Genomic DNA, 115,343 nt, shown 5'->3' with positions numbered 1-115,343 from the left:
TCACGGCAGGTTGCATGGCGAGCGAACGCGCAATCGCCACGCGTTGCTGCTGACCGCCCGAGAGTTCATGCGGATACGCCGATGCACGCGCGCCGAGTCCCACCTGATCGAGCACGTGTGCCGCGAGTTCGTCAGCGGCGGCGCGCGCGAGACGGCGCACCTTGAGCGGCGCGAGCGTGATGTTCTGCTTGACGGTCAGATGCGGAAACAGGTTGTAGCTCTGGAACACGATGCCCACGTCGAGCCGCAATGCGCGCAGGTCCACTTCCGTATCGCCGAGCTTGTGCCCGCATACTTCCAGCGTTCCGCCAGTGATGCGTTCGAGGCCGTTCACGCAGCGTAGCGCCGTGCTCTTGCCGGACCCCGAGCGGCCGATGAGCGCGACGACTTCGCCCTTGCGCACATCGAGATCGATACCCTTCAGCACTTCGGTCGAACCGTAAGCCTTGCGCACGCCCTTGAAAGTGACGATGTTGTTCATTGCGTCGAATCCTTGCCGAGTCTCGCACCGAAGCGTCCCATGCGTTCCAGCCGGACACTCATGCGCGCCACGGGATAACAGAGAATGAAATACACGCCAGCCGCGAGCGTGAAGATGACGAACGGCTCGAACGTGGTGTTGTTGACCATGCGCGACGTGTAGGTCAGCTCGCTCATGCCGATGACGACCGCATACGACGTGTTCTTGATGAGCGCGACGACGAAGCCAACTGTCGGTGGCACCGAAATGCGCAGCGCTTGCGGGAGGATCACGTGCACCATGCGCTGCAGATACGAGAGCGCGAGCGACTCTCCCGCTTCCCATTGCGTGGCGGGCACGGCGAGAATCGCGCCTTTCCATATCTCGGCGAGATAGGCGCCGGCGTTGACGGCGAGCGCGACGGATGCGGCAATGACCGGCAACACGTCGAAGCCGAAGAGCCCGATGCCGAAGTACACGACGAACATCGCGACAGGCAGCGGAATGCCCTGCATCACGGTGACGTAGGCGCGGCCGAGCCTCAACGCAATGCCGCGTCCCGACACGAGCAAGAGCGCCACGGGCAAGCCGATGATCGCGCCACCCACCGCTCCCGCGACCGACAATTCGACGGTGGCGAGCGTGCCCTTGAGCATGTAGGCGAGCTGGGCGTCCGTGAGGTTGAAGATCATGAACGTCCTCCGCGCGCACCCGCAAGACCCAGACGCGGAAACATGAACGCGCCTGCCGCAAGCAACGCCCAGCGCAACGCGCTGGCGAGCGCCAGATAAGCGAGCGCGATCACCATGTACGCCTCGAAACCACGAAACGTGATCGACTGAATCAGATCGGCAATGCCCGTGAGTTCCTCCGCCGATATCTGCGACATGATGGAAGTGGCGAGCATCATCAGGATGAACTGGCTCACGAGTGCGGGATACATCTTCTCCACCGCCTGCGGAATCTCGACATGCCACAACACTTGCCGCCGCGACATCGCGAGACACGACGCCGCTTCGATCTGGCCTTGCGGCACCGCTTCCAGCCCCGCGCGCATGATCTCCGCCGTGTAGGCGCTGACGTTGACCACGAGCGCTGCAATGGCTGCCTCGAACGCGGGTACGTGCAGCTTGATCGCCGCGAGCCCAAAGAAAATCCAGAACACTTGCAGCACGAGCGGCGTGTTGCGGATCACCTCGACATACGCGCGAATGGCACGCGAAAGACCGGCGCCGCCATGCAGACGGCCCACGGCGAGCGCCACGCCCAAGGCGAACCCTGGCACGGTCGCGACGATGGTCATGCGTATCGTCAGCCAGATGCCGTAGAGCAGATCGCCCCAGTACTGCTGCAGGAAGCTGAAATCGAATTGATAGTTCATGGCCGGCGGAAGGCTGTGGCTGCTGAATTAATCGAGACACTCGAGGCCGAACTTCTCGTAGGCATCGCGTGCGGCGGGCGAATCGAGTGCGAAGAGCAAGGCTTCGGTTTCAGGCGTTTCGTCGGCACCCGCGAAGGCGGCGATGGAGAAGCACGTGTACGACTGCACTTCCTCGGGCAGCGGACCGGCGATCTTTACGCCCGACACCATCGCAAGTTCGCTGAGTTGTTGAATGGCCACATCCGCATCGCCGCGCGTCACGCATTCGCCCGTGAATCCCTTGGGGATGACGGTCGCGTTCGTGTCGATCTGCTGCGCGATTCCGAGCCGCCCGAGCAAGGTCGCGAAGTAGACGCCGCTCGCGCCGCTGCGTGAATACGCAACGGACTTGGCCGCTAGCAGACAGCGCTTCAACTCGTCGACGGTGCGAAGCGGCGGCACAGACGCATTGCTCGCGACCGCCACGCCTATCCCGGTGCGCACGGTTGCACGCGCCCCGCGCGGGCTCAGAACACGTTGCGCGATGAGATCGTCGATGGCGGAGGTCACCGCGACCATCACGCTCGCACGCTCGCCACGCACGATGCGTTCGAGCAGCACGTTGGTGGGATCGAACGTCGCGTTCACAGCCAAGCCGTGGTGCCTCTCGAAGGCGGGCAGCACGCTTTCTGTAAGCGCGCCTTTCACGGCCAGCGTGCTCATGAGCGTAAGCGGCCTTGTCTCGTGGATCATCGCTTAGCTCCTTCTCTCAAAGACCAAGGCGGCTTTTGAGCCGCCGCACCGCGCTTTGCGGAGCGGCGAACACGGGAACACGCACCGCTTCTGTCACGAGCGCCTGCGCACGCGAAGTGGAGAAATGAGCGAGCAGGATCGCGTCGTAGCCATGCAGCTTCGCGGCTTCCTGGGCCACGAGCGCGTTGTGTGCCGATGCATCGCCCGCACGCAGCTTCGTCATGGCTTCGGCGGCCACGAACGTATCGAGCGTCGCTTGCGGATTGATGCGCGCGGCTTCCTCGGCGAACTCGGCTTCCATCGTCGGCACAGCCGGGGCGAAGGTCGCGATCATCGCGAGACGGCTGCCGCAGGCAAGCGCGTCCTGAAACATCGCGTCGTTCGGCTTGCAGACCGGCACCGGCAACTCGCGATCCGCTTTCTCTATGGCCGGACCAAACGCCGAACAGGTCGCGAGAATCGCGTCCGCGCCCGCTTCGTAGCCATAGCGCACGAGATTCACGAAGCGCTGCATCAGCGCCGGCGTGAGTTGCTCGTCCGCTGCGCGCGCGGCCGTGAGACCGTCGTCAAGCAGATTGCTCAAGCGCGCTTCGGGCCAGTCCGCTGCGAACGCGCGATGGATAGGCTCCATCGCGACCGGCGTGGCATGCAACAATACGATCGAAAGATCCTGTCTCATGGCCCGTGCCCCTAGCGCGCCACGCCCGGCGAAGACGAACGCGCGACGAGCGCCTGAATGCCGTCGATGATCGCAACGTGGTCTTCCAGCGGCAACCGGTCGATGGTCATCTGCAGCTTGCCGGGACGATCCACGCGGCTGTCGTCGATGGCCTGACCGATCTCCACGGCCGCCGCCAGCACCTCCTTCTCGAACGCGCCGTTGAAATGCGCGAGAAGCGGCTGTGCCAGCTCCGGCTTCAACTCCGCGACCGCGCCGAGCAAGCCATACGCGCCCCAGTTGGCGACGCCAGACACGATCAGATAGTCGGCCGGCGTGCGCGCGGCGATGAGCGGTCCGTTCGGGATGTCCGTTTCGACGATCTCTTTCGGCAACACGCCCATGCCGATCTCGTTGCCGCCGTCGCCGATCCCGATGGTCTTCCACGGCGCCTGCCATCCTTCGTCGGCGAAGAGGTAGTCGAGCGCGGCGGTGTCGTCGGAGATATCCCAGCCATGCTCGCGATGCGCGCGCCCGTCGGAGCCGAGCGAACAACGTTCGATGGCGATCAGATGCGTAATCGGATGCTCCGCCGTTTCGAGGCGCCTGCGCAGATCGCGCACGGCGGTGTCGTCGACATCGACCACTTCGAGCGCGACCTTGCCCGGCAACACGCGCGTCACGGCCCATGCGGCCTTGGCGCAAGGCGCATCGGTAATGACAGTCACGCGCATTCCCGCTTCGACAAAACCCGCTGCCAGTTGCGCCATGCCGTTGAGCCCGTCCGTTTCGGGCGAAGGCGGCTCGGCATGACGCACGAAAAATCCGCAGACGATGCCGATATGCGGCTCACGTTGTCCCGCAATGCTCGCGGCGGCGCGCGCCAGATTGCCCTTCGCGAAGGCGACCAGACGGCTGATGTCGCGCCGTACTTTCTGGCCGACGAGCGTTTCGATTCCTTCTATTGCGTCGCTCAACTCGTTCTCCTTTATTGGTGTGTCGTGCACGAACGGCCTGTTCGCAGGCGTGCCAGGGTCCTTCCGGGTCAGCGCCAGAATGTGTTTGGAACCTGGGTCGTCAGTGAAGAAGCCGGGTGCTTCGAATTGCTCGTCGATGAGCAACGACCCAACCTTAGCATGTGAATATACGTCGCGTATACTTTTCAAAAAAATAGTTGTTCACGCGCGCAAGAGCGTTATTGAGCAAGGCGAAGGCGTCATAGCCGACATCCTATATACTTCGCATATACGAAATTGAGCGCCTGCGCCAGCGCGGGAAAACGAGAGACTATGCCAAAGCTGAAAACCGCCGCCGCGAAGACCCCCGGCAGAATCGTGTCGCGCAAGACGTCGGCGCAAGCCGCGCTCGTGTCATCCGACGATCCATCGCAATCGATACTCGATGCAGCCGAACCCGTCGCCGCCGAAAGCTCGATGAGCCAAACCGATTCGGCCGTGAACGCCATTCGCTCGCGCATCATCGATCTGACGATTTCGCCGGGCAGCCGTATAGACGAACCCATGCTGCTGAACGACTTCATGCTCGGACGCACGCCTGCGCGCGAGGCCATCAACAGGCTGGTCGCGGAAGGCTTCGTGAATATCGTGCCCAACCGCGGCGGGACCTTCGTGCGCCGGCTCGACTTCGAGGAGATCGGCGAGATTCTCGTCGCGCATCAGCTAGCCGAGAATATCCTCGCGCAGATGATGCGGTTCGAACCGGGACTGGCGGAAGACCTGACGACGATTCAGACGCAATACGTCACGCAAGTTCAGGCGCGCGCGTTTCTGAACATCACCGCGCTCAACGAGAAGTTCCACATGCGAATGAATCAGGCCGTGGGCAATGGCTTTTTCTATGAGTTTGCGCAATCGACGCACCGCCATGTCCGGCGGCTTTTAGTGCATCTCTACAAGATGGAAGCCGAATCGACGCCCGAAGAGCAGGACCTGCAGTTCGACAGGAACTTGCGTGAGCACGACAAGATCATCGATATCGTGAAGCGCAAGGACCGCGCGGCGCTCGTGAAGTATCTGCCCGCGCATGCGCGAGCGACACAGGACAGGTTCGTGCATCTGCTCAAGAGTCGCAATGCCCCGCCGTTCGATCTCAACGTCAAGCAGTTTCCCTGACGCGCCGGTGCATCTTCAATATGCGTACTCGCCGATCACCCGCCTCACTGTCTCGAGCGAATCGCGCAGCACATCGCGCTCGACGGAACCCAGCGCCAGCCGAATGGCATGCGGCACATGCGGCGAAACCGAATAAGGTTCAGCGGTTGCCACCGAAATGCCCTCGCGCATGAGTGACGCTGCAACCTGATCGGCGCGAACCTCTTCCGCGAGCGGCAGCCACACGAAATACGACGCAGGATGACGGACGCATCGCATGCCCGCGAGGATGTCGGCGGCCATTGCCTGACGATGCTTCGCGTCGCGACGCTTCTCCGCTTCGAGCCGGCGCACGGTGCCATCGGTGAGCCATCCGCAAGCAATTGCCGTCATCACGCCCGGCGTGTTCCAAGTGGTCGCTCTAATAGCGCGTTCGATCGCTTTCATGGCGTCGGCGGACGCCACCACGAAACCCACGCGCAAGCCCGTCGCGACGCTCTTCGAAAGCCCGGAGACATAGACGGTCGACTCGGGTGCGAGCGCGGCCAGCGGTGCGGGAGGATCGTCGACGAGGAAGGCGTATGCGGCGTCCTCGATGATCAAAAGCCCGTGCTTTCTTGCAATCGCCACGAGTTGCTTGCGACGATGCGCGCTCATCACCCAGCCAAGCGGATTGTGCAAAGTGGGCATGGCGTAGACCGCCCGCACGCGGCGCGTTTTGCATAAGTGGTCCAGCGCATCCAGATCAGGCCCGGAGCCGGCCGTTGGAATCGGCGCGAGTTCGAGCCCGTGCGCCTCGGCCAGTACCTTGAAGCCGGGATACGTCAATGCATCGGCCGCGACGACATCGCCGGGACGAAGCAAGCCCACGACGGTCGCCGCGAGCCCCGCTTGCGCGCCGTTGACGATGGACACTTCGTTCGCGCTCACCGCAAGCCCGCGCGCCTTCAAATGTCGCGCCACGATTGCCCGTTCATGCGGACGGCCACCGTGAGGCTGGTAACGAAGCAGACTTTCGAGATCGCCCGAAGCGGCGAGCTGGCGCAAGGCGTTGCGCAGCAACTCGGCCTGACCCGGCAGCGACGGATAATTGAAGTTGAGATCGATCATGTCCGATCCCAACACGTGCTGATCGACACCCAGGCCCGGCGGCAGCGAGATTTCCCGCACGAAAGTGCCGCGCCCGGTCTCGCCGCGCACGAGGCCCATGGCTTCGAGTTCCGCATAGACGCGCGACGCCGTGACGAGAGCGAGGCCCTTCGTGGCCGCAAGCTGGCGATGCGTGGGCAGGCGCGTGCCCGCGCGCAAACGGCCCGCGCGGATATCGGCGGCCAAGGAATCGACGAGCGTCTTGTAGCGGGGCTGGGCCATGCGAAGATGTATCCATGACAATTATTTGATTGTAATGGACTCCTGGTTTAGCATCGGCTCATTCGATCATTCAAACGCTCAACGGTGCGCCATCATGCATATCGCCATTCTCACGTTCGAAGGCTTCAACGAACTCGATTCGTTCATCGCGCTGGGCATTCTCAATCGCATCAAAAAGCCACACTGGCGCGTGTCGATTGCGACACCCGAAACGCGCGTGAAGTCGATGAACGGCGTGGTAATCGAAGGCCACATTTCCCTGCGCGAGGCGAGTGACGCGGATGCGGTCATCGTCGGAAGCGGATTGCTGACGCGCGAAGTCGTCGCCAATGCAGCGCTCATGGCGCAGATGCGGTTCGATCCGGCGCGGCAGTTACTCGGCGCGCAGTGTTCGGGCACGCTCGTGCTGGCAAAGCTCGGGTTGCTTGGGGGTGTTCCCGCTTGTACCGATCTGACGACGAAGCCGTGGGTCGAGGCAGCCGGCGTGGATGTGTTGAATCAGCCGTTTTTCGCGAACGGCAATGTGGCAACCGCTGGCGGCTGTCTTGCTTCGCAGTATCTGGCAGCTTGGGTTATTGCGCGATTCGAAGGCGTGGAAGCGGCCGAAAGCGCGCTGCATTATGTGGCCCCTGTGGCCGAAAAAGAAGACTACGTTGCGCGCGCCATGCGCAATATCACGCCGTACCTGGCGCTCTCGCCTACGCTTTGATGTGCGGCGAGAGCGCTTCGAATCTTCAAGCGCTCTCGGCCACCGCAATCGGCCGCCCTTCTAGCGCCGACCGATAAATCGCCTCCATCAACACCTGATCGCGCAGACCTTCTTCACCCGGTGTGTCGGGCTGGCGATCATCGCGCACGCACTGCGCGAAGTGGTCGATTTCAAGCATGAACTGATCCTTGAATTCGAGCCGCTGCTCTTCGACCACTTCGAAATCGTCCTTGCGTCGCGCAATGCGCATGCGCTGTCCCTTGTACGCAAACGCGTTCTCGATATCGATCCAGCCTCTTTCCATACGGATACGCATATCCTTCGATTCATGCGCGCCATAACTGCTTGCGCACTGCGCAATCGCGCCCGAGGGAAAGCGTAACGTGAACGCGATGGTTTCCTCCACTTCCCGATAGCGTTCGTCATCGGCGGGATTCACGATCTGCGCATAGACCTCGACGGGTTCCTCGCCGAGCACATGACGCACGCCATTCAAACAGTACAAGCCGATATCCGGCAAGGCGCCGCCGCCCGCCAGGGCCGACCTCAAACGCCATTGACCGCCGGGACCTTGCACCTGCGCATTGGTCGCCTCGATGATGCGCGCCCTTCCCAGCTCGCCCGATTGCACGAGCTTCATCGCTGCACTGTTGAAGACTTCGAATTGGCAACGGTAAGCCACCATGAGCTTGACGTTCGCCTTCGCGCAGGCGTCGATCATCTGGCGCGCCTCGTCGGCGGTGTTGGCCATCGGCTTTTCGCATAGCACATGCTTGCCGGCCTTCGCTGCTGCAATGACGTGCGGCAGATGCAAGCCGTTAGGCGTGACGACGTATACCGCTTGAATGTCGGGATTGTCGGCGAGACGCGATATGTCATCGTAGTCATGGACGGCCGCTTCGTTCACGCCGTATTGCGCGGCCACCGCCCGCGCCTTGTCTGGACTGCCCGACACCAGCCCCGCAACCCGCGCGTGCTTACTGTTCACGAACGCCGGCAAAATCTGTTCGAGCGCCAAACGTCCTAGACCGACGATTGCAAAGCCAACACGTTTGTCCGGCGATGTCGGTGCTGGCGGCGGAGGCGATGGCTTGTCCGCATCGCCCTTCCAGTTCGGGAACTCGACCTTGCCGTCCTTGACGCTGCCCACGTCGATCTCCGCGGGCGCTTGCCATTCGCCGGATGCGGGCAGCTTCGGGCCATCGGCGGTGCCGGGGCCGGTGACGGAATAGGGAGTCGTATCGTTGCCAGACATGAGTAGTTTCTCCATCGTTGAACGACTGCTGGACGAATCGAACAGCAATCAATGCGCGAGCCGTTCCGCGTGCATGGTGCTGCCATACACGGTCGCAGTGAGTGCGCAGACGAGTGCGGCAAGCGCAATGGCCGCCAGCGCACCAGGGCCGAACAGAATATTCAGCACCGTGCCCGCAGCTGCGCCGACGATCCACGATATCCAGCGCAGCATGCCGAGCGCAGCCGCGCCGAACTTGCGGCTAGCGAGTTGCCTGCCGACGCTGATGAACGTACCCGTAATGAACGTGACGCCCGGCTGATCGGCGAGCGCCTGATTGATCGCGCCCATGCCTGCCGCGACGAGGCACGTCGTGAGCGGCGAGAACTGCTCGCCCGTGAGCGGCACGGCGCAAGCAAGAAGGATTGCGGTGAGCGTGAGGGACAGGGCGGCGCGCCATCGGGGAAAGCGCGTTCCAAGCCACGCCGCAAGCGTCGTGAAGGCAAGAAAGCACGCGATGACGCAGATGAGCGGAATCGTCTTTTCGAACGCGCCTTGAACAAGCGACTGACTCAGCTTGGTGGAATTGCCGGTCATATAGACCGCGAGCCATTCCTTGCTGTGAAGCATGACGAGCGCATCCGTGCCGCCAGCGATAGCAACGAGCACGAAGACCGGAAGAGGCGAACGAGCGAGCCGTTCGAGTATCGAAGAATTGGGTGAAGGCAAGGCGATGCTCCGTGACTGGCGGCATGGCGAAAGCGGTGCTCCGCGATGCAGGTGCGCGTGACGAACATCGTTCGCCAGGGCCCTTTTCCTCGAGCATCGGGCGCAAGATCGATGCCCGACGCTTACCAGTCAGCTTGGCTTCTACCTTCGTTGTTACTTTTTCAGACTGGCGCGCCACGCAGCCGCATGACTTGCGTTTCACGCACGGCGATCCACAAAATCAGCATGCCGAGTGCCGACAACGCGCTTGCGAGAATGAAAGCCGACGAGTAACCCGCGCCGTACTGAATCAGAAAGCCGGTAATGCTCGGCGAGAGAATGCCCGCGAGATTCGCGAGCAAATGTACGAAGCCGCCCGTTGCGCCAATGCGATCGCGCGGCACGATGTCCTGCAACAGCGACCAGCACGCTTGCGGCGTCATGAAAGCGAAGAGACTCGCCACCGCGATCAACGCGACGGCAGGCGCAAGCGAACTCACGCGCGACACCAGCAACACGCAGATTGCCGCCACGCCAAGTCCCAGAATGATGACCGTCTTGCGCGCGAAGAGCACGTTGCCGGTCTTCTTGTAGAGCGCGTCGGAGATGATGCCACCGAGCACGAAGCCCGCCGTCGCGCCGAGCCACGGCAGGATGCCGATCACGCTCATGTGCTTGATGTCGAGATGCTGATAGTCCGTGAAGTAGCTCGGCAACCATGACAAGAAGAAGTACAGCACGTAGTTGAACGCGAAGAACGCGGCAGCCACGCCGAGCACCGGCAACGACAGCAAATAGTGCATCACGCCCGCTTGCGAGCCTGCTTCAGCGGAACCTTCCGCGTGATGCGGCACGAGCCTGTCGCTCGCGATATGCGCGGCTTCCTCGCGCGTCACGGCAGGATGATCTTCCGGATGATCGCGAAAGCACCGCAACCAGAACGCAATCCACACGAAGCCGAGCACCGCGATCACGACGAAGGAGATGCGCCAGCCGAACTGCAAAGCGACCAGCCCGACGATCGGTGCGGCAATGGCGGCGCCCAACGGCTGACCAGCGTTCGTGAGACCCACGGCGCGGCCCGCTTCACTGCGCGGGAACCAGTTCGAGATCGACTTGTTGGTCGTCGTGCCCATTGGGCCTTCGGCGACACCGAACGCGACGCGCGCCACCATCAGCGTGGCGAAGTTGCCCGCGAATGCCGTAGCGCCGCAGAACAGTGACCAGAACGCGGCAGCAATGGCGAACACCTTGCGCGGACCAAACTTGTCGGCCGCCCATCCGCCGATAAAGCAGAACACGCAGTATCCGATGAAGAAACTGCTGAACAGCACGCCGAGTTGCGCGTCGTTGATATGCAGTTCGCTCTTGACGAGCGGTGCGACCACGGAGAGCGCCGCGCGGTCCAGATAGTTGAGCATGCCGGCAAAGAACAGCAGCGCGGCGACTATCCAGCGGTAGCGGAATCGCATGTCTTCTCCTTTGGGTGCTATCGAAGCGCGTAGGAATGCGCGCACGCGAGACCTGACGACGAATCTGTAAAGATACGTCATCATACAAGTCCAGTTGCTTGCCTCGCGTCCGTGAAAACCCTACGAACCGCCGATTTCATACGGTCCTTCGCACACAGAATGCTTTCCTTACATAGCGCCAAAAGGTGCATTACGATTGACTAGTTGTACGACAACCGGCATCAAGTGACGTCTATCACCACTTTTCCAAAATGGCCACCCGATTCGAGATAGGCATAGGCTTCCTGCGCGGCATCGAAGGGAAAGACGCGATCGATCACCGGTTCGATTCGGGACTGTGCGATCGCCTTGACCGCATCGGCGAGATTGGCCGTCGAGCCAGTCTGATTACCGACAATGCGCAAGGTCTTCACCATGACCTTGAGCAAGGGCATCTTCGTTTCCTCGCCGCCTATCAGCCCGACGACGAAGATCGTTCCACCGATTGCCGCCGCGTTCACCGAGCGCTCGAAAGTCGCCACGCCGACGGTTTCCACGACGAGATCCGCGCCACGCCCTTCCGTGGCTTCGAGCAACGCGACGTCCCACGCGGGCGTGGTCCGGTAGTTGATGGTGACGTCCGCGCCCAGCTTGCGCGCGCGGGCGAGCTTCTCGTCCGATGAAGACGCGATGATCACGCGCGCGCCCGCCGCCTTGGCAAGCGGCAGCGCAAACAGACTCACACCGCCCGTACCCAGCAACGCCACGGTGGACCCCGGCCGCACATTGCCCGCGACGATGGCGTTCCATGCGGTCGTCGCGGCGACCGGCAAACTTGCGGCCTGCACGAACGGCATGGCAGCGGGAATGGCGACGAGCGCGGTAGCGGGCACGACCGCATATTCCGCGAGCGAGCCCGGCATGGTGACGCCGCGAAGACGCTCGCCGTTCGCTACCGTGAGCGGTCCTGCGGCCCAATCCACGATCATTCCGGCGATCACGCGATCGCCCGCCTTCCAGCCTTTCACGCGCGATCCGACCTCGACGATCTCGCCCGCGCCATCCGCACCCGGCACGAAGCTCGCGTCCACGTTGCCGAAGCGCGCGTTCGCCACCATGAGATCGAGATAGTTGAGTCCCGCCGCGCGAATGCGGATGAGCACTTCGTCGCTTTCCGGTACGGGCTCGAGTGCGTTATCGGTCAACGTCAATTCGTAGGGCTTGCCTGCCTTCAGTCGATACGCTTTCACGGTGCGCTCCTTTTTCGTTAAGCACAGAGGTCATGCTAGCGAAGACGCGCCTCTATAATCGACCCATACGGCATAACATTCGTGCGTGGGGTGCATCAATGAACGGCATCGAAACGGATCAGGTTCAGGCGTTTCTCGCGGTGCTCGCGACCGGGAGTTTTACGGCGGCAGGCCGCCAGTTGGGGCGCGACGGCTCGGTCATTTCCCGACGTATCGCGGAACTGGAAACGCGTCTTGGCATTCGTTTGCTCGAACGGTCCACACGCCGCGTATCGGCGACGGAAGCAGGCACGCGTTATCGCGATCGCGTGCGCGAAGCGTGGGACATCATGCGCGATGCGGAAGACGAAGCGCGCTCGCAAGCTGCGACGCCGCGCGGACTCTTGCGCATCAGCTTGCCCGCAGGGTTCGGGCGCATGTGGATTGCGCCGCGCATGCCGGAGTTCCTTGCGCGCTATCCCTCGCTCGATGTCGAATGCACGTACACGGACCGTTATGTCGATCTGATCGAAGAACGTTTCGATGTAGGCGTGCGTATCGGCAAACTGGAAGACAGCCGGCTTGTCGCGCGGCCGCTTGCGACCATGCGGCGCTTACTGTGCGCATCGCCGGATTATCTCGCCGCGCGCGGACGTCCCACGAAGCCCGAAGACCTGATGCGCCATGAATGCATCGGCTTTTCGCGGCTCTCCACGCATCCGGTATGGCATCTGAAACGCGACGACATGCACCGCGCCATTCGCATCAACGCGAGAATGACGACCGATGAGATCGATGCCGTGCTGCATGCGGCGCGCTCAGGCGTCGGCATCATGTATGGGACGGACTGGCTCGTCTGCCGCGAATTGCAGAGCGGAGAGCTGGTGCAAGTGCTGCCCGGCTGGAAGGTGGACGCGGGCGAACAACTCAGCGTGGTGCGCGCGTCTTCCAAGCATGCGGCCGCGAAAACGCGTGCGTTCATCGACTGGGTGGTGCAATCGTTCGAGACGCCGCCGTGGGGGACTACGCGCAGACGTCGAGCGAAGTAAGACGCGCGCGGCGGCAGTATCGATTATTTAAAACGGTCCGCGGAGAAGCGCTCGATTGCGCCGGGACTCTTGCCGTGAATCAATCGCGCGACCATGTCGCCCGTGGTTCCCGCCAGCGTGATGCCGAGATGCTGATGCCCGAACGCGTAGATCACGCGCTTGTCCGCCGAAGATGGTCCGATCACCGGCAAGTAGTCCGGCATGGTCGGCCGGATACCGAGCCAGCTACTGGACACGGGCGCTTTGATATCCACGTTGCGGCGGATGCTTCGTTCGATGAACGCCGTGCGCGAAGGGTTCAACGGTGACTTGATCCCGCTCAACTCGATAGTCCCCGCAGCACGCAGCCGCAGGTCACGCAACGGCGTCATATAGAAGCTCGACTCAACGACGCAAGTCGGCCGCGTGAACATCGGCTTATCCAGCAGGAACTCGACGTGATAACCGCGCTCCGCGCCAAGCTGGATGGAATCGCCCATTTGCGCCGCGAGTTTCGCGGACCATGCGCCGCCCGCAATCACCACTCTGTCGGCGTGTAGCGTTTCGCCGGCAGCGGAACGCAGGCAGATGCCCGCGGTGCTGCTCGAAATATCGCTGACCTCCATGCGTGCGTAACGCTTCTCGTCGATCAGCGGTTTGGCCAGCGCCTGCACGAAGCCTTGCGGATCGACGAGATGGCACGCGGCAGGAAATAGCACGCCGCCCACCGTGCGCTGCTGCATGACGGGTTCCAGTTGCGTGAGTTCGGCCGCGCTTATCACCTCTTGACGAATGCCCAGCAAGCCACGCAGTTTGATATCGCCCGCGGCGCGCTCGAACGCTCCTTGCGTGCGATAAGAGTAGAGACAACCATCGCGCCGAATGAACGACTCAGCGTGTGGATTGTCTTCGAGAAGCGGCGCATATCCCTCGTGCGTACCATGCAGCAACGACGCAAGCGCTTCGCTATTGGCGACATAAGCGCGCCGGTTGCATTGCCCGAGAAACGCAGCGAGCCATCCCGCATAGCTTCCCAGGCGCGACCAGCGAATGGAAAGCGGCGAGTCCGCGCCGAACAGCAAGCCGGGAATGTCGCCCCAGATTTTCGGCTGCGGCACGGGCGTGCATGCGTAGTCCGCAATGGTGGCCGCATTGCCGAACGAAGCGCCGCCCGCTATCTCGCCCTTATCGACGAGCAACACGTCGAGACCCGTTCTTCGCAACCACAGCGCGCACGCAACGCCGACCACGCCCGCACCGATCACGATGACTTCGCGTCTTCCCTCACCCGACATGACTTGCCCTCTTGCATTGACTTGATTATCGCGCTTCGTTTCACCAGAAGCTGCGCGTGAGACTGAACGGCGTGCCGCGCGCATCGCTCCGGCTCGTGATCATCGACGTGATGAGATCCGCCGAGCCGCACGCAAGCGTCCAGCCGAGCGCGCCGTGTCCCGTGTTAACGAAAAGACGCGGCACCGCCGTCGGTGAAATGATCGGCAATCCATCTGCCGCCATGGGCCGTAGCCCGCACCAGGGCCGCACTTCGGCAGGCATCCGGATCTGCGGAAAAAGCCGCGTCAGCGCGCGTTTCAGGTTCTCCACGCGACCGGGCCGCAGCGTCTTGTCGAAGCCATCGAATTCGACGGTGCCCGCCACGCGCAGCATGTCCTTGAGCGGCGTTACGCCGATATGCTCGTAATCGTCGACGATAGGCCGTTGCGGCAGAAATCCCAGTTCGTCGGCACGGAGCGTAAGCGAATAGCCTTTGACGGGCGCCATCGGCAGGCGCACGCCGAGCGGGCCGACGAGCGACGGAGACATCGCGCCCGCGCATATCACGACGCTATCCGCGCTCAGATAATCGTCGGCAAGACGAACGCCGGCAACAGAACCGCGCTGCAGGTCGATACCGCTCACCGCGCTTCCCCACCGAAACGTCACGCCTTCGTGTTCGGCTGCGGCGGCGGTCGCGACACTGAACGCATGCGCGTCGCCCCACGCATCGGATTCGAGCAGGAGCGCCGTGCCAATGCTATGTGCAATGCCTCCGAGCGATGGTTCGAGCGCCACGCTTTGCGCTGCATCGAGTCGCCTGACCTTTGCGCCCATGCGCTCGAGCATGCGCGCGAACGATTCCGCGCGCCGCTCGGCGTCCTTGCCGCGAATCAGTTCAAGCAGGCCGCCACGCTGGATGCCCGCGTCTATGCGCTTCTGGCCGAGCAGACGCTCCATGGCCGCGAGGCTTTGCTGACCGAACGCGGTGAGCGTCGCAGCCGTCTTGTGGTACTTGGCCGCGCGGCAGTTGGCCAGAAAGCGCACGCCCCACATGCCGAGACCGGGGATTGCGCGAGGCCGCAGCAGAAGCGGCGCATCTTCGCGGCCGAGCCATTTAAGCAATTGCATCGGCGTGCCGGGTGAAGACCACGGCAACGCGCTGTTGGCCGCGAGCAAGCCGCCGTTGGCGAAGCTGGTTTCCAGGCCTGCTTCACGGCGGCTGTCTATCACGGTGACGCGGCAGCCCGCGCCCGCAAGCGCGAGCGCGGTCGTCGTCCCGATGATGCCCGCACCGATGACGATCACATGCTTCATCAGGCAACCTTGCTCACATCGGCATGAGCCAGGATTTCGATCTTGCCGCCTTGCACCATGAGATCGGCGATGATGGTCGCGCGGTTCGGATACGGCTTCGTGAAAAAGCGGCGATAGACCTCGTTCATGCCTTCGAAATAGCTCTTGTCCGTGAGAAAGACCTGCACCTGCGTGACGTCGTCCATGGTCGCGCCCGCCGACTCGACGATCTGCTTGAGATTCGCGAACGTCAGTTCGGCTTGCGTGGCGATGTCGCCATCCTCGATCGAACCGTCCGCGCGAATGGGAATGCTCGCCGTGTAGAGCGTGCCGTTCGAGACGGTCGCCCATTCGACCGGCGCGCTTCCGTTGGGCAAGCCGGTTTCGATGACCTTGCGCATACACTTACTCCTTCTGTTCTGTCTTGAGAGACTCTGGTTGGGAAAGACCGCTGTATCAGCCGTGAGCAGGCTGACGTCGCTCGATATGACGCATCAATTGCGACAGCGGATAACACAGCACGAAATAGAACGCCCCTACGGTGACGTAGATTTCGAACGGCATGAAATACTGCGAGCTCAAGTCCTGAGCGCGCAGCATGAGGTCGGGCGCGGCGATGAGCGAGGCCACCGACGTGTCCTTCAGAAGCGAGATGGCGACATTGCCCGAAGGCGCGAGCACCAGCCGAATGGCTTGCGGCAGCACGACCCAGCGCATGGCCGCGCCGCTCGTCATGCCGATGCTCGCGGCTGCTTCGCTTTGTCCGCGTGGCACCGCTTCGATGCCCGCGCGAAAGATCTCCGCGAAATACGCGGCGGCGTTCATGCCGAGACCAAGCACGGCGGCCTGATACGAATCGAAGCGAATGCCAATGGCAACGAAGCCGAAGTACACGAGAAAGAGTTGCACGAGCGCGGGCGTGCCGCGAAACACTTCGATATAGACACGTGCTATACGCGCGGCCATGCCACGACTGCCCATCCTGACGATGGCGAGCACCATCCCGAGCACGACGCCAATAGCGATGGCGCCAAACGCCAGACGCAGCGTTGCCCATGCCGCCTGAAACAGCTCGTCGTGCATGGAAGACCAGAGTTCGGAATAGTTCATGACAGCGCCGCCCTCGGTTTGCCGAGTCCGCGCTCGGTCGCCGTCGAAAGACGCGACAACGCCAGACTCAGCAGCAGATAGATGATCGCCACGATGAAGTAGATGAGGTTGGTCTGATATGTCTCGCTCACGAGCATCCTTGCGCGGAACACGAGTTCCGGCACCGCGACGGCGGAAGCGAGCGACGTATCCTTCAATAGCCCGATGGCGAAGTTGGCGAGCGCGGGCAAGGCGAGCCGCATCGATTGCGGCAGCACGACGGTTGCGAGCGCCATTGGCCATGTCATGCCGATGGCAAGCGCCGCCTCGCGTTGGCCTCGGTCGACGCCGTTGATCGACGAACGGAACACCTCGGAGAGAATCGCCGCGCCGTTGAGACCGAAGCCGAGCGTTGCGGCCACGAATGCGGGCAGCGTGACGCCGATCCGTTCGAGCCCGAAGTACAGCACGAACAACTGCGTCAGCAAGGGCACGTTGCGGAACAGTTCGAGATAGACGTTCGCCACCGCCTTCAACACGACACTGCGCGACAACCGCATGAGCGCGATCACGAAGCCCAGCAAGAAGGCCACGCAGAACGCGCTCGCGGTCAGCACCGCGGTGGTCACCGCGCTCACGCACAACACGCGCACGAAATACGGCAGAAAATGCAGGCTGTGAGCCCACGCGGTGAGAAGCGCCATGTCAGTGCTCCAGCACCGCGCGCAAGAACGCGCGCGTGCGTTCGACCTTTGCATCGTGAAAGATCTGCCGTGGCGGTCCTTCCTCGACGATCTTGCCATCGGCCATGAACACGACCTTGTCGGACACGCTTTCAGCGAAGCGCATCTCGTGCGTCACGATGATCATCGTCATGCCTTCGTCCGCGAGCTTGCGCATGACGCCGAGCACTTCGCCCACGAGCTCGGGATCGAGCGCGGAAGTCGCTTCGTCGAAAAGCATGAGCCGCGGCTTCATGGCGAGCGCGCGCGCAATGGCCACGCGTTGTTGCTGGCCGCCCGACAATTGATCGGGAAACGCGTTGCGCTTCTCGTCCATGCCCACTTTCGTTAGCAACGCACGCGCTTCGTCGATCAACTCGCGGCCGCTGCGCTTCTGCACCTTGCGCGGTCCGAGCAGGACGTTGTCGATCACACTCAAGTGCGGAAACAGGTTGAAGCGCTGGAACACCATGCCGATATTCGCGCGCATGGCGGCGAGTTCGCGGCCCGACATCGCTTGCCAGCCGTCACCGTGACGACGCTCGCCGATAGCCGCGCCGTCGATGAAGATATGCCCCGCGCTCGGCGTCTCGAGAAAGTTCACGCAGCGCAACAGCGTGGTCTTGCCCGAGCCGCTCGGTCCGATCAGCGACACCTTTTGCCCCGGCATCACATCGAGGTCGATGCCCTTCAACACATGATGCGTGCCGAAGGACTTGTGCAGGCGGTCGATACGCACGAGCATGCGCGTATCGACCGAAGGAGTGGCGCTTAGCGTCGCAGACATATCGCGGTGTCCCATGATGATCCGGCCTTCAGGCGAAGGCTTTGCTGAAGTCCCGCGAATCGTGCGCGAACGGGCCAATCAGCGCGCCCTTCGCGTCGCGGTCCACGCCGGTGCGCGGGTCGGTCGGCAACGGCTGCAAGTAGTCGGGATTGTCGATCCCGTACTTCGCGAGAATCGGCTTGATCTGGTTGGTGCGCCAGAGCCAGCGCACGCCTTCGTTGATGCCGTCGAACAGATCCTTCTTGTCCGGACTCACGCCCCAGATCGACGCGAACTTGCCCGTGAGGCTGGGGTACGCTGCGTCGAAACCGATGGGAATCTGTTTCAGTCCCCACGACGGATTCTGCTGGATCATGTAGTCCACGGTCGGCGCGTCGAGCACGGCAAAGTCGAGACGCCCCGCGACGACATCGCGCAAGCACGAGTCGATACCGTCATACAGTTTCACTTCGACGATGCCCGGAACCTTCTTCATGTCGGGCACGACCGAATAACCCGTCGCCGTGCCGATGGTGTGCCCGCTCAAGTCTGCGATGGCAAGCGAACTCTTCTGCGTCTGGTTTTGCCGCATGATGACGTAGGCGCCCGTGTAGAAAACGGGATCGGTGAGCAACAACAGTTTGGCGCGGATCGGCGTCCACGCGAAGTTGCCGCCGAACCAGTCCACGCGGCCCGACTTCACCGCTTCGATCACGGCGGAAAAGGTCATCTGCTGCACGTCGATCTTCAGTTGCAGACGCTCGGCGATCAACTGCAGCATGTCGAAGTCCGTTCCCACGAGCTTGCCGTCGCGCACGGATGCAATCGGCATGTCGCCGAGGCACGCAGCGGTCAGATAGCCGGGACGCACGGTTTTGATCGGCGCGAGCGTCGGTGCGGCGAGTGCCGCGCGACCGAGCGTGCTTGCGCCGAGTCCTGCGACGACCCCGTAGCCCGCCGTCTTGAGAAAGCCTCGCCGGGATGACTTGAGTGCGTCGATGGCGTGGGTGAGAGGATCGTCGAACATGGTGGTCAGCCCTTCCTGAATGGATTCATCGGGTAACGTCGGCGGTTTTTGCGTATATGCAAAACCATGAAAACCATCGTATTGAGCTAAAATTTGATGGTCAAGAAAAACTTTTGCATATACGCAAAAACATGCAAACGCCGGGCGCTTATGTCACCATGTCGTGATGGCGAAGTGGCGGTTCCCCGCATATCGAACGAATACAAGAGACACCATGCAAACAGAAAATCGCCCGCGAAAGGCGGCGCAGAGAACGAGCCCTGCGGCAAAGGCGGCGGTCGTGCGCAAGCCCAAGCGCAAGCCAGGAGCCGAGGCGGCGCCCGCACCCACGCCTGTTGAAGAAACCAGCGAAGCGAGTCCCGGGGAGACCATCGCGCATCATCGGCACGCGCGGGGCATGACGCTCGCGGCGTTGTCGGAGTTGTCGTCGGTGGCGATCTCGACCATCTCGCGTATCGAGAATGGCCGTATATCGCCGACCTATTCGGTGTTGTCGCGGCTAGCGAAGGCGCTCGATATCCGTTGGCCCGACATGGTCGGCGGCAACGAAAAGTCCTTTGCGCAAGGCTGTCGGGCAGTGAGCCGCGCGGGTCATGGCGTGAAGCATCCGACCTCCACCGGTATCTTTGAATGGCTCGGCGCGGACCTCGTGACGAAGTCGATGGAGCCGACGCTCATCGAAGCCAGTGCCGATACCGGCAAGCATGTGCTCTCGGCGCATGACGGACAGGAGTTCATCTACGTCACCGATGGCTCGTTGATATTCATGATGCGCGACTACGCACCGCTCATGCTCGAAAAAGGCGACAGCGTGTATTTCGATGCAGCCACGCCGCACGCATGCTATGGCGTCAAGATGCCGGCGCGCTATCTGTCGATCGTGGCAAAGCCGTGAGCTCGCGCGGTTGCGGTGTTGAGCGTTTCCGAAGGACGCATGCCGAAAAGCTTGCGATAGTCGAGCGCGAACTGGCTGAGGTGCCAGAAACCCCATGCAGCGGCAGCGTCCTGAACGGTTTGCGTCTTTTGCGCGGCACCGGCATGTCGTAGCTGACGTCGCGCACCGTTGAGGCGTATGGCGCGCAAATAGACATTCGGCGCCATGCCGAATGCTTCCTGAAAACAGTATTGAAGCGTGCGGCGGCTCACATGCAGATGCGTGCACAGTTCGGGCACGTTCACGGCGCGGTCGTGATTTTCGAGCACATAGTGACGCGCTTGCGTTGCGATCGCATGACGACGCGAGGCCACGGGCAGCGCGACCGGCTCGCAGCATTGCAGCGCGCCGCACTCGAAGAGCCACGACAACAAGGACGAGCGCATCGACTCGGTCGGTGTGATTTCGCCTCGCAACATGGTCATGAGCGATGCCGCGAGTCGCGCACGTTCTCCCGCACCCACGACGACGATCTCACCGCGCGACGTGGCGCATTCGAGATCGATATGCTCGACGTCTTCGGCATGACGGCGCAGCGCATCATGCGTTGCAACCACGCCGAGAATTTCGTAGCCGGACGGCGTCAACAGTTCGAACTCGACGCCGCCCGGGCGAACCGCAAGCGCGTTTTCATCGATGGCGCGCGACTGTATGCGCCCGGCGCCATCGCGCAAGAGCGGGATGCCGAACCAGCACGCATCGACCGGCACTTCGCAGCTTTGGCGCAAGGTCTGGCTCGTCGTCTCGCGAAACAACTGCACGTCGTCGAAGTCGATCTCGGCAAGCGTGCCGACGAAGCGTCCGGCGCTCAACTGATCGTAGACCTGCCGCCAGCCGCGCAGATTGCCCGCCTGCTCGTCCGCATCGTGCGAGACGAGCCGATGCACGCACGGACCGCGCGGCGCGTCAGCATTCGGCTTGGATGGTCTCGCTTCGCTTCTCATGGGACGAATATAGATCGCCAAAATGAAGTATGTCGTTCAGGCGTGGCACGCAATCGACGTCAGTGGTTCTTTCGCGGCGATAGCTGCGTCGCTGTCGTCCTTGAGCGCGACGCCAGTAAGGCCCAGACGACGCGCATGCGTCAGCAGATAATGCAGCTTGTACGCGGCCGCGTCGTGGTTCAAACCTTCCGGACGCACGTTGGATATGCAGTTGCGCTCGGCGTCGCTGCGGCCTACCGCTGGCGCGTAAGTCACGTAGATGCCGAGACTGTCCGGCGAGCTCAGGCCCGGCCGTTCGCCGATCAACATCACGACGATACGCGCGCGCATTACTTCGCCGATCTCGTCGGCGAGCGCGACGCGTCCTTGCCGCGCGATCACGACAGGTCCGATGTTCCAGTCGTCGAGTCTCGAACGAATCGCCTGCAAGAAAGGCACGGCCTGCTTCGATGCGGCGAACGCCGACAAGCCGTCCGCGATCACGAAGAGCACGTCATGGTCTCGTGCACACGTTGCGTCGAGCAATGCGCGGCTTTCATCGGCGAGACGGCGGCCAAGATCGGGGCGACGCAGATAATGCGCGCGATCCGGCGCCGCGCTATGCACATCGACGACGTTCGCAAAGCCGGCATCGGCAAGACGCGCGCGAAGTGCGTCGACATCGAGGGGATGATGCACGGCGTCGCGCGCCTGCGCATGCGCGAGATTGAACGCAAGCAACGGTTCGGTCGGCATGCCACTGCCCGCGCGGCCGAGCGCAATGCGCGCGTTCGTGAATTGCCGCAACGACTGCCACGGGTTCTTGACGAGCGTATCGCTCATGCGGCCCCCATCCATTCGCGCGATACTTCGAGCAAGGGCTGACGCGTCGCCGAATCGATCAATGCGCCGCGCGCATTGGCTATCTGCATCGTTTCGAGCCAGGTTTCGAACTCGGGCGCGCGGCGCAGGCCGAGCACTTCGCGCGCATAGAGCGCGTCGTGAAACGAGGTGCTTTGATAGTTGAGCATGACATCGTCCGCGCCCGGCACGCCGATGATGAAGTTGATGCCCGCGACACCGAGCAACGTGAGCAGGCTGTCCATGTCGTCCTGGTCCGCTTCGGCGTGATTGGTGTAGCAAATGTCGCAGCCCATCGGCACGCCGAGCAGCTTGCCGCAAAAGTGATCTTCGAGACCGGCGCGCATGATCTGCTTGCCATCGTAAAGATACTCGGGACCGATGAACCCGACCACCGTGTTGACGAGCAGCGGTTCGAACTTGCGCGCGACGGCATACGCGCGCACTTCGCAGGTCTGTTGATCGACGCCATGATGCGCGTTCGCCGACAGCGCGCTGCCCTGTCCCGTCTCGAAGTACATCACGTTGTCGCCCACGGTGCCGCGTTTGAGCGAGCGCGCGGCTTCGAACGATTCCTGCAGCAACGCGAGCGAAATGCCGAAGCTCGTATTGGCCTTTTCGGTGCCCGCAATCGACTGAAACACGAGATCAACAGGCGCGCCCTTCTCGATGGCCGTGATCGTGTTGGTCACATGCGTGAGCACGCAGGACTGCGTCGGTACGCCGAAGCGCTCGCGAAACTCGTCGATCATCACGAGCAGGGTCGTGATCGCGGCAAGATTGTCGCTGGCGGGATTGATGCCGATGACGGCATCGCCGCAACCGTACATCAGGCCATCGAGCATGGATGCCGCGATGCCCTTCACGTCATCGGTCGGATGATTCGGTTGCAGACGCACCGACATGCGCCCCGGCAAACCAATGGTATTGCGAAAGCGCGTCACGACCGGCCGCTTGCGTGCAACCGCGATGAGGTCCTGATTGCGCATCAGCTTCGACACGGCCGCGATCATTTCAGGCGTGAGACCAAAGGTGATGCGTTCGAGCGCGGCGGTATCGGTCGTGTGGCTCAAGAGCCAGTTGCGGAAATCGCCGACGGTGAGATGCGCGATGTCCGCGAAGGCCTCGCGCGAGTGTTCATCGACGATCAGCCGCGTGACTTCGTCCTGCTCGTAGGGAATGAGCGGTTCTTCGAGGAACCTTTGCAAGGGCACGTTCGCCAGCGCTAGTTTAGCGGCGACACGTTCTTCCTCGCTCGTTGCGGCCACGCCCGCAAGTTGGTCGCCCGAGCGCAAAGGGCTTGCCTTTGCCAGCAGGGTTTTAAGGTCGGCGAAGCGGTAGGTGCGCACGCCGATCGTTTCGGTAAAGCTCATGGGCGGCTCGCTCTTGGAAGGCCTCGTCGAAGGCCATCCTAGCGGCTCAAAAACCGGGGAGTTATCGAAAATCGGCAAACTTGGGCGATGCGCGCGGCTTCGCCCGAGGTTCATCGCGCGCTTAAGCTTTCAGCTTCTCAACCAGTTCACCGAAGCCCTGCAATACGATATCCGGCTCCATCGCCGTGCAACGCGCCTTGTCGCCGTAGCCATACGCGGCCCAGCAAGCAATGGCGCCGATGTTGCGTGCAAGGCCCAGATCCGCTTGCGTGTCGCCGACGACGGCAATCTCACCTCGGGGAACATGCGGATAGCGAGGCGCGATAAGTTGCTCGTAACACGCTGCATCCGGCTTCTTCGGCAAGCCGGGCGGGTCGCATACGAGCATGTCGAAGAAGTGGGCGATCCCGTAATGATCGATTGCCTTCTTCACCGACGCTTCCGCCTTGTTGCTCGTGATCACCAGGGCAACGCCCAAGGTCTGCAACTCCGTGAGCACGCGTTCGACATCGGCGAAAAGCTGCGTATGTTGCAGTCCACGTTCGACGTAATACGCGCGATACGTGGCAGCCCATTCATCCGCTTGAGCCACGCTCAGACGCGAGCCCATGAGCTGCCGCATGGCCTCGGACATGACCACGCCCGCTTCGATCACGTGCTCGACGCGCGCGGCATCGGGCCGCTCCACACCGTAATGATCGAAGGTCAATTCGATGCAGGTGCGAATTGCGTCATGCGTGGCGCACAACGTTCCGTCGAAATCGAGCAGGCAGAGTTTGATCATGCGTGGGTCATGCGCCTCAGGCCTTTACGATGCCCAATGCGACCAGCGCTTGTGCGACTGCCGCGCGCATTGGCCAACTCCATTCGGCTTCGTGCTCTTCGGTATAGCCTTCGAGCACGCTGCCAGCCGCCACCGCGCCGGGATCGGCTATGGCATACGTAAAGATGAGCGAGTTGTCGCGCGGACGGCGCGGCAGGTCCACAGGATGCTGCTCGTAAATGAGCTTGCCCAGATTGCCGTATTGCACATTGGCGCCGCGATAGCTGGCATAGCCTGCGGCCTTGGCCAACTGCATGGCGGTGATGGTGCGCGCGGGCGCCTGATAGTGCGCGACGAGCATCTTCCGCTGCCCTTCGCTGACGGGCAAGATAGCCTTGAACGCCGCGATGTAGGCGTCCACTGCCGCATCTCCCGCGCCGGTCGCCGGTCCCATTTCCGCATCGATCGCCGCACGCACGGTGCGTTCGGCGTCGTCGAGCGTCTCTCCGGTTTCCTTGAACGCGGCCTTCTGATCCTTCCACGCCCAACATTGCGCCACACCGTTGGACGCGTTCTTGATAACCAGCTCATAGCCCCGGTACGTGACCGTCGATCGACTCATTCCAGCCCCTGAACAAAGATATCTTTTCGAGCGCGAACGCGGCTTGCTTGCCTGTTCGCATTCGATTCCACGAGGGACAAGTATATCCGGTCGATGCTTCCAGCATGGTTGCAGCGCTGCGCGGCTCACTGGATTCGGTTACGCTTGGCTTTTTTTCGGCACTTCGGGCCTTTGCCTGAAGCCTCTTTATCGAACGCTCATGAACACGCCACAAGCCGATTACGCTCTGAATCTCGACATCATGTCCGCCGACGAAGCGGCCGCGCGCCTGCCCGCATCCGTGCTCGCGTCGCTGAACGGCGCAAACGTCGATGTGTTTCGCGTGCCCGACGACGCCTCCGATACCGCCGCCTGCAGCGCGCGCTTCGGTATCGATCTCGACGACTGCGCGAACACCATCGTCGTGCGCTTCAAGAAGGACGGAGGCGAACAGTTCGCCGCTATCGTCACGCTGGCGACGCGCCGGCTCGACGTGAACGGCGCGGTCAAACGCGAACTCGGCGCGCAACGTATTTCGTTCGCGTCGCGCGAAGCGGCCACGGAGTTGTCGGGCATGGAGTACGGCGGCATCACCGCGTTTGGCTTGCCTGAGTCGATGACCGTGCTCGTGGAGGCGTCCGTGATGGAGCGCGATCGCATCGTGATGGGCGCAGGCATCCGCGAGGCAAAGCTGCTGCTCGCGCCGCAGCGTTTGCTCGCACTGCCGCAAGTGATCGTGGCGGCGTTGGCCGTGTAGCCTGGGATTGCCGTCAGTTCTTCGCCAGTTCGCAGAACCGAATGCGATTGCCGAACGGATCGGCGACTTCCATCACGCGTCCCCAGTCCACCGTTTCGACGCCGGGCTTCGCATATCGATACGCCTTCGCTTCCAGCTCGCGATGCAACGTATCGATATCTTCCATCGGCACGAAGATGGTCGAACCGGGTGTTGCATCGCCATGATGCTCGCTCAAGTGCAACGTGAGGTCCGAGCGCCTGATCTGCGCGTAGAGGGGAAAGTTCTCGCCGAACGTATGCTCCCATTCGAGCGTGAAGCCGAGGAAGTCGAGATAGAACTCCTTGGCCCGATCGACGGCAAAGATGCGGATGATCGGTATGGCAGGATGAATTCGCATGCTGAGTTCAGTCGAGTATGGGATGCGACTCGCCCGGAATCGGAAAGCCGCGATTATCTGTCGGCACGAGTTGCGTTTGAAACGCCACGAAGAGCGCCTGATACTTGCCATCCACTTCGACGATCACGGCACCATCCTGCGACACACCGTTTTCATTCGAATGATCCTTCACGTGGCTACCCTTCATGGGCTTTGGATTGCCCTGATTCATATGCGTCTCGTGAAGCCCGTCTTCTCCCGGCTGAAAGAGAAAGCCGAAACCATAAACCGTGACGTCCTTCGTTGGTTTCCAGCCACGCCGTTCATCCTTGTAGCTCGGCGTCGGATAAACATAGTTCACCGGATCGGCTGACATATCGAGCTGCAGCATCTCGTTGACGAGCGCGTTGATGTCGTTGTGCTCGCTTGCCGTGTCGAGCGGAATCGGACGCATGGCGCTTAGATCGACGAGGCCTTCTTCGTGCACGTAGTCGAGTTTAGGAAAGCTCGATGTGGTGACGCCCGCATTCAGTTTCGCGAGGTCTGCCGTGATCGCGTTGTCGAAGTTCTGATTCAGCACATACAACACGAGGTACCCCGCAGGACCCGTCAGCGAGCTATCCGACTTCACGTTCGTGACGATGCGAAACTCGTTGCCCTTCTCGTCGTCGCTTACGATCACATAGTGCGGGTCGCCTTTGTAACCGTCCAGAAAGGGAACGCCAAGCCTTACCTTTCCCTTGAACACCACGTACTCGTTGCTTGCCATTCTTCGCTCCTGTTTTCACCTAAGCCGGTCGTGCAGGCCGTTTGTCATAGCCGGGTCATACCGATAGTAATAATGTCTCCGGACACATCGCGTCCTGATCAAACGAGGAGACGGCCCGTCCATGGTAACGAAGAACCCGCAAGACTCCGCATCTATTGCATCGCGCAGAGGCTTTCTCAAGCTCGCCGGTGCGTCCGGCATAGCCACCGCGGCCAATGTCATGAGCGCGACGGCGAACGCGGCATCGCCCGGCCCGGATGGCACGCCCGAACAAGTGCATCTGACTTGGGGCCAAGACCCGACGCGCGAAATCGTCGTGAGCTGGGCATCGCTTGCGCAGGCCGTGCATCCGCGTGTTCGCATCAGAACGCACGAAGGTCATGCAAGCGTGATTCACGGCGTACAACGCACTTATACCGATGGTCTGAACGGCGAGATTGTCTGCACGTATCATGCGCGTCTTGGCGACCTTCATCCGGACACGACGTATCACTACGAAGTCACCGCCGATAACGACAGCAACGCGGCCCAGCCTTTCAGCGCGAGCTTTCGCACGGCGCCGCGCGGCCGTCGCAAGTTCCGCTTCACGAGTTATGGCGACCTCGCGACGCCGAACACGGGCTGGGTGTTGTCGTCGCCGCAAAGCCGTTTCGCGGTGCAAGCTGTGGAACGTTTCGACCCGCTCTTTCACTTGCTCAACGGCGATCTCTGCTACGCGAATCTCAACGCCGCTCATCAGCCTGAAGTGTGGCGCGACTTCGGCAATAACGCGCAGGTCTCTGCCGCGAATCGTCCGTGGATGCCTTGTCCGGGCAATCACGAAGTCGAGTTCAACAACGGCCGCCAGGGCTTCGATTCCTATCTCACGCGCTACACGTTGCCCGACAACGGCACGCAGTTTCCGGGGCGCTGGTATAGCTTCCGCGTGAGTTCGGCGCTGTTCGTTTCGCTCGATGCCGACGACGTCGTGTATCAGGATGCCGCCGCATTCGTCGCCGGTCCCGCTCCGCTCGTGCCGGCCGCGAGCACGGGCAAACCGGCCATCGAACCGGGCACGTCGTTCTACATTCGCGGCTACAGTCAGGGCGAGCAGACGCGCTGGCTCGAAAAGACGCTGCGCGATGCGTCGCGCGACGACGACATCGACTGGATCATCGTGCAGATGCATCAGGACGCGCTGAGTTCGTCGAAGACGGGCAATGGCTCCGACAAGGGCATTCGCGAAGCATGGCTGCCCTTGTTCGACCGATACGGCGTGGACCTCGTGCTGTGCGGCCACGATCACGATTACGAGCGCAGCCATCCCGTGCGCGGTTGCAATCATCACGCAGGCCGCGATGCGACGACCGGCGAACGCGTCGACACCTTGCAACCGCGTCCGGTGATGACAGCGCATCGCGCGAACGATCCTATCGATACTTCGCACGGCACGGTCCATCTGATTCTCGGCGGCGGCGGCACCAGCGCGCCGCTCGACGTCTACGGCACGGACGCGGGCACGGGCAATCCGCAAGCGCAGGTCTTCACGAAACGCAACCGGCCCATTCCGGGCGCGACGGCGGGCACGTTCGTGCGTCCTGTCGCGGATGCGGTGGAAGACGCCATCTGGTCCGCGCAACGCGATACGGGCACGGGCTACGGCATCGCCGTTTTCGATTGCGATCCGGGCGAGCATGGCGGCAAGACATCGATCACGATGAACTACTACCACGCGCCAGGCGCGGACCAAACGCCCACCGCGGACTACGAGTTGTTCGAAACCATCGTTCTCGAAAAAGGATGCCGTCGCTGATTGGCCCGCATTCACGCCCGCAGCGCCGCGCGTTGCGGGCGTTTTGCTTCTTACGCATTTAGTACAGGCACTGTACGCACCCTTACATTCGCCTGACCATTTCGGAAAAAGTTCCCTGGAATTGTGAAATTCTTTCCAAATATTTCGGCCTTTGTGTAATGATAGTGATTCGCATTCACCTGAATTAAGGGCTTATTTCTGATTCGTGGATGCCGAGCCAATAACAAGTCAATTGCGCATGCGTCAGCGACACGCATGCGGTCGAAAAAATTTGAGGAACGACATGTTGAGGAAAACACCGCTTGCCGCGGCGTTGGCCGCGTTTACCGTTGCGCCGATTGCGGCGCCGCTTTACGCGCAAACCGCCCCGCAAGTGACGCAGACGACCCAGGCCGATGCCCCGGTGAGCAACGCATCCGCACCGGAAACCGCCGCGCTGCCGGCGGTCAAGGTCACGGGACAGGCCGATCAGCAAGCCGACTTCCAGCCGGAAGTCTCGAGCGTCGGCGCCAAGGTTCCGACGGCGCTGCGCGACATTCCGCAGGCCGTCGTGGTCGTGCCGAAAGCAGTGCTGCAATCGCAAGCGGTGAGTTCGTTTTCCGACGCCTTGCGCAATGTGCCGGGCGTAACCCTCGGCGCGGCCGAAGGCGGCCAGATCGGCAACAACATCAACCTGCGCGGCTTCACGGCGCGCACCGACATCTATCTCGACGGCTTTCGCGACCGCGGCCAGTACTATCGCGATACCTTCAATCTCGAATCCATCGACGTGCTGTATGGCCCGTCGTCGCTGTACTTCGGGCGCGGTTCCACGGGCGGCGTCATCAATCAGGTCAGCAAGCAGCCGAACCTGAAGCCTCGCGCCGATGTTTCCGTGCAAGCGGGCACGCACGACCGCTATCGCAGCACGGTCGACATCAACCAGCCGCTCACGGATACCTCCGCGTTCCGTATCAACGCGTTCGGACAGGATCTCGGTTCGACCCGCGATCAGATGAAGAACAAGGATTACGGCGTGGCCCCGGAAGTGAAGTTCGGCATCGGTACGCCTACGCAGGTGACCTTGTCCGCGCTGATCCAGCATAACTACGATCAGCCCGACTATGGCATTCCGCCGCTGAACGGCCATCCCGCGCCGGTCGATAGGAAAACCTTCTACGGCTTCACGGACGACCGCACGATCCAGGACGTGCAGACGGTGAACGCGCGTGTGGAACATCGCTTCAACGACATGTTCACGTTGCGCAACCAGACGCAGTTCAGCCACTACAGCACCGAGGCGCGCGCGACCAACGCAGCAGCCGTGCTGACGGGTCCGCTCGGAACCTCGACCGCGCTTGCGAACGGCAACTACACGGCACTGCCGCTGTCGTCGCTATTCGTGCGGCTGCAGGGCAAGGACCGCAACATCAACGATCACTCGGTCTATAACACGACCGATCTTCAGGGCAAGTTCGCAACCGGCTTCCTGAAGCACGACATGCTCGTCGGCGTCGATCTGAGTCACGAGACCTACAGCAACCAGAGCTTCACGGCGACCACGCCCGGCCTGCCTTCGAATACGCTCGCCATCGTGCCGCTTGTCGATCCGGCATACGTGCCGCGCCCGGCGAATTATCGTGAAGTCGCGACGAATCTGGCCGAGTCGAGCGCGAACGGCATTGGTCTTTATTTGAACGATACGGTGTCCATCGGCGAGAACTGGAAGTGGATTGGCGGTGTGCGCTGGGACCGCTATGAAGCGTCGATCAACAATTCGATCAACGCGCCCGGTTACGCCACGCAGACCAACTTCTTCACGAGCGTGCGTACCGGCGTGGTGTGGCAGCCGGCCGACTGGCAATCGTATTACGTGTCGTACGGGACGTCGTTCAACCCGTCGCTCGAAGCACTGACGCTCACCAACAATCAGCAGAACACGCCGCCTGAAAAGAACCGTTCTTACGAGGTCGGCTCGAAGTGGGACTTGCTGAACGGCGGCCTTTCGGTGACGCAGTCGCTCTTCAACATCGAGAAGACCAACGCTCGCACGCAGGTTTCGACCGGCGAATACACGCTCGATGGCGACGTCCGCGTGCGCGGTTATCAGTTGGGCGTCGCGGGCCACATCACGAAGCAGTGGCAGATGTTCGGCGGCTACACCTACATGGACGGCACCGTGCAGAAGGCGCTCGACGGCACGACCGGCAACACGCTCGCCAACACGCCGCATCACATGCTCAACTTCTGGACGACCTACGACTTCACGCCGGCATGGCAGATCGGCGGCGGGCCTTCGTATGTGTCCTCGCGCTATGCAGCGAACAACAATCTCGTTCAGGTGGGCGGATACGTGCGCTGGGACGCGATGGCCGCCTATCATCAGAAGCGTTACGATATCCAGTTCAACGTGCTGAATCTGACGGACAAGCGTTACTACGACGCGCTGATCCCGTCGGATGGCGGACGCGCGGTGCCGGGCTACGGCCGCACCTTCCTCGCGACGTTGAATTACCGCTTCCGTTGATGTGCCTGCGCGCGCCACGCCGAACCAAGGCGCGGCGCGCGCAGTTGAAAAGCCAGAACGATGATCCTCTCCATACCCGGCGTTCTCACGCCAGAAGATGCCGCCGCCATGCGCGCACGGCTTGAAGCCGCTACAGACTCATGGGTCGACGGCCGCGCAACCGCTGGCTATCAGGGCGCGCCGGTCAAACATAACCGGCAGATCGCGGAAGGCTCGCCCATTGCGCATGAAATGGGCGACGCCATCGTCGGCGCGCTCGAACGGCATCCGCTCTTCATCAGCGCGGTGCTGCCCAATCGCGTGTATCCACCGCTCTTCAATCGCTACGAAGGCGGCATGCACTTCGGCAGTCATGTCGATGGCGCAATCCGTATCGTGCCGGGTCATGGCGCACGCGTGCGTACCGACGTCTCCGTCACGCTCTTCCTGTCCCGTCCCGAAGACTACGATGGCGGCGAACTCGTCATAGAAGACACGTATGGCGTGCAGGAAGTGAAATTGCCCGCGGGACATGCGATCGTTTATCCCGCGACGAGCCTGCATCAAGTACGGCCCGTGACGCGCGGCGCACGCGTGTCGAGCTTCTTCTGGGCGCAAAGCCTCGTGCGCGACGACGCTCAACGCGCCCTCCTCTTCGATCTCGACAACTCCATTCAACGCCTGAACGCCACGCAAGGCGATGAAGCCGCAAAGCGAACGCTCGTCGGCTGCTATCACAATCTGCTGCGCATGTGGAGCGAGACCTGAGCGGCCCTGCTTTTGTCGGAGCACGGCCACGAACAAGTTGCCTTGACAATGCCGACTGCCGAAGCGTACGTTTGATGAACACTTACTCGAGGCACCATCATGGCCACCGACGAAAACGGCTTGAGTGACGAGTTCATCGCAAAGCAGCGCGAACGTCTGGAAGCATTGCAGCGCGAATTGCTCGGCAACGAAGAAGGCACGATTGCGAGCGAGCGAAATCTACAGGAAGAACAAGGCGCCGAAGCCGAGGAATACGAAGACGACGCACAGCGACGCGAGCAATACGTATCGAATCAGGCACTGCGCAACGTGAACGACTTGCGTATCGCCGACATCCAGCGCGCGCTGCAAAAAATCGAGGAAGGCAGCTACGGTCTTTCCGACGAAAGCGGCGACCCCATTCCCAAGGCGCGCCTCGAGGTCATGCCCGAAGCCATTCTCACCGTCGCCGAGCAGAGCAAGCGCGAAACGGGCCATTGAGGCTTTGCGCGTCAGGCACTTGCCGTGAATGCTTCGACCAACGCGCGTACCCGCGCGGGCCGCACACGCGAGCCCGGCAGCACGAGATTCACGACAAGCGGCGCGGGGCGGCAACTCGCCAGCACTTCGACGAGCGCGCCCGCCGCGAGATACTGACGCGCGAAAAACTCGGGCATCTGCGCAAGACCGATACCGAGCAACGCGGCCTCCGCCAGCGCCTCGCCGTGACTGATGCGAAACGGCGCTTGCGATTCCACCGATACCTTTTCTCCGTTCTCGATGAATTCGAGCGGCCGGTCGCGCCCGTTCGTCGGCAGACGAAACGCAATCAACGTGTGATCTTCGAGGTCCCTCACCGCGCGAATTCTTGCGTGCCGCGAGAGGTACGTCGGGCTCGCGCACAACACGAGCGCCTGCTCGTCGATCTTTTGCGCAATCAGCGACGAGTCTTCGAGCTCGCCGAAGCGGATCGACGCATCGAGTCCTTCGTCGGTGAGACTCACGCGTCCATCGGAAAGACGCAGATCGAATTCGAGCAGCGGATAACGTTCGCGCAGACGCGCGAGCACCGGCAACACGACACGCACGCCATAGCCTATCGGAGCGCCAATGCGCAGCACGCCTGCGGGCTCGTCGTTGTCGCTGACAGAGTCCAGATCGAGCGCTTCGATTTCTTCGAGCAAGCGCGCGCTTTTCGCAAACAGCGCGCGTCCTTCTTCGGTGAGCGTGACAGCGCGCGTGGTCCGGTGAAAAAGCCGCGCCCCGAGATCCTTTTCTAAGCGTGCGACGCTTTTCGCCACGGATGAAGGCGCAAGCCCGAGTTCACGTGCTGCTTGCGCAAAGCTGCCGTGGCGCGCGACAGCAGAAAAATTAACGAACTGGCTGAGATTCTTCATGGCGTCATTCGCGACAGATTAGCGTGAAAGACGTGGCACGGCTGCCCCCAATGCATGGCCGATATTCGCTTAGAGTAGCGCGGTGAGAGCGATTTCGGCTCATGTCTCATTAGTACGTCATACGAACTATATGGAGAATTTTTCATGTTCATGTTGAACGATAACCCGGTCGAATACGATTTCGGCGGTTCCCGCGCTCGCCTGCTCGTGTCCGGCAATCATACGGACGATGCTTACTGCATGCTGGAAATGTTCTCGCCTGCCGGACGCGCCACGCCCATGCATCGTCACGAGAATGAGGAAGAGACGCTGCTGATGCTGGAAGGCGAACTGGATGCCATCGTCGATGGTACGCGGCATCGCTTGCTGGCTGGCTCGACCGTGGTGCTGCCGCGTGGCTCGCAGCATCAGCTCATCAATTCCGGGGCGCAGACAGCCCGTTATCTCGTGATCTGCACGCCCGCAGGCTTCGACCGCTTCGTCGATGCTTGTGCCGATGCGCAAAGCGGCCAGGTCGTCCCGCACGACCCGACCGACGCGGACAAGGCCCGCATGCGCGAGGCCGCGTCGCGCTTCGGCATCACGATTTATCCGCCAGCCGCGAAGGCTTGAAGACGCGCGGCACTTTTTGGTTTCGCTGAAGAATCATTCAAGAGGCAGACCCATTATCAAGCGACATCGAGGAACGCAGAATGGCTTTCATGCAAGGCGCATTGCAAGCAATAACCAAAGTCCGCGTTGCGCCGCTTAAACCTCATACGAACAGCCATTCACGGAGAACATCATGTCGCTCTTACGTATCGTGTCCGCTGCCCTTGGTGCAGCACTTGTTGCAAGTGCGCTGCCGGCGTCCGCTGCCGATAACCTCGTCGAGCCGCAGACGCTTATCGTCGACAAAACTCTGTCGAAGCAGCAGGCGGCGCGGCAGATTCACGCGGCCCGCACCTACGACACGTTCTGGACTACCGGCGACGAAGCTCAGGCACGCGCCGCGCTCGCCGACGACTTCACGGACCGCACGCTGCCGCCCGGCCGCCCGCAAGGCATTGCCGGGCCGCTGGCTGCATCGAAAACGTTTCATGCAGCCGTGCCGGACGTCCACGCTTCGGTCGAACAGATGATCGTCACGGGCGACCGCGTCGTCACGCATCTGCACTTCACGGGCCATTTCACCGGCACGTTCAACGGCGTGCAGGGCAACGGACAACCGGTGGATTTCATCGCGACCGATATCTACCGTATCCGCGACGGCAAGATTACCGACAATTGGCATCTCGAAGACAACCTCGCGTTCCTGCAGCAACTCGGCGTGGTGAGCAAATAAGGGCGCGGGTATGATACCCACGCGCACCTCGGCGCGATCGTCCCACCTACCAAACCTGGAGCGGCAGCGCGTGGATAACCTGGGTGACATCCGGCTCTTCGTCGAAGCAGCGGCGCTTGGCAGTCTTTCGGCGGCCGGCCGCAAGCTCGATCTATCGCCGGCTGCGGCCAGCGCGCGGCTCGTGCGACTCGAAAGCGCGCTCGGCGTGCAACTCTTCGAGCGCACCACGCGCAGTCTGAGACTGACCGACGAAGGCCGCACATACCTGTCGCACTGCCAGCACGCGCTGCAAACACTCGACGACGCCCACGCCGCGCTGCACGCCGGACGCGCCGTGGTGAGCGGCAAGTTGCGCGTCTCGGCCACGTCGGATTTCGGCCGCCATGTCCTCACGCAATGGCTCGACGCCTTCAACGAGATGCATCCCGAGGTGAGCATTGCGTTGGTGTTGTCGGACTCGCTGTCGCATTTGCTACTCGACGATATCGACCTCGCGATCCGTTTCGGCGTGCCCGCCGACAGCACGATGATCGCTAAGCGCATGGCTCCGAACCGTCGCACGCTATGCGCGTCACCGGCTTATATCGAGGCGCATGGCAGGCCAGAGAACGTCGCGGCGCTCGCTCGGCATCGCTTCATTTTGCTGAGTTCAGCTGCTGGCGTGGCGAACGAATGGCGTTTCATGCGCGACGCCCACAGCGAGAATTTCACCGCGCCGCTCACGCATGCACGCGAGACGAACGATGGCGCACTCGCGCGGCAATGGGCGCTCGAAGGACACGGTGTGGCGATGAAGTCCATATGGGACATCGGCGCGGATCTGCAGGCTGGCAGGCTCGAGGTTCTGCTGCCCGAATGGCGTTGCCCCGACACGCCCGTGCATGCGTTGTTTCAGCGGCGTCAGTACATGGCCCCGCGCGTGCGTGCGCTGCTCGATTATCTGAGCGCCAAATTCGCGGATGCGACGCGAGACCTCGCGCCTTATCTCGACAATTAACCGCACGTGCCGTCTGCCTCAATGGAAGCCGATTCGCGCCCGTAACGAAGCAAGCGTGCGCCACGTGACGGAGATATCGCGGCTGGCTTGCGCATCGCGAATGCGTGACGCAAGCATCGCGACGGCGCCATCGAGCGAGACGAGCGCATCGCTGGTGCGGGTATCGATAGGCAGCGTGTTACGTATCGGCCGTGCATAACGCGCGCGTACGCTTTCCGGCCGCGCCATCACCGAGCCGAAGCTGTGTTCGCTGCCTGCATCCTGTCGCGTATCGGAGCGCTCGCTGAGCATGGCGCGCACGTTGTGGACGCAGCACTGCAAGGCTCCGGCGATCTGCTCGTAACGCGGCTCCCAAACAAAGACGCGCTGCGGACGCAATGCAACGCGGAAGTCGTGCCATTGACGATCCAGCGCTCTGACCGCGGCGGCGGCCCGTCCCTGGTTTTCATCCGCATTGGCTGAAGCCGCGCTCACGCCTTCGATCAAGGCATCGACCACGCCGACGAAGCGCGCCTCGATATGGCTCGTGGTATCGAGCGGCTTGACGGTGAACGCGGCGATCAAGGCGGCGAGGCATCCTATGGCCACTTCTTCGATCCGCAGTTCGACGAGCGGTTGCACGGCAAGGCCGAGACCGCCATAGACCAGACCCACGAGCACGGTGATAAAGAACACGCCCGGCCCGTATGCGCTCATGATGAAGTACGCCCAACCGAAAACGCAGAGCAGCATGGCGGCTGCAATCGCGGCGGGCTGATCGTGCAGACTCGTCACCAGAAGCGCGCTGACCAGTCCGCCCGCGAGTGTTCCGGCAATGCGCTGCATGGCGCGATACAGCGTGTCGCCGCGCGAACGCGTACCGAGGAACACGACGAACACCGTGATGACGGCCCAGAACCAGCGCTCCGACGACAGCACGTGACCCGCGAGCATGGCCATCAGCGCTGCCGCGCCCGTGCGCAAGGCGGGCAGCCACGAAAGGCTCGTGCGTAGCTGGCTCATGTCGATTCTCTTGCGCGGCGGCGGCGCGTTCTTGCGCTTCGAATCCGTCGTCTCGATGCCTTCGAGCTTCGCAATCGCCGAGCGGAAGGCGCTTTCGCGTGCGGGGCGGCTCGTTGCATCGAAGACATATTGGCCTGCGGCGACTTCGAGTTCCACGAGCGCTTCGCGCAGCGCGCTGGCGTCGTCCGGGTCTAGAAGCGCGAGCCGGTCTTCGAAGGCGATGGCCGCTTCGTTTATCGAGGACAACGCCGTGTGCATGCGCCCCGCGCGGTGCGTTTCGCGGAGCACGTCTCTTGCGCGCAAGGCGACGGTGCGAATCGCCAGTTGTATTGCGGCGATACGGCGTTGCGGCACGATTCCGCGCGCGACGCACACGATCACGCACGGCGCCACCATCGACAGCGCGAGGATCAAACCAGCCTCGTTCGCCGATGGATGCAGATACACGCCAAAGTAAAAAGCCACGATGCCGATCAGCGCGCTGCCAAGCGCTCGAGGTCCGCAAGCCTGCACCAGCATGCCGGCGAAAAGCAGCGCGATGAACACCGCATCGGCGACGAACGGCACGGCATCGAGCGCGGCCGCCGTGGCAAAGCTCGATACGGCGACGAGATAGAGGGAAGAGAGGGAGACTAACCAGCCTCGCAGCGTGTGATCGCGCAAAAACAGCGGGGCGATCATGCAGAACAGCACGGCTAGTCCGGCGACCACCGGCGGTGACCCGAATCGCGCGGCCACTTCGATGCAGATGAAGGCGCTAATCAACGTGGCGAGCGTCGCACGAAGCGCCGTGACGAAGCGCGCGAGGCCGGGATCTGCTACGAGCAGGCGGTCAGCCGCTCGTCGAAAGACGATCGCAATCATGGGTCGACATCCGGTCGGAGATCGGACACGGCTTTTGGCCGGCGCCGATGCAAAGGGACAATGCCGATTCGTCGTCGGCCGGGATCGCCGGCACTCGGACAAATACGGGTTTTCCCGGATGATAGCGCGTCAAAATTCTTTTTTGCGTGACTCAGGTCACGGATACGCCGCTGCCTTGCGCTTATCGACTCGATCCGTGATCCACACAGCCGCGACCATGGCCACGATGAGAACGACCGAAGCCGTGAAGCGGCTGAAAGCGAGTCCACCCTGGTCGACGGGTTTATCGAAGAAATCGCCCAGCGTGGCGCCGAGCGGCCGCGTCAGCACGAACGCGAGCCAGAAGAGCAGCGTGTGGGAAATCTGCGTAAAGAAGTACATCAGGCACACGGCAAGCAGCAGCGTGCCGAAAATCAGCGCGCTCACTTCGTAGCCGAGGCCGAGGCCGCCGCGATCGTCGCCTGCGAGCCAGTCGCCGACGGCGGTGCCCAGCGTTTGCGAGAACAGGATCGTGATCCAGTAGAACCATTCGGCGCGCGGTGTGGTCACGCTCGACACCGCGACCGTTCCTTCCACGCGATACCAAAGAAAGATGCACAGCACCAGGCACACGACGATCAACGAGACGCCGCCCGGATAACCGAGCCCAACGGAGCGATCGGCAAAGTCGGCGAGCGTGGTTCCGAGCGTCGTGGTCGCGACGATGGTGATCCAGTAGAACGACGGATGGAAGCCCTTCGCCCGCACCTGCGCCATGACGAAGCCGACGAACAGGATCGCGAAAATCGCGGAGCCCACCAGATAGCCGAGATTCAGCGACATCGTGACCCAATCGCCGCCCGTCTCGCCGAGCGTCGTCGCCGCGATCTTGATGAGCCAGAAGCCGAGCGTGACGGCGGGTACCTTGAGGTCGTGTCGGTCCTGCGTTTCCGTATTGATTTGCATGTCGAAGTATTCCGTGAGAGCCGTGAGTCTCCGCAGAATAACAATCGATTCCTTAGCGGACGCTTAGCCCCGATGATCAGATTGCATCGAACGGACGCTCCCAGCCAAACGCTCGCACGCGTTCGAACGGTCTTTCGAGCACGACAGCGCCACGCGCTTCGCCCGGCAAGAGCAGCGGAAGCGTATGCCATGTCGTCTCCTGCGCGGCCCGCTCTTGCAGCGATCGCACCTCACCGCGTTCCGCGCGCGCTCGTGCGGCTGCGAACAAATCCTTCGTATCGCGCGGCGCGAACAGATTCGGCGCTATCTTCAGCCCTACTCTGTCAGCCGCCATCGCAATGACGATCCAGATACCGCAATAAGCGATGTCGACGCCGACCGACTGGCCATCGCGCAGATTCGCCACCACGATGCGTTCCTCGGGCCCTTCCTCCAGCTTCACTTCGTGTTGCCGGCACGCGAGCACCCCGGAAAGCAGCAGCCGAAGCGTCGCCCGTCCGACGCCGAAGCGCCGTCCCACCGCCGCGTTTGGATGAATGCGCGCGCGTTTGCGCTCGGCGACCGTGAGCCAAAGACCGACGTTCGATGCGGACACGAAGCGGAATTCGGTAGGCACGAGCCAGAGCGCGAGTTCGCCCGGCGCGGGGAGCCGTTCGAACATGACATTCGACTGCGAGAGATCGTAATGTTCCCAGGCCAACGGGCGGGCGAGAACGGCGGAAGGCGGCCGTCGCGGGGCTTTTTTCGTGGGCGCGGTGGTGGTCATGTCTGTCTTATGGGCGAACGGGCGGGCGATGATTCCGTGCAGAGCGACACCGTTGCAGCCGAGACTTAGCTCAAGCTTAGGATTGGCGGCGATGCGGGTTTTCGCGGATGGCATGACCCATCGAGCAAACGATTCGCCTGGTCTTTTATTCCTAAGCACCAGCTAAGTCTACGCTTCGAGACTTCAGACTCAGTCAAGAAGACGCATCCTCCATGCCGATGTCCCCATCCCCCTTCTCACTCGGTGTAAAGTCGCTTTTGCCGCCCCTTTCGCAGATGTTTTGCGCGCGGGGGCGAAGGTGAGCTCACGGAGAAATGGCATGAGGGTGTTGCTGGTCGAGGACGACCGCATGATCGGCGAAGCTGTGCAAGACACCCTTAAGGACGGCAGCTACGCTGTCGACTGGGTGCGTGACGGCCGGCTTGCGTTGACGAGCCTGGAAACGCACAGCTACGACGTTGCCCTGCTCGATCTGGGCTTGCCGGGCAAGGACGGCATCGACGTGTTGCGCGCGGTGCGGGCCGGCGGCAATCTGGTTCCGTTACTTATCATCACCGCGCGCGATGCGGTGGAAGAGCGTATTCGTGGCCTCGATGCAGGCGCGGACGATTACATCCTCAAGCCCTTCGAGATGTCCGAACTGCTCGCGCGGATGCGCGCCGTGGTGCGGCGGCGCAGCGGTCAGGCGGCGCCCGTCATGTCGAACGGCATCATCTCGCTCGATCCCGCCACGCGCGAAGTCACGGCCGCGGGCAACGTCACGCGTCTGTCGAGCCGCGAGTTTGCGTTGCTTCAGGCGCTCATGCTGCGCCCCGGCGCCATTCTCTCGCGCACGGAACTCGAAGACCGCATCTACGGCTGGAATGAGGAAGTCGAAAGCAACGCCGTCGAATTCCTGATTCATTCGCTGCGCAAGAAGCTCGGCGCGCAGGCGATCAAGAATGTGCGCGGCGTGGGCTGGATGGTCTCGAAGCAGACATGAACCGTTCGCTCCAGTTTCGTTTGTCGGCATGGCTGTCGGTGTTGATCGTGGCGATTGCGCTCATCGGCGGCTTCATCGCGTTCAAGACGGCTTTTCACGAGGCGAACGAGTTGCAGGACGGGCAGCTCAAGCAGATCACCGCGCTCGTGACGCCGCGCAGTCTCGCCGTCATGCGCCGCGAAACGCTTGCCGATGTGCCGGGTGTGGACTTCGCATCGAAGATCGTGATTCAGACACTCGATGAACGCGCGCCGCTCGCGCTCTCCGCCGACCTGCGGGACGGCCTTCAGTATGCGAACGTGGCTGGCCTGCGCTGGCGGATCATCGTGAAGACGCTCGAAGACGGCGTGCGTGTCGTGGTCGGACAGAAGACCATGGGGCGCGACGAGATTGCGCGCAACAGTGCGCTTGCCACCGTCATTCCGTTCGGCACGCTCGCGGTGGTTTTGCTCATCACGCTTCATTGGCTCGTGCGCCGCATGTTTCGTCCGCTCGCGCTTTTGGCGGGCGATCTCGATCAGCGTCCCGAGCACGATCTCTCGGCGCTCACGGAAGATACGGTTCCTTCCGAGATCACGCCGTTCGTCGTGGCGATCAATCGCCTGCTGATCCGCGTGGACATTTCGCTGGCGATGCAACGCCGCTTCGTCGCCGATGCCGCGCATGAACTGCGCTCGCCGCTAACGGCGCTTTCGTTGCAAGCCGAGCGCCTCGACGCCTCGGAGATGCCCGCCGCCGCGCGCGAACGATTGTTCTCGTTGCGGCGAGGTCTCGCGCGCACGCGTGCGCTGCTCAATCAGTTGCTCACGCTCGCGCGCGTGCAGGACAAGACCGTGGGCAAGCCGAGCAGGCTGCGTGTACAGGAAGTTTTTCGCAACGTGCTCGAGGATTTGATGCCGCTTGCCGAGGCGAAGCGTCTGGACATCGGCGTGTCGAGTACGGAGGATGACGTGGTGATCGACGTGCCCGAGGCCGAGCTTTCGATCTTGCTGAAGAACCTCGTCGATAACGCCATCCGCTATACGCCGGAAGATGGGCGCGTGGATTTATCGGCCGGCGTGATCGATGGCCGCGCGTTCATTCGCGTGGAGGACTCCGGCGCCGGCATTGCGGCGGAAGAAAGGGAGCGTGTGTTCGATCCGTTCTATCGCGTGCTCGGCACGGATACCGAAGGCTCGGGTCTTGGTTTGTCGATCGTCGCCACGGTGGCGGCGCGGATCGGCGCGGAGGTTGTGTTAAGGGATGCGGAACCGCATGGGCTGGTTGTGGTGGTCAGGTTCGCGGCGGAAAAGGAAGTGCGGAGAGCGGCTTGAAGCGGTCTCTCACGCGAGTACGGACAGTGTGCGACGAAGCCGTCGTCGACCGGCAGCGCCACGCCACAATTCCAGACAACACAGGTATTGCGCAAGCCGCCGGCAGACGTCGCGGGCGACGACCGTAGTGATTGACGCGCTGCGGTATCGCGAATCAAAATGGCGCCCCCTCGAACTCCATCACCGGATACACGGTCTGCTTACCCTCGACGTCCAGCACCAACCGCATCGCATGATGAAAACTTGCATAGCGGCCCACGAACCGGCTTAGCACATCACCGAACAGCGCTGCGTCACCCGGCCCGTCGAATGCCCTAGCGTCGAGGCGCACGTACACGCGAACCTCGCGTCGCATATGTCCTTTGCCCACCGACTCATGCTCGGCCAACCACACGTCTTCGATAGCATCGATGCGCCGCTGAGTACTGTCGTCAGGCGACCAGTCGTAAAGCTCCAGCGCCTCGCGAAATGCAGGTGCGCCCACCATCCCGATCATGTTCAATTCATTCGCGCCGCCCGCCGTGAAATGGCCGAGCAAGCGCCAGTCGTACTCCGGGTGATGGCGCGGCGGATACAACGGCAGCGTCGGCGCGCTCAGGTTGCGCACCGACGCGATACCGGTAAAGCCCGACACTGTCTCGGTGATCGTCGCCTCGGAAAGCGCCATGCGCGGCAAGCGTCCATTGTTCGCCAGTGCCCTCACCGTCAGATGGCGATCCGGTTGCGGACGGTTCTCATCGTGCGCAGCGTCCGCGTGGAGACGCTCCCACAACTGCCCGGATAGCGTCAGCCAAAGCTCCCGGCCCGTCACGCCTAAACGCATCGCGGTATGGAAATAGCGCTCTGGCTTCTCGTACTGCAGCGTCCAGCCGCGATGGCGAAAGCTCGTGAAGGCGCTATATGCGTGACGTGCGCTGTCCTCCGGATCTGCGGCGGTCACTGCGAGCACGTGATACGGCTCGACGTGCCCCGCCACGCCGGGTTGAACGCGATGTTCGCGATCATGCCAGTCCGTAGGTCGCAGCGGCAGCGCATCCACTTCGAACAGGTTGATCACTGGTGTGCAGAACAGACGGAAGCTCTCGCGACACACCGGATAATCGCCCGGTACGCGCCCGCTCAGTTCGATTTCAAACGTCATCTGCGATTCGCCCGCCGGCAGCATCGAGGCGTCGAAGCCGCACAGATCGACGAAGTGGAATTTTTGCGGGAACACGAAATATTCCAGCAGTGTCTGCTCGCGATCCAGCGTGCGGTCGCGCTCGGGCTCGGTGACCGGCCACAGCCGCGTAGTCGGGCCAAAGCCCGCCCCTTCGAATTGAACGCCCTCGAGCGGCTGTAACTCGCCATTGCGCACCGAAGGCAAGCGCAGGCTAATCGAGGTGACATGACGCGTCAGCGCCGCATAGAGCGCGGCCGCGGCGGCCCGCTCGCCGTGCAGATACAGACGAATGCGCGACAGGTCCGTCGCCTCGCGCTGTTCGCCCAGCCACAACCTGAATGTGACGCGGATGACCGTGCATCCACCATCGCGCACCGCAACCTCCGCGTCCTTGACTGAAAGTGGCAGTAGCTGGACGGCCTGCGTCGTGCGGTAGAGACACTTTATCCGATCGGGGCCGACAGGCGCCGAGCGCACCACGGCGCCCGCAGGAATCTGCACCGCGCTCTCGGTGCCGTGTCCAAGCGGCATGCATTCGATGATAGACAGCGAGGGAATCGCCCGCGCCGCATGCTCGTACATGTTGTCGATCAGCGCTTCGGTGAATTCCGGGCCGCCATCGTCGAGCTTCATGCGCAAACGCGCCATAAGCAGCGCAAAGCCCTCGAAGGTGGCGCGCACGCTGTCGCCGACCTCGCCGTAGCGCATACCCAAACGACGGGCAGCATCAGGATGGGCCTTGGCAAACTCGCCCGATGCGGCGCGCAAGTAGCGCATTTCCGCGTCGAAGTATTCGAGAAACGGATTCTCGTGCTCAAGCGCGGAATGCTTCCAAGGCGCGGTCATGGTCGCATCTCCGGCGGCAGAGGTGGCAAGGACAGTCCGCCGGCGGGCATCATCACACCCTTGCCGACGAGAAACACGCGCTGCGGCATCTTGAAGCCGCGCAGCTTGAGCAAATCGAGCGGCCCCGCGCCGACCTGCGCTTTGAGGTCGTACTGCAGAGGAAAACCGTTGCCTTGATTGAAGGTCAGCTCATAGGTGGTGCTGTCAAGCGGCTTGACTTGAGCAGTAGCGAGCAAGCGCAGCCATGCCCAGTCGCCGTTGGCGGCGAAAGCAATGCGTGCTCCGGCGTCGAGCGACTCCCACGTCAGTTGTACACGGCCGTTCTGGCCGCTGGAGCCGCTTTGCCCGATCGCCGGCCACACAATCGAGGTATAAGTCTCCAATTGATTGAAGTACTCGATCTTCGCGCCGTCGATGCTCAGGATATTGCGGGTGACGTCCGGATTTGGATGCGGCATGAGCTGGAACCGGTAGCTGGCATCGCCCTGCGCGTACAACTGCGCGCCGAGCGTCGACAACTGGCGCAGTGCCGAGAGGAACTCCGGATCGAACTGCAATGCTTGTGGCGCGAGTTCGTTCGGCGCCCACGCATTGCCTTCAGGCTGAAGCGTGCCTGCGAGCTGTGTCGTCACAAAGCGCGAGATCAGTCCGGTGTCGGGCTTGATGTAGCGACCTAGCTCGGCAAACGAGGCATCTGCGTCGGTGTCCGAGAATGGGTAGTGCCCGTTGAAGCTGCTCGCAAACGGCGCGGCGATCGACAAGCGCCACGCCTCGTTCAGACTGGCCGCGGCCGGTTGCAGAATGGTTTGCCACGCCACGTCGAGGGGCCGCGAGAACAGCGCGTCGCCGAAGCCCGACCATTGCGAGCCAAGGCTTGCGGCAGTAAGCGCGGCATCGTCGCGTGCCTGCGTGAGTTCCGAAAGCTTGCCCTGAAACACCGCCTGTGCCATTTGACGCGCCATGGCCTGGGCGTCGGTGCTGGTGGCGATTTGCTGCAGCTTCAGACGCATAGTTGTGGCCACCGTCAGGAAGTGCGCGAGGTTCACGCCGCTGAAGTCGGCCGCAGTCTTGCCGGATTTGCTGTTCGACTTGTTCTCTGTACCCGTTACGAGGTCTTCGCCCATTAGCGCGAGCAGCGGCCCAAAAGGCTTGTCCAGCGGATCGACTTCCTGAGCACTCGCGATGCCTGTCTTGTTGCCGATCAGGTCCTGTGCTTTGCGCACTAGCGTGTCCGAGAGCGCTTGCGAGGGACGTCCCGCCTGTGCCTGATACTGAACCGATTTCATCAGCGCAATCAGCGGCGAGGTCTGCGCATCGGTCAAGCGCGTGAGCTGCGTGATCGCGCTGCCTAGATTGGTCGCATTCTGCCATTGCAGGCTGTTCAGCATCGCCTGCCACGCGGCGGTATAGCTTGCGAAATAGCGCGCGCGCAGGCGCTGCCTCACTTCCTCGATGTCCTGATGCGCTTCGAGCGCCGCGCCCGGCACGCGCGCGGCGCGTTCGTCGGCGAGCACCCAGTCCGCCGCCACGCGCCCTTCCTTGGCGGCCTTGTCGATTGCCTCGCCGATCATGCCGTCCCATGCGGCGCGCGTGTAGATGCCCGGTACGGTTTGCGTCGTCGTGAATAAGCCGCGTGCGTCCGCTCCGTTGATCAGCGTCACGAGCGACATATCGGCGTATTTGCCCTTCGCCTGCTCCAGCACGGATTGGTAGAGCGTGTCGTCGGAGTTCTGCAGGCCGATCTGATTGACGAGCATGTTGCGCGCGGCTTGGGTCAGATCATCCGATGCATGGAGTCGCCATTCAGGATGCGCGCGCAGATGAGACGCGTAGAACGACGCGAGCCGTTGTGAGGTGTCGAGCCATTCGCCCGTGCTCATGCCGGCGATTGCGGGCCACGTGGTCGGCAACTGCTTGGCGAGGTAGGCAGCGTCTGCATGTTGAGGCTGCGCCAGCATTAGATACGTCTTGAGCGCGTCGTAGTCGCGCTGTTGCTCCTCGGTGCTGGGCAGTGCGTCGGCGCGAGACTGAGCGAGTTGCGTGAGCGTGGCTTCGAGTTGATGGGCGGACGGATCGCGCAGGTTGCGCGCCGCGATGCTTGCATAGGTCTGCCAGAGCGCAGCGAGTATCCGATCGTTGTGATTCAGGCCTGCACGCATGTACCACGGTGCGCCATGTTGCTGGCGATATTCCAGTGTGTCGATTTGTTGTTGCAGGGCGAGTTGAGCGCGTATTGCCGCGGCGGTGGCGGGGGTGGCGGCCAGGGCGGTATCGGCGGCTGTTTGGACTTCGTTGATCAGCGAGCGGTTGATGATGAACGACACGGTCATTGCCAGGCACCAGCCAACCGCCGAGACCATTACCACGATTGCAAGCGCCCTTGACCAGTCGAACCCAATTCGACGACCATCGTGCGGCTTAACACGCGTACCGATCTCGCGCCAGACGAACTGCAATGCGCGAGGTTGATCTCGCGCGACACTGCCGCGCTCGGAAAGACGCTCCGCGACGTCCTTCGCGATGTCCTCTTGCGCAGCCGGTACGGGCGTGGGCACGGCAGGCGCGGCGAATACCGGCACGTACATCACACCGGCAAGCGGAGCACACCGCCATTTCGACACACAATGCACCTGCCACGTCTTCGCCATATTCTCGCGCTGTGAACTGATGTATTGCGACACCTGGGCGAGCCAGAGGATCGGCGCGGGCCGCGCGCACAACTTGACGCCTGCATCGGCGGTCACTTTTTCGAGCAAGTTAAGTTGATGGTCCAGCGTCGCCTCCGTCGCTTGGCTGTCGGCGTTCGGCATTGCAGTTACGAAAGCGCCGACCGAACGCAAGCCGTCTCGATTGTCGCCGCTCGCCTTGACAGCGTGAAGGAATACGATTGGTGCAGCCCAACCAAGATCGCGAGCCAGTGTCGAGAGCGTGCGCGGCAGTTCGTCGTCGGAAGGTAACGACTCGCTCATCCGCGTCACTGGGATGACTACATCGACCGGATGTCTGCTGCGCAAGCGGCGAAGCTGGCGGCGCCACGTTGGAGAATCGATGCCGTTGGGTTCGGCATGCACGAGCACAATATCGCTCGTGCGCATCACGCCGGTCTGTTTGAGATCCGGAGCTACGGAGTCGATAAGCGCGTCGTCACCCGTGAGCATGAGCCACGGCATGGCGCGCCGCCAGCGCCAGCCGAATGACGTACGCAGTTCGTCGTGGAGATATTTCAGGCGGGCGTCGTACTTTTGCTTTCGCTCGGGCTGCTGGTTGTCTCCGATCCGGCCAATTCGGTATGCGAGCTTCTCGTAAATTCCAAGCCAGAGCGCGGCGACGTGCAATGCAAACACGACGCCGAGCGTGCCAAAAATCTTGAGCAAGGCAGAAATGCGCATTTCGAGATTGTTCAGACCCGTGATGCCAGGATGACCCCACCACGCGAGCGAAGCGAGCACCGTAGCAAACAGAATGGCGGCCAACGGCACACCCCAAAGCTTGAGAAAGGTCGAGGAGGCGCGTTCGGGATTTTGAGAGTCAAGCGACTTCAGGTTGCTGCTCGGGGTGGTCATGCGCTCGTTGTTGTACGTGAAGAATGGCAGCCTGTGTCCGATCTAGGATCAGATGCGGGCCGTTAGCGCCGGTTTCGATTGCAGCCGCGATGGAAAGCCACGGCGTGGCGGCTCCGGTGTCGCCGACGAAACGATCAAGACGGCCGTGCGCTTCGTGCGACGCGATATCGGTAAAGACGGCTTTCTTGAACTCGGTGAGCAGCGCGCGATCGTGTTCGGCGTCTAGCCGCGTTATCCATGCATGCGTGATGTTGTGCGGCTCGGTTTTGCCCCACAGTGCCGCATTGAGCGCGAGGTCGCGAAGCGTACCGACTTCGGCCTGATCTTCAATGGGGCGATGCAGCGTTGCGAGCGCTTGCACGGATTCCGGCAGCTGATAAAAGCCAGCGTCCAACAATACGGCGACCGCAGCCTCACTGCTTCTTTCGGGTGGATTCGTTTCACGCCATGAATAGGCGAGAATTAGCAGCGCGCGCCGTTCGCGCGCGTCCAGCCAGCCGTCGGCCATCATCAATCCGTGCGCATCCGTTACGGCAGTGCAATCGAGCGCAGGCAGACCCGCGATACGCAATGCTTCCCGCGCGTACTCCTCGGCTTTGTCGACCTCGCTAGACGGAGCCAGCACACGCACGAGCGGTGCATACTGAGGCCCGTAGTGAGATAACGCATGCATAGCAGGCGCGACCGGTTCGATCGCCTGAACCAGTTTCAGAACAACAGTCGCAACGCGCCGCGATGCTTCCATCGGCGAAGTGCCGGTTTGCACGCCAAGATCGTCCTCTGGCTTAGCTACGAGTGAAGTTGGATCATCTGACCACGACTCTTCATCAAAGCGGTTGTGAACCACATAACCAAAGCCCTGGCGTGGCCGTTGCGACGTAAAGAGCAGCTTTTTCGCCGCGACGACATCAGGAAGGCTCGACTGCACCAACGGTAAACAGTAGCCCACACCTAGCACTTGCAAGGATCTCTGCGCGATGCGCAACCGTTCGGCGAGCCTCTTTGTCCTGCATTGGTTGCGATTGTCCGCGTAGGTCCACAACGCCTCGTACCCCACGCGCGCAATGCACAGCAGCACGAGAAACACGAGGTTTGGCACGCCGATGATGGCGCACCAGAACGACGAGCCGGTGGTGGGTTCGTTCGAAGGCCAGCCGAGGAGCATCAGGGGCACGCCCAGCGCGCAGCACGAAAGCCAGATACCGAGCCACGGAAATAGCCGCGGACCGTGGTCGGGATAGGGATAAGACGCGCCAACTTCAGACAGATCAACCGGCATGCGTTACGCGAAGTTAACGTTTTGTAAAGAAGAAATCAGCCGGCAACCGCACGCGCAGCGATGGTAATGCATCGCATATGGCTGACCGTCGCGGTCGGGGAAGCGCGTGTCGGCCTCAACGATCATCGTCGCGCCGTGGAGGTCGCATTGTGCGGTGTCTCCTAAACGCGCAAGTCTGCGCCCCATGAACATGCTGAACGGCGAGCCGCTTGTGACTTCGCCGCCATGTTCGAGTTTGTCGTATTCGCGAATGGGGGATTTCATGGTCGAAGGATTACTTTGGTTTGCAACGCTGTAACCTAAACTGGAGATATATCCTGCATCGAATGATTGTGTCGTCTTTATTTTGAGATTCAAGACTTCGATGCCGAATTGATTTTCTACCACACTCCTTGCTCGATCGCCGCTAAAAGAGGCGCTATAAACACCTCTGCCTCTGGATGAAGAGGACAAGACCACAGTGATCACGAGGACGATTCTAGTACCAATTTGGTCACTTAAAATAAAGAAATTATGAAAGTCGACTCAGATCAACTTCTACTCGCGTGCGCTTTGATGTGGGTACCAGAAACTCTTCATTTGGCGGGACCAGTCGGTTAGGATGGTCCGCGTATTGAAAGCAAACACAATCAATCTTTCTACTTATCTAGGAATAACAGGATATTTTTTTGCAAGCACTTTTCGCATCGATTCCGCGTCTTTGTACAGCGCATGCGAGGACTTCCCGTTTCTAGAATCACATTCACATTGATCCATAAACGGCGCACTGGCATCGATTTTTAATCCTGCAAAAACAGCCCCTTTCAGTGCATTTCCTCTCAGCTTGTAAACATAACCATCGTAATATTCACCACCATAATCATAATGTTCAAGTGGTGTACGCACCAAAATAACTACCTCCTTATCTCCGGAATTGTGATCTGCATTCATGAAGAAGACCGTGGAAATTTCCGGTACACCGTCATCCTTTATGTAGCGATCAAACAAAAGATGATGCCAAAGATGGTTTGCGTCGGAGAAAAGTAGAAAAGCATCCAATATATAAGGCCTGTTGTTTTTCGTATAACCTGGCTCGTCGGAAGTATTCGTCACGAAATAGATATACACTCCTTCCATTGCAGGCCCCGCGTCGATGATCGGTGACTGCAATTTGTGATTTGCGTCCATGTGCGTGTCCACAGCGGTCTGAACCGCTGCAGGAATTCCAATTGCATCGGCGTGCAGCGCAAAACACATCAAAGCTAAGGCCGATAAAAAATGGCATGCAAGATTTCGTTGATTTATGACATTCATATGTTCAGCTTTAACCTCACTCAAAAAATTTCTCAGCTAACACAAGCAATATATGGCATTGCGAACTTTGTCATCGATACCCGTTCCTTCCATTACAAGCTGATATTATCCCGACTGCGCGAGTCGAAGTTTGGGTAGTATGAAAATCGGTCTCATGTAAAAACATAGCCAGACTGCTTGCTAGAAAACACGCCATATAAAAACAGTCCGAATTGCTTTATCGGTCATCAAGTCCAAAGTTTTCGACTTTTTTTCTGAAGAATTCTATTTGGCCAGGTGTTCGAAGGGACACTGAATTAGCCACCTTGCGCACGATAGCAAGTGGCTCCGTGCCATCGGTTTCTAGCGCAATACTAATATCACGACCAAAAATGGCTGCAGAATAGCAATTACCTAACGCCGAATGGAATCCTGCGCCGTCTGATACTCCGCACGATGCAGCTGCCGAGACCATCAGATGGCCTGATCGCTCCTCTATAAAAGCAGACTGAGAGTCCATGGATCCAACCCGAACAATATTATCTTCCACTCTCTGAAATCCGACTCGACGCAAAACTTCTTCTGGGCTGATACTTAACACGCATAACGAAAGAGCCATGTCCTGGCGTTTTTTCTTCGAATCTCGGAAATACTTGCAGTTTGCAGGAACCCCGTCAAATGAACTAAACCTACTACCTTCGTAAATCCGCCAAGAGTCGGGTGTCCAAACCGTATATTGCTTCGTCACAACGTTCCTTGCGAAGACGGGATTGCAAACAGCCGCTAAAAGCTTTAATACTGTGATGCAAAACAATAGTCTAATTCGTCTCATCATTTAGTATTGGCCCAATGCGTTGCGTGTGCCTAAGTCTATCTGCCAAACCATTTACACCACCATTTATCGCGAAGGTTATCTTTTTGACATCTACCTCCGATAGCGACGCCATTGAGGCAACTGAGTTGAGCGTTCTAAAGCCATTTGGCTGAGCTCCCGCCTCCCAATACCAACCACCTGCATCAATACAATTAAATGGTACCGTGCTAAGCAGTTGCGGCTCGCTAATGTCTGGTCTACGACGATGTTCATCCGTCCACCAGTGCAGATCAAATGTAGACGCTTTTATCCATCCCCGGTAGACCCAGTATTTCGCATAGTTTTCTCGTCCAGTAAGTTGTTTTAGACCACGGCCTCGAAACTTCATCCCATCGCCAAGCTCTGCGTTTCCCAACCGGCCCTCAAGATAATCATAGTAATGGTCTTTTTTCTCGTTGTAATAACCGTCGTTTTCTTCCGCTAAGCTAGCCTTAAAATGCGTTGTCGACGCTTCCATCATTCGTGCGAGCATGAATGATTCGACCGCGCCTTGACCAAAAAAATGCGTCATTCGCTGCGGCGTAGATATTAAATGTTTTCGGATTACCAGATTGATGGAAATTCGATATTGCTCCCTCTTGGCGGACGGATTTGGGGTTTCCTTTTTGGAATACATATGGTCGGGGTAGATCCTCGAAAGTTCCTGTTTGCTCATCCATCCGCATTTCCGAAAATGCCGAATGAACGCCAACGGATGAACAAACCAAAGCTTCTGATCAGTGGCAATTCCCGTTTTATCCCAAAACTGAAATGACTCTAAAAGCTTGATGAACGCGGCATAACCGGCTGGATCACCATGATAGAACTCGCCCTCGCTTAGGAGCTTGCCATACCGCTTCTCGTTTTGTGTGCTATCCCATTCGCTAGGTGCTTCACAAATAAAACCGCGCAGTTGCTCTCGAACCGCCCCGTTCGTCTTCACGTACTGAGCGAGTACGTCTTCCTTTTTGTACTCCTGCTTCAGCGCAGCATCCTGCGGCGTCTGATGGTCCGTTGCATTTCTGAGTATTCGCTTCAAAGCTTCGATGTCGCACAAACCATCTGTACTAAACGGCGTATTGCCTTCAGTTATCTTCTGCCAACCCGCGAGAGCAAAAAAATCCGCGTCCGACAGTTTCAAGATTGTGCTATCGCTTACGTCGATGTATCCCTCCTGTCCGGCCGCGAACGTTATCCGCATCCAGGTCACCTGGAGGTCGTTGGTCAGTGTGACGGGCTCCGAAAGAATTCGTCCGAAGCGCAACAGCTCATAACCATCGCTCGCGCAGGCCGAATATAAGGCCGTCGCGCGTTTGTACATGCTGTACTCGTAGTCCGTCTCTTTAACAGGGTTGGGGGTAAGCGAGATCCGCTTTCCATCTCCGGCTACCGACCAAACGTTCGTATACTTGTTACCCCTGTAAAAGAACATCTCCACGAAAAGTTGTTCAGCGGCTTGTCCCGTTTGCAATGCGTCGAAAGCTATCCCTTTGAGTTTGTTATGCGAATCCACACCAGGCGGAAGGCTGAGAAACGTTTTGCCTGCAGGAATTACGTAGTAGCTATGGCCCCAACAATCTTTGCTCGTGGCCATGCTTGCAGTCGAACGGCCAAGCTGGGTAGCTCCAAAATACGCCTCGTAATCTGCTTTAATCATGAAAATTTCAAAATGCAAATGCCGTTGTCCGTGACATCCACCCACCCAGCCGAGCACGTCTTTCCGGCGTACCTTGCGATTGTCACCGCCCGCCTGTGCGGGCGGCGGCACCAAGTCGCCGCCGGGCGAACACGTGCGCAGGAACTCGGGGAGCAGTTTTCCGTCAGCGCCGATGGACTGGTAACCGTTTAAGTCCAGCAGATGCATGTAAAGCGAATAGAACGTAATCGTGCGGCCTTCGCCTGTCTCGCTCGTGTGCTTCAGCAGGACAAAGCCTGCGTTACTGTCGGGCGTACCTTCTCCACCGTCGTATGCCTTTTGGCACACGCGGTAAGCGACAACCTCGCCGTCGGCAATGGCGCGTACCTTCTCGTTCTGAGTCGAGGACATCAGGTGCACGCCGCAATGCCAGCGCCGGTCAAATGCGACCGGATAGATGCCGTGGGCAAGTTCGAACGTATCGACCAGATCCATCATGGAATCGAGCTTCGGCGGGTTCGCGTTGCTATCGCCCGCGGCCAGGCCTGCAGCCGGGAGAAAGGGTGGGCTGATGATCATGAATTAACGGGTAAGCGGATAAGATTTAGTAGACTTGAAGTCGCTTTGGGATAGCATCGGAATTGGTGTATCGGCGTTCTGTGGCCCCTCAAACGCGAACGACCCCGCCTTGATCTTGAAGTCCCCCGGACAGATCAGTTCGATGTTGCCGTTCTCAATTTTGATCGCGGCGCCGCCGCTCGCGAGCACCGTTTTGGTTTTGCCGTTCACGATCACGTTCGCGTTTGCGCTGGACACGTGAAGTTGCTGATCGGCAAAGATATCCATGGGAGCGCTCTGAGCCTGCAGTTCGATTTTCCCTTTCGAAAAAATCTTGATGCCCAGCTTGTGCGCGCACAATGAAATCAGCTCGCCCGCCACCATGCGCAGCCGCCTCACGACGCTTACGTCCATATCCGCACCCGCCGTGACAATGGCGTTTTCGCCCGCCGAGTGCTGGACCGATTTCGGCGTCACGAACGCCATGCCGCCGGGAGCGCTCGCCAGCAATCCGGCATCGCTCAATTGGTTTAGCCCGTCCAGCAGCGCCGCTTGCGCGGCCCGGTCAGCAGGATCGCCCTTGGCCTGGGTGGTCGCCGCTGCAAGGTCCGTTACGCACTGTAGCGCGGCCTTCAGTTGCGCGACGGCAGCAGGCATCTCCAAGTGCGGCGTATCAGCGCCAGCCGCCGCATCGGCCGAAAAGAACAGTCCTTTCGCTGCGCGCACGGTCCCCCAAGCCTGGGTGGTCGCTTCAAAGCCCTCGCCTCGCGCAAGCTTTTTACTGTTGAGCAGATAGCCCTGATTGAACGCCGTCTGGCTGTAGACCGTGGCGATACGCGCGCTTTCCTTGCCTCGCAGATCATTGAAGACGACCTCGGCGCCGAGCAGTGGCGCGCGCCAGATTGCGTAACTGAACATCGCATCGGCGCCGTGCACCACGTCCGGATGCGAGTAGTCATGGAGCGCTCCCACGATATGCATGCGATCTACATCGGCATGCGCCGCACCAAGCAAAACCTCCGTGGACGGCAGCAAAGGCGAATGGAAGCCACCTTGATACGACGAAGACGGACGAAGCAGCCGCAGCTTCAGCAACTGCTTGTCAGTGTTAGCCGTTCCCTGCAGGAACTTCGGCAACACAGGATATCGGCCATGCTCGTCCATGCAGCCATAAGGCGACGAGTCAAACGTTGTGACGACGCCAACGACCGGTCCCTTCAGAAATCTCCAGTCGCGTTCATAAACGAAGTCGGGACGGTAGGCCAGATGCGCGGGCATCGCCTTGAAGCGGACATGCGCCGGTTTCGATCGGCTGCCCTTCATCGTCATCGACTCGACCACGAATCCATACGGAGCGCTCGCCAGCTTCGTATTGGTCAGCTTGACCACCACGCCAGGTGCCATGCCCTTCGCGTTGCTCTTGCCCGAAAGCTTTACCTGCTTTGCAATCTGCTCGTCGCGCCGCGTCTGTGCTCGCGACTCACCCTGCTGAGGCGTCAGATGAAATCCCGCGCTACCGCTGATTCGCCCGAAGACCGATTGGTCATTGGCCTCATCGGAAACGCTAGCGCTTGCCCGCAGCGGATCTTCCGGCGTGCGGTAATTGCGTTCCCACAACTCGATGGCGGCCGGCACCAGCGTACGCGTCTCGCTGACGGAGAGTGCAGCCTCATGCCAGTTGCTGTTCATGCCCGAGTCAGAGAGCAGGGGTAGGTCGATCGAGCGCACGTACCCGCGCGGATTGTCCGTGAACACGAGCGTGTCCAGTTGACCATCCTTGCCTCGACCCTGCTTGTAAAACCAGCATATGCCTCGACGTTTTGCATGACGTGTCACGAAGGCCCACACGGACTCCTCGTACATCACAACCTGCTCCATCTTCTCCTGCGCGCCTTCCAGATGGAACTCGATATCGAAGGCATCGATGTTCTTCCGGTCGACCAGCAGTCGCGTCACCATCTCCTGAAAGGTGATGTCTTTGAATACATCCGAGCCATGCACGCGCTTGCAAAGCGCGGCAAACCGAGGTTCGATCTGGAGTTTGTAGGTCGCCTCGTCGCGGTTCGCTTTAATGCGTTCGAAGCGCGTGACGATGCCATTGAAAGTGGCCGCCTCGTGATCGACAGGCGCGACATAATTCACCGACGGGACGGCCACTCGCTCGTCGATCTGCAAGCCCGCACGCCGACCCACGCAGAGCTTGCCATCGATATCGAGACGCGGCGAGGTAACGGTGACCTCCGCCTTGTAGTCATCGCATAATCCTGCTTTGACCTTGAACTTGAGCACGTCGAGTTCGAGCTCGAGCGTACCGATCCATATGCTCAAACGCTGGGTGAGTCGCGCGCTTGGATGCTGCAGCGCGTCCGTCAGTTTTTTCGTTACAGCATTCATTCGCTTCCCGTTCAGTTGAACGCAACGTATGGAACCGTCGCGCCTGGAGCTTTTTAGCGCAGGAATTTAGGGCTGCAACAAAAGAACGTCAATCGATCGGCTGACAAACAGGAATAGTCTCAAGTAGCCAAGGTCACGCGTCATCGTCTGAACGCGAACTTGCCCCCCACAAGCCGGTATGATTACCCCCATCGAATCATCACCGCGCAACGCCCCGGCATGACATCAGTCAACGATCCCACATCGCCCACCGCCGCCCCCGTCCGCATGGCCGATGTCGCGCGTATCGCCGGGGTGTCGAAGATGTCGGTGTCGCGCGTTTTGACAGGCCAGCACGTCAGCGAAGAGACGCGCGCGCGAGTCATGGATGCCGTGCTGAAAACCGGCTATGTCGCCGATGCCATCGCGGGTGCGTTCTCTTCCGGCCGAACGAATGTCGTCGCGGTCATCGTGCCGTCGTTATCGAGTTCGAATTTTGCGGAGACCGTGCGCGGCATCAACGATGTCGTCGAGGCGCGCAGTCTGCGCCTCTTGCTCGCCAACACGGACTATCTGCTCGAAAGGGAAGAAGCGCTCATCCGCGCGCTCCTGAGTCATCAGCCGCGTGCCGTCGTCATCACGGGAGGTCAGCACACGTCCAAGGCGCGCGCCATGCTCAAACAGGCGCGCATTCCAGTGGTCGAAATCTGGGAGATTCCCGCGAAACCCGTGGATCGCGTCGTCGGCTTCTCCAACGCGGACGCGGCCGCCGCGATGATGCGCTATCTCTATGCGCGCGGCTATCGGCGCATTGGCTTCGTGAGCAGCGCATCGCACCTGGATTTGCGCGGCGTCGCGCGGCGCAATGGCTATCTCGGCGCCGTGAAGGAAGCGGGTCTGCACGACATCCGCGAAATCGCGCACACGGACTGGACCACGGACATGGCGCACGGCGCGGCCATGGGTCACGGCGGCGCGGCGCTCGAACAGATCCTCGACCGATGGCCCGATACCGACGCCATCATGTGCACGAGCGACATCCACGCGTTCGGCGTCATCATGGCGTGTCATCGGCGCGGTATGTCGGTGCCGCGCGATATCGCGGTGGCGGGCTTCGGCGACTTCGAAGTGTCGCGCCATTGCTATCCGACCATCACCACCGTATCCGTCGATGCCTACGGGATCGGTCACGCCACCGGCGAATCGCTGCTCGCCGCGCTCGACGAGTCCGAGACACCCAACGCGTCGCGGCGCGAAATCGCGCAGGCGCGTCCCGACCGGCAGGACGTGCCCACGCTCATGCGCGTGCCTTACGAAGTCATCCCGCGAGAAAGCGCGTAAAGACCTCGTTACGGCTCAGTGGTTGTGCCGCGACTCGCCGCGCGTCTCGATGATGTCCTGATAGCCGAGCGCCGGCTCAAGACACGCGCCGCTGCCCTGCTGCCCAACCATGCTGCGATAAATCTCTTCCCACGGCGTCTTGTTCTGCAACTCGATAGGCACGTACGCTTCGCGGCGCTGCGCCATTTCATCATCGCCGATCAGCACGTTGACCTTGTAGTTCTGCAAGTCGATTCTCAAGCGGTCGCCCGTCTTCAGCAGCGCGAGGTTGCCGCCCACCGCCGCTTCCGGCGATACGTTGAGAATCGAAGGCGTCGCGCAGGTTCCGCTTTGGCGGCCATCGCCCAGTGTCGGCAACTGCGTGATGCCTTGCTTGATGAGCGCGGCGGGCGGCTGCATGTTCACCACTTCCGCGCCGCCTGGATAACCCACCGGCCCGCAATTGCGAATCACCAGCACGGAACGTTCGTCGATCTCGAGCGCGGGGTCGTCGATACGCGCGTGATAATCCTCCGGTCCCTCGAAGACGATCGCCTTGCCTTCGAACACGTTCGGATGCTCGGGATCGGAGAGAAAGCGCTTGCGGAAGGCGTCGTCGATCACGCTGATCTTCATCACCGCGCTGTCGAACAGATTGCCGGAGAGCACGACGTAGCCCGCCGCCGGCTTAAGCGGATCGTCATACGCGCGAATCACTTCGCGATCCACGTCTGCGACGGCGGCCAGGTCTTCGCCGAGCGTCTTGCCCGTGACCGTACGCACGCTCGTGTCGAGCTTGCCTGCCGCCTGCAGTTCGCGCATGACGGCCGGCACGCCGCCCGCGCGATGGAACGCCTCACCGAGAAAGCGGCCAGCGGGCTGACAGTCCACCAGCAAGGGAATCTCGGGACCGAGGCGCTGCCAGTCATCCAGCGTGTGATCCACGCCCATGTGCCGCGCAATCGCGATCATGTGAATCGGACAATTCGACGATGCCCCGAGCGCCGCCGCCGCGACCACGGCGTTTTCGAAAGCGCCCTTGGTCATGATGTCCGAAGGCCGCAGATTCTCGTGCACCATGCCGACAATGCGCTGCCCCGTGCGATACGCCACCCAGCCGCGTTCGCGATGCGGCCCGGGAATCGCGGCGCAACCGGGCAAGGACATGCCGAGCGCTTCGGCGAGCGAATTCATCGACAACGCCGTGCCCATGGTGTTGCAATGCCCGACAGAAGGCGCGGACGACGACACTTCGTCCATGAACGTCTCATAGTCGATCTCGCCGATGGCGTGACGCTTGCGCGCGTCCCAGATGATGGTGCCCGAGCCCGCGAGCTTGCCCTTCCACCAGCCGTCGAGCATGGGACCGCCCGACAGCACGATAGCCGGAATGTTGACGGTCGCTGCGGCCATCAGACACGCGGGCGTGGTCTTGTCGCAACCGGTGGTGAGCACCACGCCATCGAGCGGATAGCCGTGCAGGATTTCGACGAGCCCGAGATACGCGAGATTGCGGTCGAGCGCGGCGGTCGGGCGCTTGCCGGTTTCCTGGATCGGATGCACGGGGAATTCGAGTGGAATGCCGCCTGCATCGCGGATGCCGTCGCGCACGCGCGTCGCCAGTTCCAGATGATGCCGGTTGCAGGGCGCGAGATCGGAGCCCGTCTGCGCAATGCCGATGATCGGCTTGCCCGACTGCAATTCCTCGCGCGTGATGCCGTAGTTCATATAGCGCTCGAGATAGAGCGCGGTCATGCCGGGGTTCGAGGGATCGTCGAACCAGCGGCGGCTGCGCAGGCGCTTCTTGTTCTGCGCGTCTTCGGATTGGGGAGCTGACTTATTCGTTGGTGTCATGACAGTACTCGCGATACGTTGACGACGGGGTTACAGCCTACGCGCATCCGGGCAAATGCCCATTAGCGCTTTCTTGTAGATCGGCATCCCTCCATGTTAGATTTTGTTGACGGTTACCGATAACCGGGTTTATCCGAAGGCGGCGGTTTTCGTCCGGCTTTCAGATCGAGTGTCGTCAGAGAGACACCACGCAGGAATCAGGAGACACGAGAAGATGACGTCCCACCACGATGCGTTGGCGCATGCCGGCGCGCTTCCGCTCGATCGTCCTTCCGACGGCGCTTCCGCGCCCGTTTCCGCGAGGCAGCTTCGGCGCGCGATTCTCACGAGCGCCGTCGGCAGCGCGCTCGAATACTACGACTTCGCTATCTTCGGGCTGGCCACGGCATTGATCTTCAGCCGCGTGTTCTTTTCCACGCTAGACGCGAGCGCAGGTCTGCTCGCGAGCTTCGCGACCTACGGCGTGGGCTTTCTCGCGCGTCCGCTCGGCGGCTTGTTCTTCGGCTCGCTCGGGGATAGGAAAGGCCGAAAGTTCGTCCTGTTGCTGACCATCGCGATCATGGGCGTATCCACGACGCTCGTCGGCTTGCTGCCCGCCGGTCCTCTCGGCGCGGTCGGGCTCGTCTTGCTGCGCCTCACGCAAGGATTCGGCGCGGGCGCGGAACAGGCGGGCGCATCCACCTTGATGGCCGAAGTCGCGCCCGTGAAGACGCGTGGCTTCTTCGCGGCGCTTCCGTTCGTCGGCATCTTCGCGGGCTTCGGCATTGCGACGGCGACGTTCAGCATCATGCAGCACTCGATGGATCAGGCCACGCTCCTCGCCTGGGGCTGGCGCATTCCGTTCCTCGCGAGCGTCGTGCTGATCGGCGTCGCCATCTGGATACGCTTGCGTCTGCGCGAAAGCCCGACCTTCGCCGCGCTCGAAGGCGGACACAAGGTCGCGCGTTCGCCGATGCGGCTCGTCATCAAGGACGCGCGCCGCACCGTCGTCGCGGCCGTGCTGATGCGGCTTGCGGAACAAGGCGGCTCGACCATCTATACGACCATCGTGATCGCGTTCCTCAGCGGCACCGTGGCGGCGCGGCACGGCGTGCCGCCAGCGGAACTGGCGCGCGTGGGCACGAGCGGCGCGCTCATCGCTACTTTGTCGAGCGTGATTACCACACCGCTTTTCGGGGCGTTGTCGGATCGGCTCGGGCGCAAGACGGTGTATCGCGGCGGCGCGATCTTCATGCTGCTCTGGGCGTTCCCCGCGTGGTGGATGGTGAGCACCGGCAGCTTCTGGTGGGTCGCGCTCGCGATGTTCGGCGGGCTCGCCATCGGCGCAAACAGCATGCTCGGGGCGCAGTGCGCGCATTTCGCGGAACTCTTCGGCAATCGCTATCGGTACTCGGGCGTGGCCTTGTCGCGCGAGATCGGCGCGGTGTTGTCGGGCGGACTCGCGCCAATTCTCGGCATCTATCTGATTGGCCGCGCGGGCGGCGGCTTCTGGGTCATGGGCGCATACACCGCCGTGTTGTCGGCGCTCACGCTCGTCGGCGTCGCCATGTCCACCGAGACCCGTGGCCGCGATCTCACCGATTTGCGCGACGCCGTTCGTTGAGCGTTGGCATCGGGAGTATGATCGGCGTCTTCCTTCGAGCGGACGCCAGTCAATGGAAATTTTCGTCGATGCCGACGCCTGCCCTGCCATCGTCAAGGACATTCTGTTCCGCGCCGGGCCGCGCGTGGAAGTACGCGTGACGCTCGTCGCCAATCAATTTCTGCGCACGCCCGCGTCGCCGTGGCTGCGCGCCATTCAAGTCCCTGCGGGCTTCGACGTCGCGGATAAGCGCATCGTCGAAATGGCGCAAGCCGGCGATCTCGTCATCACCGCGGACATTCCGCTTGCGGCCGCCGCGCTCGCGAAAGGCGCGCATGTGCTCGACCCGCGCGGAGAATGGATGAACGCGGAAAATATCGAGGAGCGACTCTCCATTCGCGCGATGATGGATCAGTTGCGCAGTTCCGGCGTGCAGACCGGCGGCCCGCCGCCCTACGCTCCGCGCGATGGCAAGAAGTTCGCGGGCGAACTGGACAGATTTCTCGCGAAGCGGTCCGCCACAAAGTAATCTTGTTGCGCAAAACGCATCACATAACGTAATCGTAAAGTTCGGTTGATACGATGGCGCCTCCTCTCAATCCCCTGATAATCGACGTCATGAAGAAAGCTGTTTTCGCCGCACTGCTGGCCGCCACCACGTTCCTTTCCGTTACCACCGCTTTCGCGGCCCCCCACCATCATGCCGAGTGCCACAAGGTGCGCGTGCATCATCATTGGGAACGCCACTGCAAGTAACGGCTGCCTCGTGCGGTCTTTGAAAAGCCTCGCTTCATGCGAGGCTTTTTGTTTTTTGGGGCCGAGGCTCGCGCCCTTTTCTTCATCGAACAGGCGTCAGCGGATAATCCAGCAAATCCGCCTTGCCGCCCGCCAGCCGGCTGCGCGTTCTCTCCGCGTTCACCACGTCATGCGGAAAACCGAGCGGCGTGGCGCTTGCCGCATCCAGACGCGCGAGCTGCTCTGCACTAAGCGTGACCGCGAGCGCACCGAGGTTGTCGTCCAGCTGCTTCAAGGTACGCGGTCCGATGATCGGCAACACGCCCTTCGCGAGCACCCACGCAATCGCCACCTGCGCCGCCGATACACCCAGCTCATTGGCGATGGCGAGAACCGCGTCGACCGTGGCGGTCTTGCGCGTGTCGCTTTCGTCGTGGATCACGACACCGAGTCCTTGCTTGCGCCCCGTCTCGCCTTGCCGATACTTACCGCTCAGAAGCCCGCCTCCGAGCGACGACCAAGCCACCGTGCCAAGACCGAAAGCCGCGGCCATTGGCAGCAACTCGCGTTCGACGGTGCGCTCGACCAGGCTGTACTCGATCTGCAACGCGCTGATCGGCGCCCAACCGCGCATCTCGGCGATCGTCGCCGCCGTCGCGACGCGCCAGGCGGGAAAGTCCGATAGCCCCGCATAGAGGATCTTGCCGGCGCGCACGAGGTCGTCGAGCCCGCGCGCGATCTCCTCGCTTGGCGTCACGCCGTCGGGCATGTGCACCCAGAGAAGATCGATGCGATCGGTATCGAGCCGTTTCAGGCTTGCATCGACCGCCTGCACCATCGCCTTGCGGCTGTTGCCGGTGCGCTGCAGACCCGCGTCCGGCGACGCCCCGAGCGAGAATTTGCTCGCGAGCACGATGTCCTCGCGCTCCGCCTTGATGAACTCGGCGAGGATGGTTTCGCTATCGCCGAACTGATAGCTGTCGGCGGTATCGATGAAATTGCCGCCTGCCGCACGATACGTATCGAAGACCGTCTTCGCTTCGTCGCGCTCCGAGCCGTATCCCCAACCCGTGCCGAAGTTGCCCGTGCCCAGAGCCAGCGACGATACCTTCAGCCCCGTACTTCCGAAAATGCGATAACGCATGTCGATCTGCTCCTCTCCGTTTCCGGCGATCAGGCGCGATAGCGCGGCGCGGCGGTGCCGTTCTGCGATGCGCGGAATAGCGTTTGACGCGCTTCTTCGAAGCTGTGCAACAACTGCGCGTCGTGTACCGACGGCATGGTGATGGCTTCACCCTGATCGAAACCTTCGAGCGCGGCATCGACCATGTCTTCGGTGCGCATGACCGTGCCCGCCGCCAGCGAGTCGAGCGGCACGCCCGATTCGTCCCAGATTTCCGTGGCCGTCGCTGCGGGCAGCACCGCTTGCACCTTCACGCCGGTGTTCGCGAGTTCCAGTTGCAAGCCGCGCGTGTAGTTCAGAACGAAGCCCTTCGTGCCGCTATAGACCGCGCTGACCGGCAAGGTGTCGAGCGCCAGCACCGAAGCAATGTTGATGATCGCGCCTTCGTTGCGCGCGACGAAACCGGGCACCACGGCTTGCGTCAGACGAACGAGCGCGGTGATATTGAGCGCGATCTGCGTGGCCGTATCCGCCACCGATGACTGCGCCACCGGCCGCAACCGCGCGAGTCCCGCGTTATTGACGAGCACGTGGATGTTCGCTTCGGCCGCGATGCGCTGCTCGACGCGTTGCAGATCCGCCTCGCTGGTCAGGTCTGCGACGACCGTCTCGACGTTCACGCCATGCGCGCCGCCAATCTCGCTCGCCAGTTCGCGCAGACGGTCGGCGCGACGTGCGACCAGCCACAGATCGTAGCCGCGCGCGGCCAGACGTTGCGCATACACCGCGCCGATACCCGACGACGCGCCCGTGACAACCGCAATCTTGCGGGAAGCTTGATTCACCATGACTTCTCCCTGACGAAGGATTAAACTGGAGTTAGTTGAGGGCTCAAGTATATGTGTATTTGCCCGAAGCTTGTCAAGCACGAGGCAATCAACCATCCTATGCGTATGGAAAAGAAAGCTACATCTAAGGCACGAGCAAAGCGTGCCGAGTCCGTCCCGACTATCGAGTCCGATGCCGCGGACGTGTTTGCACCGCTCGCCTGCACGAACACGGCGCTGCGCCGGGCATCGCGTCGACTGAGCCAGCTTTATGACGAGGCGCTCGCGCCGCTCGACATGAAGGCGACGCAAATGGCGCTGCTCTCGCAGATCGATCGATACTGCAAGGAGCATGCGAGCGAAGGACCGTCCCTGCAGGAACTGGCGTCGCGGCTCGGCATTCAGGTGTCGGCGGTGACGCATGCCATGCGTCCGCTCGTGCGTGACGAACTGGTGGAACTACGCGCGGATGCCGAGGACAAGCGCTCGAAGCGCTGTGTGCTTACGGCGTTGGGCAGAAAGCAATTGAAGGCCGCGCTCGCGTATTGGGTGGCTGCGAACCGGCGCGTGGATCGCGTGCTCGGAGCGGGCGCTGCTGCGACGTTGCGGACGCTTGCGGACAAGGTCGCCTCGGATGATTTCTTCGAGGCTTATCAGGCCGACAGCGCGCGGTAGCTTCACCGCGCGCCTGGGGCTTGGCGTCAGCTCACCTTGCGGCCCACGATAGGCGCGGTGGGCGACAACGACCCCGACATCGCCGGATAGATCAGGCCCGCGAATATCGCGCCCACTATCGGCGCCACCCAGAACATCCAAAGTTGCTGGATTGCCCACATGCCCGCGAAAAGCGCGGGACCGGTCGAGCGCGCCGGGTTGACCGAGGTGTTGGTCACCGGAATGCTCACCAGATGAATGAGCGTAAGGCAGAGTCCGATGGCGATCGGCGCGAAGCCGACCGGCGCGCGCTCATGCGTGGCCGCGAGAATGACGAACACGAACATGAACGTCATCACGACTTCGGACACGAGTCCCGCGCCTAGCGTGTACTTGCCGGGTGAATGATCGCCGTATCCGTTGGCGGCGAATCCCGCGAAGCGGTCGAAGTCTGGCGCACCCGCGGCGACATATGCGAGCACGGCCGCGCCCGCTATGGCGCCAAGCACCTGAGCGACGATATAAGGACCGACATCGCGCGCGGGAAAACGGCCCGCAACCGTCAGGCCGATTGTGACAGCGGGATTAACATGGCATCCGGAGATGGGACCGACGGCGTAGGCCATCGTGAGAAGGCTCAGTCCGAACGCGAGCGACACACCAAGGAGCCCGATTCCGACAGTCGAGAATTTTGCCGCGATAATCGCGCTGCCGCATCCGCCCACCACCAGCCAGAACGTTCCGACGAACTCCGCTAACATTCGATTCTGTAGAGGCATGGCCTTTCTCCGCAGGTTAGTCGCAGTTTAGTAAGTAATACCAATCTATCCGAAGTATGTGGAGCCGCTGTTGAATAAGCAGCCGTCGAAATCGCACCTTCTGTGCTCCTTAAGAGTATGCGAAAGTACGCCGATTGCTAGCCGGATGTTTCAGAATCGGTAATGCTCGCCATTGGGTCCCTTCACCTCTGAAGAATGCGCAAGCCGCGTGGTAATTCATCGTTCAATGAATAACCAGCGTCCGATTGTTCGTTAAATCCCGCAAATCAATTCGTCATATCGGGCTTTTTCAAGATGCCGCTCACGGATACATTGCTTCTCAACGCAAGCAGGCCTGAACCTGATTCAACGCCGGCTTAACTTTCAGCGAATCATCGATAAAGGAAGACAGACATGGGCAAGCTCACCGGCAAGGTTGCAGTCGTAACGGGTGCATCGAAAGGAATTGGCGCGGCAATCGCCAAGGCGCTCGCGGCAGAAGGCGCTTCCGTCGTCGTGAATTACGCAAGCAGCAAGGCGGGCGCGGACGAAGTGGTCGCGGCCATCACCGCAGCAAACGGCAAGGCGACCGCAGTGGGCGGCGATGTGTCGAAGTCGGCGGATGCGCAAGGAATCGTCAATGCCGCCGTCGAAACCTACGGACGGCTGGATATTCTCGTGAACAACTCGGGCGTGTACGAGTTCGCACCGGTCGAGGAAATCACCGAGGAGCATTACCATAAGCAGTTCAACGTGAACGTGCTCGGTGTGCTGCTGACGACCAAGTTCGCTGCGGCGCACCTCGGCGAAGGCGGAAGCATCATCAACGTGAGTTCGGTCGTGTCGCGTATCACGCCGCCGCAAAGCGCGGTTTATAGCGGCACGAAAGGCGCGGTCGATGCCATCACCGGTTCCCTCGCCCGTGAACTCGGCCCGAAGAAGATCCGCGTGAACTCCATCAACCCCGGCATGATCGTGACAGAAGGTACGCAGAGCAACGGCATCATCGGCTCCGACTTCGAGACTCAGATCGTCGCTCAAACGCCGCTTGGCCGCGTTGGCCGCCCGGACGATATCGCGACGATCGCGGTATTCCTGGCCTCGGATGATTCGAAGTGGATCACCGGCGAGCAACTGATCGCCAGCGGCGGTATGCGCTAAGTTGAGCGGTAACGGGTCCTCGCGAGAGGACCTTCGATCACGCCGCCGTTAGCGGGTTGTCTGCCGCGGCGGCGTGGCGCTTTTCCGATCGTCCAGCCAATATTCTGTCTTCACGCCGATGTTCGCCGAGACGAACCTTCCGCCGCTTCCCTTCCGATAATCCGCCAGCGCGCGATACACGAGCCGTTGCCCGGCCAGCACGATCGGAACGTTGAGCAGCACCATGACGATATTCATCAGGTCCGACAACGCCCACAGGTTCGGCAATTCGAGGCCCGCGAGCACCGTCAACGCGCCGAACGGCACGAACACGAGCGAGCCCACGACTCTTATCCCCACGATGAACGCGCGCCCACGCGAGATGAAATTCGCGGAAATCTCCGCGAACGAGATCATGCCTAGCAACGTTGTGAACGCAAAAAGGCCGTAGCACAGACACATCACGATGCGGATCACGTGGCCCACCGACTCAGGCACCAGCGCCTGCACGGAAGCCAGATAAACCGTGATCTTCGATGCCCTTACCGATTCCCACGCCTGACCATCGACCGTGCCGGTCCACACGTGCGCCATCACGACGATGAAGCCCGTCATCGTGCAGATGACCATGGTGTCGAAGAACACGCCCAGGCTTTGCACGAAACCCTGTTCGCACGGGTGATCGTTATCGGCAATGGCGGCCGCCATCGTAATGGTGCCCTGTCCTGCTTCGTTCGACATCAGCCCGCGCTTCACGCCCTGCGCGAGCGCCGTGCCAATAGCGCCGCCGAACAATGCATGCGGCGCGAACGCCCCGACCACCACTTCGCGAAAGAAGTACGGAATGAGCGGCAGATTAATGAGGATGATAACGAGCGACATCAGGCAGAAGAGCGCGGCCTTGATCGGCACGAGTACATCGGTATAAGCCGTGACTCGCCGAATGCCGCCCATGATGATGAACGAACACGCGACGATCAATCCGCCCGCAATGAAGTAATACACCGCCGATTGCCGCGCGAGATGCGTGCTGGCGACGGTATCGGCAATCGTGCCTATCGCGGTGAACACGTTGAACGTTTGCGGAGGCACGTTGAAAAGCGCATAGACGATAAACACGAGCGACAGAAACGTGCCGACAATTCGCCGGTCGCCGAGAATGCGGCGTCCATAAAACGGCAAGCCGCCGACGAACTCGTTCTGCTTTCTCTCCTTGAAGAGTTGCGCCAGTGTGGATTCCATGAATGCGGTCGCCATGCCGAAGAACGCCGCGACCCACATCCAGAATAATGCGCCTGGTCCGCCGACGGAAATCGCGCCCGTGATGCCGACAATATTTCCCGGTCCCGCACGCATCGCAAGTCCTAGCATGAACGATGCAAGCGCGCTTACGCCCGTGCTCGATGTCTGCCGGCGCAACATGATACGCACGATCTTGCGCATGTTCATGGTCTGGACAAAGCGCGTGCGAATGGAGAAGTAAATGCCGACGCCAACCAGCAGCAGTATTGCGAAGGGGAACTGTCCGAGAACCGGAATCTGTGAATAAGCTTTGAAGTTGGTGGGAAAGTCCCAGAGAAAATCGGAAATGGGCGCGATGAATGCGAAGAACGCATTCACGGATTGGAAAAGATTTTCCACGCAGGCTTATCCTTTGTTGCTGCGACCTGTCCTTTAGGACGGTCGAATTGCAAAAATCTGGCTGATTGCGAGAGCATTGATGCGACCGGCTACGGGCGCGGGCGCTCATTATACTGTCACGCCGCGTCTCAAATAGTCCTGCATTCACGCGCGATTATTTACAAAGCTGTCCCCATCGCATAACTAATCAAGCCGCGCGCTCAATAGCGAATCACCTTTCGATGTTTGTTCGCGCACCTGCATGCCAGCAGAATGCCCTTCTCCATCGAATGCAAGGAAAGGTGACTGCAATGGCCGAAGCGGACAGCGCGACGCTCGTGGATATCGCGGAAATCGCGGAAATCGAACGATTCGAACAGACAGGACGCATCGATCTTGCGGCCGCGCATCGCGCAGCGGTCATGCACGATCTGCACGAAGGCATCGCCAATCATTTCTCGCTGTCGCTGCCCGATCCGCGCGGGCGCTTTCTCGTCGCGCCATTCGGATTGCATTGGTCCGAAGTCAAGGCCAGCGATTTCCTCACGCTCGATTACGACGCCAACCGCATTGCCGGAGAAGGCGTGGTGGAGCAATCGGCGCTATGCATTCACCTGCCGATCCATCAGGCAGATCCAGTTCGTCATGCCGCCGTGCTGCATACGCATATGCCCTATACGACCGCGCTCACGCGTCTTGCGGATCAGCGGCTGTTGCCTATCGGCCAGGCGGAATTGCTGCTGCTCAAGCACATTGCCTACGACGACGAATACACCGGGCTAGCCTACGACATCGAGGAAGGGCGGCGTCTTGCCGACCGTCTCGGCGACAAGAGCATCTTGTTCCTGGCGAATCATGGCGTGATCGTCACGGGGCGCAGCGTGTCGCAGGCGTATGACCGTCTTTATCTGCTCGAACGCGCGGCGCGCTTTCAGGTGCTCGCGTATTCAACCGGCAAACCGCTGCGGCTTTTATCGCAAGAGCAGCAGGACAAGGTGCATCGCCAATACACGGAAGCGGCAAAGGAAGGCGCGGCTTGGTCCGGCAAGCCCTACCACGTGCTGCATTTCGAAGCGCTCAAGCGTCTGCTCGATCAGCGCAATCCCGGTTACGCCCTCTGACTTCCCGCCACTCTTCTGCCGACATACCCACGTGACCGACCAATCGACCAACACCGTTCTATCCGACGACACTCCCGGCTCTTCGACTCGCCGCAAGCTGATTCTCGGCGGCCTCGCCACGGCGGCGGGCTTCATGATAGGCACGTCCGCGCGCGCGGCTCCGGTGCTGCGCGTGGGCGACATGAATTCCATCGGCTGGAAAGCCTTCCTCGAAGCCTCCGGCGAAGCGAAGAATCTGCCGTACGAAATCGAGTGGAGCAAGTTTCCCGCAGGCCAGCCGGAATTGCAGGCCTTCAACGCCGAAGCACTCGATGTCGGTCAGACCGGCGACAGCGTGTTCCTCTTTGCATATGCGGCGGGTTGCCCAGCGCGCGCGGTCAGCGCGATTACCTTCGCGCCGAGCTTCATTCCGCTGCTCGCGCAACGCGACTCGGGCATCCGCAAGGTCGCGGACCTGAAGGGCAAGAAACTCGCGGTCAATGCAGGCGGCGGGCCGCAACTGATGGCTTACGGTCTTATCGAAAAGGCGGGGTTGAAGCGGGAAGACGTGAACCTCGTGTTCCTCGATCCCGGTGCCGCGAAGCCCGCATTTGCCGCCGGCGCCGTCGATGCGTGGCTCACCTGGGCGCCATATTCGACGCTTGCGATCCAGCAGAACGGCGCGTATCCCATCGCCGATCTGCGCGACGTCGACTATCTCTATAGCGGCAACAACTTTCTGCTCGTGCATGAGAAAGCGGCGCGCGACAAGCGCGATGCGATCCGCGACTTCCTCGCTCGCAGCGAGCGCGCGCAACGTTGGGCGCTCGCCAATGTCGATGCGGCCGCCGCCGCGCTCGTGAAGGACACGCATCTCGATCCCGCGACTGCGAAGTCCTTGCTCGCCGAGTACAAGCCGACGCCCGCGCCGCTCGATTCCAACGTGCGCAACGCGCTCCAGCACGCCGCTGACGGTTTCTATCGCTACGGCATGATCAAGCAGTCGATCGGCAACGTGAGCACGGCCTTCGACGGCCAGCTCGCGACGCGGGCATGAACACTTTCCGAAGGAGTCGTCTCATGTCGCATCCAACACTTGCCGTCGAAGGCCAAGCCGCGCCCGCGCCGCGACGCGCCGCCGGATTGCGCTGGCGGCGGCTCGTCGTGCCGGTGGCGTTGTTGTCGGCATGGCAACTGGCGTCGTCAACCGGGTTCGTCAACGAACGGCGCTTCTCGTCGCCCGCGCAGATTGCCACGACGCTCTGGGAACTCGCGGCCATCGGCGAACTCGGCACGCATCTGCTCGCGTCGCTGGCGCGCGCGGGAAGCGGGCTTGCCATCGGCCTCACGCTCGGTGTCGCGCTTGCGCTCGTTAGCGGTCTCTCGCGCCGTGGCGAGGATTCCGTCGATGCCCTTTTGCAAATGACGCGCACCTTGCCGCATCTGGCGCTCGTGCCGCTGTTCATCCTGTGGTTCGGTATCGGCGAGACACCGAAGATCGCGCTCGTCGCGCTGGGCTGTCTGATACCGGTCTACCTCAATCTGTTCGCGGGTATCCGCAGCGTCGATGCCAAGATCGTCGAGATGGCGAGCACGCTCGGCCTCACACGTGCCGAGCAGATTCGCCATATCGTGCTGCCGGGCGCATTGCCTTCGTTTCTCGTCGGCTTGCGCTATTCGCTGAGCATTGCGTGGCTCTCGCTCGTGGTGGGCGAGCAGATCAACGCGTCGAGCGGGATCGGCTATCTCGCGATCACGGCGCAGAACTACATGCGCACCGACATCATCATGGCGTGTCTCCTGATCTATGCACTGCTCGGACTCGTCACCGATGCCCTCGTGCGCGGCGCCGAAAAACGTCTGCTTGCATGGCGGCCATCCACGATCAAGGACTGAGCGATGACCACACGCGATCCCATCATCCGTATCCGGCAACTGACGCGGCGCTTCGGCGCGCACACCGTACTCGACCGGCTAGATCTCGACATCGAACGCGGCTCTTTCGTGGCGTTGCTCGGCCGTTCGGGTTCGGGGAAGTCCACCTTGTTGCGCACGCTGTCGGGCCTCGATGAAGCACCCGCCGGCACGGTCGACGTGCCGGACAAGCGCGCGGTCGTGTTTCAGGAGCCGCGTCTCGTACCGTGGAAAACCGTCGAGGAAAATCTTGCGCTCGGTTTGCGCAAGCCCGACGCGCGCGCCGTGATCGCCGCGGCACTCAACGAAGTGGGCGTCGGGCATCGGCTGCATGCATGGCCGCTGACGCTGTCGGGCGGCGAAGCGCAACGCGTGGCGCTCGCGCGTGCGTTGGTCCGCGATCCGAAAGTCTGGCTACTCGACGAACCGTTCGCCGCGCTCGATGCCCTCACGCGCATCCAGATGCAGCGGCTCATTGCGCACGTGTGGAAAGCGCATGAGGCGACGGTGCTGCTCGTCACGCATGACGTCGATGAAGCGCTGCTGCTCGCCGACCGCGTGCTCGTCCTGGAGCATGGCCGCATTGGCAGCGATATCGACATCGCGTTGCCGCGCCCGCGCGTGTCCACCGATCCCGCGTTTGCGGCGCTACGCGACCGCTTGCTCGCGACGCTCGGTGTGCCCGCCGAAGCGCACGCGTAGTCCGACATCTTTCCCTCTCATCGTTCAAGGAAGATCAACGTGACCAACACCGCACCATCTGCACTCGATGTCCGCGACTTGCGCGCGCTTTTGCCCTGGGTCGCCGATCAGGAAGCGCAACCCGGCCGCGACACGGCCGCCTTCAAGGCCACGATGCAGCGCCTGAAAGACGCGCGCATCGGCGCATTGCGTTTGCCGCGAGAACGTGGCGGCGCCGCGTTGACGCTCACGCAGTTATTCGACTTCGTGATCGATCTTGCAGCAGCCGATCCGAATGTCGCGCACGCGTTCCGCAACCATCTGAATCTGGTGGAGAGCCTGCTGATCGACCATAAACGCCTCCCTGCATTCGATACCTATCTCGACCGCGTCGCGCGTGGCGAGACTTATGGCGCATCGGCGACGGAACTCGGCAAGCGCAACGTAGGCAACTTCGATTACGACACAGCGGTCACTTCCGGCCCTGACGGCCTGCGTCTGAACGGCAAGAAGTTCTACAGCACGGGCAACCTGTATGCGGACCACATCTACGTCTTTGCAGTCGATGAGGCCGGCAAGCAGATCAAGGTCGTCGTGCCCGCCACGCGCGAAGGCGTGGATATAGCGGACGATTGGGACGGCTTCGGTCAGCAGTTCACGGCAAGCGGCTCGACCAACTACACGAACGTGAAGGTGTTGCCCGACGAGATCGTCGATAACAGCCGCGTCACCGCGCTGCCGTATGTCGCGACCTTCGCGCAGTTGTATCTCTCGGCGGTGGTGGCGGGCATTTTGCAGCGCGTTGTTTCCGATGCCGCGCACTTGCTGAAGTCGCGCGAACGCAATTTCTATCACGGTGTCGATGAAGTACCCGCCAACGACCCGCTTCTGCAAGCAGTGCTCGGCCGCATCGAAAGCGTGGCGCATCTGGCGCGTGTGAGTGTGCTTGAAGCGGCGCAATGGCTCGAACGCGGCTTCGACAGCGCCGCATCGGGCGATGTCTCCTCGCATGCGTTCGAGCGCGCCGCCAACAGCACGGCGAAGTCGAAAGTGGTGATCGACGAACTCGCCTTGCGCGCAGCGGGAGAACTGTTCGAACTCGGTGGCGCTTCGAGCACGCGCGTGAGCCAGCGGCTCGACCGGCATTGGCGCGCGTTGCGTACGGTGACGGCGCACAATCCGCTCATCTTCAAGGCGCTTGCAATCGGCAGGCAGGCGGCGCATGGCACGCCGCTGCCCAATCTCTCCTACTTCTGAATCATGCTCGCGTGCCGTGCAAGTCAACCCGCCTTTACGCGTTCGCGCAACGTCGCATGTTCATACGACGCGGGCCGCAAGCCGCGTCGCCGCAATTCGGGGACCACGAGATCGACGAACTCGTCCATGCAGGCAGGCAACGCGTGCGTGATGCAGATAAAGCCATCGCCGCCGCCTTCATCGAGCAAGGTCTGCAACTGATCCGCGACTTCCGACGCCGTACCCACGACATGCGGTCCCTGTCCCGCAGCGAAATGACGCGCGATCTCGCCGAGCGGCGTATGCGGCGCGAAGTCTTCGGTGATGGTGGAAAGATGCCCGCGAATGCCGCTCGTTTCGCCGATATCGGGAAACGGCGCGTTGGCGTCGAAGCGCGAGAGGTCGGTGTTGAGAAACGCGGACAACATGGTGAGGCCCGCTTCGACCGTCACGTTGTCGCGAATGGCCTTCTGCTTCTGCAAGGCTTCTTCGCGAGTCTGCCCGACGATAGGCACGATACCCCACAGAATGCGCACATCGCCCGCGCTACGTCCGGCTTTCGAGGCTTCGCCCTGCACCTTGTCGACGAACTCGCGCATGCCGCGCGCCGAATGCCGCAAGCCGAACACGAGTTCCGCATGCCGTCCCGCGAATGCCGCGCCCGCGCTCGATGAACCCGCCTGCGCAATCAACGGCCTGCCCTGCGGCGAGCGCGGCACCGTGAAGCGCCCCTGGCTCGCGAAGAAGTCGCCGTGAAAGTCGATCTTCGCGACTTTCGATGGATCGGCGAACACGCCCGACGCGCGGTCCGCGACGATCGCGTCCGGCTCCCAGCTATCCCATAGCGTCTGGCACAGCTTGAGATACTCCTCCGCGCGCCGATACCGCGTGTCGTGTTCATCGAGCTTCTGCCCGAACTGACGTGCTTCGGGTTCGCCCGCCGTGGTCACGAGATTCCACCCCACGCGCCCTTCGGTCAAATGATCGAGCGTCGCGAACTGCCGCGCGACCCAGTACGGCGGCAGAAACGCGGTACTCAGCGTCGTGATGATGCCAACCGACTGCGTCACACGCGCCATGATCGGAATGAGCGGCAGCGGGTCATGTCGCGGACATTGCACGGCCCAGCGCAAGGTGTCGTCACTGTCGCCGCGATACGTCTCGTAGATCGAATACGAATCCGACAAGAAGATGGTGTCGATGCCGCCGCGCTCCGCCGTGCGCGCAACGTGCTCCCAATACGCCGGACGGTCGTAGCGCAAGCCCTGGAACGAGCGCGGCAGACGCCATTGCCCGACCGTGTGCGGCGAAGCCGAATGCGACAGAAAGAATGCAAGCAGCACGATACGTGTCCTTGTTTAGCGCGTGGAAACGTTCGGACGCTCGACGCCGAGCACGTGTCGCGCAACCACGCCTTTTTGCTTGTCGACCGAATCGTGCAGCGTCAGCGTGCGCGCGTTGCGCCAGTGCCTGTCCGCCGCGGCGCGCCTCGTAGCCGAACGCGCGCCGCCGATCTGAAAGAGCCGCGAACCCGCTTCAATGGAACTGCCGCTCGCATGCACCTTCGCCTGATAAACGGCGACCAGCACCTCGGCAATATCCGCTTCGCCGCGCGTGAAGGCGTCCATCGAACGGGCTGCTTCGTTGATCAGCGCGCGGCTCGCACTCAGCGCGATGCGGATATCGGCGACATGCGCCTGAATCGCGGGCTCCTCGGCGGCGCGTGCGTAACCGTTGGTCGGCTTCTGCACGTGATTCACGAAGTGCAAGGTATCGTCGAGCGCCGCTTCGCCGATGCCCGCGAGAATCGCCGCAAAGCCGAGTTGATAGAGCGGCGCGAAGATAGCCGCAGCAGGCACGCTGGCCGGATTGCCCGCAACCCAGCGGCCATCGATCACGCTTTCGTTCACGACGAGCCGACCGCTCGATGTGGCCCGCTGACCGATGCCGTCCCACGTATCGAGCACGTTCACCGCTTCGTGACTGCGTGGCAGCAGCACGAGAACGGACTCGGGCGGACGGCCTTCGTCATCGGTCACGGTCGCGCACTGGAAGAGCGCGTAAGTGCAGCCGACCGAGCCTGTCGCAAAGGCTTTTTCCGCCTTGACGCGCCAGCGGCCGTCGTCGAGACGCTCGGCATACGACTTGAGGTTCGTGCGCTTGTTGTCGTACGTGAAGCGCTCGTCGGGTTCGGCGGCGGTGAAGCAGAAGGTCGCGCCATCGTCGCGCACGGCGGCGGCGAGTTCATCCACAAGTGCGGAATCGGCCAGCAATTCCAGCGTGAAAAGCGCGCCTGTCTGCACCGTATAGAGCTGCGCGGTGTTGCTGCACGCGCGCGCGATCGATGTCACCGCATCGAAGAAATGCGTGAAGCTCGTGCCGCGTCCGAAGCCCGCTCCGCCGCGTTCCAGCGACAGACCGGCTGCGAGCAGACCCGCATCGTGCAAGGTGCGGATGTTGTCGTAGGGAAACGTCGCGGCTTCGTCGGTTTGCGCACTGCGTTGCTTGAGCACCGGCGTGGCTTCGGCAAGTCCACGATGCAGGCGTGCGATGGCATCGGAGAAAATGGTTCGATCGATCTGGTTCATGTCGGCTGGCTCAAAGGTCGCGATATTGCGCGCCCGGATGCGTCGCTCGCAGATGAGGTCCGCGCCCGGCAAAGAGCTTCTCGCGCAGCGTGCCCTCGGCATACTCGGTGCGATAACGCCCGCGATTCTGCAGTTCCGGCACGACGAGATCCACGAACGCATGCAGGCTTTCGGGCATCACGAGACGCCGCAGATTGAAGCCATCGACGCCGGTTTCATCTATCCATGCAATCAATTGATCCGCCACCTCGCGCGGATCGCCGACGATGAACGGCCCGCGTCCGCCGATCTGATCGAAGCGGCTCATGTCGCGCGGCGTGATGGGCCGGCCTGCACGCTTCGTGAGATTCTCGACGGTCGACTGCAGCGCGTTGCTCTTCACATAGCGAATCGGTTCGTCCAGATCCAGTTCCCCGAAGTCGATGCCGGTCCAGCCCGACACCAGCGCAAGTTGTCCCAACGTATCGACGTATTCGGCATACTCGGCCTGCAATTCGCGCGCTTCCTTCGACGTGCGCGCAACCACGACGGTCGCGCCAAGATAGAGCAGCACATCGTCGGCAGCGCGGCCTGCATCGACTGCATGCTGGCGGATGTCGCGCGCCGCCGCCGCGACGATGGCAGGCGTCTGTCCTTCGAGAAACACGCATTCCGCATGCTTGCCCGCGAACGCCTTGCCGCGTCCCGACGCACCGGCCTGATACAACACTGGCGTGCGCTGCGGCGAAGGCTCGGTGAGATTGAAGCCATCGACACGGTAATACGGGCCTTCATGCTTCACGCGCCGCACGCGCGACGGGTCGGTATAAGGATGTCCCGCACGCTTGTCGCGCACCGCCGCGCCTTCGGCCCAGCTTCCTTCCCACAGCTTGTAGACGGCTTCGAGGAAGTCCTCGCCGGCCGCGTATCGCTCGTCGTGCTCGCGCGCTTTCGCGAGACCCATGCCACGCGCCGCGCTTTCCAGATAGCCCGTCACGACGTTCCAGCCCGCACGGCCGCTCGTCAGATGATCGAGCGTGGAAAAGCGCCGCGCGAACTGATACGGATGCTCGTAGGTGAGGTTCGCCGTCACGCCGAAGCCGATGTGCTTCGTCGCATAAGCCATGGCGGGCACGGTCAGCAACGGATCGTGCGAGGGCGCTTGCGCAGCCGCGAAGAGCGTGGCGTCGGTGCCGCCGCCGTAGACATCGTAGATGCCGAAGACATCGGCGAGAAACACGCCGTCGAAGAGACCGCGCTCGGCCGTCTGCGCGAGTTCTACCCAGTAGCCGAGCGTGTTGTGTTCGAGCGAGCGGTCGCGCGGATGCCGCCAGAAGCCCGCCCACGAATGCGCGGGTGCGTTCATGTGGAACGCGTTGAAGTGGATGTGCTGGGTCATTTTCTGGAGACGATGGTCCGGTTCCACGAGTCCTGCGCGCGATCGAACGCGCCCCAGAACTTGTTCCAGTCCGGGTGATAGAGCGCCTGGGCTTGCTCCGGCTTGTAGATGAGCTTGGCCGCGAGTTGCGGGTCGGCTTCGATCACGGGCGCAAGCAGGCGGTTGGTCGGGCCGTAGTAGAAGTCCGTTGCGTTGCCGAGCTGATAAAGCGCGCCGTAGATCTCGTTCAGGAACTGCGCCGCGAGTTCGGGATGCGGCGTGCCCTTGACGATATCCGCCGTCGATGCGAACGCGATGGAGCCTTCCGTCGGACGCACCGCGCGCGCGGGCTTGTAGGCATCCTGAAGCGCGTAGGCACGGCCATCGGCAATGACGGTAAGCCAGATATCGCCGGACTTGATGAGTTGCTCCGCCTGTTGCGAGGTCTGCCAGAACGTGCGCGCATTGATCTTCGCAATCTCCGCAACGGCCTTGTCGAGATTGCCTTCATCGCCGCCATTCAGACGCGACGTTTCGATCAGCAGCGCGCGGCCCGCGCCATTGGCGAGATCGGGCAACGCAACGTGACCCGCGAGCTTCGGGTTCCACAAGTCCTTCCACGATGACGGCGCGGGAATGCCTGCTTGCTGAAACTTGTCCGCGTTGTAGACGAAGATCGCCGAGACGAAATCGAAGTCAGGCGCATAGCCCTGCGCGTTCTTCGCGAGATCGAGCGCGAAATTCACGTTCGGCACTTTCGCCGGATCGAGCTTTTGCAGCACGCCTGCCTTGATGGCTTGCGCGCGCACGTCGCCGTCGAGCAACACGACGTCATAGGGCACGTTGCGGCCGTTCGCGGCGACGAGCTTGGCGACGTGATCGATCGACGCGCCATCGATGAATTGCACCTTCACGCCCGTTTTATTGGTGAAGATGTCGCCCGCGTATTTGATCTGCGTCTGCGTGGATTTGCCGCCCCACGACGACACGCGCAGCACGATGTCTTTGGGGTCTGCGCTCTGCGCATGCGTGAGCCCGGCAACGAGGGATGCGGTCAGTGCGAAGAGCCCGAGCGCGAGCCTGGCGATAACTTTCAAGAATGGCCTCGTGAGGAAAGAAGGAGAAGGCTCAACGCCGCGAGAAGAGACGTTCGAGACGGAAGAAACGATTGAGCAGCAACGCGAGCGCGGCCCAGAACGCAATGATCAGCGTGGACAGCGCGGTGACCGCGTTATCGAACTCCACTTCCATCGCGTTGAAGAGCTTGACGGGCAAGGTCGGACGGCTCGGGTCGCCCACGAACCATGCGACCACCACGTCGTCGAACGAAAGCACGAAGGCGAACAGCATTCCCGCGATCACGCCGGGCAAAACGAGTGGCACGGTCACGCGCCAAAACACTTGCCAAGGCGTGGCGCCAAGGTTCTGCGCGGCTTCATCGAGCGCATTGTCGTAGTGCGCGAAGCTCGCGACCACCGAGCGCACGACGAGCGGCAAGGTGAACACGGCCTGCATCAGCACGATGGCCGCGCTCGTTCCGTTGAGTCCGATGTCGTGCCAGTCGGCGGCGAGCATGAAGAACTTGAAGCCCGCCACCGCAATGACGATAGTCGGCACGCCCAGCGGCGCAACGCATAGCGCATTCACGATGCCGCGCCCCGCATAACGTCCGCGCACGATCGACAACGAAAGCGGCACACCGACAAGCGTGGCGAGCGCGGTCGTCGCCGTGCCCAGCGCGACGCTGTAGCGCAGCGCAGCGTAGTAGTCCGGCGAGATCGAGCGATACCAGTGGAGCGTCCAGTCGCTCGGCGGAAACGCGAGCGCGCCGCTCTTCGAAAACGAAGCACTGACGATGCCGATAAACGGCAGCAGCAAAAACACGGGCACCGCGAAGGTCGCGATACGCAGCAGCCATTTCAACGCGCTCGATGCGGCATCGCGATGCCAGACGACGGCCGACGTACTCGCTTGGGTACTCATGTCCGCGCTCCGCTCATGCGCACGGCAAGCAGCATCGATGCGAGCGCGGCGATCATCGTCAGGATGGCGGCGGTCGAGCCGACCGTGTAGTTCAGCACGCCGTGCATCTGCTGATCGATGTAGAGCGCCATGAACATCACCCGATGCCCGCCGAGAATGCCCGGCGTGACGAGCGCGCTGATCGCGGCCATGAAGACCATCGACGCGCCCGCCGCCAGTCCCGGCCGGCACAGCGGCAAGACCACGCGCACGAACGCCAGAAAAGGCGTCGCGCCGAGATTGATGGCGGCTTCCTCGAGCGCGGGATCGATCTTGCGGATGGCGCTCGTCAGCATCAGCACCATGAAGGGAAACTCCACATGCACCATGCCGATGAGCGCGCCGGTGTAGTTGAAGATCCACTGCACGGGTTCCTTCACCAGACCGGAACCCAGCAAGAGCGTATTGAGCATGCCGTGTTCGGTGAGCACCGGAATCCAGCCGAGATTGCGGATCACGGCACTGATGAGCAACGGCAACACCGTCACGAACAAAAGCGGCGTGCGCCAGCGCGAACGCGTGCGCGCAAGGTAATAGCTGAACGGAAAGCCAAACACCGCGCAGATGATCGCCGTCAATGCGCCGAAGACGAGCGTGTCGAACAGGATCTGGAGGTAGTACGCATCGGAGAGAAAGCGCGCATAGTTGGAAAGCGTCCATGTGTCGTCGACACGGCCCATCGAGCCGCCGCCGTGCAGCGACAAGATCAGCAGATAGCCAATAGGCGCGACGAAGAACACGCCAAGAAACGCCAGTCCGGGCAAGGCGAGCGCGCCGTAGGCGGCGCCCCTGCGCTTCGTCGCCGAAAGCGGGGAAGGCGTCGCGGCGAGATCGCCGCCTGTCAGCAAGGCATCGTTGCTCATGTGGCGGCCTCGTCGCGCAAGAGGACGGCATCGCCGTGGTGCCAGCCGAGCGTGACGGCATCGCCAGCGGCGGGTGCCGCGCGGCCCGACGTGCGCACGATGAGCGGCTCGCTTGCCTGCGTGCGGACTTCGAGATACCAGCCGTCGCCCGCATACGTGGCGAGTTCCACGCGGCCCTGCACGCGGTTCGGCAAACCCGTGCCGATCTGAATGCGCTCCGGCCGCAACGCGAGCAACAGCGGTTCGCCGGGCGCGGGCGCTGCGCCGCCGGCGAGATCGACATCGAATGGTTCGGCCGTCTGGCGGCTTTGCACGCGCAAGCGGCCATCGGCGCCGAGCGCGCCTGCCGTCACCGTGACGAGATTGATCTTGCCGATGAAACTCGCGACGTAGCGATCCACCGGCCGGTCGTACAGTTCCTGCGGCGAGCCGATCTGACTGATACCGCCCTGCCGCATCACGACGATGCGATCCGAAAGACTCAGCGCCTCGCTCTGATCGTGCGTGACGAAGATGGTCGTGATGCCCACTTCGCGCTGAATGCGCTTGATCTCCGCCTGCAATTCCTCGCGCAGTTTCTGATCGAGCGCGCCGAGCGGTTCGTCGAGCAACAGCACGCGCGGATTGATGACGAGCGCTCGTGCCAGCGCGACACGCTGCTTCTGCCCGCCCGATAGCTGGTCCGGGTAACGATCCGCATAACCCGAAAGGCGCACGCGGTCGAGCGCTTCGGTGGCGCGCCGTTTGATCTCCTTGCCCGGCAGCTTGCGCACGCGTAGACCGAAGGCGAGATTCTGCGCGACCGTCAGATGCGGAAACAGCGCGTACTGTTGAAACACCATGCCCGTATTGCGCCGATGAGCCGGAACCTGCGTCACATCCTCGCCGCCGATATGGACCGAGCCCGCATCCGGCGTGACGAAGCCCGCGACCATGCGGAGACACGTCGTCTTGCCGCATCCGCTCGGGCCGAGCAAGGTGAGGAATTCGCCGTCGCGCACGGAAAGCGAGACCGCATCGACGACCGGTGCGCCGTCGTAGCGCTTGATGACGCTATGCAATTGAACCGTTGCCATGGACGCTCTGAGATGCAGCGCGTGGCCGCGCCGGTTGGATGGAACGAGCACTGGAGAGACGCGTCGTCGCAGAGCAAAAAGAATAAGAGCCGGCATTCCGAGGCCAAACCAATTTTCCTGGCTTAGAAAAGTGGCGGCGCGGTGATAAAGGAATGCACCGATGGGTGATTAACTAAGGAGACGATCTGATACATTGCGCATCACCCAGACGCTCGAACTCCGCTCATGCGCCTTTCAGCCCTTGTGTTTGCCGCGCTTGCCGCCGTCTCCGTCGCGCGCGCGGACGAACCCGAAAGCCTCGCCGCCGATTTGCATGAAACCGTCGTGCAGGTTCCGATGATCGAGAAACGCTTGTTCGGCGACTCGCGCCGTGAGCTGGTCGCGACGCTCTATCAGCCGGATGGCGCGGGGCCGTTTCCGCTCATCGTGCTGAGTCACGGCAGTCCGCCCGATCCGCTCAATCGCGTGAAGACCGGGCGTTATCGGCTGATTCCGCAGATTCGTACTTTCGTGGAGATGGGTTTCGCCGTGATCGTGCCGATTCGCCGAGGCTATGGCGCGACGGGCGGCACGTATGCCGAGAGCACCGGCAAGTGCGCCAATGCCGACTACGAAGCATCCGGCAATGCAGCCGCACAGGACATTCTCGCGACCATCGCGTATGCGAAGACCCAGCCGCAAGTGGACGGCAACCGGATCGTGCTGGCGGGGCAATCTGCGGGCGGGTTTTCTTCGCTGGCGGCGGCGAGCTTCGATCCGCCCGGCGTGATAGCGGTGCTCAACTTCTCGGGCGGACGCGGCGGCGATCCGGCGAGGCATCCAACCGTGCCGTGCGCCCCGGACAACATGCTAAGAGCGATCACGCACTTCGCGGGCACCGTGCGCGTGCCGGTGCTTTGGCACTATGTCGAGAACGATCAGTACTTCGGCCCGGACTACACGCGAAGCTGGTTCAACGCATTCCAGCAAGCAGGCGGCAAAGGTCAGTTCGTGATGGAGCCGCACTACGGTGAAAACGGTCACGGAATGTTCGCGTCCCGCGCGGCCATTCCGATCTGGCTGCCTTACGTGCGCAATTTTCTCGCGCCTGTCATTCAGATGCGTTGACTCTCAAGCCCGCAAGCGATGCGCGTTGCTTGCCGTCGGCGTCGAAGTTGTCGTCGGCGAGCCAGCGTTCGAATGCGGCGCGCACCGTGGGCCAGTCTTTATCGATGATCGAATACCACGCGGTATCGCGGTTACGCCCCTTGTACACGATAGCTTGCCTGAAGATGCCTTCGAACTCGAAGCCGAGTCGCAGCGCCGTCTTGCGCGATGGCGCGTTCAGGCTGTCGCATTTCCATTCGTAGCGCCGGTATTGCAGGGCTTCGAACACGTAGCGCATCAGCAGATACTGCGCTTCGGTCGAGATGCGCGTTTGCTTGAGCAGCGGCGAAAACGTCACGCTGCCCACTTCGATCACGCCATGAACCGGCTCGATGCGCATCAGCGCGAACGTCCCGACTGCCTTGCCGCTGGATTTATCGATGACGGCGTAGTGCATCGGATCGGCCGATGCCGCCGCTTGTGTCAAATACGTGCGGAACGCCGCAAACTCCTTGAACGGACCGGTGAACAGATAGGTCCAGTCGCTCGGCTCGCTGTACGCGTGGAAAAGATCCTGCGCATGTGCGTCGACATCGAGCGGCACGATCTTGCAGTGCGTGCCTTCGATGACGATTCGCGCGGGGCGCTCGCGCGTTTTCCAGTCGGTCACGGCATCGCCGATAGCTTGTTGGTACTCGTTGGTTCTTGCCATACGCCGAAAGTCTCCTCTTTCAGTTTGAATTTGCAGTGTAGTGTGGCACGAACGAAAAACGACCGATCGTTCGCAGGGCAGGCCCGTGTTTTGCGATATGGATATTCGTGGAGGCAAACCGTCCCACGCAACCATTCAAGGAGGTTCACCATGAACAAGGATCAAGTTAAGGGTACCGCCGAAAAGGTGAAGGGCAAGGCGAATGAGGCGGTCGGCAAGATGACTGGCGACACCGCCCAGCAAGTGAAGGGTCAGGTCCAGCAAGGCGCCGGCGAAGCTCGCAAGCAATACGGCGACGTCAAGGAAGAAGTGAAGAAGGACCAGCGCTAAGTCGCTAAATGCCTCCAGGAGTGAGCCTTGAGCCGCTCCCTGCAAGTCGAGGTTTGATGCCGGCACGAGAGCTTCGCGCTCACTTGCCGGCATCGTTTCATTTCGCAGTTTGCGTTTGATATATTGGCCGCTTCCGTCCCTCGACTTATTCAACAATGCGAGTCGGCCGCCCGGTCAAACCTCTGCCTCATCCCGATTGCGACTATTGCGGCGCGCCCGCGACGCTTGTTCGCTCGGACGATGAAATCTACCCGTATCGCGACGATCACGGCCCGCTCTGGGTCTGTGCGCCTTGTCAGGCGTGGATCGGTGTTTTCCCGCGCAGCACGCGCCAGGTTCCGCTCGGGCGTCTGGCCGATGCCGCTTTACGCGATCTGAAGACAAAACTACACGCTGCCCTCGAACCGCTCGCCCAGGCAAAAGTGCGCCGCGACGCGTGCAATATTTTCGAAGCCCGCGCAAAGGGCCTGAAGTGGCTCGCGCAGCAAATCGGCGCCGATACGGTAAAACCGTCCATCCACTCGCTGGACGCGGCGCAGTGCGAGCGCGCCATTGCGATCCTCGAAGAATTTGCACGCACACGCCAAAACAACCCTTCAGAAAACGCGTGGGACGAACGTTAACGAGAGAAGTCAACCACGACGGCGCTTCTTTCGCTTATACGCATGTCACGCACCCTTCCTTTTCAGCGTTCGCCGCAGGCTTCGCGCGCGCGGCTGTCCAAAGCGCAACTGCTGCCGATTCCTCGCTCGGTAGCCAACGAACTCGCGTTGCAAGTGCATCTGTCATTGCAAGCGCTGCGTGCCGGCGCCACCGACATCGCACCCGCCCAGCAGATCACCGAAGCGATGCTGCTCGCGCGCTTCCTGTCCGAAGCGGGTCACGGCGACTTCTCCCACGACGCGCTGATGGCCGCGGACCGCATCATGGCCGAAGTATTCGATGGCGGCCGCGAATCCGGCACGTGGACCCTCGCGCCGGAAGCATTCGAGCAGATCGCGGCAATCGTCTCCTTATACGATCATCAGTTGCAGCGCGCCACGCTCGCCGCCCTGACGACGGCAAGCGAGCGCCTCGACCGCTTCAAGGCTGGCGAAGCGTATCAACCGATGCAGCAACGCCGCGCCTTAAGTTAGCTTCAAGGCGTTTGCAGGCTGCCGTCCATGAGGCGCGTTTGCGTCCATACGGTAACGTCGGCCTCGCAGGGATATTTCGCGGCTTCCTTCTCGTCGATATGGACGCCCAAGCCTGGCTTGTCGTTCGCATGAACGTAGCCGTCGCGAAACTCCGGCAGGCCGGGGAACACATCGAGCAAGGCGGCACGCGGCCCTTTCAGATTCTGGATCACGAAGTTGGGCGGTTCCGTGCCCGACCATTCCTGCACGCCAAAATTACGCGACGCCAGATCGATATGAATATTCGCCGCATGCGCGAGCGGCGACATATCGCCTGGACCGTGCCATGCCGTGCGCACGCCGAACTGCTCCGCGAAAATCTGCAGCTTGCGTCCCGCCGTGATGCCGCCTATCTGACTCAGATGCACGCGCACGAAATCGATCAACCGTTCAGTGATCAGAAAACGCCATTCATAAGGGTTGTTGAACAACTCGCCTTGCGCGAGCGGCGTCGTGGTCTTCGCGCGTAGTTGGCGCATCCATTCGCCTTCTTCCAGCGCGATCGCATCTTCGAGAAAGAAAAGTTCATACGGTTCCAGCTCGCGTGCGAAGCGAATCGCTTCCACTGGCTTCAGGCGCTCGTGCACGTCGTGGCACAGCGCGACATCGAAACCGATCTTGCTGCGAATTCCATCGAAAAGCTTCAGCGTATCGCGAATATATTTGCGGCTGTCGAGATAGATGCCATCGGGCGCGCCGCGCGGTGCGCTCTGCGGTGCCTTGCCAAAACCACCACCGCCATAACCACCGCTTTGACAGCGAATATGCGTGATGCCCTGCTCGCGATATCGCTGAATGTTCTCGCAGAGTTCGTTGAGATCGCGACCATCCGCATGACGATAGATCGGCACGCCTTCGCGCACCTTGCCACCGAAAAGCTGATAGAGCGGCATGTTCGCGAGCTTGCCCTTGATGTCCCACAAGGCCATGTCGATGCCGGAGATCGCGTTGTTCTCTATCGGCCCGTTACGCCAGTAAGCGTTTTGATGCATGAGCTGCCATTGCTCTTCGATAGCTTGCGCATCGCGCCCGATGAGCAGCGGCCGCAAGTACTCTTCGATCAGACATTTGACCGCGAGATGCCGGTAGGCGAAGGTCGCGCAGCCGAGCCCATGGAGACCGTCCTGATTCGTCTCGACCTTCACGACGAGCAGATTGATGCCTTCCGGCGCGGTCAGTATGACTTTGACATCGGTGATGAGGATGGCCATGACGTTACTTCGCAAGAACGGAAGGCGTGGACTTGCCCGCGCCTCCCTTGGGCGTGGAACGTTCACCGGTGGTGGCGGGCACGAGCATCATCAGCACGACCGAAGCGAAGAGCGCCGCAGCCATGAACACATACGATGCGGACGGACTGCCCGTCGCGCCATTCAGATAGCCGACGACCCACGAACCGCAGAACGCGCCGAGTGCGCCGCATGCATTGATGAGTCCGATCGCCCCGCCAAGCACGTTGCTCGGAATGAGTTCCGGCACGAGCGCGAAGAACGGTCCGTAGGGCGCGTACATGGTGCCGCCCGCGATCACGAGCAAGCCGAACGAGAGCCAGAAGTTGGAGCTGCCGACGAGATAGGAGCCGACGAACGCGATCGTTCCGATAAGCAGCAGCGGCCACACGAAGAGCTTGCGATTACGCGTCTTGTCGGAGAGCCACGATGCCAGCAGCATCAGGATGATGGCCGCGAGATAAGGCACCGCCGCGAGCCAGCCGACCGACACGATGTCGATGGTCGAAGCCGCCTTCAGGATGGACGGCAGCCACATGATGAAGCCGTACACGCCGATACTCCACAGCGCATGGATGGCGCAGCACTTGAGCACGATGGACGACCGAAACGCCGACTTGTAATCGCGCACGGGTGCGATGTGCGCCTGTTCCGAGACGAGACGCGCTTGCAGTTCGGCCTTCTCGGCGTCGCTCATCCAGGTGACTTCGGAGGGACGGTCCTTCACCGTGAACCACCACACCACGGCCCATGCAATAGCCGGCACGCCTTCGATGATGAACATCTCGCGCCAGCCGAAGCTCTTCACGAGATAGCCCGAAACCACCGACATCCACAGCACCGTCACGGGGTTGCCGAGAATGAGGAACGTGTTTGCGCGCGAGCGTTCGGTGCGCGTGAACCAGCGGCTGATGTACATGAGCATGGAAGGCATCACCGCCGCCTCGACGATGCCGAGCACGAAGCGCAGCACCATCAGCATCGGGATATTGCTCACCATGCCCGTCAACGCGGCGCACACGCCCCAGAGCACGAGGCTGATGAAGATGAGTTTCTTGACGCTGTTCTTTTGCGCGTAGATCGCGCCGGGCACTTGAAACAAGCAGTATCCGAGAAAGAACAGCGAGCCGATGAGCGACGACGTCGCATGCGTGATGCCGAGATCGCGGTCGATGCCCGCCGCAGCCGCGAAGCCGTAATTCGCGCGATCCAGATACGCAAGACTGTATGTGATGAAGATGATGGGCATGAGATACCACCATCTTTGCGGTGCCACCGTTTTGACGCTATCCATGTTGTCTCCAAGATTCATGGTGATACTTCAAAGCACGGCGAGCCAACCGCCATCGACATAAATGATCTGGCCGTTCACATAGCTCGATGCAGGCGACGCGAGATACACCGCCGTGCCGACGAGTTCCTCGGGCTTGCCCCAGCGTTGCGACGGATTGCTTGCCTTGACCCATGCGTCGAACTGCACGTTATCGACGAGCGCCTGATTCATGTCGGTGAGGATGTAGCCAGGGCCGATGGCGTTCGCCTGAATATCGAACGCGGCCCATTCGGCGCTCATGGCGCGCGTGAGCATCTTCACGCCGCCCTTGGCCGCTGTATAAGGCGCGACGGTGGCGCGCGCGCCTTCGCTCGTCAGCGACCCGATGTTGATGACCTTGCCACCCTTGCCGCGCGCGATCATGCGCCGCGCCGCTTCCTTCGCGACGATGAACGCGCTCGTGAGATTGGTGTCGATCACGCGTTGCCAGTCCGCGAGCGCGAGTTCGACGAGCGGCTTGCGAAACTGGATGCCCGCGTTATTCACGAGGATATCGACCTCGACGCCTTCGGCGTCCCACGCCTCGAAGGCGGCGGCGACCGCGGTTTCATCGGTGACATCGAATGCACGGCCTTGCGCCGTGGCGCCCCGTTCGCGCAGACGGCGCACGGCTTCATCGACGGTGTCGGCCCGCGTGCCGTTCACGATGATGCCCGCGCCCGCTTGCGCCAGGCCTTCCGCCAGCGCAAAGCCGATGCCGCGCGCCGATCCCGTTACGAGCGCGGTGCGGCCGCTCAAGTCGAACAACTGTGTCATGCGTAAGTCCTCGGTTGAATCGTTTCGCGTTGCAGGTTCAAAGCGGCTTGTCGTTGAGCGTGCGCGTCATCGCGGCGCGATCGTCGAAGTCCTTCTCCGCCCGCTCGATGAGCGTAAGCACCGCGCGCTCGGCGGCGGCGGTATCGCCCTGTTCGATTGCGACGCAGAGCGCTTCGTGCATCGGCAACGAACGCGCGGGACCGCCCGCGATCTCCGAGCTCAGTTCGAAACTCGTGCGCAGGATGGCCGACAGCGCGTTCTGCATCTGCTGGATGAACTGGTTATGGCAAGCGGTGAGAATCGCGCCGTGAAAAGCAAGGTCGGCGGGAACGTATTCGCCCTGGCCCGCGACAGCCCGCTCCATTGCCTTGAATGCGCGTCGAATGTCCTTGCGGTCCTGCGCGGTCGCCCGTTTCGCGGCGAGCTTCGCGGCATTCGGTTCAATGATGAGCCGCAACTCCATCAGGTCCTGAATGAGCGCGTCGTCGATTGCGCCTGCGCGTGCGCGCCACGTGATGACATCGGGATCGAAAAGCTGCCACTGTGCGCGCGGCAGCACGATGGTGCCGTGGCGACGGCGCACCTGAAGCATGCCCTTCGCCGACAACGACTTCATCGTCTCGCGGATAGTGATGCGGCTCACCTGCATCTGCTCCGCGAGTTCGGTCTCGGCAGGCAGGATGTCGCCGGGCGCGAATTTGCCGGAGCAAATCTGCTCGCCCATCTCGTTGAGCACTTGACTATGCAAAGTCGGCATTTTTATGTCTCTAGATCATACGTATGATTTGGAAGGTAACAATCAAGTGGCCGTCAGAACAATGCGGGTTGTCCCTAGCATGGCGCCAGCGAAGGCCGGGGCGCCAGGATTCGGCGGTTAGTTGCGCAGCGTCGATCAGACGGCGGTATCTCGCTGGACTTGAGTGCCGCATATGCGCCGAACAGAAAGTCGAAAAGGCATCACCTTCACCGATTGAAAAGTGAGCACGCGCATTAAACTTTGTTCCGTGGTGCTGATCAACGCACCGCACGAAAGCGGACCCAGCGAGTGCTGAACACACGGCCTCACCTACCTACCTTGACCGAAGCGCAGCCAAGCAAGGTTCGCTTGAAGCAGTTGCAAACAGAAGTTGTCTGAAACCAACGCGTCATCTTTATCGCAACAAAGCGCAGCACGTTTTCCCGCTGTAGCCGTAATGCAGGCCTGAGCGCAATGGTCAGGAAGTGAGCAATGAGCAAGTGCAACGACGAAACCCCGTTCGGCCGATGGCCCAGCGGGGTTTGGTTTTTTTGGAGTTTGAAACCGGCGTGATGGACTTCGTTGTCATCGTTCCCTGAATGCCTAAAGTTCGCCACTGCCGCGCCGATAACGTACTTGTTGCAGCGATGCTTATAGGACGATCGGTCGTTCTTGCAACATCGGTTCAAGCGACTTTTCAAGCTTTTCTCAAATGCGAGCTTCGAGGCAAACGATTGTCCGACGCTCGCCGCCCAGGGCCGCGCGTCGTTGAAGACGCAGGCTGACGTGATACCGCTTTAGTGGTCCAGCACCGATCTTCGTGTCGGACGGTTTCGTTCGTCCTCGATTTGAGTTTATACGGATGACTAACTTCCGTTGCGTCTGGTCCGTGCGGATGATCACGCCTTCTTTAAGGGATTCTGTATCGTTATGACGAACGCGCCTCTTTTCTCTGCAACCCGTTTTACCGCGCCAAGCGCGATCAAGCTTGCAGCAGCGGTCGCCGCGAGCCTCGTTCTCGCGGCATGTGGTGGCGGCGGTGGCGGTGGCGATGCAAAGGAAGCGTCGAGCACCTCGGCGGCAGGCACTAACTCGTCCGGCTCCACAGCGACGACTACAACCACGACCACGACCCAAAGCGGCGCTGCATCGGCTTCGGCCGCGACCACCACGACGACGACGGCATCCACGAGCGACACGACGTCGTCCGCGCATACGGTCAGCGGCAGCAACTCGACCAGCAGCAACGACACGACCGTCATCGCGCCCACGGCGCCCGCAGCGCCCATAACGCCTATAACGCCCGTAACGCCCGTAACGCCCATTGTCCCGCCCGTTGCAAACAACCCTCCGGCGTCATCAGGCTCACCCGCTTCCGGCACGATCGTCACGCCCGTCACACCCGTGACCGTGCACTCGATCTTCTATGGCGCGAACGGCCACAACAACGAAGGCGGCGCCTACGACATATCGAGCCCCGCGCTGCAACTCTCGCAGTTGCAGGATCTAGGCGTGAAGATGTATCGCAACGAAGTGTTCAGCGCGTATGGTGCGACCAAGCTCGCCGGCATCGCAACGACGATGGCCGCAGGCGGCGTGACCGTTTACCCCGTCATGCTGATGGACCTGAACTACAGCAGCGAAGCCGATGCCTATAACGCGGCCTTCACGCTCGGTCAGCAGACGGCGGCCGCAAATCGCTATCCGTACTATGAAGTCAGCAACGAGCTCGAAGCGCTATGCCTCACCGGAAACGTGGACGGCATCTATCCGCAGCACTACGACAACGCGAAGTTTCAGATTGCACGCGGCGTGATCCGCGGCATGATCGCGGGCGTGAAGTCCGTCGATACGGCGGGCAAGATCGTCATGGGCGGCGGCGCGTGGATGCACTACGGCTTCGATCAGATGCTCGCCAACGGCACGCAACCCGACGGCACCACGAATCACCCCATCGTCAGCTGGGACATCACCGCATGGCACTGGTATTCGGATCAGGGCGACATCGTGAACGCTTGCGGCGGCACCGGATGCCACAACGTGCTCGCGGCGCTCGCGCAGTTCAACAAGCCCATCTGGATCAACGAATTCGGTGTGCGCCCGAGCTATGGCACGGACACGCAAACCGCGAACTATCTGGTCGGCAACCTGATGATGGCGGAGTTCGTGCTGCTCGCGAGGCAATACAACATCCAGTCCATCCAGACTTACGAGCTGTATGACGACCCGGTGGGCGGCGAAGGTCCCTACGGCCTGATGCAGAACGACGGCAGGACCATCAAGCCGAAGTACACGGCGTTCAAGAACTTCGTCGCCGCGAACCCAATGTAAGGGCCGCTGTGCCGCTCAAAGCTGCACGCCGCGAGTGAGCGCGCCATCGACGACGAAGTTGGCGCCGCTCACGAAACTCGCCGCCGGACTCGCGATGAACGCAACGGCGTTCGCGATCTCCTGCGGCTTTGCCATACGTCCTGTCGGGTTCAACGCGAGCGCCTTGGCGAAGAGCTCGGGATCGTTATGCTCGATCCAGTCCCACACGCCGCCTTCGAAGTACACATTGCCGGGCGACACCGTGTTCGCGCGAATGCCCTTCGCGGCAAGCTGATTCGCAAGCCCCTGCATGTAGTGAACGAGCGCCGCCTTGAAAACACCATACGGTCCCGCCGCGAAATCGATCTCGCGTCCCGACACGCTGGAAATGGCCACGATAGATGCAGCCGCGCTCTTTTCGAGGTAGGGCATGGCGGAATCGACGAGATGAACTGTGCCGAGCAAGTCGGTCTCGAACTCCTTGCGCCACGATTCGATGTCGTTGCCGATGGCGAGCGCGCTCACATTGGCGACGATGATATCGATACCGCCCCAGTCCTCTCCAACGCTTTGCACCCAGGTCTCGAGCGCCGCGCCGTCGGCGACATCGACGGCTGCGCCCAGCGAACGCGCACCGCTCAGTTCCGCGAGCGCATCCGCCGTGCTTGCCACGCTTGCCGCATCGCGCGCACAGATGGCGACATCCGCGCCCTCCTTAGCCAGCGTCTGTGCAATGGCCAGGCCAATGCCCTTGGTCCCGCCCGTGACGATCGCTTTCAATCCCTTGAGTTGCAAGTCCATGTCCGTGGCTCCTGTGCCTAACTTTCCTCTCCGGGCGCGGCGCAGCGTTTGAGCTGCAGCACTTCGCCCGCTTGAATGACCGAGTGACAGATATCGTCGATAGTCACGCGCTTTTCCATCGCCTGCGCCCTGAGCATGTCGTAAGCCTGACTCTCGCTGATCTGATGCATGAGCATGAGGATGCTCTTCGCCTCGCTCAAATGCCGACTGTCGAGCAGCTTCTGTTCGAGCTTCGCAATACGCTGCGTATGTTGACGCGCGCGTCGTGCGTGATAGAGCGCCATGACGATGGCCGACAACAAGCCGGACGCGCGTATGGGCGTGGTGATGATGCCGTCCGATCCCATCTTGATGGCCTGATCGATAAACGTCGGGTTCTCGTAGCCGATGACGCAGATGAGCGGCGGCGCGTCGGGACCGAGCCATTCGTCCTGCGGCGCGCGTTCGTCGGGCCGCAACGCGCGAAACACGAGATCCACGTGATCGGGCAGCACATCCGTGGGCGGCCATACGCGTTCGACCTCGAAGCCAATGCGTCGCAAATGGCTCGTCAACGTGAGGCCGTCGTCATCGTCCGGATGCACGACGATCACGCGCGGACTGCGCTCCAGAATGGAGCCAGTCAAACTGCGCTGTCCTCTGTCGCCTCGCGTGCTCACGTCAGTAGTCCCGCAAGCTCAGCTTGGTCACCCAATCGCCGAGCGTCTGGTGCGTCATATAAGGATCGGGCGCGACCGCGATCTTCGACTCGCGCAACACGCTGAAGTGACCGTCTTCATTCGCACGGCCAATACGCGGATACAACGCCATATGATGATTCACCGGGTCGATACGCACGCGTCCCTGCGGTGCCGCATACTCCGCGCCGAGCAGATGCGGCATGATCGTGCCGATCTCGTCCGAGCCCGCGCGCGCGCAGGCTTCGGCGAACATGTGCATCTGATAGTACGCAGCCTCCCAGTTCATGTCGGTGGGTGTATCGGCGCCAAAGCGCGTCTGATGATGACGCACGGCGGCGTGATTCTCCGGCGTATCGATGCTTTGAAAATAAGGCGCGGCCGTGTAGTGTCCTTGTGCGATTCCTCGTTCCATTGCATGAATCTCGGTCTCGGACGTGTTGAGGCTGGCAATGGGCATCACTGCGGGATCGAGGCCGGCGCGCGCATAGGCTTCGTAGAGATACGGCACCGTGGCGCCGATCAGCGTGCAAAAAATCCAGTCGGGCGATTTGCGTTTGATGTCCGCGATGACTTCGGCGAACGGCTCGCGCGATACATCGAGCGGAAGATAACGTTCACCGAGAATCGCGCCTTCCGGATGCTGCAACAGCAACTCCTGCATCGTGCGGTTGCACTCATACGGATAGACATAGCGCGAGCCGACCATATACACACGCGCACCGAACGTCTCCGTCATGAAGTCGGCCAACTGCACGCCATTTTGATTCGGCGATGCCCCGCTATAAATGATGTTGTCCGAATACTCGAAGCCTTCATACTGCTGCGAATAAATGAGCAGACGATTGTGCTTCTCGACCACCGGCAACATGGCCTTGCGGCTCGTGGACGTGTAACCGCCGAAGATCACGTTCACGCCGTCTTTCATGATGAGCCATTCCGCCCGCTCTCTGAATGCCGCTGGGTCGGACGCGGGATCGTAATGAACCGCCACGAGTTCGCGCCCGCCAATGCCACCGCACGCGTTGATCTCGGCCATTGCAAGCGCGGCCCCGCGCCATTGCGAACGTTCGAGCAGTGCAGTCGCGCCGCTCGTGGAAGAAAGCAGGCCCACTTTGATGGGATCGGACAAAGCCATAGCGTGACACGCTCACCGGAAATGTACGGACGCGCAACGCGTGAACTCGAGCGTCGCACGCCTTTATTTGAGTGTTATTTCAGGTAGCGCTTCGCGACCATGGCGCCCACCGTGTATTTCGGATCGACGAAGTTGCCGAGCCGAACCTTGCCTACCTGACTCAGCATCATATATGCATCCCACTTGTCGAAGCCATATTCGGCGGCCATCCACAACACGAGCTCACGGTACGCAATGCGCGTGGCGTCTTCCAACGGACGCGCACTACCGATACTCATCAGCGCGTCTTCGTTTTCGAGTCGCGGCCAATCGATCTTCCAGCCCTTGATGAGATCGACGCGCACCGTCGTCGTGCTTCGATACTCCACCGCCGTGCCGCACACTTCGCCATCGCCCTGGCAGGCGTGTGCATCGCCGATAAAAAGCCGTCCGCCTGGCGAGCGCACCGGCAAGTAGGTGATGCTGCCTGGCCCCATGTCGGGCACATCCATGTTGCCGCCGTGCGAATCCGGCGTGAGCGAGTTGATGGAGTCGATCTCCGGCGAAAGACTCAAGGTGCCGATATGCGGCTTGTACGGCAACGTATTGCGCTTGCTCCAATAGACGTTCTCTTCGTCGATCTTGATCTTGCGCACGATCTCGGGCAGCGGCTCGTTGAGAAGCGCCGTGTAGTCCGTGCCCGTGAGGCCGCCGAAGTTGGGGATCATGCAGCAGAAGCCGTGCGGGTCGTCACCGCGCGGCGACATCTTTTCGATGTACACGGCCACCACGTCGCCCTTCTCCGCGCCTTCTATCATGACGGGTCCGTTCTGCGGATTGAGAAACGGCACGGTCAGCAGTTCGGATGGCTTGTCGGTCTCTTCCTTGATCTTGCCTTCGAAGGCATCGCGCGTTTCAACCACGATACGGTCGCCCGGCTTCACATGCAGCACCGGTTGCGAATAAGGACCGATGGTGTAGTGGAACGTCTGCTGCAACTCTTCCGTGAGATGGTGCTCAACCGGCTCGCGGCTCGCGCCGACGCCACGTTTCATCATGATCGAATCTTCAAGCCATTTCATGTCCGATGCTCCTTCACAGTGCCAGATACTGGCGAATCAGTTGTTCGTCTCCGAGTTGCGCCGGGCTCAGGGTATCGACTATGCGGCCCTTGTCCATCACGCAGCAGCGCGACGCAATGCGCTCCACCATGCCCATGTCCTGCTCGACCAGCAATACGCCGATACGCGCCTCCCGCGCAATCCGTTGAATGGTGTCGCCGATGAGCGTGACGATCGACGGTTGAATGCCCTCGGACGGCTCATCGAGCAACAACACCTTGGGCGCGCTGATCAACGCGCGCGCAATCGCCAGTTGCTGTTGTTCGCCGCCGCTCATGGTGCCCGCCTTTTGCCGGTAACGCGCCTTGAGAATCGGAAAGTACTCGACGACTTTTGCCTTCATTTCGGCAGCCTGCGCGCGATTGGCCTGTGCACCGACCTGCAGGTTCTCGGCCACGGTCAACATGCCGAATATCTCGCGCCCTTGCGGCACATAACCGATGCCTTGCTGCGCTCGCACGTAAGGCTTCGCATGCCCGAGCTCGACGCCATCGAGCGCAATGCTTCCCGCGCTCAACGGCACGAGTCCGATCAACGCGCGCATCAACGTGGTCTTGCCCACGCCGTTGCGGCCGATCATTGCGAGCACTTCGCCGCGTTCTATGCCGAAGGACACGCTATTCAACACGCGTCCGCCGCCATAGCCGCCTTCCACGCCCGATACCTCGAAGAAGGCGCTCATTGCTTCTTCCCCAGATAAACCTCGGCAACATCGTCGCGCGCGAGAATTTCATCGAGCGGACCATCGGCGAGAAGGCGTCCGCCGTGCAGCACGCTCACGCGCGTTGCGATCTGCTTCACGAAGGTCATGTCGTGTTCGACGACCATCATCGTGAGACCATCGTCGCGTAGTTGCTTGATGAGTTCGCCGGTCGCGTGCGTCTCTTCCACCGACATGCCGGCCACGGGTTCATCGAGAAAGAGTAGCTTCGGGCGCAGCGATACGGCCATCGCTATTTCAAGCCATTGCTTCTTGCCGTGCGAAAGATTGCGCGCCGGTACATGCTCTTCCTGCGCCAGCAAGAAGCGTTGCAAGAGTTCGTCGATGCTCTCGGGCCTGTCATCTTTCGCGCGATGCAGCGACAGTTGCAGATGCTGGCGCACGGTGAGGTCCGGGAACACGCCGGGTATCTGAAACTTGATGCTCATGCCCATGCGTATGCGCTCATGCGGCAACACATGGTTCATGTCGCGGCCGAGAAAATACACGCTGCCGTCCGATGGTTTATGTTCACCGGTAATGAGCTTGAAGAACGTGCTCTTGCCCGCGCCATTGGGACCGATCACGCAACGTATCTCGCCCGCATCGATCTGAAAGTCGATACCGTTGATCACATGCGCGCCGCCGAAGTGCTTCTTGAGCGCGCGCGTTTCGAGTAAGGCCGTCAAGATTTGCTCTCCTTGTGGGCATTGATTGCGCCATGCGAATGCGTCCGGTCGCGTTCGAAGAGTCGTCGCAGCAACTTCGCCGACGATGGCAGCAAGCCCTCAGGCGCCGCGAGCACGACGATCAGCAGAATCGCACCCATCAGAATGAGCGCGTACTGGCTGCCGTACACCGCGAGGTTCTGCGAGAGCCACACGAGGAATGCAGTGCCGATGATCGCGCCGCCGATGCTCTGCCTGCCCGCGGTTGCCACCCAGATGACGGGCATCGCGGCTGCGGTGAGTCCCATCGTCGATGGCGTGATATAGGACCCCCAGATCGTATAGAGCGCACCGGACAGGCCGCCGAGCGTGGAGCCGAATACGAAGATCATCCACTGATGCCGGCGGATATCCACGCCCAGCATTTCCGCGCGCTGCGGGTTCTCGCGGATCGCGACGAGCGTGAGTCCGAAGGTTCCGTCGAGCAGGCGTTTAGCGATCGCATACACGATCAGCAGCAATACCAGCACGAGGTAATAGAAGCTCGCGTTCTCCAGCGTGAGCGTGCCGCCGGGCCACGGAATGGTGAGCTGCGGCATGCCGCCCATGCCGTTGTAGCCGTTGAGCGGCGCCTGTCCGATGGTCCATTGCGGCCCCGCCGTCTGCGCCATGAACGTTTCGAGCACGAGCGTGACCGACAAGGTCACGATGCCGATGAACACACCCTTGATGCGCCCGTAGAAGATCATGTAGCCGATCAACGCGGCCACCACGACGCTCACCAGCAAGCCGACGATCACGCCGAGCCACGACTGATACCAGTAGTCGCCGAAGTTGAGCGTAAAAACGCCATACGTATAGCCCGAAAGCCCGAAGAACGCGGTCTGTCCGAACGAGAGAATGCCGCCGTGGCCCCACATCGCCGCAAGTCCGACCGCGCTGAAAGCCCACACGAGACAGTAGGCGAGATTACCGCTTGCGGTGGCGTCGATCACCATCGGCAAGCAAAATGCGACGAGCCACGGCAGACACTTCAATGCGATTGATTTGTTCACACGAGGCTCCTATTGCAAGCGGGTGAACAGATTGCCGAGGCCTTGCGGCATCAGCCGAATGACGACGATCACCGTCACCAGCAAGCCGATCTGCCCGAACAACTGACCATACGATGCAGTGAGCGCCGTCTGTATCACCGCGAGCACGGCAGCGGCAGGCGTGGTGCCCGCAATGACGTTGGCGCCGCCGACCACCACCGAGACGAACGCTTGCACGATGAAGTTGCTGCCCATCGTGGGCACGGCGGTCATGGTCGGTGCATAGAGCGCGCCAGTCAGCCCCGCGAGCCCCGCGCCGAGCGCGAAGGTCAGCGTGTAGAGCCGGTCCGTGCGCAAGCCGAGACATTGCGCGATGTTCGCGTTCTGTATGGTGGCCCGTGCGCAGACGCCATAGTTGGTCTTGAAGAACAGGAGGTACAACGCGAACAGAATCACGAGCGCGATCACCGGCAGGACGGCGCGATACACCGAGAACGAGTATTCGCCGACATAGAACGATCCGAATGGCGTGCCGATGCCTTCTATCGACGGCCCGGCGACCAGCAGCATGGTCTGTTGCACGATAAGGCTGATGGCCCACGTCGCGACCACCGAATCGAAGAGACGGTCGTAGAGATGACGTATCACCAGACGTTCTATGACGACGCCCGCTATCGCAGCGGCGATCGCGCCGAGCAGCATCGCGAGCGGTAAGGGCACGCCGCGCTTCGCCGCGATGATCGTCACATACGCGCCGCACATGATGAATTCGCCATGCGCAAGGTTGATCACGCCCATCATGCCGAAGATCACGGCAAGACCGAGCGCTGCGAGCACGAGATAAGCGAAGCTGTCGCCGAATTGATAAACGAGCGAATAAAGTACGGACACCGTGGCCATGAATGCGTCACCCAGGTTGCCGGCGCGTTTCGCCCGTGACGAGCGGCGCGCCGTTTCCTCAACTTACGACTTCTTCGGCAGATTCGTCGGCGTGTACTGACGATGATCCGGCTTGTTCGGCAGATCGCAGCCGACCTTGCCGAGCCAGTAAGGCTGCACGTCGTCCCATACTTTCGGAATGTCGACCGAGTGATCGTCCTTCACATGCACGAGGTAGATCGTGTGGCTCACGTGATGGCTCTTCGGATCGATACACACCTTGCCCTGCGCGCCTTCCGTGCAGATGCCGCTTTCCAGCGCCTTCTGCACCGCCGCCTGATCAGTGGTCTTGGCCTTTTCAGCCGCCGCCTTGTACAGATAGATGGCGTCGTAAGCGTTGGCCGCTTCCTGGTTGATATACGGCTCGTTCGGGAACTTGGCGTGGAAGCGCTTCTTGAAGTCGTTGCTCGCGGGGGTATCGACTTCCTCGACATAATTCGCCGTCACGTACATGTCCTTGAGCGCGGGCGGTTTGAAGCGCTTGTGCTCGTAGGCCTGGCCCACGTTGACCGAACTCGCCATCGGCAAGTTCAGATGCGCGGACGCTTGCTGCTCGTAATAAGAAGCCTGATTGGCGCCCACCAGCAAGGTCACGACGAAGTCGGGCTTGGCCTTCTGAATGTTCTGAATGGTCTGGCCAAACTGCGAAACAGAAAGCGGAATGAATTCCTCGCCGACCATCGTGCCGCCATTTTCCTTGACGATATTGCGCACCCATTCCGCCGAGATCTGGCCGAAGTTATAGTCGGCCGCGATGGTGTACACCTTCTTGCCGAACTTCTGCATCATCCACGGCAGCAAGGTCGAGAACTGCTGTTCGGGCACGGCGCCCGTGACGAATGTGGTGCTGTCGCAGACGCCGCCTTCGTACTGGTTATCGTAGAAATAAAGTTGCTTGGCGCGGTCCATGATCGGACGAATGGCCTCGCGCGACGCGCTGGAGAACGCGCCGAAAATCACGTCGGGTTTGTCGGTCTGAACGAGCCGCCGGGCAAGCTCCTGGAACTTCGTATTGTCGGACTGCGTGTCATACGCGATCAACGTGATGGGGCGCCCGAGAATGCCGCCCTTTGCGTTGATTTCATCGACGGCGAGTTGCGTCGCGTGGATCTTCGGGATGGTCGCAAGCGCGAAGTTGCCCGAAGCATCTTCGAGCAAGCCGATTTTCACGGGGTCCGCCGCGCTGGCAGCAAGCGACGAGAGACTAAGTCCTGCAAGCAGGGCCAGACGCATCCAGCCAGACGGCTTTGGCAACATTGAGGTTCTCCAGGAAAACAGACAAAAAAAAGCCCCCTGACGAACGCACGGTTCGTCAGGGGGCTTCTACGCCGGGTCCTCAGGCGGACATCGTTGTCGGGCCGTAAGGAATGGAGTCGATACTAGTGCGCCGAAATTCGCGTTGTCAACGAGAAATCAAAATAGTTCGGTGCGCTTCGTGTCTAGTGCGAGTGACGCGGCACCTCCGCGCCCCGGCAGCCCACGAGAAAGTCGAAGTCACAGCCTTCGTCGGCTTGCAGCACATGATCGACATAGAGCTTGCGATAACCGCTCTGGTCCGCGGGCGTCTCGGTCTTCGCCGCCTTCCATGCTGCGAGCCGAGTGTTGATCTCCGCTTCGTCGATATCGATACGCAGCACGCCCTGCATGGCATCGAGCTCGATCCAGTCCCCGTTGCGCACGATAGCCAGCGGACCGCCCGCGCGCGCTTCCGGTGCAACGTGCAGCACGACGGTGCCATAAGCGGTGCCGCTCATGCGAGCATCGGATACGCGCACCATGTCGGTCACGCCTTGCGCGAGAATCTTGGGCGGCAAACCCATGTTGCCGACTTCAGCCATGCCCGGATAACCCTTCGGTCCACAGTTCTTCATCACGAGCACGGAGTCTTTCGTGACCTCGAGTTCGGGATCGGCAATTCTCTGCTTGTAGTCGTCGAAGTTTTCGAACACGACCGCGCGTCCGCGATGCTTGAGTAACGACGCCGTCGCCGCCGACGGCTTCAGCACCGCGCCATTGGGCGCGAGATTGCCGCGCAGCACGCACAGGCCGCCGTCTTCCACGAGCGGTTTGTCGAGCGGCCGGATGACTTCGTCGTTATAGAGCGGCGCTTCCCTGCAGTTCTCCCAGATTGTGTGGCCATTCGCGGTGAGCGCGTTTGGATGCGGCAGCAAATTCGCTTCGCCAAGGCGCCGCAGCACCGCTGGCAAGCCGCCCGCGTAATAAAACTCCTCCATGAGAAAGCGGCCCGATGGCTGAAGGTCGACGAGCGTGGGCGTGCCGCGTCCGACGCGCGTCCAGTCGTCGAGTTGTAAATCGACGCCAATGCGTCCCGCAATCGCCTTTAAGTGAATGGCCGCATTGGTCGAACCGCCAATGGCCGCGTTCGCGCGGATGGCGTTCTCGAATGCTTCACGCGTGAGGAGCTTCGACAGTCGCAAGTCTTCGAGCGCCATGGTGACGATACGCATGCCGGACAAATGCGCGAGCACATAGCGGCGTGCATCGACGGCAGGAATCGCGGCGTTGTGCGGCAAGGTCACGCCGAGCGCTTCGGCCATGCACGCCATGGTCGATGCGGTGCCCATGGTGTTGCAGGTGCCCGCCGAACGCGACATGCCCGCTTCCGCCGACATGAATTCGTGAATCGATATCTTGCCCGCCTTCACTTGCTCGCTCAGCTGCCACACGACCGTGCCCGAGCCGATGTCGCGCCCGTGATGCTTGCCGTTCAACATCGGCCCGCCCGACACGACGATGGCCGGCACGTCGCAACTCGCCGCGCCCATCAGAAGCGCGGGCGTGGTCTTGTCGCAACCGACGAGCAGCACGACCGCATCGACCGGATTGCCGCGAATGGCTTCCTCGACATCCATGCTCGCGAGATTGCGTGTGAACATGGCCGTGGGACGCAGGTTCGATTCGCCATTCGAAAACACCGGAAACTCGACGGGAAAACCGCCCGCCTCGAATACGCCGCGCTTCACGTGCTCGGCGAGCTTGCGGAAGTGCGCATTGCACGGCGTTAGTTCGGACCACGTATTACATATGCCGATGATCGGCTTGCCTTCGAACTCGTGATCGGGAATGCCCTGGTTCTTCATCCAGCTTCGATACATGAAGCCGTTTTTGTCCGCGGTGCCGAACCAGGCGGCCGATCGAAGCTTACGTTTTGGCTCATCCATGTCTTTTACCCACTCTTTGAGAGATGCTGGAAATAGCATGACTATTGCGCTTCATCTTACCGGGAAAACGCTAATCGAAACGTGCGTGAACGCTGCATATAGTTTGGCTAATTCAGCGAGAGGCGATGCTGCAGCGAAGCAAACCGAGTGCTTCGAGCTTCACCACGCCGAACCTGAGAGCGCGATGAATCGAAGAAATAGAACAACGTCGGAGCTGCACGAGCATCCCATCATTTGACGCAAACCCGCACCACTCACTATCTGAACATGATCGACGATCAGTCGACCCATCGACCAACGAGAAAGGGCTAGGAGGAAGACATGGCGCATGATTCAAAAGACGCGGAAGACAACAAGAGCACGATCAACAACGGCCGTCGCGGCCTCATGCAGGGTGCGGGTCTGGGAGCAGCGCTGTCGCTTCTCGGCGCGGCCGGCGGCGCGGGCGGATTGATCTCGTCGGCGCAGGCCGCGGAAACCGCATTTCCGCAGCACAAGAAATGGAAGATCGTGTTCGTCAATCACGTGACCACGAATCCTTTCTTCGTGCCAACGCAATACGGCATTCAGGACGCCTGTTCGCTGCTCGGCATGGATTATCAGTGGACGGGCTCCGCCACTTCGGATGCGGGCGAAATGGTGCGCGCGGTGAATTCCGCCATCGCGGCCAAGGCGGATGCCATCGCCGTTCCTATCGTCGATCCGACCGCCTTCGACAAGCCCATCCAGGCCGCGCTCGATGCGGGCATCGCCGTGTTCGCCTATAACGCCGATGCGCCGCGCGGCAAGACGAGCCCGCGCCTCGCGTACATCGGGCAGGACTTGTATCTCTCTGGCTATCAGATGGGCGAGCGTATTGCGAGTCTCGTCGACAGCGGCCTGGTGGCGCTTTTCATCGCGACACCGGGACAGTTGAACATCCAGCCGCGCCTCGATGGCGCGAGCGACGCGATCAAGAAGTCCGGCAAGAAGATCGACGTTCAGACGGTCGCCACGGGCGCCACGGTCAACGAAGAGCTTTCGAAGATCAAGGCGTTTTATCTCGGCCATCAGGATCTGAAAGGCATGTTCGCGGTGGATGCAGGCAGCACGCAAGGCGTGGCGCAAGTGATGAAGGAGTCCAACCTGCCGTCGAAGGGCGTGCACGGCGGCGGCTTCGATCTGTTGCCCCAGACCGTCCAGTTGATTCACGAAGGCTTCCTCGATTTCACCATCGACCAGCAGCCTTATGTGCAGGGCTTTTATACGGTCGTGGAAGCGTTCACGTTCCTGGCTTCCGGTGGACTCGTCGGGCCGGCCAACATCAACACGGGCCTGAAGTTCGTCACCAAGGGCACGGTCGAGCCGTATCTCAACACGTCGACGCGCTATGAAGGCAAGTCGACCAAGCCGCAGATCGTGCCGATGAACGGCGCGATCAAATCATGATGAACGCGGTCAACGAACCGCAGAAGACACAAGCTCCCGCGCGCGTTCCACGGCCGCGCGGGGCCTTATTGTCGAACTGGGCGGCGGAGTTGCGCATCCTGCTCGTGGCCGTGCTGTTGTGCGCGTACTTTCAGGTCATCAATCACGACTTCCTGTTGAGCAACGCGAGTCTCGTCAACCTCTCGCAGTTCATCGCGCCGGTGGCGATCATCGCGTTCGGCGAAGTGATGCTGATGATCGGCGGCGACATCGATCTGTCGGCGGGCATGGTGTTCGCCTTCGCGCCTTTCATGATGGTGTTCGCCAACGACGCGGGCGCGCCCATGTGGCTCGCGGTGATCGCGGGACTCGTCGCGGCGGCGATCATCGGCTTCGTGAATGGCGCGGTGACGGTATGGCTGCGCCTGCCTTCATTCGTCACCACGCTCGGCACGCTGTTTCTCATCAACGGCATCACGTTGACGCTTTCACGTGGCACGCCGGTGGCCACGCCGGGCGAACCGGGCTTCGCTGCCGTGATGGGCGGATGGGGCTATAGCGAGATCATCTGGACGGTGGCGATAGGCTTCGTCATGCACGTGCTGTTACGTCATACGCGATGGGGACTGCATACGCAGGCGGCCGGCGCGAACGCCATTGGCGCGAGCGAGGCCGGAATTCAGGTGAACCGCTTGCGGCTCGGAAACTTCGTTCTCGCCGCAGTGCTCGCGGGCTTCACGGGCATTCTCGAGGGCTACCGCATTACGTCCATCGACCCGCAAGCAGGCGGCAACCAGATCATGTTTCTGGCCGTCGCGGCGGCCGTGATCGGCGGCACGCCATTGACCGGCGGCTCGGGCACCATCGTGGGCGGGCTCATCGGCGCGGCCGTGCTGGGCATTCTGAACGATGGCTTTACGCTCATCGGCATCAACGCGTTCACGTTCAACATCATTCTGGGCGCCGCCATTCTCGCCGCGATGATCTTCAACATCCATATCGGCCGCGTTCGCCGCAAGGGAGGCCGGGTATGAGCGATGTTTTGCAAACCGCCCCGGCGAGCTATGCGCTGCGTGGCGACAACCTCGTCAAGCGCTTCGGCGCGGTGACGGCGCTCGATGGCGTGTCGTTCTCGCTCGGCTCCGGCGAAATTCTTGGCGTGCTGGGCGACAACGGCGCGGGCAAGTCCACGCTCGTCAAGATACTCACGGGCTACCATCAGCAGACCGATGGAAAGCTCGAGATACACGGTGAAGAAACCTTGCTGCGCTCGGTCGATCATGCGCGTTCGCTCGGTATCGAATGTGTGTATCAGGATCTCGCGCTCGCGAATTCGCTGAGCATCTATCACAACATGTTCCTGAATCGCGAGATCGTGAAGCCGGGCCCGTTTCGTCTGCTCGATCACAAGCAGATGCGCGAGCGCGCCGCGCAATGTCTCGACGATATCGGCGTGCATGTGCCTTCCGTCGATCTGCCTGTGGAGCGTCTTTCGGGCGGCCAACGTCAGGCTATCGCGGTGGCGCGCGCCGTCAATTCGAACGCGAAGATTCTGTTGCTCGACGAACCGCTCGCCGCCATGGGCGCACGCGAGGCTGCGCTCATCATCGATCTCGTCTTGCGTCTGAAGGAGAAAGGCGGCCTGTCGATCATCATGATCATGCACAACTACGCGCAGACGCTCGATATCGCCGATCGCATCATCCTGATGCAACGCGGACGCGTGACGTATGAGCAGCGCAGCGCGAATACGTCGGTGGCGGAGCTGATGGAAATCGTGCGGCGGGAATATCGCGCGATGCGGGCGACCACCGCGTAGCGGACGCAACGGGCGCAACGGGCGCGACTTCAGGACATCGGCCGGATCGATATGGACTACCGGAACCCGGCGAAACGCAAGAGCATGCACGGACGGATCGTGCAGGAACTCGGCATGCAGATCGTGAGCGGCGTGTTCGCGCCGGGACAACGTCTGCCTGCCGAGCCCGCGCTCTGCGAAACCTATGGCGTGAGCCGTCCCGTGCTGCGTGAGGCAACTCGCGTGCTGGTGGCGAAGGGACTCGTCGTCTCCAAGCCGCGCGTGGGCAGCGTGGTGCGTGCGCGCGACGAATGGCACATGCTCGATCCCGATGTGCTCGTCTGGACCGTCGGCAATCTCCGTGAAGGCGAGTTCTTTCGTTCGCTGATGACGGTGCGGCAGATCATCGAGCCTGCCGCTGCCGCGCTCGCCGCCATCTCTGCAACGAACGAGGATATCGAGCGTATCGGCGCGGCATATAAGAGCATGGAAGCTGCGCAGACCGCCGAAGAACTGCTCGAACCGGATCTGTATTTTCATCGCGCGATCATGTCCGCGACGCACAACGACATGCTCGCGTATATCGGCAATATGCTGTCGCTCGCGCTGTCGGAATCGATCAAGCTGACGAGCCGGCATCCGAACACGCATGCGCTGTCGCTGCCGCGGCACAAGGCCATTCTCACTGCAATAGCGCATCGCGATGCGCTCGCCGCGCGTCAGGCGAGCCTCGTGCAACTCAACCACGCGCGCGCCGATGCAACGTCCATTCTGGGCGGCGCAGCCCTGGAGCCCGAGCGGCCGCTGTCGGGTTAAGTCAGGATGTCGGTCGCTTTGTGATCCCTATCCACGCCATCGATGAAGAACACCGCGCTGCTCGCGTGCTTCGTGCGTAGCGGCAGGATGCGTTGATAAGCGTCGGATTCGTACCAGGCGCGCACTTGCGCGAGATCGGGAAAGGCGATCACGATGAGATCGCCCCTCCACTCTCCCTCGCGCATTTCCGGGCGTTCACCGTGAATGATGAAGTGACCGTCGAAAGGCGCGAGCGTCGCATCGATCGCTTCCAGGTATTGAACGATATCCGCGCACATCTCGACTTCGTGCAGTTGGCCCACGGCGTATGCGGTCATTCGAATGTCTCCCGTTTGATGAGGTGAAGACATCTTCGCGTGCGCCGTGCCGTGCGTCGATTACCTGAGAGGTAAGGCGTGGCCCGCGCTTTAAGCCGATGCAGCGACCACCGCCACCGACGCCTCGCTCGTCAGCATCAGGAAGGTTAGCGTTTCGCGCAGATAGAGTTGCACGGTCGTGTCCGTATGGCTGGTATAGCCTATGGAGAGGTCCTGCCCGAGATGCAGTTCGTAGTCGCCACCGCGCGTGGAAAGCACGCAGCCGCCCTTGATGGCAGGCGCCCAGATGAAATCGCCATCCACTATGCGCTTGATATGCTGGATCACCGGATAGCCCTGATCGCTGGCTTCGGCGAGCGCCGTGTAGGCATCCGCGCCGAGCAGCACCGTGTACGGACCGTCCACGCCCGCAAGCCGCAATTTTTCGAGCGACTCGCTAATGGCACGCGGATAGTCGCTTACGTCGGCAGGCAGTGTCGTCGCGTCGTTGGACGATCCTTCGCGGATGCCCGTGATTTCCGCCGCGCGGAAACCATCGAAAACGGCGCTGTCTTCGGCGATAGCCAGTTCGCTCGCCGCCGTCTTCGCGGGCTGCCAGTCGCCGTCGTTCGAACCGCGCTCGACACTGTCGATCGATTCGCGCTGCAACGTGAAAGGCACCGTCAGTTCGATGAGCGTCTTCACGTCGTAACGCTTCGCGCTTACGCCCTTGGCAGGCGATGCAATCGCCGTCTGATGTCCCGTTCCCACGCCCGAAAGATCGACACCACCGGGACCTTTCACATCCACCACGCGCCGGCCGGCAAGCGAGCGCTTGAAGGTGCGCGCCACTTCCGCTTCGATTTGCGACCATGCCGCGCTCGAAATGGGCGCGAGCTCGCGATGCAGGTTGTTCATGTCAGGACTGTCCTTTGAGTGAACCGATGTTCAGTGAGCCGTCCGCACGGCTCGGCGTTGCATCGGAAGATGACGACGATGACGATGCGAGCGCGGGTTGTGCGGCGGGATCGCGGTCGGCGAGTGCTTCGAGCAAGTCGGCCGACGGTACGAAGAACAAGCCGCCCGTGACGGCCTGACTGAAGTCGAGCAGCCGGTCGTAGTTGCCGGGCGGCCTGCCGACGAACATGTTCTCCATCATCTGCTCGGTGGGCGCGGGCGAACGCGCATAGCCGATGAAATACGTGCCGAACTCGCCCGCGCCGGGCCGTCCGAAGGCCATGTTGTGACGCAGGATTTTCACTTCTTGGCCGTTTTCATCGAGCGTGGTGAGCGAACTGTGCGAGCACGAGGGTTTCACCGCTGCGTCGAGTTCGATATCGGACAGCTTCTTGCGGCCGATGATCTTCTCCTGCTGCTCTACCGTCAGCGCGTTCCAAGCGGCCATCTTGTGCAGATACTTTTGCACGATCACATAGCTGCCGCCCGCAAATTCCGCATCTTCCTCACCGATGATCGCGAAGTGCTGCGCCGCGCGGCCCGATGGATTTTCGGTGCCATCCACGAAGCCGACCATATCGCGCAGATCGAAGTAACGAAAGCCGTGCACTTCATCGACGACGGTAACGGCATCGCCGAGTGCCTCGAGCATTTGCGCAGCAAGCTCGAAGCACAGGTCCATGTGGTCCGCGCGGATATGCAGCAGAATGTCGCCGGGCGTGGAAATGGCGCGCCGCTCGCCCGAACCGAACTCGCGGAACGGATGCAGCGCGGCCGGGCGTGGCGAGCCGAACAGCGAGTCCCAAATGTCGGAGCCGAAGCCGCACACGCAAGAGAGATTCGCGGTTGGAGCCCGCGTGCCGACTGCGCGGACCAGCGCGGCGATATCGCCGCACCAGGAGCGCACGGTGTCGCCGTGCTCGCGTCCGTGCGCCACCGTGGCGACGATAAAGATCGCGCTGCGCGAAATGGGGTTACAGACAGCTTGCGATTCCGGAATCTCGTTGGGCATCTGTTCTATTCGATTGCAAGGGATGATGTTGTCGTAGGCGAAGCGGCTTCAACCGACGCGCACCACGACCGCTCCGGGCCGATGCTCGAGTTCGTCGTTGAACCAGGTTTGCGCGCGCTCGCGCTCGGCTACGTCGGAGTGGGAAGGATCGTTGAGAAAGCGATGCCGGATGGTGCGACGCGCCCACTCTATGCCGTCGCGTAGCGCTTCTTCGACGGTGCGCCATTCCGGCTGCGTGGTCTGCGGCCATTCGTCGATGACGGACGCGCCATCGCGACGAACGTCGATATCCGCGACCCACGCTTCGCGCTCGTTGCGCTTGGCGCGCACGGAAATCTCGAACCCTGCATAAACGTCAACGGCTGACTCCATGGCTTCCTCCACTCGGCATACATGGACATGGTTTCGAAGTGCGTCGTGCCGCCGTCTTTTTCCTGCTGATGACAAAGCGGTGAACGAAATTCTAGATTACAACAAGTTCGTGAAAATGACGTTGAAACGTGCACTCGGTTTGTTGCCGCAGCCCTGTCGAAAATCATTGTACGGATGGACGCATGATTTATTATTTCGTCATCCGAATCAATTTGGCAGGAAGGAAGCCGCTTTCGATTCACGCTTTCATTGCGCGACCGGAATCCATCGCGCGTCACTTCGCGCTTGAAAGAGCCCTTCGTGTATCTCGACGATGAATGCGAACGTCAGTCTATTCGTCGTGTTCGTTGGCGGTGCGCGTCTCGTTGCGCAAGTGCCGCCCGAATGAAATCGGGGCGACAAAACGATGAAGCGTTTTGTCATTCCCCTCATTGTGCTCGCGGTGTTGATTGCGTTGCTTTCGGCGAACTCGCGGCGCTTGACGTCAGCGCTCATCGACTGGGCTTCGAGAGCGATTGAAGTGGTCAGCGACGAAGTCGTGTGCTAAAACGACTCCGTCTCGACTGAGGTTGCTTACTGCTCGTCGGTTGGCGTGGTGGCTTTGCGCGACCGGCTCGTGCGTGACGTCGTTTTGCGCGCTTTTTTTGCGGGCTTCGGAATGTCGGTTGCATCGCCAGGCTGCACGAAAACGCCTGTATCCGAGGACGCGGAAGCGCTTTCGGCAGCGGCCTTCTTTGCAGCGGTCTTTCGCCCGCCGCGTCGGCTCGCTGAGGGCTTCTTCTCGGTGTGAGATGCAGCGGTGGGTTCCTGGTTGATCGGCGCGGCGGGTTCGTCGGTGACTTCAGACGCATCGTTATCACTCGATGCGCGACGCTGCGCGTCTCTTCGGCCATTACGCTTGCCCCGCCCGCGTGGATAGCCCGTGGGTTCGTCGGCCAGTGCGGACGCGTCGTTGTCAGGCGACGCTTGCAAGCGCTCCGACGCGTCTTCGCGACTATCGTGATCGCCGGGTACGACTGCGTGGCCCGCAACTTCGAACGTGTCGTCGTCAGCCAAAGCGCGTGCGAATTCGGGCGCAGGACGCTGCGAGCCTCGGCGATCATTCCGCCTGCCACGTCCACGCGAATGGTGGCCCGAGGGTTCGTCGGCAATTGCGAGCGCGTCGTTGTCGGCCGACTCTTGCGCGGGATATTGCGCGTCTTCGCGGGTATGCTCCGTGAATTCATCCACGACTTCGAATGTGTCGTCATCGGCCGAAGTTTGCACGGCCTCTGCAACGGCATGCTGCTTGTCCTTACGGCCGCCACGCTTATCGCGTCGGCGCTGATTGCCCTGAGGCTCCGCCAACGATGCCGCCACCGCTTCTCCCTGCCCCGCATCCGCGCTCACCGTCTGGGCCGCACGAAAGACAAAAGAGCCGGACTTGTCATCGCGACCGACTTCCAGCAGACCGCGCGAACGCGCCTCGTCGAGCAGATTCCCAAACGCGCGAAAGCCATAGTGCGATTCGCTGAACCCCGGCTTGCGACGCTTGATCGCACTCTTGAGCACCGACGCCCAAATCTTTTCGCCCTCGCCTCGCTCGGACACCAGCGCCTCGAAAGTCTCCACGGCGATCGCGACCGCCTGCGACTTGCGCGCGTCGGGCTCTTGCTTCGGCTGCCGGTCGGCATCGGCGGGACGCTTGGTTGCGACGTTCGCCTCGCGTTTGGCGAGTGCGCGCTGCTGTTCGCGCACGAGGTCGTCGTAGAAAATGAATTCGTCGCAATTGGCGACGAGCAAGTCGGAGGTCGAGTTTTTCACCCCCACGCCGATCACCTTCTTCGCGTTCTCGCGCAACTTCGAGACGAGGGGCGAGAAGTCCGAGTCGCCGCTGATGATGACGAACGTATCGACGTGCGACTTTGTGTAGCAAAGGTCGAGCGCATCGACGACGAGCCGGATATCGGCTGAATTCTTGCCCGACTGCCGCACGTGCGGAATCTCGATCAGTTCGAAACTTGCCTCGTGCATCGCGGACTTGAAGCCCTTGTAGCGATCCCAGTCGCAATAAGCCTTTTTCACGACGATGCTGCCTTTGAGGAGCAATCGTTCGAGCACGGGCTTGATGTCGAACTTTTCGTACTTCGCGTCCCGCACGCCGAGCGCGACGTTTTCGAAGTCGCAAAAGAGCGCCATGCTGACGCTATCCTGATTCGCGGGCATACAGCTTCCTGTTGAGACGCGGGAGCGTTGTCCCGCTGGCATCGGTCACGCTGGCTTCAAGCCCGCTCTGACCTTCTTCATCTTGTTGAAAACGTGCGAGCAGAATGCATCCGCGACCACGCGATTGACGGTGAGGATATTGTCGGCGCTCAGGGTTTCACGCGAGACGCCCTGTTTCTCGATGAGACGCTGCGGAATCAGTTGACTCACGAACGACTGACACAGTTCCCGCCGCAGCGGCGCATCGGCGGCTTCGAAAAACTCGCGGCCCGCCTTCGTCTCTTCGCCCATCTTCGCGCGGGCCGTGTCGTTCTGAGCCTGGATGCTGGCTTCGAGCTGCGCTTGCGCGTCGGTGTGATCGCGGCGCGTCTTCTTGTCGTCTTCGAGTTGCTTCGCCTTGATCGACGCCATCTTGCGATCCGCCTCGCCGATCCGGTAATTGCCCTCGAGCGCCTTGAACAGATAGCCGCGCGGACTGACCGTGACCTTGCCTTCGTTCAGCTTGAAACGCGTGTATTCGATAGCTTGCTGAAGACGCTCGTCGGTCCAGAGGTCGCGGCGGCTCGCGAGGCGCTCGAAGTCGGGGGTGTCGAAGGCAAATTCGTTGTGGAGCACGAGATACATCGAGTCCTGAATGCCGGCTCGGGCTGCATCGGCGCCCTGCTTCTTCGTGAAGCGAAAGCGAATCTTCAGCTTGTCGCCCGATACGCGTTCCGCATTGGGTTCCCAGCTGACATCGAAATCAGATACTTCATTGAGCTGATCGATGGCGGGTTCGAGAAAGCGCTTCTTGAACTCCTTCACCTCTTTTCGCGATTCGCCGACCTTGCCGGGCCACTCGATCACTTCCGAGAACGGAAACCATTCGGTCACGCCGTGCCCTTCGCAGGGAATCAGACGGTCGTAGATGGCGCGCGCAAGCGACAATGAAAATGCCGTCGATGCGCGCAAGCTCAGCCAATGCGCCTTGTACGGGCTGATCAGATACTTGATGACGCGCCCCGCCAGCAGAATGCAAACGACGTTGCGCTCGATATAGCAGTCGCCGAGCAGACTGATGGTGCCCCACGAATCTTTCTCGGTGAGTTCTTCGATAGACGGCGCCGTCATGATTTCGACCCGCGCCCGTGCCGCCGAGCGCATTTGCGCGATCAGGTGGCTATGGTTGCGGCTGTCGTAGCGCATCAGCCACTTGAAGTAGTTGATGTCGGCTGTGAAGGTGTAGACCTTGTCGTCGATCAGTTCATCGGGCGCCTTGGTGGCCACGATGAAGTAGGCGGCGTCCAGCACGCGGCGTGCGGCGATGCCGAGGCCACCGACCCGCGTGAAAATGTTGTTGCGCAGAAAGCCGATGTCCCTCGTGGACTCGCAAATAGCCGAGCCTTGCGAGGACATGTCTTCGTAGATGTCCAAGGCGAGTTGCTGCGGCGTAGCGGTGAGGTCCTGAGCTTGCATGCGTTTGGTTCGGTTCGATTCCCCGGCACTCTATCAGGCAACAAAGGCGTGTCAACACAAAAACCACCCCGGTTGCGAGCGAAGCGATCCGCACAAAAAGCACCCCGGCAGTCGGACGGCTTGCCCAATTTCCGACCCCCAGGCCACAATTTCCGCCCTGTCGTTCACATTTTCCGGCCTATCGCGCACAAAAACCGCCCTGTACAGCACAAAAAGCGTCCCTATCCACAGGGGTGATCTTTGATTCGAAACGGTTTTTCGGGCTCTGTTTGTAGGTTTGCGGGTTAAAGTTTACAAAAGAACAAAACAAACCGGACTTCGAGGAAAATAGGAATCTTCGAATTTTGGCATTTAAGTCCTTGAAATCATTGATTAAGTCGTGTTGCACAAAAAGCGACCCCGGGGTGGTTTTTGTGCAGCCGTTCTAAGGGGGACGATGTGTGCGGGCTTCATTGGTCAAGATTAGGCATTGGCGACAAAGTTTGACGCGTCTTCGGCGACATTAAGTCGCTAATAAACAAGGAGTTAGGCCGTGCGTGTGTCTGTGTGCGACAGGCTCCGATTTTCGCTACAACCTTGTTTACGCGTTATCGTGTATTCTGCGCTTCGACATCAAAACTAGGAGGAAGCGCAGAATGGCCAACGTAGGCACCCTACCGATGGAAGACCGCAGGGTCACGCTTCGCGAAGTCGCGGAGTTCGCCGATAACCTCGAACCCTTCTCGGACAATCTTCGCGAACAGATCCTAGCGCCTCGTCCGCGTAAACTTGCGCCGTATTACACGATCGGCGAGCTTGCGGAGATGTGCAATCTAACGCGGCAGCAGATTCAATATCTTGTAACCAAGGGCGAAGGCGGCTTGCCGCAAGGCACGCTCAACGGCAACGGCCGCAGCCGTACGTTCACGCTGCCCGAGGTTCGTCTGTGGGTGAAGATGGCGTCCGACATCTATCAGACTCGTCTCGCGGATGGTGAAAGCGATTTCCGAGGGAAAGTGCTGACGACCGCTCAGCTCAAAGGCGGCTCTGCTAAGACGACGACGACTGTATGTCTCGCGCAGGCATTGACGCTGTTGGGACGTAAGGTACTGCTCGTTGACTTGGATCCGCAAGCATCGGCTTCCGAGCTTTGCGGACTCTACGCCGAGAAAGAAATCTCCGGAGACGACACCGTGCTCCCCTACATATATGACCAGAATGTCGAAGGCGGTCTGGGCGCGAGCGTTCAGTCGACCTATTGGGATGGACTCGACATCATTCCAGGACACACGTTCCTCTATGGCGCGGAGTTCTTGCTGCCCGCGCGTCAGAAGACGATTCAGGGATATCGCTTTTGGGCGGTCCTCCGTGAAGGTCTTGAGCCTTTGAAGGCGCAGTATGACTACATACTGATCGATACGTCGCCGTCGCTCTCGTATATGAATCTGAACGCGTTGCTCGCAGCGGATGCGCTTGTCATGCCGATGATTCCCGAGAACCTCGACTTCATCAGTTCGCTCGCATTTTGGCGTCTGTTCTCCGATGTCGCGGAAGACTTTTTGCCCTATGAAGAAGACAAGATCTATGACTTCATTTCGATCTTGTTGTCCAAGGTCGATTACGGAAAGACGTCTTCAGCCCCGGTCGTTCGTCAGTGGGCACAGAGTGCGTATGGACGGTGGCTCGATCCGTTCGAAATCCCGGCAAGTTCTGTCATGAGTGGAGGAGCTTTGTCCTTTTCGACCGCGCTCGATGTAGTGAGTACGCACTCGATCGCCAAGTCGCTTCAGCGTGTTCGTCAGCCGATGATGCAGTATGCCAAGTGGCTAGATGACATGTTCGTCAAATCCTGGAAGGAGTCGGCATGAGCAATAACATCAGAGAACAACTCATGGCCAAGACGGCCAACTTGCCGAAGCCGGCAGACTTCAAAGGCGAGACGAAGAAGGACAAGTCGGCGCGCGGTCCGCAAACCATGCCGGGAATTACGAGTGCCTTGGCCGCGGCCCAACTTCGGATTCAGGAGTTGGAGGGGAAGGGCGTCGAGACTGAGATTCCGGTGAGTGAGATCGTACCGAATCCCTGGCAGCCTCGACGGCAGTTCAACGAAGCCAAGCTCTCGGAGCTAGCACGTTCGATTGATGAGGTCGGCTTGCTGCAAGCCGTTACCGTCCGCCGTTTGGGTGATGGGTTTCAGTTGGTTGCGGGCGAGCGGCGGCTTCGCGCTCATAAGCTGATCAATCGCGAGAACATCAGGGCGGTCGTGATCGAGTGTTCGGATCAAGACATGGCGGCGCTTGCGCTGATGGAAAATGTCACGCGAGATGATCTTTCCGATTATGAGATCGCAATTTCGATTCGACGGGCCGAAGCTGAGTTTCCTAATCGAACCCGACTCGCGCAAGCGATGGGTATCTCGCGTAGCGACCTATATCGTTTTTTGGCCTATGACGATCTGCCGGATTTTGTGAAGCGTGACCTTGATTTGAATCCGGCGGTGTTGGGTGCTTCATCGGCACAAGATACGGTTAATGCGCTCAAGAAGACCGGTGAATCTGGAGTGCGGGCCCTCGAAGAGTTGTGGCCGCAGGTCGTGTCGGGTGATCTAGTTCAAACAAAGCTCGCGGCTAGTTTGAGCGCGCAGGCGGGACAGCGTGGTTCTTCTACGGATGCCGGCGGAAGAAGCATTTTAAAGATTTTCGCGGGGAAGGTTCAGGCTGGGAGCATTACTAAAGACGTGAAGGGACTTACGTTCAAGTTCAAGTCTGGTGTGATGACCGAGGAACAGGAAAGTCAGCTTAGGGAACATATTGGGAAAATGTTTTCGATTCGGTCGGAGTGATGTTTGAAGACTCTTAACCCGCCGCTGGCGGGTTTTTTTTGCGCGAAGCTTATGTACTGTAGCTACAGCCATCCCAAAGTCGCATCGAAGTGTCCGAACTTGGACAGTTTTCCGAATACGCGTGCGCACTTCAGCGCATAAAGTCATTTTTTGCAAGTGAGTCCACACTCGGTCGGGTGCGGCGACTATCGCTTCGCAATCTCATGTGCTTCTTGTGCATTGTCGACGCGTTAAAGTCCAGAGGTTCTAACAATTTCTCGCGATGAGTGCGGAAAGGGTACTCGCCGTTGTGAGATGAATGTACAAGCGAGATAGATCTGTCTGTTTCCGCGCGGCAGAATATTTCGACTGACGCTGCCGTTTAGCGAGCATTAGCGTGGCGCCTGCCGGTGGTTCCCCTCCGCTACCCTGCCGGCGTCGATGTGGACGCTCGCAAACACTCTGCTGTTCAACATTACTTTAAGCAAATTCGAGTTGAAGAGACCTTCGCACCACCGGCGCAGAGCGCCGTTTCGCTGGTACGTAGCAATAACTAATGAGCAACTCTAGCGAGCGCTTTAGTTAACGTACAGCGCACGCCTCCCGCCTTGCTCGCGCTTCTCAGGACTGTCCGAATTCGGACAGTTTCGTCCGTGAACGAAGTTTGCAGATCGAGACACACGTGCCAGTCCACGATCGCGCGCCGTCGCTAAGACACAATTTACGGTGCAAGACGGATGACGCCACGCTCGCAAAATCTTGAAGCATTGACATTGCGTGTATGCATAACTTAGGCGATAGCGCTTCGACCGTTATGGGGTGCAGTTGCACGCCGATGATTCAGCACCATAGGCGAGGATCGAGTGTAGCGGTCTTGAGGCGCCGGACCCTGGGTGTCCGAATTCGGACAGGCAGTCGGAGAAGTTGATAGCTTGGCTTTGAGGCATCCGCAACGCATGAACAGACGCAGCAAAATGGAGCGATATGCCGACCTATTCGAGGGGAATGAGTGTCCGAATTCGGACACGCGAACATGGGCTTGTAAGGTTCTTTCGACCAAAAGGCATGCATGGTCATCCTCTTGCGCGACTTTGACGATGGCTTTCCTGATGCTCGCAGATTCCTGTCCCAAGTTTCGACGGCTATTAATCACCGGTTCACGCACGCCAAACAACAGGTGACTCACGCAATCCAGTACATGTCACGGCATGTGAAATCACGTCGCTGCTCAGGGTTCGTTCAGTGAGGCTGATGGGCATGCGTCGGCCTGGCTTTCATCTCGCGCTGGCGTCGCGGCTATCGCCGGGCGATAAACAGTAAGGCAGCAAAACTTTCTATGGTCGGATTGTTGCTCATTCGCGCGGCGGTAATTCCCCATCCGCGTTTAAGATCGCGTTCCTTGAGCGCCGCTGCTTTTTTCGAGTACATGAGGCAGTGCGGTCGGATATATGTCGCTGACAAATGCTGCCTAAGTGCTTTGGACCCCCAGTGCCGTCTGAGTGCTCCCATCTCCCGAAAGCAATTGGTCGTCCTGGCCGCAGAAACCTAACCATCGATCAAAACCGTGCCGTTATTGCCGTGGCCCAGTGATCTGCCGAGACGAGATGCAGTGCTCCAACTCAATAAACAACGATTCGGCCCTTGAGGGGCAGGCGTCCGCGATGACGTTTGCGAGTTCCGCCTGGTCAATACGTGATACAGGGAGAGCGCATCTAAAGTCGATGATGTATGCGTCGCAACGCGTGGGATGACTGCACCTTCAAATACGAGTATGGATATTCAAGCGAGTGGAGTGCTCGGATTTACTTCGGCGCTGTGCATGTGACTGGACACTTAACTCAAGCGCTGCGTTGGAGACCACTATCTTGGGCGCTAAATTCGTCGAAGCGTGTTCGAGCGCAAGCTCCAGGCGTATTCTCTGTCTACTCCAGCTGGCCAAAAGTGAAAGAAGTCCGGGCGTGCAATCGCAACTATGTGCATAACCGCAATATCGACGTTATCTGCGTAAATCTAAGTCAACGACGCGATTCGCCGCCCGATTTGAGTTGCGCTCGAGAAGAGGGGAGGGGCGGCAAAGAGCAGGCGCATCTGGTTGGCTGGGTTTGAGTGTCTTTAACCTCCACGCCCCTCGCCGAATAAGGCAGGTAAGAAACACTAGGAATGGACTCACCTGCATGCGCACCAGCATTGACATGCACGCCTACTTCCATGGCGCTAGCCTAGACGGCACCTCAGGTATGCCGCAACATGGCCGCGGGGGCCATGAATGCTTCAGCGCATCAGAGAGACGAAATACCGCTGCACCTTCGTGGAACAGCAAGGCGGAAAGCGACTGGCGGATTTAGCATTCGATGACAGATGGCAGTCGGCGGCTTTGCGCCGAGTCGCCGGCTACGTTTGCACAGCTTCGCATATCGTTGTAACGCTGCTGGGGAAGCGCGCGACGCATGCCACATTTGCTGAGTCTGTAATGGCCAATCCATGGTGGGAAAAAACGGAGCCAGACGTTGTTTAGTTGGCGACCAAGGCACGGTCCTGCAAAGGAAGAAAGACCTTTAATTAAGGCCTGGTTCAATTGATCGACCGAGCGATGCCAGATGGTGGCTCATATCGCGGAGTGCCGTTGAAAGCGTAGTCGCGTTATACAACGATAATTAAAACGCAGGCGTTACGAACTCCACGTAGCGGAGACTGCCGAAGAGCGTCGAGGCCGATTCAGCTCTCGACGATTGAACAGCATTGCAACCCAAGAATCGCATGAAGAAATGTTGCGTTATCGTGCATCTCCAAGAGCGAATCGATCGCCGGCGTGAAACAATCTCCTTGCATCATAAATCCAATTTATCTCTTTTAAATCAAATAGTTAGGTGTATAAATGCAAGTTGTTTCACGCAACTAAGCAGCCTTTGGCCGGTCAGAACTAGCCGACTTGGCAAAACCTGAACGGAAAACAACATGCAAGCGCTTGATTTCAGTTCGACGTATCAAACAATACGCTTTTCGTATTTAAGTTTGAGAATGCGCAAGACGCCTCATATAAGCTCCGACGCAATTTAGCAACCGCTGATCGGCGAACCAACACATCTGCGGTTCAGCAAAAACAATTAAAACTCTCGCCGACTCGCGC

Annotated in this window: 106 protein-coding genes and 1 pseudogene (1 of these 107 cut by a window edge); 36 read left to right on the top strand and 71 right to left on the bottom strand. The window is 60.9% G+C overall.

Annotation, left to right across the window (positions count from 1 at the left end; genetic code table 11):
* The 6 genes in view from P9250_RS03845 to P9250_RS03820 are tightly spaced (at most 27 nt apart) and all read right to left on the bottom strand, a layout consistent with a single transcriptional unit that may run on beyond the window.
* On the bottom strand, window positions 1–481 hold the 5' portion of the coding sequence (locus P9250_RS03845) for an amino acid ABC transporter ATP-binding protein (protein WP_310391181.1). Its footprint begins 248 nt before the window's first position; only the first 481 of its 729 coding nucleotides appear in the window; its start codon is at window positions 479–481; the stop codon falls past the left edge of the window.
* Complete coding sequence (locus P9250_RS03840; protein WP_244831161.1) at window positions 478–1,152, bottom strand: amino acid ABC transporter permease; 675 nt, start codon at window positions 1,150–1,152, stop codon at window positions 478–480. Before P9250_RS03840 ends, P9250_RS03845 begins: the two co-directional genes overlap by 4 nt.
* Complete coding sequence (locus tag P9250_RS03835; RefSeq protein ID WP_244831160.1) at window positions 1,149–1,841, bottom strand: amino acid ABC transporter permease; 693 nt, start codon at window positions 1,839–1,841, stop codon at window positions 1,149–1,151. The genes P9250_RS03840 and P9250_RS03835 overlap by 4 nt, the downstream gene beginning before the upstream one ends.
* Window positions 1,842–1,868: 27 nt before the next feature.
* Complete coding sequence (locus P9250_RS03830; RefSeq protein WP_310391178.1) at window positions 1,869–2,573, bottom strand: substrate-binding domain-containing protein; 705 nt, start codon at window positions 2,571–2,573, stop codon at window positions 1,869–1,871.
* A 16-nt stretch (window positions 2,574–2,589) separates the two neighbouring features.
* A complete protein-coding gene (locus P9250_RS03825; protein ID WP_244831158.1) occupies window positions 2,590–3,252 on the bottom strand; it encodes an aspartate/glutamate racemase family protein in 663 nt (220 codons plus the stop codon).
* 11 nt (window positions 3,253–3,263) lie between these two features.
* Window positions 3,264–4,208: a glutamate cyclase domain-containing protein gene (locus P9250_RS03820; RefSeq protein ID WP_244831157.1), complete on the bottom strand. Its 945-nt coding sequence runs from the start codon at window positions 4,206–4,208 to the stop codon at window positions 3,264–3,266.
* Between the two features lie 312 nt (window positions 4,209–4,520).
* Between P9250_RS03820 and P9250_RS03815 the strand changes: the two genes are divergently transcribed.
* On the top strand, window positions 4,521–5,363 hold the full coding sequence (locus tag P9250_RS03815; protein WP_310391174.1) for a GntR family transcriptional regulator: 843 nt from the start codon (window positions 4,521–4,523) through the stop codon (window positions 5,361–5,363).
* A 15-nt stretch (window positions 5,364–5,378) separates the two neighbouring features.
* On the opposite strand, the gene P9250_RS03810 is transcribed toward P9250_RS03815, so the two are convergent.
* Window positions 5,379–6,713: a PLP-dependent aminotransferase family protein gene (locus P9250_RS03810; protein ID WP_310391172.1), complete on the bottom strand. Its 1,335-nt coding sequence runs from the start codon at window positions 6,711–6,713 to the stop codon at window positions 5,379–5,381.
* 94 nt (window positions 6,714–6,807) lie between these two features.
* Between P9250_RS03810 and P9250_RS03805 the strand changes: the two genes are divergently transcribed.
* On the top strand, window positions 6,808–7,422 hold the full coding sequence (locus P9250_RS03805; protein ID WP_244831154.1) for a DJ-1/PfpI family protein: 615 nt from the start codon (window positions 6,808–6,810) through the stop codon (window positions 7,420–7,422).
* 25 nt (window positions 7,423–7,447) lie between these two features.
* Here the strand turns inward: P9250_RS03805 and P9250_RS03800 are convergent, their stop codons facing one another.
* The 4 genes from P9250_RS03800 to P9250_RS03785 form a co-directional block, all read right to left on the bottom strand.
* A complete protein-coding gene (locus P9250_RS03800; RefSeq protein WP_250467851.1) occupies window positions 7,448–8,677 on the bottom strand; it encodes a Gfo/Idh/MocA family protein in 1,230 nt (409 codons plus the stop codon).
* 48 nt (window positions 8,678–8,725) lie between these two features.
* A complete protein-coding gene (locus tag P9250_RS03795; RefSeq protein WP_310391169.1) occupies window positions 8,726–9,385 on the bottom strand; it encodes a YoaK family protein in 660 nt (219 codons plus the stop codon).
* Between the two features lie 161 nt (window positions 9,386–9,546).
* The gene (locus P9250_RS03790) at window positions 9,547–10,836 is read right to left on the bottom strand and encodes an MFS transporter (RefSeq protein ID WP_250511717.1); all 1,290 of its coding nucleotides are present in this window, start codon (window positions 10,834–10,836) and stop codon (window positions 9,547–9,549) included.
* A gap of 221 nt (window positions 10,837–11,057) precedes the next feature.
* Window positions 11,058–12,065: an NAD(P)-dependent alcohol dehydrogenase gene (locus P9250_RS03785; RefSeq protein WP_250511719.1), complete on the bottom strand. Its 1,008-nt coding sequence runs from the start codon at window positions 12,063–12,065 to the stop codon at window positions 11,058–11,060.
* Between the two features lie 98 nt (window positions 12,066–12,163).
* On the opposite strand from P9250_RS03785, the gene P9250_RS03780 reads away from it, so the two are divergent.
* Window positions 12,164–13,093: a LysR family transcriptional regulator gene (locus P9250_RS03780; RefSeq protein ID WP_250511720.1), complete on the top strand. Its 930-nt coding sequence runs from the start codon at window positions 12,164–12,166 to the stop codon at window positions 13,091–13,093.
* A gap of 23 nt (window positions 13,094–13,116) precedes the next feature.
* On the opposite strand, the gene P9250_RS03775 is transcribed toward P9250_RS03780, so the two are convergent.
* From P9250_RS03775 to P9250_RS03745, 7 genes are read right to left on the bottom strand one after another with little or no spacing between them, the layout of a single operon-like run.
* Window positions 13,117–14,367 (bottom strand): FAD-binding oxidoreductase, encoded by a 1,251-nt coding sequence (locus tag P9250_RS03775; protein WP_250511722.1) that lies wholly within the window; start codon window positions 14,365–14,367, stop codon window positions 13,117–13,119.
* A gap of 40 nt (window positions 14,368–14,407) precedes the next feature.
* A complete protein-coding gene (locus P9250_RS03770) occupies window positions 14,408–15,664 on the bottom strand; it encodes an FAD-dependent oxidoreductase (protein WP_310391164.1) in 1,257 nt (418 codons plus the stop codon).
* Window positions 15,664–16,044: a RidA family protein gene (locus P9250_RS03765; protein WP_244831146.1), complete on the bottom strand. Its 381-nt coding sequence runs from the start codon at window positions 16,042–16,044 to the stop codon at window positions 15,664–15,666. The genes P9250_RS03770 and P9250_RS03765 overlap by 1 nt, the downstream gene beginning before the upstream one ends.
* Window positions 16,045–16,099: 55 nt before the next feature.
* Window positions 16,100–16,753, bottom strand: coding sequence for an amino acid ABC transporter permease (locus P9250_RS03760; protein ID WP_310391162.1), 654 nt, complete (start codon window positions 16,751–16,753; stop codon window positions 16,100–16,102).
* Window positions 16,750–17,436: an amino acid ABC transporter permease gene (locus tag P9250_RS03755; RefSeq protein WP_309964643.1), complete on the bottom strand. Its 687-nt coding sequence runs from the start codon at window positions 17,434–17,436 to the stop codon at window positions 16,750–16,752. Before P9250_RS03755 ends, P9250_RS03760 begins: the two co-directional genes overlap by 4 nt.
* 1 nt (window position 17,437) lies before the next feature.
* Entirely contained in the window at window positions 17,438–18,241 is an 804-nt protein-coding gene (locus P9250_RS03750; protein WP_284507916.1) for an amino acid ABC transporter ATP-binding protein, read from the bottom strand.
* Window positions 18,242–18,269: 28 nt separating this feature from the next.
* Complete coding sequence (locus P9250_RS03745) at window positions 18,270–19,247, bottom strand: transporter substrate-binding domain-containing protein (protein ID WP_244831143.1); 978 nt, start codon at window positions 19,245–19,247, stop codon at window positions 18,270–18,272.
* Window positions 19,248–19,527: 280 nt separating this feature from the next.
* Here P9250_RS03745 and P9250_RS03740 point away from each other — a divergent pair, with 280 nt between their 5' ends.
* Window positions 19,528–20,142, top strand: coding sequence for an XRE family transcriptional regulator (locus P9250_RS03740; protein WP_310391160.1), 615 nt, complete (start codon window positions 19,528–19,530; stop codon window positions 20,140–20,142).
* Here the strand turns inward: P9250_RS03740 and P9250_RS03735 are convergent.
* The 5 genes from P9250_RS03735 to P9250_RS03715 all read right to left on the bottom strand — a co-directional run bounded on the left by P9250_RS03735 (window position 20,115) and on the right by P9250_RS03715 (window position 24,723).
* Window positions 20,115–21,125: a helix-turn-helix domain-containing protein gene (locus P9250_RS03735; protein WP_310391158.1), complete on the bottom strand. Its 1,011-nt coding sequence runs from the start codon at window positions 21,123–21,125 to the stop codon at window positions 20,115–20,117. The genes P9250_RS03740 and P9250_RS03735 overlap by 28 nt on opposite strands.
* A 36-nt stretch (window positions 21,126–21,161) precedes the next feature.
* The gene (gene eutC / locus P9250_RS03730) at window positions 21,162–21,947 is read right to left on the bottom strand and encodes an ethanolamine ammonia-lyase subunit EutC (protein ID WP_250511727.1); all 786 of its coding nucleotides are present in this window, start codon (window positions 21,945–21,947) and stop codon (window positions 21,162–21,164) included.
* Window positions 21,944–23,338 (bottom strand): ethanolamine ammonia-lyase subunit EutB, encoded by a 1,395-nt coding sequence (locus P9250_RS03725; RefSeq protein WP_310391155.1) that lies wholly within the window; start codon window positions 23,336–23,338, stop codon window positions 21,944–21,946. The genes eutC and P9250_RS03725 overlap by 4 nt, the downstream gene beginning before the upstream one ends.
* Window positions 23,339–23,459: 121 nt before the next feature.
* A complete protein-coding gene (locus tag P9250_RS03720; protein WP_309964631.1) occupies window positions 23,460–24,122 on the bottom strand; it encodes an HAD family hydrolase in 663 nt (220 codons plus the stop codon).
* Window positions 24,123–24,138: 16 nt separating this feature from the next.
* Window positions 24,139–24,723 carry a hypothetical protein gene (locus P9250_RS03715; protein WP_244831137.1) on the bottom strand — a complete coding sequence of 195 codons (585 nt, stop codon included), beginning with the start codon at window positions 24,721–24,723 and terminating at the stop codon, window positions 24,139–24,141.
* A gap of 199 nt (window positions 24,724–24,922) precedes the next feature.
* Between P9250_RS03715 and P9250_RS03710 the strand changes: the two genes are divergently transcribed.
* The gene (locus P9250_RS03710) at window positions 24,923–25,459 is read left to right on the top strand and encodes a YbaK/EbsC family protein (protein ID WP_310391152.1); all 537 of its coding nucleotides are present in this window, start codon (window positions 24,923–24,925) and stop codon (window positions 25,457–25,459) included.
* A 13-nt stretch (window positions 25,460–25,472) separates the two neighbouring features.
* Here the strand turns inward: P9250_RS03710 and P9250_RS03705 are convergent, their stop codons facing one another.
* Both P9250_RS03705 and P9250_RS03700 read right to left on the bottom strand, forming a co-directional pair.
* A complete protein-coding gene (locus P9250_RS03705) occupies window positions 25,473–25,838 on the bottom strand; it encodes a glyoxalase superfamily protein (RefSeq protein WP_250493881.1) in 366 nt (121 codons plus the stop codon).
* A 7-nt stretch (window positions 25,839–25,845) separates the two neighbouring features.
* A complete protein-coding gene (locus tag P9250_RS03700; protein ID WP_250493880.1) occupies window positions 25,846–26,586 on the bottom strand; it encodes a DUF2278 family protein in 741 nt (246 codons plus the stop codon).
* Window positions 26,587–26,707: 121 nt separating this feature from the next.
* Here P9250_RS03700 and P9250_RS03695 point away from each other — a divergent pair, with 121 nt between their 5' ends.
* The 4 genes from P9250_RS03695 (at window position 26,708) to P9250_RS03680 (ending at window position 32,111) form a co-directional block, all read left to right on the top strand.
* Window positions 26,708–28,378, top strand: coding sequence for a metallophosphoesterase family protein (locus tag P9250_RS03695; RefSeq protein ID WP_310391149.1), 1,671 nt, complete (start codon window positions 26,708–26,710; stop codon window positions 28,376–28,378).
* 283 nt (window positions 28,379–28,661) lie between these two features.
* Window positions 28,662–30,884 carry a TonB-dependent siderophore receptor gene (locus tag P9250_RS03690; RefSeq protein WP_244831133.1) on the top strand — a complete coding sequence of 741 codons (2,223 nt, stop codon included), beginning with the start codon at window positions 28,662–28,664 and terminating at the stop codon, window positions 30,882–30,884.
* Between the two features lie 60 nt (window positions 30,885–30,944).
* Window positions 30,945–31,631 carry a Fe2+-dependent dioxygenase gene (locus P9250_RS03685; RefSeq protein WP_244831132.1) on the top strand — a complete coding sequence of 229 codons (687 nt, stop codon included), beginning with the start codon at window positions 30,945–30,947 and terminating at the stop codon, window positions 31,629–31,631.
* A 99-nt stretch (window positions 31,632–31,730) separates the two neighbouring features.
* A complete protein-coding gene (locus P9250_RS03680) occupies window positions 31,731–32,111 on the top strand; it encodes a TraR/DksA C4-type zinc finger protein (protein WP_244831131.1) in 381 nt (126 codons plus the stop codon).
* Window positions 32,112–32,122: 11 nt separating this feature from the next.
* Here the strand turns inward: P9250_RS03680 and P9250_RS03675 are convergent, their stop codons facing one another.
* The gene (locus P9250_RS03675; protein WP_310391146.1) at window positions 32,123–33,007 is read right to left on the bottom strand and encodes a LysR family transcriptional regulator; all 885 of its coding nucleotides are present in this window, start codon (window positions 33,005–33,007) and stop codon (window positions 32,123–32,125) included.
* A 144-nt stretch (window positions 33,008–33,151) separates the two neighbouring features.
* On the opposite strand from P9250_RS03675, the gene P9250_RS03670 reads away from it, so the two are divergent.
* From P9250_RS03670 to P9250_RS03660, 3 genes are all read left to right on the top strand, one after another.
* Window positions 33,152–33,619 (top strand): cupin domain-containing protein, encoded by a 468-nt coding sequence (locus P9250_RS03670; RefSeq protein WP_310391144.1) that lies wholly within the window; start codon window positions 33,152–33,154, stop codon window positions 33,617–33,619.
* Window positions 33,620–33,791: 172 nt separating this feature from the next.
* Window positions 33,792–34,331: an ester cyclase gene (locus P9250_RS03665; RefSeq protein WP_310391142.1), complete on the top strand. Its 540-nt coding sequence runs from the start codon at window positions 33,792–33,794 to the stop codon at window positions 34,329–34,331.
* 70 nt (window positions 34,332–34,401) lie between these two features.
* Window positions 34,402–35,328: a LysR family transcriptional regulator gene (locus tag P9250_RS03660; RefSeq protein ID WP_244831127.1), complete on the top strand. Its 927-nt coding sequence runs from the start codon at window positions 34,402–34,404 to the stop codon at window positions 35,326–35,328.
* A gap of 18 nt (window positions 35,329–35,346) precedes the next feature.
* Here P9250_RS03660 and P9250_RS03655 read toward each other — a convergent pair whose 3' ends face one another.
* The 3 genes from P9250_RS03655 to P9250_RS03645 all read right to left on the bottom strand — a co-directional run bounded on the left by P9250_RS03655 (window position 35,347) and on the right by P9250_RS03645 (window position 38,800).
* Entirely contained in the window at window positions 35,347–37,194 is a 1,848-nt protein-coding gene (locus P9250_RS03655) for an FUSC family protein (protein WP_310391141.1), read from the bottom strand.
* A gap of 156 nt (window positions 37,195–37,350) precedes the next feature.
* Entirely contained in the window at window positions 37,351–38,139 is a 789-nt protein-coding gene (locus tag P9250_RS03650) for a hypothetical protein (protein ID WP_244831125.1), read from the bottom strand.
* A 76-nt stretch (window positions 38,140–38,215) separates the two neighbouring features.
* Window positions 38,216–38,800 (bottom strand): hypothetical protein, encoded by a 585-nt coding sequence (locus P9250_RS03645; protein ID WP_244831124.1) that lies wholly within the window; start codon window positions 38,798–38,800, stop codon window positions 38,216–38,218.
* Between the two features lie 424 nt (window positions 38,801–39,224).
* Between P9250_RS03645 and P9250_RS03640 the strand changes: the two genes are divergently transcribed.
* Together P9250_RS03640 and P9250_RS03635 are read left to right on the top strand one after the other, a co-directional pair.
* Window positions 39,225–39,887 (top strand): response regulator transcription factor, encoded by a 663-nt coding sequence (locus P9250_RS03640; RefSeq protein WP_244831123.1) that lies wholly within the window; start codon window positions 39,225–39,227, stop codon window positions 39,885–39,887.
* On the top strand, window positions 39,884–41,200 hold the full coding sequence (locus P9250_RS03635) for an ATP-binding protein (RefSeq protein ID WP_250511736.1): 1,317 nt from the start codon (window positions 39,884–39,886) through the stop codon (window positions 41,198–41,200). The genes P9250_RS03640 and P9250_RS03635 overlap by 4 nt, the downstream gene beginning before the upstream one ends.
* Window positions 41,201–41,354: 154 nt before the next feature.
* Here the strand turns inward: P9250_RS03635 and tssF are convergent, their stop codons facing one another.
* From tssF to P9250_RS03595, 8 genes are all read right to left on the bottom strand, one after another.
* Entirely contained in the window at window positions 41,355–43,208 is a 1,854-nt protein-coding gene (gene tssF / locus P9250_RS03630; RefSeq protein WP_310391137.1) for a type VI secretion system baseplate subunit TssF, read from the bottom strand.
* Entirely contained in the window at window positions 43,205–46,771 is a 3,567-nt protein-coding gene (locus P9250_RS03625; protein ID WP_310391135.1) for an ImcF-related family protein, read from the bottom strand. The genes tssF and P9250_RS03625 overlap by 4 nt, the downstream gene beginning before the upstream one ends.
* Complete coding sequence (locus P9250_RS03620) at window positions 46,737–47,858, bottom strand: hypothetical protein (protein WP_310391133.1); 1,122 nt, start codon at window positions 47,856–47,858, stop codon at window positions 46,737–46,739. Before P9250_RS03620 ends, P9250_RS03625 begins: the two co-directional genes overlap by 35 nt.
* A gap of 195 nt (window positions 47,859–48,053) precedes the next feature.
* Window positions 48,054–48,314 (bottom strand): PAAR domain-containing protein, encoded by a 261-nt coding sequence (locus tag P9250_RS03615; RefSeq protein WP_404989511.1) that lies wholly within the window; start codon window positions 48,312–48,314, stop codon window positions 48,054–48,056.
* Window positions 48,315–48,692: 378 nt separating this feature from the next.
* Complete coding sequence (locus P9250_RS03610) at window positions 48,693–49,367, bottom strand: hypothetical protein (protein ID WP_310391130.1); 675 nt, start codon at window positions 49,365–49,367, stop codon at window positions 48,693–48,695.
* Between the two features lie 193 nt (window positions 49,368–49,560).
* The gene (locus tag P9250_RS03605) at window positions 49,561–50,070 is read right to left on the bottom strand and encodes a hypothetical protein (protein WP_309854255.1); all 510 of its coding nucleotides are present in this window, start codon (window positions 50,068–50,070) and stop codon (window positions 49,561–49,563) included.
* Between the two features lie 70 nt (window positions 50,071–50,140).
* Window positions 50,141–52,390: a peptidase M23 gene (locus P9250_RS03600; RefSeq protein WP_309854260.1), complete on the bottom strand. Its 2,250-nt coding sequence runs from the start codon at window positions 52,388–52,390 to the stop codon at window positions 50,141–50,143.
* Window positions 52,391–52,393: 3 nt separating this feature from the next.
* Window positions 52,394–54,658 carry a type VI secretion system tip protein VgrG gene (locus P9250_RS03595; RefSeq protein ID WP_310391128.1) on the bottom strand — a complete coding sequence of 755 codons (2,265 nt, stop codon included), beginning with the start codon at window positions 54,656–54,658 and terminating at the stop codon, window positions 52,394–52,396.
* Window positions 54,659–54,982: 324 nt separating this feature from the next.
* Between P9250_RS03595 and P9250_RS03590 the strand changes: the two genes are divergently transcribed.
* Window positions 54,983–56,083: a LacI family DNA-binding transcriptional regulator gene (locus tag P9250_RS03590; protein WP_409014787.1), complete on the top strand. Its 1,101-nt coding sequence runs from the start codon at window positions 54,983–54,985 to the stop codon at window positions 56,081–56,083.
* Window positions 56,084–56,098: 15 nt separating this feature from the next.
* Here P9250_RS03590 and P9250_RS03585 read toward each other — a convergent pair whose 3' ends face one another.
* Window positions 56,099–57,916 carry an IlvD/Edd family dehydratase gene (locus P9250_RS03585; protein ID WP_310391126.1) on the bottom strand — a complete coding sequence of 606 codons (1,818 nt, stop codon included), beginning with the start codon at window positions 57,914–57,916 and terminating at the stop codon, window positions 56,099–56,101.
* A 214-nt stretch (window positions 57,917–58,130) separates the two neighbouring features.
* Between P9250_RS03585 and P9250_RS03580 the strand changes: the two genes are divergently transcribed.
* From P9250_RS03580 to P9250_RS03570, 3 genes are all read left to right on the top strand, one after another.
* Entirely contained in the window at window positions 58,131–59,519 is a 1,389-nt protein-coding gene (locus P9250_RS03580; protein ID WP_250467818.1) for an MFS transporter, read from the top strand.
* 52 nt (window positions 59,520–59,571) lie between these two features.
* A complete protein-coding gene (locus P9250_RS03575; protein ID WP_250467817.1) occupies window positions 59,572–60,027 on the top strand; it encodes a YaiI/YqxD family protein in 456 nt (151 codons plus the stop codon).
* Window positions 60,028–60,116: 89 nt separating this feature from the next.
* Window positions 60,117–60,254 (top strand): hypothetical protein, encoded by a 138-nt coding sequence (locus P9250_RS03570; RefSeq protein ID WP_244831107.1) that lies wholly within the window; start codon window positions 60,117–60,119, stop codon window positions 60,252–60,254.
* An 82-nt stretch (window positions 60,255–60,336) separates the two neighbouring features.
* On the opposite strand, the gene P9250_RS03565 is transcribed toward P9250_RS03570, so the two are convergent.
* The gene (locus tag P9250_RS03565; protein WP_310391123.1) at window positions 60,337–61,377 is read right to left on the bottom strand and encodes an aldo/keto reductase; all 1,041 of its coding nucleotides are present in this window, start codon (window positions 61,375–61,377) and stop codon (window positions 60,337–60,339) included.
* Between the two features lie 29 nt (window positions 61,378–61,406).
* Window positions 61,407–62,204 carry an SDR family oxidoreductase gene (locus tag P9250_RS03560; RefSeq protein ID WP_244831106.1) on the bottom strand — a complete coding sequence of 266 codons (798 nt, stop codon included), beginning with the start codon at window positions 62,202–62,204 and terminating at the stop codon, window positions 61,407–61,409.
* A 105-nt stretch (window positions 62,205–62,309) separates the two neighbouring features.
* Here P9250_RS03560 and P9250_RS03555 point away from each other — a divergent pair, with 105 nt between their 5' ends.
* Window positions 62,310–62,858, top strand: a complete 549-nt coding sequence (locus P9250_RS03555) for a MarR family winged helix-turn-helix transcriptional regulator (RefSeq protein WP_250467814.1) — start codon at window positions 62,310–62,312, stop codon at window positions 62,856–62,858.
* Window positions 62,859–62,884: 26 nt separating this feature from the next.
* On the opposite strand, the gene aqpZ is transcribed toward P9250_RS03555, so the two are convergent.
* Window positions 62,885–63,616 carry an aquaporin Z gene (gene aqpZ / locus P9250_RS03550; protein ID WP_244831104.1) on the bottom strand — a complete coding sequence of 244 codons (732 nt, stop codon included), beginning with the start codon at window positions 63,614–63,616 and terminating at the stop codon, window positions 62,885–62,887.
* A gap of 393 nt (window positions 63,617–64,009) precedes the next feature.
* Here aqpZ and P9250_RS03545 point away from each other — a divergent pair, with 393 nt between their 5' ends.
* The gene (locus tag P9250_RS03545) at window positions 64,010–64,756 is read left to right on the top strand and encodes a glucose 1-dehydrogenase (RefSeq protein ID WP_244831103.1); all 747 of its coding nucleotides are present in this window, start codon (window positions 64,010–64,012) and stop codon (window positions 64,754–64,756) included.
* Window positions 64,757–64,804: 48 nt separating this feature from the next.
* On the opposite strand, the gene P9250_RS03540 is transcribed toward P9250_RS03545, so the two are convergent.
* Window positions 64,805–66,376 carry an amino acid carrier protein gene (locus tag P9250_RS03540; protein WP_310391120.1) on the bottom strand — a complete coding sequence of 524 codons (1,572 nt, stop codon included), beginning with the start codon at window positions 66,374–66,376 and terminating at the stop codon, window positions 64,805–64,807.
* Between the two features lie 290 nt (window positions 66,377–66,666).
* On the opposite strand from P9250_RS03540, the gene P9250_RS03535 reads away from it, so the two are divergent.
* From P9250_RS03535 to P9250_RS03515, 5 genes are read left to right on the top strand one after another with little or no spacing between them, the layout of a single operon-like run.
* The gene (locus tag P9250_RS03535; RefSeq protein ID WP_309964590.1) at window positions 66,667–67,476 is read left to right on the top strand and encodes a class II aldolase/adducin family protein; all 810 of its coding nucleotides are present in this window, start codon (window positions 66,667–66,669) and stop codon (window positions 67,474–67,476) included.
* A 31-nt stretch (window positions 67,477–67,507) separates the two neighbouring features.
* A complete protein-coding gene (locus P9250_RS03530; protein ID WP_309964588.1) occupies window positions 67,508–68,512 on the top strand; it encodes an aliphatic sulfonate ABC transporter substrate-binding protein in 1,005 nt (334 codons plus the stop codon).
* Between the two features lie 23 nt (window positions 68,513–68,535).
* A complete protein-coding gene (locus P9250_RS03525; protein ID WP_310391118.1) occupies window positions 68,536–69,351 on the top strand; it encodes an ABC transporter permease in 816 nt (271 codons plus the stop codon).
* A gap of 3 nt (window positions 69,352–69,354) precedes the next feature.
* On the top strand, window positions 69,355–70,071 hold the full coding sequence (locus P9250_RS03520) for an ABC transporter ATP-binding protein (RefSeq protein WP_250467808.1): 717 nt from the start codon (window positions 69,355–69,357) through the stop codon (window positions 70,069–70,071).
* 39 nt (window positions 70,072–70,110) lie between these two features.
* Window positions 70,111–71,307: an acyl-CoA dehydrogenase gene (locus P9250_RS03515; protein ID WP_310391116.1), complete on the top strand. Its 1,197-nt coding sequence runs from the start codon at window positions 70,111–70,113 to the stop codon at window positions 71,305–71,307.
* 23 nt (window positions 71,308–71,330) lie between these two features.
* Here the strand turns inward: P9250_RS03515 and P9250_RS03510 are convergent, their stop codons facing one another.
* Genes P9250_RS03510 through P9250_RS03480 form a run of 7 tightly spaced genes read right to left on the bottom strand, consistent with a single transcriptional unit; the run spans window position 71,331 to window position 79,192 of the window.
* The gene (locus P9250_RS03510) at window positions 71,331–72,629 is read right to left on the bottom strand and encodes an NtaA/DmoA family FMN-dependent monooxygenase (protein WP_250527134.1); all 1,299 of its coding nucleotides are present in this window, start codon (window positions 72,627–72,629) and stop codon (window positions 71,331–71,333) included.
* A gap of 15 nt (window positions 72,630–72,644) precedes the next feature.
* Entirely contained in the window at window positions 72,645–73,874 is a 1,230-nt protein-coding gene (locus P9250_RS03505) for an acyl-CoA dehydrogenase family protein (protein ID WP_250467805.1), read from the bottom strand.
* 10 nt (window positions 73,875–73,884) lie between these two features.
* Entirely contained in the window at window positions 73,885–75,252 is a 1,368-nt protein-coding gene (locus P9250_RS03500; protein ID WP_310391113.1) for an LLM class flavin-dependent oxidoreductase, read from the bottom strand.
* Window positions 75,249–76,328, bottom strand: coding sequence for an ABC transporter substrate-binding protein (locus tag P9250_RS03495; RefSeq protein ID WP_310391112.1), 1,080 nt, complete (start codon window positions 76,326–76,328; stop codon window positions 75,249–75,251). The genes P9250_RS03500 and P9250_RS03495 overlap by 4 nt, the downstream gene beginning before the upstream one ends.
* Before the next feature lie 31 nt (window positions 76,329–76,359).
* Window positions 76,360–77,214 carry an ABC transporter permease gene (locus P9250_RS03490; RefSeq protein WP_310391110.1) on the bottom strand — a complete coding sequence of 285 codons (855 nt, stop codon included), beginning with the start codon at window positions 77,212–77,214 and terminating at the stop codon, window positions 76,360–76,362.
* On the bottom strand, window positions 77,211–78,116 hold the full coding sequence (locus tag P9250_RS03485; RefSeq protein ID WP_310391107.1) for an ABC transporter permease: 906 nt from the start codon (window positions 78,114–78,116) through the stop codon (window positions 77,211–77,213). Before P9250_RS03485 ends, P9250_RS03490 begins: the two co-directional genes overlap by 4 nt.
* Window positions 78,113–79,192 carry an ABC transporter ATP-binding protein gene (locus tag P9250_RS03480; protein ID WP_250511381.1) on the bottom strand — a complete coding sequence of 360 codons (1,080 nt, stop codon included), beginning with the start codon at window positions 79,190–79,192 and terminating at the stop codon, window positions 78,113–78,115. Before P9250_RS03480 ends, P9250_RS03485 begins: the two co-directional genes overlap by 4 nt.
* Window positions 79,193–79,417: 225 nt before the next feature.
* Here P9250_RS03480 and P9250_RS03475 point away from each other — a divergent pair, with 225 nt between their 5' ends.
* Window positions 79,418–80,299, top strand: a complete 882-nt coding sequence (locus tag P9250_RS03475) for a prolyl oligopeptidase family serine peptidase (RefSeq protein WP_310391106.1) — start codon at window positions 79,418–79,420, stop codon at window positions 80,297–80,299.
* A 1-nt stretch (window position 80,300) separates the two neighbouring features.
* On the opposite strand, the pseudogene P9250_RS03470 reads toward P9250_RS03475, so the two are convergent.
* Window positions 80,301–80,990, bottom strand: a pseudogene (locus P9250_RS03470) (GNAT family N-acetyltransferase); the annotation flags it as partial.
* A gap of 150 nt (window positions 80,991–81,140) precedes the next feature.
* Between P9250_RS03470 and P9250_RS03465 the strand changes: the two are divergent.
* The 3 genes from P9250_RS03465 (at window position 81,141) to P9250_RS03455 (ending at window position 82,456) form a co-directional block, all read left to right on the top strand.
* Window positions 81,141–81,320 carry a CsbD family protein gene (locus P9250_RS03465; protein ID WP_244831087.1) on the top strand — a complete coding sequence of 60 codons (180 nt, stop codon included), beginning with the start codon at window positions 81,141–81,143 and terminating at the stop codon, window positions 81,318–81,320.
* A 155-nt stretch (window positions 81,321–81,475) separates the two neighbouring features.
* Entirely contained in the window at window positions 81,476–81,943 is a 468-nt protein-coding gene (locus P9250_RS03460) for a zinc-finger-containing protein (RefSeq protein WP_250527125.1), read from the top strand.
* 42 nt (window positions 81,944–81,985) lie between these two features.
* On the top strand, window positions 81,986–82,456 hold the full coding sequence (locus P9250_RS03455; protein ID WP_250467796.1) for a hypothetical protein: 471 nt from the start codon (window positions 81,986–81,988) through the stop codon (window positions 82,454–82,456).
* A 2-nt stretch (window positions 82,457–82,458) separates the two neighbouring features.
* Here P9250_RS03455 and P9250_RS03450 read toward each other — a convergent pair whose 3' ends face one another.
* The 5 genes from P9250_RS03450 to P9250_RS03430 form a co-directional block, all read right to left on the bottom strand.
* Window positions 82,459–83,706, bottom strand: a complete 1,248-nt coding sequence (locus P9250_RS03450) for an enolase C-terminal domain-like protein (protein WP_310391103.1) — start codon at window positions 83,704–83,706, stop codon at window positions 82,459–82,461.
* 4 nt (window positions 83,707–83,710) lie between these two features.
* A complete protein-coding gene (locus tag P9250_RS03445; protein WP_244831083.1) occupies window positions 83,711–85,018 on the bottom strand; it encodes an MFS transporter in 1,308 nt (435 codons plus the stop codon).
* A gap of 27 nt (window positions 85,019–85,045) precedes the next feature.
* The gene (locus P9250_RS03440) at window positions 85,046–85,813 is read right to left on the bottom strand and encodes an SDR family oxidoreductase (RefSeq protein WP_244831082.1); all 768 of its coding nucleotides are present in this window, start codon (window positions 85,811–85,813) and stop codon (window positions 85,046–85,048) included.
* A 37-nt stretch (window positions 85,814–85,850) separates the two neighbouring features.
* Entirely contained in the window at window positions 85,851–86,570 is a 720-nt protein-coding gene (locus tag P9250_RS03435) for a FadR/GntR family transcriptional regulator (protein ID WP_244831081.1), read from the bottom strand.
* Between the two features lie 878 nt (window positions 86,571–87,448).
* Complete coding sequence (locus P9250_RS03430) at window positions 87,449–87,949, bottom strand: hypothetical protein (protein WP_310391100.1); 501 nt, start codon at window positions 87,947–87,949, stop codon at window positions 87,449–87,451.
* Window positions 87,950–87,953: 4 nt separating this feature from the next.
* Between P9250_RS03430 and P9250_RS03425 the strand changes: the two genes are divergently transcribed.
* Entirely contained in the window at window positions 87,954–88,880 is a 927-nt protein-coding gene (locus tag P9250_RS03425) for a glycosyl hydrolase (protein ID WP_250467793.1), read from the top strand.
* 15 nt (window positions 88,881–88,895) lie between these two features.
* On the opposite strand, the gene P9250_RS03420 is transcribed toward P9250_RS03425, so the two are convergent.
* The 10 genes from P9250_RS03420 to P9250_RS03375 form a co-directional block, all read right to left on the bottom strand.
* On the bottom strand, window positions 88,896–89,660 hold the full coding sequence (locus tag P9250_RS03420) for an SDR family oxidoreductase (protein WP_309964564.1): 765 nt from the start codon (window positions 89,658–89,660) through the stop codon (window positions 88,896–88,898).
* Between the two features lie 17 nt (window positions 89,661–89,677).
* A complete protein-coding gene (locus P9250_RS03415) occupies window positions 89,678–90,319 on the bottom strand; it encodes an ANTAR domain-containing response regulator (protein WP_244831078.1) in 642 nt (213 codons plus the stop codon).
* 1 nt (window position 90,320) lies between these two features.
* Window positions 90,321–91,475: a transporter substrate-binding domain-containing protein gene (locus P9250_RS03410; RefSeq protein WP_244831077.1), complete on the bottom strand. Its 1,155-nt coding sequence runs from the start codon at window positions 91,473–91,475 to the stop codon at window positions 90,321–90,323.
* A 74-nt stretch (window positions 91,476–91,549) separates the two neighbouring features.
* Complete coding sequence (locus P9250_RS03405) at window positions 91,550–92,536, bottom strand: acetamidase/formamidase family protein (protein WP_250467791.1); 987 nt, start codon at window positions 92,534–92,536, stop codon at window positions 91,550–91,552.
* A 13-nt stretch (window positions 92,537–92,549) separates the two neighbouring features.
* Window positions 92,550–93,257 (bottom strand): ABC transporter ATP-binding protein, encoded by a 708-nt coding sequence (locus P9250_RS03400; RefSeq protein WP_244831075.1) that lies wholly within the window; start codon window positions 93,255–93,257, stop codon window positions 92,550–92,552.
* A complete protein-coding gene (locus P9250_RS03395; protein WP_250493837.1) occupies window positions 93,254–93,964 on the bottom strand; it encodes an ABC transporter ATP-binding protein in 711 nt (236 codons plus the stop codon). Before P9250_RS03395 ends, P9250_RS03400 begins: the two co-directional genes overlap by 4 nt.
* Window positions 93,961–94,941 carry a branched-chain amino acid ABC transporter permease gene (locus P9250_RS03390; RefSeq protein WP_309965394.1) on the bottom strand — a complete coding sequence of 327 codons (981 nt, stop codon included), beginning with the start codon at window positions 94,939–94,941 and terminating at the stop codon, window positions 93,961–93,963. Before P9250_RS03390 ends, P9250_RS03395 begins: the two co-directional genes overlap by 4 nt.
* Window positions 94,942–95,007: 66 nt before the next feature.
* Window positions 95,008–95,877 carry an ABC transporter permease subunit gene (locus P9250_RS03385; protein ID WP_310391095.1) on the bottom strand — a complete coding sequence of 290 codons (870 nt, stop codon included), beginning with the start codon at window positions 95,875–95,877 and terminating at the stop codon, window positions 95,008–95,010.
* 63 nt (window positions 95,878–95,940) lie between these two features.
* A complete protein-coding gene (locus P9250_RS03380; protein ID WP_310391093.1) occupies window positions 95,941–97,173 on the bottom strand; it encodes an urea ABC transporter substrate-binding protein in 1,233 nt (410 codons plus the stop codon).
* 182 nt (window positions 97,174–97,355) lie between these two features.
* Window positions 97,356–99,098: an IlvD/Edd family dehydratase gene (locus tag P9250_RS03375; protein ID WP_310391091.1), complete on the bottom strand. Its 1,743-nt coding sequence runs from the start codon at window positions 99,096–99,098 to the stop codon at window positions 97,356–97,358.
* 321 nt (window positions 99,099–99,419) lie between these two features.
* Between P9250_RS03375 and P9250_RS03370 the strand changes: the two genes are divergently transcribed.
* From P9250_RS03370 to P9250_RS03355, 4 genes are read left to right on the top strand one after another with little or no spacing between them, the layout of a single operon-like run.
* Window positions 99,420–100,526: a sugar ABC transporter substrate-binding protein gene (locus tag P9250_RS03370; protein WP_244831070.1), complete on the top strand. Its 1,107-nt coding sequence runs from the start codon at window positions 99,420–99,422 to the stop codon at window positions 100,524–100,526.
* Window positions 100,526–101,539, top strand: coding sequence for an ABC transporter permease (locus P9250_RS03365; RefSeq protein ID WP_244831930.1), 1,014 nt, complete (start codon window positions 100,526–100,528; stop codon window positions 101,537–101,539). The genes P9250_RS03370 and P9250_RS03365 overlap by 1 nt, the downstream gene beginning before the upstream one ends.
* On the top strand, window positions 101,536–102,324 hold the full coding sequence (locus P9250_RS03360; RefSeq protein WP_244831069.1) for an ATP-binding cassette domain-containing protein: 789 nt from the start codon (window positions 101,536–101,538) through the stop codon (window positions 102,322–102,324). The genes P9250_RS03365 and P9250_RS03360 overlap by 4 nt, the downstream gene beginning before the upstream one ends.
* A 51-nt stretch (window positions 102,325–102,375) precedes the next feature.
* The gene (locus tag P9250_RS03355) at window positions 102,376–103,119 is read left to right on the top strand and encodes a FadR/GntR family transcriptional regulator (protein WP_244831068.1); all 744 of its coding nucleotides are present in this window, start codon (window positions 102,376–102,378) and stop codon (window positions 103,117–103,119) included.
* Here P9250_RS03355 and P9250_RS03350 read toward each other — a convergent pair.
* The 6 genes from P9250_RS03350 to P9250_RS03325 form a co-directional block, all read right to left on the bottom strand.
* Window positions 103,116–103,436 (bottom strand): DUF1330 domain-containing protein, encoded by a 321-nt coding sequence (locus tag P9250_RS03350; protein WP_250467785.1) that lies wholly within the window; start codon window positions 103,434–103,436, stop codon window positions 103,116–103,118. The genes P9250_RS03355 and P9250_RS03350 overlap by 4 nt on opposite strands.
* A gap of 90 nt (window positions 103,437–103,526) precedes the next feature.
* Entirely contained in the window at window positions 103,527–104,333 is an 807-nt protein-coding gene (locus P9250_RS03345) for a family 1 encapsulin nanocompartment shell protein (RefSeq protein WP_310391088.1), read from the bottom strand.
* A 1-nt stretch (window position 104,334) separates the two neighbouring features.
* Window positions 104,335–105,384 carry a Dyp-type peroxidase gene (locus tag P9250_RS03340; RefSeq protein WP_310391085.1) on the bottom strand — a complete coding sequence of 350 codons (1,050 nt, stop codon included), beginning with the start codon at window positions 105,382–105,384 and terminating at the stop codon, window positions 104,335–104,337.
* 48 nt (window positions 105,385–105,432) lie between these two features.
* Window positions 105,433–105,756 carry a DUF6566 family protein gene (locus tag P9250_RS03335; protein ID WP_250467782.1) on the bottom strand — a complete coding sequence of 108 codons (324 nt, stop codon included), beginning with the start codon at window positions 105,754–105,756 and terminating at the stop codon, window positions 105,433–105,435.
* 573 nt (window positions 105,757–106,329) lie between these two features.
* Window positions 106,330–107,961, bottom strand: a complete 1,632-nt coding sequence (locus P9250_RS03330; RefSeq protein ID WP_310391083.1) for an NYN domain-containing protein — start codon at window positions 107,959–107,961, stop codon at window positions 106,330–106,332.
* Between the two features lie 45 nt (window positions 107,962–108,006).
* A complete protein-coding gene (locus P9250_RS03325; RefSeq protein ID WP_250467778.1) occupies window positions 108,007–109,416 on the bottom strand; it encodes a replication initiation protein in 1,410 nt (469 codons plus the stop codon).
* A 635-nt stretch (window positions 109,417–110,051) separates the two neighbouring features.
* Between P9250_RS03325 and P9250_RS03320 the strand changes: the two genes are divergently transcribed.
* Both P9250_RS03320 and P9250_RS03315 read left to right on the top strand, forming a co-directional pair.
* The gene (locus tag P9250_RS03320) at window positions 110,052–111,263 is read left to right on the top strand and encodes an AAA family ATPase (protein ID WP_310391080.1); all 1,212 of its coding nucleotides are present in this window, start codon (window positions 110,052–110,054) and stop codon (window positions 111,261–111,263) included.
* Window positions 111,260–112,237 carry a ParB/RepB/Spo0J family partition protein gene (locus P9250_RS03315; protein ID WP_244831059.1) on the top strand — a complete coding sequence of 326 codons (978 nt, stop codon included), beginning with the start codon at window positions 111,260–111,262 and terminating at the stop codon, window positions 112,235–112,237. The genes P9250_RS03320 and P9250_RS03315 overlap by 4 nt, the downstream gene beginning before the upstream one ends.
* The last annotated feature ends 3,106 nt before the right edge of the window (window positions 112,238–115,343 follow it).

This window comes from Caballeronia sp. LP006, assembly GCF_031450995.1.
In the GTDB taxonomy this organism is placed as follows: Bacteria; Pseudomonadota; Gammaproteobacteria; order Burkholderiales; family Burkholderiaceae; genus Caballeronia.
Note: the sequence above shows the minus strand (reverse complement) of the source record. Positions and strands in the feature narration are given on the sequence as shown.

Coding starts and splice junctions, on each gene's coding strand:
- P9250_RS03840 (WP_244831161.1), bottom strand. CDS start 1,152: ATGATCTTCAACCTCACGGACGCCCAGCTCGCCTACATGCTCAAGGGC.
- P9250_RS03835 (WP_244831160.1), bottom strand. CDS start 1,841: ATGAACTATCAATTCGATTTCAGCTTCCTGCAGCAGTACTGGGGCGAT.
- P9250_RS03830 (WP_310391178.1), bottom strand. CDS start 2,573: ATGATCCACGAGACAAGGCCGCTTACGCTCATGAGCACGCTGGCCGTG.
- P9250_RS03825 (WP_244831158.1), bottom strand. CDS start 3,252: ATGAGACAGGATCTTTCGATCGTATTGTTGCATGCCACGCCGGTCGCG.
- P9250_RS03815 (WP_310391174.1), top strand. CDS start 4,521: ATGCCAAAGCTGAAAACCGCCGCCGCGAAGACCCCCGGCAGAATCGTG.
- P9250_RS03810 (WP_310391172.1), bottom strand. CDS start 6,713: ATGGCCCAGCCCCGCTACAAGACGCTCGTCGATTCCTTGGCCGCCGAT.
- P9250_RS03805 (WP_244831154.1), top strand. CDS start 6,808: ATGCATATCGCCATTCTCACGTTCGAAGGCTTCAACGAACTCGATTCG.
- P9250_RS03800 (WP_250467851.1), bottom strand. CDS start 8,677: ATGTCTGGCAACGATACGACTCCCTATTCCGTCACCGGCCCCGGCACC.
- P9250_RS03790 (WP_250511717.1), bottom strand. CDS start 10,836: ATGCGATTCCGCTACCGCTGGATAGTCGCCGCGCTGCTGTTCTTTGCC.
- P9250_RS03780 (WP_250511720.1), top strand. CDS start 12,164: ATGAACGGCATCGAAACGGATCAGGTTCAGGCGTTTCTCGCGGTGCTC.
- P9250_RS03775 (WP_250511722.1), bottom strand. CDS start 14,367: ATGTCGGGTGAGGGAAGACGCGAAGTCATCGTGATCGGTGCGGGCGTG.
- P9250_RS03770 (WP_310391164.1), bottom strand. CDS start 15,664: ATGAAGCATGTGATCGTCATCGGTGCGGGCATCATCGGGACGACGACC.
- P9250_RS03765 (WP_244831146.1), bottom strand. CDS start 16,044: ATGCGCAAGGTCATCGAAACCGGCTTGCCCAACGGAAGCGCGCCGGTC.
- P9250_RS03760 (WP_310391162.1), bottom strand. CDS start 16,753: ATGAACTATTCCGAACTCTGGTCTTCCATGCACGACGAGCTGTTTCAG.
- P9250_RS03755 (WP_309964643.1), bottom strand. CDS start 17,436: ATGGCGCTTCTCACCGCGTGGGCTCACAGCCTGCATTTTCTGCCGTAT.
- P9250_RS03750 (WP_284507916.1), bottom strand. CDS start 18,241: ATGTCTGCGACGCTAAGCGCCACTCCTTCGGTCGATACGCGCATGCTC.
- P9250_RS03745 (WP_244831143.1), bottom strand. CDS start 19,247: ATGTTCGACGATCCTCTCACCCACGCCATCGACGCACTCAAGTCATCC.
- P9250_RS03735 (WP_310391158.1), bottom strand. CDS start 21,125: ATGAGAAGCGAAGCGAGACCATCCAAGCCGAATGCTGACGCGCCGCGC.
- eutC (WP_250511727.1), bottom strand. CDS start 21,947: ATGAGCGATACGCTCGTCAAGAACCCGTGGCAGTCGTTGCGGCAATTC.
- P9250_RS03725 (WP_310391155.1), bottom strand. CDS start 23,338: ATGAGCTTTACCGAAACGATCGGCGTGCGCACCTACCGCTTCGCCGAC.
- P9250_RS03720 (WP_309964631.1), bottom strand. CDS start 24,122: ATGATCAAACTCTGCCTGCTCGATTTCGACGGAACGTTGTGCGCCACG.
- P9250_RS03715 (WP_244831137.1), bottom strand. CDS start 24,723: ATGAGTCGATCGACGGTCACGTACCGGGGCTATGAGCTGGTTATCAAG.
- P9250_RS03710 (WP_310391152.1), top strand. CDS start 24,923: ATGAACACGCCACAAGCCGATTACGCTCTGAATCTCGACATCATGTCC.
- P9250_RS03705 (WP_250493881.1), bottom strand. CDS start 25,838: ATGCGAATTCATCCTGCCATACCGATCATCCGCATCTTTGCCGTCGAT.
- P9250_RS03700 (WP_250493880.1), bottom strand. CDS start 26,586: ATGGCAAGCAACGAGTACGTGGTGTTCAAGGGAAAGGTAAGGCTTGGC.
- P9250_RS03695 (WP_310391149.1), top strand. CDS start 26,708: ATGGTAACGAAGAACCCGCAAGACTCCGCATCTATTGCATCGCGCAGA.
- P9250_RS03690 (WP_244831133.1), top strand. CDS start 28,662: ATGTTGAGGAAAACACCGCTTGCCGCGGCGTTGGCCGCGTTTACCGTT.
- P9250_RS03685 (WP_244831132.1), top strand. CDS start 30,945: ATGATCCTCTCCATACCCGGCGTTCTCACGCCAGAAGATGCCGCCGCC.
- P9250_RS03680 (WP_244831131.1), top strand. CDS start 31,731: ATGGCCACCGACGAAAACGGCTTGAGTGACGAGTTCATCGCAAAGCAG.
- P9250_RS03675 (WP_310391146.1), bottom strand. CDS start 33,007: ATGAAGAATCTCAGCCAGTTCGTTAATTTTTCTGCTGTCGCGCGCCAC.
- P9250_RS03670 (WP_310391144.1), top strand. CDS start 33,152: ATGTTCATGTTGAACGATAACCCGGTCGAATACGATTTCGGCGGTTCC.
- P9250_RS03665 (WP_310391142.1), top strand. CDS start 33,792: ATGTCGCTCTTACGTATCGTGTCCGCTGCCCTTGGTGCAGCACTTGTT.
- P9250_RS03655 (WP_310391141.1), bottom strand. CDS start 37,194: ATGATTGCGATCGTCTTTCGACGAGCGGCTGACCGCCTGCTCGTAGCA.
- P9250_RS03650 (WP_244831125.1), bottom strand. CDS start 38,139: ATGCAAATCAATACGGAAACGCAGGACCGACACGACCTCAAGGTACCC.
- P9250_RS03645 (WP_244831124.1), bottom strand. CDS start 38,800: ATGTTCGAACGGCTCCCCGCGCCGGGCGAACTCGCGCTCTGGCTCGTG.
- P9250_RS03640 (WP_244831123.1), top strand. CDS start 39,225: ATGAGGGTGTTGCTGGTCGAGGACGACCGCATGATCGGCGAAGCTGTG.
- P9250_RS03635 (WP_250511736.1), top strand. CDS start 39,884: ATGAACCGTTCGCTCCAGTTTCGTTTGTCGGCATGGCTGTCGGTGTTG.
- tssF (WP_310391137.1), bottom strand. CDS start 43,208: ATGACCGCGCCTTGGAAGCATTCCGCGCTTGAGCACGAGAATCCGTTT.
- P9250_RS03625 (WP_310391135.1), bottom strand. CDS start 46,771: ATGACCACCCCGAGCAGCAACCTGAAGTCGCTTGACTCTCAAAATCCC.
- P9250_RS03615 (WP_404989511.1), bottom strand. CDS start 48,314: ATGAAATCCCCCATTCGCGAATACGACAAACTCGAACATGGCGGCGAA.
- P9250_RS03600 (WP_309854260.1), bottom strand. CDS start 52,390: ATGATCATCAGCCCACCCTTTCTCCCGGCTGCAGGCCTGGCCGCGGGC.
- P9250_RS03590 (WP_409014787.1), top strand. CDS start 54,983: ATGACATCAGTCAACGATCCCACATCGCCCACCGCCGCCCCCGTCCGC.
- P9250_RS03585 (WP_310391126.1), bottom strand. CDS start 57,916: ATGACACCAACGAATAAGTCAGCTCCCCAATCCGAAGACGCGCAGAAC.
- P9250_RS03580 (WP_250467818.1), top strand. CDS start 58,131: ATGACGTCCCACCACGATGCGTTGGCGCATGCCGGCGCGCTTCCGCTC.
- P9250_RS03575 (WP_250467817.1), top strand. CDS start 59,572: ATGGAAATTTTCGTCGATGCCGACGCCTGCCCTGCCATCGTCAAGGAC.
- P9250_RS03570 (WP_244831107.1), top strand. CDS start 60,117: ATGAAGAAAGCTGTTTTCGCCGCACTGCTGGCCGCCACCACGTTCCTT.
- P9250_RS03565 (WP_310391123.1), bottom strand. CDS start 61,377: ATGCGTTATCGCATTTTCGGAAGTACGGGGCTGAAGGTATCGTCGCTG.
- P9250_RS03560 (WP_244831106.1), bottom strand. CDS start 62,204: ATGGTGAATCAAGCTTCCCGCAAGATTGCGGTTGTCACGGGCGCGTCG.
- P9250_RS03555 (WP_250467814.1), top strand. CDS start 62,310: ATGGAAAAGAAAGCTACATCTAAGGCACGAGCAAAGCGTGCCGAGTCC.
- aqpZ (WP_244831104.1), bottom strand. CDS start 63,616: ATGCCTCTACAGAATCGAATGTTAGCGGAGTTCGTCGGAACGTTCTGG.
- P9250_RS03545 (WP_244831103.1), top strand. CDS start 64,010: ATGGGCAAGCTCACCGGCAAGGTTGCAGTCGTAACGGGTGCATCGAAA.
- P9250_RS03535 (WP_309964590.1), top strand. CDS start 66,667: ATGGCCGAAGCGGACAGCGCGACGCTCGTGGATATCGCGGAAATCGCG.
- P9250_RS03525 (WP_310391118.1), top strand. CDS start 68,536: ATGTCGCATCCAACACTTGCCGTCGAAGGCCAAGCCGCGCCCGCGCCG.
- P9250_RS03520 (WP_250467808.1), top strand. CDS start 69,355: ATGACCACACGCGATCCCATCATCCGTATCCGGCAACTGACGCGGCGC.
- P9250_RS03505 (WP_250467805.1), bottom strand. CDS start 73,874: ATGAACCAGATCGATCGAACCATTTTCTCCGATGCCATCGCACGCCTG.
- P9250_RS03500 (WP_310391113.1), bottom strand. CDS start 75,252: ATGACCCAGCACATCCACTTCAACGCGTTCCACATGAACGCACCCGCG.
- P9250_RS03490 (WP_310391110.1), bottom strand. CDS start 77,214: ATGAGTACCCAAGCGAGTACGTCGGCCGTCGTCTGGCATCGCGATGCC.
- P9250_RS03485 (WP_310391107.1), bottom strand. CDS start 78,116: ATGAGCAACGATGCCTTGCTGACAGGCGGCGATCTCGCCGCGACGCCT.
- P9250_RS03480 (WP_250511381.1), bottom strand. CDS start 79,192: ATGGCAACGGTTCAATTGCATAGCGTCATCAAGCGCTACGACGGCGCA.
- P9250_RS03475 (WP_310391106.1), top strand. CDS start 79,418: ATGCGCCTTTCAGCCCTTGTGTTTGCCGCGCTTGCCGCCGTCTCCGTC.
- P9250_RS03465 (WP_244831087.1), top strand. CDS start 81,141: ATGAACAAGGATCAAGTTAAGGGTACCGCCGAAAAGGTGAAGGGCAAG.
- P9250_RS03460 (WP_250527125.1), top strand. CDS start 81,476: ATGCGAGTCGGCCGCCCGGTCAAACCTCTGCCTCATCCCGATTGCGAC.
- P9250_RS03455 (WP_250467796.1), top strand. CDS start 81,986: ATGTCACGCACCCTTCCTTTTCAGCGTTCGCCGCAGGCTTCGCGCGCG.
- P9250_RS03450 (WP_310391103.1), bottom strand. CDS start 83,706: ATGGCCATCCTCATCACCGATGTCAAAGTCATACTGACCGCGCCGGAA.
- P9250_RS03445 (WP_244831083.1), bottom strand. CDS start 85,018: ATGGATAGCGTCAAAACGGTGGCACCGCAAAGATGGTGGTATCTCATG.
- P9250_RS03440 (WP_244831082.1), bottom strand. CDS start 85,813: ATGACACAGTTGTTCGACTTGAGCGGCCGCACCGCGCTCGTAACGGGA.
- P9250_RS03435 (WP_244831081.1), bottom strand. CDS start 86,570: ATGCCGACTTTGCATAGTCAAGTGCTCAACGAGATGGGCGAGCAGATT.
- P9250_RS03420 (WP_309964564.1), bottom strand. CDS start 89,660: ATGGACTTGCAACTCAAGGGATTGAAAGCGATCGTCACGGGCGGGACC.
- P9250_RS03410 (WP_244831077.1), bottom strand. CDS start 91,475: ATGGCTTTGTCCGATCCCATCAAAGTGGGCCTGCTTTCTTCCACGAGC.
- P9250_RS03405 (WP_250467791.1), bottom strand. CDS start 92,536: ATGAAATGGCTTGAAGATTCGATCATGATGAAACGTGGCGTCGGCGCG.
- P9250_RS03400 (WP_244831075.1), bottom strand. CDS start 93,257: ATGAGCGCCTTCTTCGAGGTATCGGGCGTGGAAGGCGGCTATGGCGGC.
- P9250_RS03390 (WP_309965394.1), bottom strand. CDS start 94,941: ATGGTGATCGACGCCACCGCAAGCGGTAATCTCGCCTACTGTCTCGTG.
- P9250_RS03385 (WP_310391095.1), bottom strand. CDS start 95,877: ATGGCCACGGTGTCCGTACTTTATTCGCTCGTTTATCAATTCGGCGAC.
- P9250_RS03380 (WP_310391093.1), bottom strand. CDS start 97,173: ATGTTGCCAAAGCCGTCTGGCTGGATGCGTCTGGCCCTGCTTGCAGGA.
- P9250_RS03375 (WP_310391091.1), bottom strand. CDS start 99,098: ATGGATGAGCCAAAACGTAAGCTTCGATCGGCCGCCTGGTTCGGCACC.
- P9250_RS03370 (WP_244831070.1), top strand. CDS start 99,420: ATGGCGCATGATTCAAAAGACGCGGAAGACAACAAGAGCACGATCAAC.
- P9250_RS03365 (WP_244831930.1), top strand. CDS start 100,526: ATGAACGCGGTCAACGAACCGCAGAAGACACAAGCTCCCGCGCGCGTT.
- P9250_RS03360 (WP_244831069.1), top strand. CDS start 101,536: ATGAGCGATGTTTTGCAAACCGCCCCGGCGAGCTATGCGCTGCGTGGC.
- P9250_RS03355 (WP_244831068.1), top strand. CDS start 102,376: ATGGACTACCGGAACCCGGCGAAACGCAAGAGCATGCACGGACGGATC.
- P9250_RS03350 (WP_250467785.1), bottom strand. CDS start 103,436: ATGACCGCATACGCCGTGGGCCAACTGCACGAAGTCGAGATGTGCGCG.
- P9250_RS03345 (WP_310391088.1), bottom strand. CDS start 104,333: ATGAACAACCTGCATCGCGAGCTCGCGCCCATTTCGAGCGCGGCATGG.
- P9250_RS03340 (WP_310391085.1), bottom strand. CDS start 105,384: ATGCCCAACGAGATTCCGGAATCGCAAGCTGTCTGTAACCCCATTTCG.
- P9250_RS03335 (WP_250467782.1), bottom strand. CDS start 105,756: ATGGAGTCAGCCGTTGACGTTTATGCAGGGTTCGAGATTTCCGTGCGC.
- P9250_RS03330 (WP_310391083.1), bottom strand. CDS start 107,961: ATGCCCGCGAATCAGGATAGCGTCAGCATGGCGCTCTTTTGCGACTTC.
- P9250_RS03325 (WP_250467778.1), bottom strand. CDS start 109,416: ATGCAAGCTCAGGACCTCACCGCTACGCCGCAGCAACTCGCCTTGGAC.
- P9250_RS03320 (WP_310391080.1), top strand. CDS start 110,052: ATGGCCAACGTAGGCACCCTACCGATGGAAGACCGCAGGGTCACGCTT.
- P9250_RS03315 (WP_244831059.1), top strand. CDS start 111,260: ATGAGCAATAACATCAGAGAACAACTCATGGCCAAGACGGCCAACTTG.